Source organism: Halorubrum miltondacostae, assembly GCF_041379815.1.
GTDB classification, from domain to species: domain Archaea; phylum Halobacteriota; class Halobacteria; order Halobacteriales; family Haloferacaceae; genus Halorubrum; species Halorubrum miltondacostae.
The window spans coordinates 440493-547852 of the sequence record NZ_JBEDNY010000003.1; the positions used below are offsets into that span (position 1 = coordinate 440493).

The following is a 107360-nucleotide window of genomic DNA, read 5'->3' on the forward strand; positions in this document are numbered from 1 at the left end:
AGACCCCGACGTTGCCGTCGGTGCCGAGGGCGTGCCGCTCGAAGGCGTCGAGCGTCACGTCTGTCGTCTCGTGGTCCTCCATGTCGATCCAGACGAAGGTCCCCGTCCCGTCCGCGCCGGTCGCCGCGGAGTCGTTGGCCGCCGCGACGATACGCGCGAGGTTCTCCTGAAACACGTCGTCGCCGATGTCGAGGCCGATCTGGCTCGACTTGACGGAGACGCAGGCGTCGACGTCGCGCTCGGCGATCGCCTCGACGAGGTCGACGTACGCGTCCGCGTCCGCGTCGGCGGGCGGCCGCTCCTCGTAGTGCTCACCGAGGAGATTCAGGATGCCGGCCACACCGCGGTCGTTGAGCGCCTCGACGTGCGCGAGCGCCGCCTCCGGGGTCTCCCCGGCGACGAAATTGCTCGCGATGGGCGGTATCATACGAACAGTTCGAGCCGGGACCGGTATATATCCGCACCCGACCAATTCTTTCAGTTTCAACCAGTCGTAAAAAGACGCGACCGTCTCTGCTCCCGGGCTCGACGGCTCGCGTCCGCCGAACCGACCATGGACGGGTCGGGATTGAGATGCCCAGATGTGTTCGGAATAATCGGATAAACATGTCACGAGATACCACGGACGTGGCTGACCGGCGAACGCTTCTGAAACTGACCGGCGGCGCGGGGCTCGTCGCCCTGTCGGGCTGTCTCAGCACGACCGACGACGGTGGTGACGGCGACGACGGCAGTGACGGCAGCGACGGCGGAGACGGCGACGACGGGATGGACGGCGACGACGGCAGCGACGGGGGCGACACGACCGAGGCGTTCCAGATCGGGATGGTCGACTCGCAGACCGGGTCGCTGTCGGCGTTCGGCGAGCGGAACCAGCGCGGGGTCAACCTCGCCCTGTCGCGCGTCAACGAGGTCGGCATCGACGGACGCGAACTCGACATCGTCGTCGAGGACTCCGAGAGCGAGAACCAGGGCGGGATCGCGGCCGCCCAGAAGCTCGTCAACCAGGACGGCGTCCCGTTCCTCATCGGCGCGGTCGGGTCCGGCGTCTCGCTGGCGATCTACGAGAGCGTCGTCGAGGGGAACGACGTCGTCCAGTTGAGCCAGAACTCCACCGGGCTCAACCTCACCGAATTCCCGGGGCTGCTCCGGATGTCGCCGTCCGGCCGCAGCCAGTCGCTCGCGCTCTCGAACATCATTGCCGACGACGGCTACGACGAGGTGGCGGTCACCTACGTCAACAACGACTACGGGCAGAGCCTCACCGACGCGTTCGTCGACGCCTACGACGGCGACGTCGTCTACAACACGCCCCACGACCAGGACCAGCAGTCGTACTCCGGCGTCATCTCGGAGATGAACGGCTCCGGCGCGGACGCGTGGTTGTTCGTCACCTACCAGGCCGAGTTCGCCACGATGGTCAACGAGGTGTTCTCCTCGGGCTACGAGGCGCAGTTCTACGGCGCCGACTCCGTCTCCGGGGACAACGTCTTGGAGAACACCCCCGAGGGGAGCATCGACGGGATGAAGATTGTCGTCCCCTCGGCCCCGGTCGAGGAGGAGAACTACCAGTCGTTCGCCGAAGACTTCGCAGCGGAGTACGACCGCCAGCCGACCTCATGGGCGGCGTACGCGTACGACTGCGTGATCAACGCCGCGCTCGCGATCCAGGCGGCCGACGAGTTCACGGGCGCGGCGCTCAACGACACCGTCCGGCGCGTCTCCGGACCGGAGGGCGAGACCGTGACGTCGTTCGCGGCCGCGAGCGAGATCCTCGCCGACGGCGGCGGCCCCGACGACGTCGACTACCAGGGGGTCAGCGGTCCCATCGACTTCAACGAGGACGGCGACCCGGTCGGCTTCCTGCAGGTCCTCGAGGTACAGGACCACGAGTACGAAGGCATCGACTTCGTCGAAGGCTAACCCGGTCCGATGACCGTCATCGGATACCTAGCCAACGGGCTGGTCTTTAGCAGCATCATCGTCCTCGGGAGCATCGGGCTGTCGCTCGTGTACAGCATCGCCGACTTCGCGAACTTCGCCCACGGCGACACGATGACGATCGGGGCGTACACTGCGCTCGTGACGTTCGGCGCTATCGGCGGGCTCGGCGGCGCGGTGCTGGGGCTCCCGTACGGGTTCTTCGTCGCGCTCGTCGTCGGCATCGCCGCGGCCGCCGCGGTCGCGGTGATCACCGAGCGGGTGATCTACGAGCCGCTCGACGTCGACTCGATCGGTCTGCTGATCACGTCGATCGGGATCGCGTTCGTCTACCGGGCGCTGATCCAGATCCGGTTCGGCTCCGACTTCACGCGGTTCGACATCCAGCCGCTGCGGCCGATCGAGGCGCTGGTGCCGTACGGCGTGCGGGTGACGCTCCACGACGTGGCGATCGTGGTCTCGGCCGCGGTGCTCGTGGTCGGGCTCCACGTGCTGCTCCAGTACACTGATCTCGGCCGGAAGATGCGCGCGATGGCCGATAACCCCGACCTCGCCCGGGTCAGCGGCATCCGGACGCGGCGCGTCAAGCTCTGGACGTGGGTCATCGGCGCCGGTCTCGCCGGCGCCGGCGGCGTGTTCCTCGGGCTGTTCAACCAGCTCTCGCCGCGGATGGGCTTCAACCTGCTCCTGGTCATCTTCGCGGCGGTGATCCTGGGCGGGATCGGCTCCGTCTACGGCGCGATGGCGGGCGGTTTCATCATCGGTATGATAAATCAACTCACACCGTTCTTCTCCGACGTGGTCGAGGCGCTGCCGATCTGGCCGGGGTGGCTCGCGCGCCTCCTCGAGAGCCTGGTCAGCATCGAGTACGCGAACGCCATCGCGTTCGTGATCATGGTCGCCGTGCTGCTCGTCCGGCCGAACGGGATCGCCGGGGAGGGGGCGACGTGAGCGCCCTCACCGATCCGCGGGGCGCGGTCGAAGAACTGACCCGCCCGGAGGGGTGGGTGTTGGGCGTCAGCGTCGCGTTCCTGCTCTTCCTCCTCGCCGCGCTGCTCACCGGCGCGCTCGGGCCGACGTACTTCCTGTTCCTCGTCGGCCTCGCGGGGATGTACGCCCTACTGTCGTTCGGGCTGAACTCGCAGTGGGGGTTCGCCGGGCTGATCAACTTCAGCGTCGCTGCCTTCTTCGGCGTCGGCGCGTACGGTGCGGCGCTGTTCACCGCGAGCGGGTCGCCGCTCGTGGAGCTGTTCGAGGGGGTCCCGCTCCTCTCCTCGCTGCTCGGGCTCCCGATCGTCGGGCTCGTCGTCGGGCTCGCCGTGGCGTTCGTGCTGGCGATACTGATCGGCATCCCGACGCTCCGGCTCCGGGCGGACTACCTCGCCATCGCGTCGCTGGGGCTCGCGGAGGTCGTCCGGCTGATCGTGTTGAACGAGCGGTGGCTGACCAACGGCAGCGCCGGCGTCCGCGGCATCCCCGGCTTCTTCGCCGGGTGGCCGGTGCTTGGGACGTTCCCAGAGGCGATGCCGGGGCTCCGCCTGGAGGTCGTTCCGGGCTCGCCCGTGCTCTTGGAGACGGCGTTCTGGCGCGCATCGCTGAACGTCCTGCTGGTGCTGGCGTTCGCGGGCGGCGTCTACTTCGTCCTCCGGCGCGCACACCGGTCGCCGTGGGGGCGCGTGCTCCGCACGATCCGGTCCGACGAGGACCTCGCGCGGGCGCTGGGGAAAGACACCTACTCGTTCAAGATGCAATCGTTCGTCCTCGGCAGCCTGATCATGGCGCTGGCGGGCGTGTTCTACACCCACCTGAACCTCTACGTCGGGCCGGGCGACCTAGACCCGATCACGACGTTCTACGCCTGGGTCGCCGTGATCCTCGGCGGCAGCGGCTCGAACCGCGGGGCGCTGTTCGGCGGCATCGTCATCGTCACGATCCGGGAAGGGACGCGGTTCCTCAACGACGTGGCGCTGCCGATCGACCCCGCGCCGCTCCGACTGCTGCTGATCGGGGTCGTGATCATCGCCGTGATGCGTTACCGGCCGCAGGGGGTCCTCCCCCCGCAGCGCGAGCTGATCTGGCCGAGCGCGGTCGACGGCGGTGGGGCGCCGGACTCACCCGATAGCGGTGTCCGCGAGCAGAAAGGGGGTGGTGGCGATGAGTGAGGGCGCACTCGCCAAGCAGGACCCGGTCCTCGCGGTCGACGACCTCCAGAAGTCGTTCGGGGGACTCGCAGCGACCGACCACGCGACGTTCGGCGTCGAGCGCGGCACCATCACCGGGCTCATCGGCCCCAACGGGGCCGGGAAGTCCACGCTGTTCAACCTCATCTCCGGCTTCTACGAGCCGGACGGCGGCACCGTCAAGGTGAACGGGACGGACGTGACCGGCATGGAGCCGTACGAGGTCGCCGACTACGGGCTCATCCGGACGTTTCAGACGCCGCGCAAGCTGGAGGGGATGACGGTCCGCGAGGCGATGCTGGTCGGGCCGCGCGAGCAGCCCGGTGAGTCGTTCCGGAAGCTGTTCACCTCGCCCGGGACGGTCGCCGAGAGCGAGTCGGCGAACCTCGCCGAGGCGGAGCGGATCCTGGCGGAGTTCGAGATCGATCACCTCGCGACCCAGCCCGCGACCGACATCTCGGGCGGGCAGATGAAGCTGGTCGAACTCGCGCGGGCGATGCTCGCCGAGCCGGAGGTGCTGCTGCTCGACGAGCCGGTGGCTGGGGTGAATCCGACGCTCGCGAAGAAGCTGAAGACGCAGATCCGACGGCTCAACGAGCAGGAGACGACGTTCCTGCTCATCGAGCACGACATGGAGTTCGTGATGGACCTGGCGGACCCGGTCGTCGTCTTGGACCAGGGGCACGTCCTCACCGAAGGGACCCCCGAGGAGGTCCGGAACGACGACCGCGTCATCGACGCGTACCTCGGAGGCGGCGCATGAGCGACGACACCACCCGGCCCGCGGGGGCCACCGACGGAGCCGATCCGGTGCTCTCGCTGTCGGGCGTCGACAGCGGGTACGGCGAGGTACAGGTGCTCGACGACTGCTCGATCCGGCTCGACCCGGGCGAGATCGTCTGTCTCGTCGGCCCGAACGGGGCCGGGAAGTCGACGGTACTCAAGACCGCCTTCGGGATGTTGACTCCGTGGACCGGCACGGTCGCCTACCACGGCCGCAACATCGGCGGGATGGCGCCCGAAGAGATCGTCCGCGAGGGGATCGGCTACGTCCCCCAGACCGACAACGTGTTCGGCTCGCTGACGATCGACGAGAACCTCCGCATGGGCGGCGTGGCCCGTGAAGGCGGCCTCGAAGCGGTCATCGAGACACTGTACGACCGGTTCCCGATCATCGAGGAGAAGCGGAGCGCGAAGGCGAAGACGCTCTCCGGCGGCCAGCGACAGGTGCTGGCGTTCGCCCGGGCGCTGGTGATGGAGCCCGACGTGCTCCTGATCGACGAGCCCTCGGCGGGGCTCGCGCCGAACACCGCCGACGACGTGTTCGAGGACGTGAAGGAGGTCAACGACATGGAGACGGCGATCCTCATGGTCGAGCAGAACGTGACGAAGGGGCTCGGCATCTCCGACCGCGGCTACGTGCTCGACCAGGGGACCGTCCGGTTCGAGGGGACGCCCGAGGAGCTGTTGAACGACGAGGAAGTCTCGCAGCTGTACCTCGGCGGCTGAGTCGAGTCCGCCCTCGCTCGACGCTCTTTCTGGCGCGTCTCACGCCGTCCGCTTTTCGAGTTCGCCGATCAGCTCTGCGGCGTCGAAGTCGTGGTCCGGGCGGATCGCGACGAAGTCGAGGAACCGCCGCGCCGCGAGGAGCTCGTCGGTCGAGTAGCTCGTGAGCGCGGCGTCGACCGCGTCGGCCGCGCCGATGAGCGGCTCCAGCGCCGCGAGCGCGCTCGCGAGGTCGTAGGCGCGCGCCGCCTCGCGGCCGTCCTCGCTCACGCGGGTCGCGTCGATGACGTACAGCTCTCCGTCGGCGACGAGGACGTTCTCGGCGCGGAGGTCGCCGTGCGCGAGCCCGGCGTCGTGGACCGTCCGGAGCGTCTCGAACAGGTCGGGCGCGAACCCGGCCACTGCGTCGCCGTCGAGCTCGCCGAGGGTGCGGAACTCGGGGAGGTACTCCAACACGAGCACGCCGAGGTCGCCGACCTCGAACGCCTCGACAGGCTCGGGGGCGTTGACGCCGAGCTCGCGGACCCGCCGGGTCGCCTCCAGCTCGTGGCGCGCCATCTCGTAGGGGGTCTCGTGGCGCTCGAAGAACCCCTCGGTGCCGGCGGAGACGGCCCCGAGGTTCCGCCCGGTGGTGAACAGCGCGTGGACGAGCGTGTTCTGTCTGGTGATCACCTTCACGAAGAGGTCGTCGTCGACGACCATCGGCGTCGAGAGCCAGTTGTCGGCGTCGAGGAACCGCACGCGGACGCCGTCGCGGTCGTACCGGGTCGCCAGCTCGCGCGCCACCCGTTCGATGTCGGGCCAGTCGACGCGACCGCGGACGAGCTCCCGGAACTCCATATCTGCGGCACGCGACGACGCCTGATAAGTCGTCGGCTCCGCCCGGCGCGGTCTGTCACGGTCGTTCGCATCGTTTATGTCCGCGGGTCGCGATCTTCCCCCATGGACTTCGAGGTACCCGCAGAGCACCGGATGATACGCGACACTGTCCGAGAGTTCTGCGAGGAGGAGATCGCGCCCATCGCCCAAGATATCGAGGACGAGCACCGCTTCCCCGAGGAGGTGTTCGACTCGCTCGCGGATCTCGACATGATGGGGATCCCGGTCGCGGAGGAGTACGGGGGACTCGGCGGCGACCAGCTGATGTACGCCCTGGTCACGGAGGAGCTCGGGCGCGTCTCCGGCGGGATCGGCCTCTCGTACGCCGCGCACACGTCGCTGGGCGCGAAGCCGATCGACCTGTTCGGCACCGACGAACAGAAAGAGGAGTGGCTCCGTCCACTCGCGGAGGGCGAGGGAATCGGCGCGTGGGCGCTCACGGAGCCCGGCAGCGGCTCGGACGCCTCCGACATGGACACGACTGCCGAGTACGACGCCGAGACGGACGAGTACGTGCTGAACGGCACCAAGCAGTTCATCACGAACGCGAACGTCGCGAACTCGATCGTCGTGAAGGCGGTGACGGACCCCGGAGCCGGTTACGACGGCATCTCGACGTTCATCGTCGACCCCGAGAACGACGACGGCTTCGAGGTGACGACCGTCTGGGACAAGATGGGGCTCAACAGCTCGCCGACCTGCGAGATCGCCTTCGACGACGTCCGGATCCCGGCGGACCGCCTGCTGGGCGAGGAGGGCGAGGGCTGGAAACAGACGATGAAGACGCTCGACGGCGGTCGGATCTCGATCGCCGCGCTCTCCGTCGGGCTCGCGCAGGGCGCGTACGAGGCCGCCAAGGGGTACGCGGGCGAGCGCGAACAGTTCGGCAAGCCGATCGCGAAGTTCGACGCGGTCCGCGACAAGGTGGTCCACATGCACCGCCAGATCGAGCGCGCCCGCCTCCTGACGCACAAGGCGGCGACGAAGTACGACGCTGGCGAGTCGGTCACGGAAGAGTCGGCGCTGGCGAAGCTCGACGCCAGCGAGGCGGCTCGCGAGGTGGCCGAGGAGGCGGTCCAGACGCTCGGCGGCTACGGGTACACCACCGACTTCGCCCCGCAGCGGTTCTACCGCGACGCGAAGCTGATGGAGATCGGCGAGGGGACCAGCGAGATCCAACACGTCGTCATCGGGCGCGAGATCGGCCTCTAACCGGGTCCTTTCTCACCGGCGGCGGCTCCTCTCCGAACCGGTTCAGGGGAATTCGACGAGGTCGTCGTCGACGGCGCGCAGGCTCTCCGCGAGCCGCGAGTCTTCGGGAACTGCGCGCTTGAACGCTTCAGAGCCGAACGCGGCGTCACCGTTCACCGAGACGAGCCCGAGGTCCCTCGGGTCGCCGTCGAGTCCGGTCAGGAACGCGACGGTGCGGACCGCGGGCACGTCGCCCGCCCGCGCCGCCGGGTCGACGGAGCCGTACAGCGTGCGGTTGGTCGCGACGTGGTAGACGCAGGTCGGCGTCGGCGCGAAACAGAGGAGGTACCGCGCGCCCGGCTCGCTCCGGCCCAGCTTGGGCCGGAGCGCGTGGCTCGCGTCCGCGTGGAAGTACCGCTCCATGCGGCGGTACTGCCGGAGGACCTCGTTCGCGCCGGTGGCGCGGCGGACCGCGGCGTCGGCTTTGAGCTCGATCACGCGGTCGACCGGCTCTGGCGTCCGCGTCCGGACGAAGAGGTCCACGACGCCCTCCCGGCCGTCGGCGTCGTACGGCTCTTCGAGCCGGATCGCCGGGTCGTCGGCCGTCGCCTCGTAGTGTTCGACGAGCCGCGTCGCCAGCGCGTCTTCGCGCATGCCTCCCGCGAGGGGGCGGAGGGCGATAAACCCGACTCTCGGCGCCGCAATGGCTCAATCGTCCAAGCGTCGTTTCGGCCCCCGAAGATTCCCGATAATCGGGAGCCATCACGGGGTTTGTAAGGCTTCACCCCCTACTTCAGGTGATGTCTGATAATCTGTCCAGGCGGCGGTATCTCGCCGGAACCGGAGCCGCGCTGACCATCGGAACGCTCGCCGGCTGTTCCGGCGGCGGCGACGGCGGCGACGGGTCCGACGGCGGTGACGGGATGGACGGCGGCGACGGCGGCGCCGGCGAAGCCGTCGACGACGTGCCGAGCGAGATCGACGACTACCTCTCCGAGGCCCGCATGTACGACGGCACCATCATGGACTTCACCGGGCAGGACGAGGTCACCGTCGAGGTCGGCGCCGGCGACGTCGGGTTCGCCTTCTCGCCGGCGGCGATCCGCGTCGACTCCAGCACGACCGTCGTCTGGGAGTGGACCGGCAACGGCGGCGCGCACAACGTGGCCTCCGTCGAGGGGTCCGAGTCCGACTTCGACAGCGGCGACTCCGTCTCCGAGGAGGGCCACACCTTCGAGCAGTCGTTCGACAACACCGGGATCCAGCTGTACCAGTGTACGCCCCACCAGGCGAACGGGATGCTCGGCGCGATCGAAGTCGTCGAAGGGTAATCGGCTCCCGCGGTCCAGGCGGACGCGACGCGATCTTTTATTGACGACGCGGCTTACGACAGGAACGACCAGCGGACGTCGACGATCCGGTCGTGCTCGCTGGTGACGGTCGGCCGCGCGAGGTGGTCGTTGGCGTTGGCACCGACCTCGGCGAGCCGCGACAGGGCCTCTTCGAGCGTGCGGTCCGAGCGTTCGACCGAGGCGTCGCGCACGTACGGCGCGTCGATCGGGTCCGCCCGCGAGTTCGAGATCGCGATCGCGTCGGTGAGGTCGCCGCCGATCGCGTGCGGCGGCTGGTGGAAGTGCCAGTCGCCGACCGTGAGGAACAACCACACGTCGCCGTTGATGGCGTGGTACTCGCCGGTGACCCCGTCGGCGTCGTACGCCACGACCCGGGTGAGGACGGCGGTCTTGAGCCGGTAGAGGGCGTCCTTGCGCGCCGAGCGGACGTTGCTTTCGGTGACGTCGCCGCGCTCGTAGGCCGCGGTGGCCTCGTCGGCGAACTGCTTCGCGACCTTGTTGACGACGTACAGCGATTCGAGCAGGTCGTCCGTCGGTTCGAGCGGAGTCACGGGAGTACCGGTCGCGTGCTGCGACTGGGGAGTGGTCGGGCCGTCGCGCGCATAGTCGTTTCGGGATCCGAGACGCGGTCGGGATCCCGCCCCCTGTGCCGTCACCGGCTCCCCCCGGATGGTTAATTCTTTAAGCGCAGGGACGAAGTGAGGTGTAAGATGGCGCACGACTCCGTGAAACAGTATTCGGCGATATACGTCGCCCTCCTCGTCGCGGCGACGCTGAACTTCGCGCTCTTCGAGACGTCGTTCGTCGAGTTCACGTACGCCCAGGCGCTGGGCGGCACGCTGGTGATCGCGACGGTCAAGACCGTGCTCATCGTCGCGTACTTCCAGCACCTCAAGTGGGAGAACCGCTCGCTGACCTACCTGATGGGGCTCGCGCTCGCGCTCACCATGCTGCTGATGGCAGCCGCGACGTACTCCATCTCGTAAACCACCACCCGTCGCTTTCGCCGACGAACGACCCGCTTCTCGCAGCTGAACTCTGGACCTCACTGGCGTCGTCCCCGCCGCGCAAATTTCTTGTCAATCGGTGACAAATACCGGTGGCAAATGGGGGCGGAACGACCGACGATCGACGGCGTTCGGGCGTCAAGAAGCGTCGATACGGACGCGTTCCGGGAGCGCGCCCGCGAGGAGGGGGAGGCGCTCAAAGAGCACGTCGCCGAGGGAACGTTCGACAACGTCCAGTCGACCATCGGGCTGGAACACGAGCTGTACGCGGTCGACGCGGAACGGGGCGGGGTCCGACGGGTGCCGCGGTCGCTGCTCCGATGTCGCGGGTTCGAGCGGGAGCTCGGCCTCCACAACGCGGAGCTCACGAGCGACGTCCAGCCGTGTAGCGAGGCGGGACTCGCGGCGCTCCGGCAGGGGACGACGGCGAAGCTCCGGAGCCTCCAGCGACTCGCGGCCGAAGAGGGGATCCGCTTCGTGAGCGACGGGACGTGGACGGTCGGTCCGGCCGACGGGTCGACGGAGCGGTACCTGACGGAGGCGACCCACGAAGACGGGTTGGTGCTGGCGATCAACGTCAGCAACGCGGTCAGGTACCACGGGTTCGCCAGCGTGGACGAGCACCGGTCGGTGACCGGGAGCGTGGAGCTCCCGGGAGCGACGGTCGCGACCGACAACGCGGGCCCGGTGAGCCTGACGACGTCGATCCAGCCGCACCTCCAGCCGCGGCGCGCGGCCGACCTCCCCGCGTACCACGACGCCGCGCTCCGGGTCGCCGGGCCGCTGCTCGCCGTCGCCGCCAACTCCCCGTTCCTCCCGCCGACGCTGTACGACGAGGGCGCGCCGACGCGGGAGCTCCTGCTCGGAGGCTCGCACGCTGAGACGCGGGTCCCGCTGTACGAGGGGCTGATGAACCCGCCCGAGTGCGAGCCGAAGGTCGCGTTCCCGCGCGACCTCGACGACGCGGCCGCGGCGGTGGACCGCATCGTCGCCGACCCCGTCGTCGTCCCCGCGAAGATCGAGGGCGGTGAGCGGTTCGACGACGCGTTCGTCCATTTCCGGCACAAGCACGGCAGCTACTGGCGATGGGTGCGCCCGGTGTTCGACGGAGCGACGGAGGCGGCCGCGAGCGCGCGGATCGAATTCCGACCGCTGCCCGGCCAGCCGACGCTCCCCGACGCCATCGCCTGCGTCGCCGCCGTCGTCGGACTGCTCACGGAACTCGCCGACGGCGACCATCCGGCGGCCGAACTGCCGTGGGAGACCGCCCGTGCGAACTTCTACGCGGCCGTCCGCGACGGCATCGACGCTGACCTCACCTGGATTACCGCGACGGGAGACCGGACCGTCGACCGCGACCGGCTCTTCGCCGACCTCTTCGCTGCCGCCGTCGCCGGACTAGAGGCGCGCGGCCTCTCCTCGGAGGAGGCCCGCTCGCGGATCGCGCCGCTCCGACGGCGCGCCGAGACCGGACGGACGCCGGCGCGGTGGAAGCGTCGGGTCGCCGAACGCGCGCTGGACACCGGCGACTCGCCGACCGACGCGGTGCGCGCGTCGCAGCGGGCGTACGTCCGCACGCAGGCGACGACGCTGTTCGATGGGCACTTCGTCGACTGGCCGGACGGCGCGGTCGCCGCCGACTGCGCGTGATCGAGGCGGGCGGCCGAGGCGACCGCGCGAGAGGGACCGATCCGGCAGCGTGGCCCCGTCCGTTCGGAACGGGGACTCGCGTAGCTCGTGGCGGGTCGAGAGCCGCTTCGGCTCGGAGGTTTCGACAGGAACCCGTCGCCGCCGCGGGCGTGGAATTCCGACCGAGTTTTTTGTACACGGGGTGTGATCTACCCGCATGGAACTACGCGCCGCAACCGCCGCCGACGTCGACGCCGTCCGATCGGTCGCCCGCGAGTCGCTCGTGGCGTCGTACGGACACGCCGTCGGCGAGCAGCTGCTGGACGAGGCGGTCGAGGAGTGGTACGACGCCAAGGACCTCGGAGACGACGTCGACGACGACGACGCGGTGTTCCCGGTCGCGGTCGTCGACGGCGACGTGGTCGGGTTCGCGGAGAGCTACGTCGTCGGCCGCCGCGAGCGCGTCGGCGAGATCGACTGGCTCCACGTCCACCCCGACCACCGGGAGTCCGGCATCGGCTCCGCGCTCCTCGAACGGGTCGAGTCCGCCCTCGAGTCCGCGGAGGTCGACCGGATCGAGGCGCGCGTCCTCGCGGACAACGAGGCGGGCACGACGTTCTACCAGCGCGAGGGGTACGAGCTCGCCGGCGAGCGCGACGTCGACATCGGCGGCGAACTGTTCGCGGAACGGGAGTACCGGAAGCAGGTCGGCAGCCTCACCGGCATCTCCGAGGCGATCTACGAGACGGAGGAGGGGGAGCGGGTCCACGTCGCCTTTGACGAGAGTGACCGCGGGTCGCGGGCGCCGTTCTACGTCGCGTACGCCGATCCGGGCCACGACCGGCGGTACGGCTACCTCTGTGGCAACTGCGAGGGGACCGACGTGGCGATCGACACGATGGACCGGATGGAGTGTCGGGACTGCGGGAACCGCCGGAAGCCGACGCGATGGGACGCCGCGTACTGACGCCGACACCCCACGCGGCGCGGTCTTTCCGCTTCAGAGCGTCTCCTTCACGCCGATGACGCGCTCCTCGGCCTCGCGACCGGGGTCCCACTCGCTCCCGTCGCGGTCGGACTGGCGGTGCTCCTCCACGGTCCGTTCCATCGCCTCGTCGACCGGCGTCGACTCCCAGCCGAGGTCGGCGAGCGCGCAGGTGTCGAGCAGGTGCGGGTACTCCCGGTAGAGGACGAAGTCGTCGGGTTCGAGCCCGCCGGCAGCGAGCGCGTCGTCGCTCGCCGAGACGACCTCGCACTCGACGTCTGCGACGTCGGCGATCGTCTCCAGCGTCTCCCGCAGCGTGAGCGCGCGCCGGTCGCCGACGTTGTACGCCGCGCCGGGCTCGCCGCGCTCCGCGACGATCCGCAGCGCGCTCGCGACGTCCTCGACGTACGCCCGGTGCCAGAGGTTCTGTCCGTCCCCGGGCACGACCACGCGGTCGTGGGTCAGCACCCGGTCGATCCAGTAGTCGAGCCGCTCCGTGTAGTCGTGCGGGCCGTAGACGATACACGGGCGGACCGCCGTCGCAGTCGCGCCGTCCTCGGCGGCCGCGAACACCGCGCGGTCGCCCTCGGCCTTCCGGTTACCGTACGTCTCGTGGGAATCGTCGACCGCCTGCTCGTCGGTACACGACTCCAGCGGCGTCTCGCCCTCTCGCTTGGGGATCTCCTCAGTCGCGTAGCTGGCGCCCGAGGAGATGTACACGTAGCCGTCGACGTCGGCGAAGACCTCCGTCGCGGTCTCCACGTCAGCCGGCTGGTAGGCGACGCAGTCGATCACGATGTCGGGCCCGACCGACAGCTTCGCCGCGCGCAGCGCGGTCTCGTCTTTGCGGTCGCCCTCCACGTGCGTCACGCGGTCATCGTCGGCGAAGGGGTTCTCGTGGTTCCCGCGGTTGAAGATCGCGACCTCGTAGTCGTGTGCCAGCAGTTCCTCGACGGTGTGTCGCCCGATGAACCGCGTGCCGCCGACGACGAGCGCCGTGTCTGTCATATCCGAGATCGAACGAGCGACGTGATAAGCGTGACCGAACCGGAACACAGGGGTTCCGGGCGAAAGCGCTCGCGGCTCCAACAGCGTCCGACTCAGTCGTCACCGCGCGGGCCGTCGCCGCGCCATCGGCGGTACAGCAGGTACGCGACGCCGAGGCCGATCCCCCACGTCCCGACGCCGAACACCGCGAACGCGGCCCCGGAGAGAAACTCGCCGAGCGGAACGCCGAACATACCGGAGTTCGGCGCGTCCGGCACATAAACGCTCCGAGAGAGGTAGGTTCTCAGGCCGGGGGGCCGTACGGTCGCCCATGACGAATCACTCTCGCCGGCGACCCTGGCTCGCCGCCCTGCTCGCGCTCGTCGTCTCCGGGCTCGGCCACGCGTACCTGCGCCGGTGGGCCCGCGCGTTCGGCTGGTACGTCGCGGTCACCGCGACGGTGTTCGTGTTCGTCCCTGAGTCCGCCATCAACGCCGCGTTCGCCGGCACGCCGCCGGCGGTCGACGAGGTCGCGCCCGCCGCCGCGGTCGTCGCCGCGAGCGTGATCGACGCGTACGTCGTGGCCCACCGAGACAACCGAGCGCACGAGCGGGAACGCGACGCGGGCCGGGCGGACGCCGCCGCGGAGTCGACCGGCGCGCGCGCGACGACGACCGGAACGGACTCACCCTCCGCGGAGCCGACGGACGGGGACGGCACTGTCCCCTGTCCGGAGTGCGGCAAGGAGACGGACCCGGCGTTCGACTTCTGTCAGTGGTGTGCGGAGCCGCTCGAAGCGAACGAGAGCGCGTGAACCGGAGGGAAAAAACGAGCCGCGGACCGCCTCAGAAGAGGTAGAACAGCGGGAAGATGAACACCCAGACGATGTCCACGAAGTGCCAGTAGAGGCCGAAGTATTCGACCGGCCGCTCGTCGTCGAGGTAGTGCCCTTGGTAGGCCCTGACGAACAGGAAGATGGCGATCACTAACCCGAGCAGCACGTGAATCCCGTGGAGCCCGGTCGTGACGTAGTAGATCGACGCCTGGATCGGGTCGCCGTGGGCGTTCGCGGAGATCGTGACGCCGCGGTCGAAGATCTCGTGGTTCCACTCCCATAGCTTGATCGCCATGAACGTGAACCCGAGCAGGATCGTCGACCCCAGCGTCGCCAGGAGCCCCTTCCGACTCTTGCGGCGGGCCGCGACCAGCGCCAAGATCACGGTGAACGAGGACGTGATCAGGACGAAGGTGTTGATGAGCCCCGGCAGCGACTCGGTGAGCGGCTCCCACGTCATCCAGCCCGCGTTGTAGCGGACGAAGATGGCCGCGGAGAGGAACGCGCCGAAGACGATCACGTCGGAGGCCAGGAAGAACCACATCCCCAGCTTCACCTTCTCGACGCCGTTGAACGGCCAGCGCTCCGCGAACTCCGACGGGGGCGCGTAGAAGTCCTCAAGCCCCCACATCACGCCGGTGTAGAGGAGCCCGACGAGCCCGAGCGCGATGGCGATCGGGTACATGGCGTTGGAGATGACGACGTCGCTCTGGAGTGCCGTCTCACCCAACTCGACGGTGACCGCGTCCGCGAAGCCGGAGAAGCCGAACAGCGTGACGCCGAGCGCGACCGCGAGCGCGAACGGCCAGATACTGGCGTGGCTCGCGTGCTTGTCCCAGTACGGGTACTCGGAGATGTGCGCCGAGTGGCTGTCGCCGCCGTCGGTGGCGACGTCGCCGTTGTCGTCGGTCTTCATCGCGGGGCCGCCGTCGGGGACGAAGTCCTTCACGAACTCCAGCTTCCCGGAGGCGTACGACGGCCGGTCGGGCCAATTCTCGAGCGGCGGCGGCGAGGAGACGGCCCACTCCGCCGTCCGCGAGTAGTCCCACGGGTTGTCGCCGGCGGGGTCGCCGGAGACGTAGGACTTCGCGAAGTTGTAGAACATGATGAAGAACGAGAACCCGAGGACGAACGCGCCGATCGTCCCGAACTGGTGGTAGATCTGGAACTCGGGGTTGTACTCGAACACCCGGCGGGGGGTCTCCCAGCCGAGGAACATCGAGAAGTAGACGGCGTTGAAGCCGATGAAGAAGATCACGAAGTGGAGCTTCCCGAGGAACTCGTCGTACATCTTCCCCGTTATCTTCGGGAACCAGTAGTAGGCCCCGCCGAACAGCGCCGTCGCCCCGCCGAACATCACGTAGTGGAAGTGTGCGACCACCCAGTAGGTGCCGCGGAACTCGTAGTCGAGCACGATGGCGCCGAGGAAGACGCCCGTGATGCCGCCGAGGATGAACAGCAGTAGCGCGCCGAAGGCGAACAGGAACGGCGTCGTGAACTGGATCCGCCCCTTGATCAGCGTGTAGATCAGCGAGAAGACGACGAGGTCGAACGGCAACGAGATCCCGATGGTCGTCGCCATCATCAGCGTCTTGATCTCCAGGTTGATCGTCGTCAGGAACATGTGGTGCATCCACACGAGGAACGACTGGACGGAGATCAGACAGATGGAGATGATCACCCACTTCCGACCGACGAGGCGACGCCCGGAGAACGTCTGGAACAGCTCGAGCATGACCCCGAGCGCCGGGAAGAAGACGATGTACACCTCTGGGTGACCGAAGAACCAGAACAGGTGACCCCACAGCAGGGATCCGCCTTCGGTGGCCGAGAAGTAGACGCTGCCGAGGACGCGGTCGGCGGCGAGGATGAGGCCGACCGCGAGCAGCGCGGCGAACGCGAACAGCATCATCCACACGGTCGCGAGCATCGACCAGGTGAACATCGGCATGTCCATGATTCCCATCCCCTCGGCGCGGGAGTGGTGGATGGACGTGAGGAAGTTCACCGTCGACGCCGTGGTGCCGGTGACGAACATCGCGAGCGCGAGCACCGCGCCGGTTGACCCGATACTCGGCGTGTACATCGGCACGTTCAGCGGCGCGTATATCGTCCACCCCGCCGACAGCGTGCCGCCCTGGAAGAAGCTGATCGCGAGCAGGACGCCCGACCCCAGGTACAGCCAGTAGGACAGGGCGTTGAGCCGCGGGAACGCGAGGTCGTCCGCGCCGATCTGGAGCGGCACGAAGTAGTTCGCGAACCCGAACGCGAACGGTGAGAGGAACCAGAACACCATTATCAGCCCGTGGGCGGTGACGGCCTCGTTGTACGCCAGCCCGGAGAGGATCTGGCTCGTCGGGTCCCAGAGCTGGAGGCGGATGAGCAGCGCCATCACGCCGCCGAACAGCAGGAAGAACAGGGCCGTGATCGTGTACAGGATACCGACGTCCTTGTGATTGGTCGTGACGAACCAGCGCTTGACGGACGTCGTTGGTGGGAGTCCGCTCATGCGCTCACCCCGCTGTGCGCCGTCAGGCCGGCCCCTGCGGGCTGGACACTGGCGCTCTCGGAGCTGTTGCCCGTGCTAGCGTACCACTCTTCCCACTCGTCTTGCGGAATGACCGTGACCTGACTCTTCATCTGTGAGTGACCCGGACCGCACAGTTCGAAGCACTCGACGCGGTACGTCGCCTCCCCGCCTTGCGCCTCGACGTCCTCGGAGCTCACAGCGAACCACGTCTCGCTGTGATCTCCGGGGATTGCGTCGGACTTTATCCGTAAGTCCGACGAGCCGAAGTTGTGCCAGACGTCCCTCGACGTGATGTTGAGGTCGATCCGCTGGTCGGCCGGCACGATCAGTTCACCCCGTTCGGTGTGGCCGTTCGGGTACTCGTACGCCCAGCCGTACTGGTAGCCTTCGACCATGATCTCGATGTCTCCCTCCGTCCCGTCGTCGGGGCCCTGCTCCACGTAGAGGAGCAGCCCGTACGCGTACACGACGAGGCTGATGACGACGATCGCGCTCAGCCCGAACGAGAGGAAGAGCTTCTTCGCTTTCGGACCGCCCTGTCCCGTTGGGAGCTCGCCGACGACCGGCGCGTCGAAGTCCTCGTCCGACCGGTTCCCGTCGTCGCGGTACTTGTACACGTTCCACAGCGTGTACGCCACGACGATGGTGCCGACGAGGGTGCCGAGCGCGAGGAAGACGAAGAAGATCTCGTCGAAGACCTCCGCCTGTGCGCGCCAGTCACTCCCCTGTTGTAGGATAACTGGATCTATCATGTTCGTCAGTCTGCTCTTGTATCTCCCTTAGCGATGGCACACTTATCTCTTGTGTAGCGGGGCGACGGATATAGGGATAGGCGCCCCCCGTACCCCGTGCGATAGTCGCCGGGGCCGCCCGGTCGAACGGCACGACGCCGACCCGGCCTCCCCTCGAGAGCACAGTCGCGTCGAGCGGCGACGGGGGCGAAGCGCACGCGTCGAAGGGTATTTGTACGCGCGAACGGAGCCCCTAACAACGGAACTCTATGACATCACTCACCCTCTTGAGCACGGGCCTGATGGGCCTCCTCGTCGTCGCCACGTTCGTCGCGGTCGCGGGAATCGGAACGAAGCGGACCGCTCCCGGCAGCGACGAGGGGGAGGGCCGCTACGAGGCGGTTGTCGAGACGCTCGGCGAGGTCGTCCGGACCCCGGTCGTGTGGGCGATCTCGTTCGTCGGGATCACCGTCCTCGTCGGCGGGAGCATCCTCCTCGGCGTCGGGAGCTTCGGGATCCCGGAGGGGCTCGCCGGGACGCTGGTGAACGTCGCGTACCTCGCCGTCGGGCTCCTGCTCGTCGGCTTCGTCTTCCTCGGCGCGTACTTCGCGACGCGGAGCCGCGGCCTCGGGAACGCTCACGGCGTCGCGGCCGGAACGCTGGCGACCGGGGCCGCGTTCCTCGTGCTCGTCACCGTCCAGTTGGTCGTCGGCGTCATCGGCTGACGCGACCGCAGCTCCCTCTTTTCGCGGAAAGTAACCGAGCGCTCCGTCGGTCAGCGGCCACCGTCCGCGCCGGCCTCCCTGAGTCCGCCGTCGAGACCGAGACCGACTACCCCGCCGTACCGGTCCCACACGACGACGAGCGACGGGACGAGCAGGATCGAGCAGAGGTACGCGTAGAACACGCCCAGCGCGAGCAGGACGCCGAAGTCGCGGAGCAGGGGGATCACCGCGAGCCACAGGACGCCGAGCCCGGACACCGTGGTGAGCATGCTGCCGGTGAGCGCGCCGCCCGTCCCCCCGATGGTGACGTCGAGGGCCTCGTCGACCGGGAGCCCCGCCTGGTACTCGTCGACGAACCGGTGGACGAAGTGGACGGTGTAGTCCACGCCGAGCCCGATCGACACGGAGAGGATGGGGGCGTTGATCGGCGTCAGCGGGATGTCGAACAGCCGCATCGACCCGACGAGCAGGCCGACGGTGACGAGGACCGGGACGAGGTTCAGGAAGCCGTAGACGGCCTTCCCCTCGAGGTACGCGTACGACAGCGCGAGGAACAGCGCCGTGAGTCCGAAGGCGGCGAAGAGGCTCCGGATGGCCGACTCGGTCAGCAGGTCGATCACCGCCTCGTTGACGACGAGGTCGCCGGTGGGGACCGCTTCGAGCGACGTGCGCTCTGCGAGGTCACGCACGTCCGCGACCGCCTCGGAGTTGTCGACGCCCGGTCGGATCGTGAAGTCGATCCGCGCGCTGCCGCGGTCGGCCGCCACGTAGCCGCGCGCCTGCCCCGCCGCCGAGGAGTCCAAGAGCGCGTCGTACACCTCGTCGACGTTCCGGTCGGGCACGCCGTTGCCGAGGCGGTCGTTCCGCTCGACCAACGCCGCGAACTCGGGGTCGCGCGACGCACGGTCTTCGATCACGGTGACGACGCTCGTCGCCTGCGCGCGGCGCTCGTCGGTCGTCGCGAAGGTGTCCGGCGGGTTCCGCGTCGTCCGGTCGATCAGCTCCAGCGCGTCGTCGTCTCTGACCGACTGGTCGACGTACAGCGTCACCGAACCCACGAAGTCCTGTTCGAACTCCTCCTCGAACAGCGTCAGCACGTCGAGGAACGTGTACTCGGTCGGCGCGAACGGTTCGGGGAGGGCGTCGTACGTCTCCAGCCGGTCCTGATCGGGGAAGAACGCCTCCTGCGAGAACTCCGTGTCCACGCCGGTGCCGTAGGCGCCGCCGACGGCGCCGCCAAGGAGGAGGAGTGCGACGACCGCGACCGGGGCGATCCGCGAGAGGTCGACGCCGACTCGGAGGACCCGCGCGATCCGCGATCCGCCGGCGCCGAGCGCGCTCGTGCCGAAGTCCGGGATCGGGAGCCCCTCGCGCCACCGGTCCGAGAACACCTTCGCGGCCGGGAGGAAGACGCCGAAGATGATCAGCGTGAACGTGATCCCCGCGGCCGCGACGATTCCGAAGTCGCGGTTGGGGTCGAACGGGCTCGCGACGTTGGAGACGAGCCCGAACACGGTGGTAATCGTCACGAGCAGGAAGGCGATGAGCAGCTGGTCGGTCGTGGTCCGCATCGACCGCTCGATCCCGGCCCCGGTCGCCCGCTCCTCGCGGTAGCGGTTGACGATGTGGATACCGAAGTCGATCCCGACCGCGAGCAGGAGCGGGAACACCGTCACGAGCGAGTTGGAGAAGGGGATCCCGGCGTACCCCATGAAGCCGAAGGTCCACAGGAGCGACATGAGCAGCGCGGACAGCCCGATCGCCATGTCGAACGGGTCGCGGTACGAGAAGATCAGGAACCCGACGATCAGGATGAGCGCCGCCGGGAAGACGATTATCGCGGTGTCGGTCAGCAGCGCGGTGATCTCCGACTGGAGGACGCCGTCGCCGAAGAGGATCGCGTTCTCGCCCGCCTTGTTGCCCGGCACGGAGTCGACGACGTCGACGCTGCGGGTCTGAAGCTCCGTCACCCGGGCCGACGTCGCAGACGCCGGCAGGTCGTACGTAATCCCCACGATCGCGGTGTCGGCCGCCTGCGCCGTGGGGTTGTAGTCGACGGACACCTGCGCCGCGATCGCCCCCGTCGCGTCGGCGTCGGCGATGGCGGACCGGAGCTCCGCGGGTGTCGCCTCTGCCACGGCGTCGCGTCGCTCCGCCGCGCTCGCGGCGGTCGGGTCGAGTTGGCGGGCGACCGCATCGGCGTGGCTCGACGTCGAGGCGACCCGGAGCGTCGATCGCGACTCCAGCCGCTGTTGCGTCTCCAAGGTCCGGATCAGCGCGTCTCGGGAGAGGACGTTGTCGTCGGAGACGATCACCTGCGCCGACGTCGCGGAGCCGCCGATCGACGTCTCGAACTCCTCGTCGATGTTGTCGAGCGCCCGCTGGGCGGGGATGTCCTGCGTGAACTGGTCCGTTCCCGCGTTCGTCTCGATACCGGTCACCCCTCCGGCGAACGCGGCGGTGACGAGCACGAAGACCGCGATGACCGCCAGCGGCCGCTCGGTGACGACGCGGTCGACCTCTTCGATCAGCCGGTCGACCGCGGTCACGGCCGCCCCGCTGTCCACCGCCGAGCGGTCGACGGCGAGTGAAGGCCGCGGTCCGTCGCGAGCGCGGTGGCGTGTCGCCTCATCGGATCACCGCCGTCGGTACAGGAGGGCGCCGCCGACCGCGGCGACGACGAGGAGGACGCCCACGGCGATCAGTCCGAGCGGGCGCCCGCCGTCGTCGACGGGGGCGGTCACCGTGACCGGGACCTGCGTAATGTCCGAGATGCGGTCGTTGCCGCGTTCGTCCTCGTATTGGAAGTCGAGCTCAATCGGGTGGTCCTCGACGCTCGCGCCCGAGGCGGCGGCCACCTCGAACCAGATCCTCGCGGACTCGCCGGGTTCGAGCTCGTCGACGAACGCCTCGTCGTTGACCGCCGTTAGCGGGCTGTCGGCGTAGAGCCCGGCGTTGATAGAGGAGAGCGTCTCCGGCCGCCGGTTTGTGATCGTCGCGTTGATCCGCCGGGTCTCGCCCGCCGAGACGGTGGCGTTCTCGACGTCGAGTTCGAACTCGGACTGCCGGGGGGCCACCTCGACGCGGCGGGTCTCCTCAACCGCGATCGTCGCGTCGCCGCTCTCGTATCGAGTCGTGAAGCGGAACTGCCGCGGGCCGGGGTCGGCGCTCCCGCTCACGTCGGCGTCGAAGGAGAACTCGGCCGACTCGCCCGGCGGAATCCGCGGCAGCGCGTAGCGGCTCTCACCGAGGCTCACGCGGTTGCTCCCGGAGTCGGCGACGAGGACCGCGTCCTCGACGGGGAGCGGCCCCTCGTTCGTGAGCGTCCCGGAGACCGTCCCGGAGTAGCCGACTTCGAGCGTGCCGGAGACGCCGTCCAGTGAGAACGACTGCTCGCGGATCGGGACGACGCCGGCGCGCGCGGCCGCCGCGGTCGCGTCGACGCCGTTCGGGTCGCGGTAGTCGACCGTCGACGAGAGCGCGTACGCGCCGCCGCCGAACGAGTCGCCGACCGTCGAGTCGAAGGTGACGGTCCGGTTCTCGCCGGGGGCCCAGTCGCCGACGAAGGACTGCCCGCCGCCCTCACCGAGGCGGACGCCGGGCGCGGTCGTGGTCCCGGAGACGACCGCGTCGCGCGCGGTCTCGTCGCCGACGTTCGCCAGCGTGACGGTCACCTCGCCGCTGCCGCCGACCTGCGTGTCGGTGTCGGTCTCGAGGACCGCGAACCGCGCGCCGTCGTCGACGACGATGGTGAGATCGAAGTCGTCGATCCCGCGGCGGTTTTTAAAATCGTTGTACTCGGGGATGACCTCGAAGGTATACTGGTAGCGGGCGGTGGCTTCCACCTCGTACCTCCCGTCAGAGACACCGTCGGGGACGGTCACGTCGAGCGGCACGGAGACTGGGCTCGCAGCGGTCCGAACGTCACCGACCGGAATCTTGCCGTCCTCCACGTCGATCGGCACGTCGCCGTCGTCGATCTCGAGCGTGAGCCCGCGGGCGGTCGTCACCCGGGAGTCGAGCTGGTTCCCGATCTCCATCTCCCCCGTGTTGACGATGTCGACTGTCACGGTCGACTCGCCACCGCTCGGGATCGAGCGCTGTGAGACGAACAGGTCTAGTACGGGCGAGCCCCGGACTTGTCTCTGTGTCGGGTCGTCCGCTTGTGCGACCGCGCCGTCAGCGGTCGCTCCCTCAACGCTCGAGAGCGCGGCGGCGTCGCCCGACGCCGGACCCGGCGCCGCGGCGCCGGCGAGCGAAACGCCGACGAGAAGTGCGCTGAGCGCGACGACGGCGACGGCGATCGCGGCGGGCCGCGTCACCCGACTCATCGATCTCCTCCACCGGAGCAGTCGGAGGGTCTGGTCGCGCGGCGCGACCGATTGTACCGTAGCGGATCGGCTGGAGTCATACGGTCCTGTTGCAGTCCTATTGAATAAGCGTGTTGAATAAACGTTCAATCAAGAGTTCTATATACCGCACCCGACTACCCGAGGTATGAACGACCCGTTCGCGGAGCCGGCGGACACCCGACAGGCGATCCTCGGCGCGGCGTTCCGCGCGCTCTGCGAACATGGGTACGCGAACGTCACGATCGCGCGGATCGGCGACGAGTTCGACAAGAGCCCGTCGCTCGTGTACCACCACTACGACGGCAAAGACGAGCTCTTGGTCGACCTCTTGGAGTTCCTCCTCGACGAGTTCGAGGCGTCCGTCGCCGGCGGCTCTCCCGGAGACGCCCCGGAGAGCGAGGACGGGTCCGAGATGGCTCCCGAGGCGCCGTTCGATCGCTCGGCGCGGGACCAGCTCGATGACTACCTCACGGCGGCGGTCGAGCCCACCTCGCTCGACCAGCCGCACGCGCCCGACGCGCGGTTCGTGACGGTGATGACGGAACTCCGCTCGCAGGCGGCAAACGACGAGGCGTACCGCGACCACTTCGACCGTAGCGACCGGGTCTTCGGCGAGTACCTCAAGCGGCTCGTCCGCGAGGCGGCCGCCGAGACCTCGCGCGACGGCGGCGGGGCGGCGGGCGACGAGGCGTCCGTCACCGCGGCGCAGGTCGCGTCGACGCTCCAGACGTTCGCGACCGGCGGAATGTTCCGGTGGGCGACGACGAACAAGCGGGCGTGGGTCGCGGACTCGCGCGCCGGGATCGATCGCTATCTGGAGGCGACACTGCCGCTCGTCAAGACGGACGGACCGGACGAGGAAGCCTGATTCGACGGCCGGTTCGGTCGGCTCCACACGCGTTTCGCAACCGGCGACGACGCCCCGTCAGCGGTCGGTGACGCCCTCGGCGTCCATCTGCGAGACCTCCTCTTCGAGCCACTCGCGCAGCCACTTCACGCGCTTGATGCGCTGGTGCGCGATGCTCTCGGCCGTGTCGGAGACGACGCGGTCGGTGTGGTCGTGCGCGCGCTGGAGCACGCGGTCGACCATCTTCGCGGCGTCCATGTGCGTGCGCGACTCGTACCCCATCCGCAACAGCATTAGGACGGCCCCGTTGGCGCCGACCTTGTCGAGCACGTCGGCCTCGATCAGGCATCGGCTCTCCAAGGGGACGTCATCGAGGTCGCCAGTGTACGAGTGGTCGACGACCGCGCCGCACACCTCCTCGATGAACGACTCGGGGTAGTTGCCGCGGCTCTGGAGGTACTCGCGGGTGACGCGCGCGCCGGCCTCGGCGTGGACGTCCTGCTCGGCCTCCAGCTTGGCGACGTCGTGGAAGACGGCCGCGACCCGGACGACGTCGATGTCGGCGCCCTCGGCCTCGGCGATGTCGGCCGCGAGGTCGACGACGTTGAGGATGTGATTGAACCGGTACGACGCCGAGTGCCACGGGTACCAGCGCATGCGGCCGCCGTCGTCCTCGCTCTCGACGCTGGCCGCGAGGTAGTCGCGAACGAAGCCCTTCATCTCCGCGAAATCCTCGTCGCTCACCTCCGTCTCTTTAATTTCGACGCCCACGAGGACCACCCCGGGAGAAAAGATCGTGATTCATTACCGTAGGCGAGGAGCGTTTCGGTCTTAGGCGTTACGACGGAGCCTTCCGCCGGAGACCGGCGGGTCGATGGCGGCGCCTGACGCCGGATCGGGCGGTGACACGACGAGTAGGGCGACCGTGTGCGGCACGCCGAGCCGTGACGCGACGCGGGACGCTTAACAGGGTCGCGGTCGGACGGACCGATATGCTAAGTCCCTTCGGGAACGACGACCGCGCCCGGTTCCAGCGGGCGGCGGCGGTCAACGTCGCCGGGAACGCGGTGAAGATCGCGGTCGTGGGCGCGACGGGACTCGTCTTCAACAGCGTCGCGCTGCTGGCCGACGCCGCCCACTCGGTCGCCGACCTCGTCGCCAGCGCGGTCGTGTTCGTCTGGGGGGGCTCCCGGTACGAGAGCGCCGACGAGACGCACCCGCACGGCCACCAGCGGATCGAGCCGCTGACCGCGCTGCTCGTCGGCGCGACCATCGTCGTCCTCGGACTCCTCCTGTTGCGCGAGTCGGTCCTCGGACTCTTCGGGGCCCACGACCCGCCCGGGAAGAGCCTCCTCCTCGTCGGCGCGCTGCTGTTCGCGATGGCGGACATGTACGTGCTGTACCGGTACACGGAGCTGGTGAACACCGACCTGGGCTCGACGGCGCTCACCGCCCTCGCGGTCGACTGCCTCAACGACATCTACACCACGGTCGCCGCCCTGATCGGCGTCATCGGGGTGTTCCTCGATGTCCCCGTGCTCGACCCCATCGCCGGTGCGCTCGTCAGCGCCCTCGTCGTGTACCAGGGCATCGAGATCGGTCGCGAGAACGTCACCTACCTTGTCGGCGGTGCCCCGCCGCCGGGCGACCGGGACCGCATCGTCGCCGCGCTCCGCGACCATCCCGCGGTCGAGGGAGTCCACGACCTCACGGTGTTCTACGACGGGACGGACCTGGAAGTCGAGGTCCACGTCGAGGTCGACGGCAAGATGACTCTCCGCGAGGCCCACGACGTGGAGACGGACCTCGTCACGAGCCTCCGCGCGCTGGACGACGTCGGCGACGTCCACGTCCACCTCGACCCCTCCGGACTCGGCGAGTGGAAGGACGCACCGGAGGGGGCGGACGCCTCGACCGCGCTCAGCGGCGACGCGGATCCCTGGGAGTGACTGTGGGCGGCGAGCAGAGAGTGCCCGCGGGCGACGGCCCGAGACCGCCGGTGTCGTGCGGGTTTTGCCCCTCCGGTTCCTACTATGGCTATGTTCGGTCGTCGTTGGCTGGAGATGACGTGGCGGGACGGACTGTTCGCCCACTGGCCCGTCGACCCGGCGACCGTCGACGCGGCGCTGCCCGACGGGATCACCGTCGCGACCCACGACGGCGACGCCTACCTCGGAGTCGTCCCGTTCGTGATGGAGGACATCCGGCCGCGCGGGGTGCCGCGCGGGCTGTCCTTCCCCGAACTCAACCTGCGGACCTACGTCGAGGGGCCGAACGGCCCGGGCGTCTACTTTCACAGCCTCGACGCCGACGACCGACTCGGCGTGGCGGTCGCCCGCGGTCTGTTCCGGCTCCCGTACTACCGCGCCGAGACCGACGTTCGGGGCACCGCGGCGAGCAGAGGCCCCGATAGCGGCGACGGCGACACGAAGAAGGCTGACGGCGGCGCGAGCGAGGAGGCCGCCGGCTCGGACGACGGCAGCGCCGTGCGGTTCGCGAGCCGTCGCATCCACGAGGGCGTCCCGCACGCTCGGTTCGACGCGACCTACGCGCCGGCCGGCGAGGCGTTCACGCCCGACCCGGGCTCGCTGCCGGCGTTCTTACTGGAGAACTACCGGTTCTACACCGCGGGAGAGCGCGGGCGACTGTACGTCGGCGAGATCGACCACGACCCGTGGACGCTGCGCCCGGCCGAGGCGGAGATCCGGGCGAACACGCTGTTCGAGGCCAACGGCTTCGAGAGACCGGACGGGGAGCCGATCCTCCACTACGGCGAGCCGATCGCGGTCACCGCCGACCGGATCAGGCGGGCCTGAGGGCGCCGGACTCGTCTCGCCGAAGCCGAAGTTACGGGAACAGGCCGCGGTACTCGTGGGCTTTCGCCGTTCGCTCCAGCGCGAGCGTGTACGCGGCGGTCCGCAGGTCGGGGAGCTCTTTCGTGTCGTACTGTTCAACGGTCTTGTCGAAGGCGCTCCCGATGCGCCGCTCCAGCTCGGCGTTGACCGTCTCCAGCGGCCACGAGAACTCCTGGGCGTTCTGGACCCACTCCAGGTACGAGACGATGACGCCGCCCGCGTTCGCGAGGATGTCGGGCACGACCTGGATGTCACGCTCGGTGAGCGCCTTGTCGGCCGCGACGGTCGTCGGACCGTTCGCGGCCTCGACGACCGCCGACGCGCGGAGGTCGTCGACGTTGTCGGCGGTGATCACGCCCTCGACGGCGGCGGGGATGAGCACGTCGACGTCGAGGGTGAGCAGCTCCGCGTTGGTGATCTGGTCCGGGTCGTCCCAGGTGGAGCCGCTCGTGCTCCCTCGGTACTCGCCCGCGACGTACTCCTCGATGAGCCCGCCGGCGTCGACGTGCGCGCCGAGCGCGGCCACGTCGAGGCCGTCCGGGTCGTACGCCGCGCCAGTCACGTCGGAGGTGGCGACCACGTTGGCGCCCGACTCGTCGAGGAGCCGGGCCGCGTTGGACCCGACGTTTCCGAACCCCTGGATCGCGACGGAGGCGTCGGAGAGGTCGCGGTCGAGGTACTCGAAGAGCCGCTCGGTGACGAGCGAGACCCCGCGGCCGGTCGCCTCCACGCGGCCGGGCGTCCCGCCGATCTCCAGCGGCTTCCCGGTGACGACCTGCGGCACGGAGTATCCCTCGTACATCGAGTAGGTGTCCATCATCCACGCCATCGTCTGCGGGTTCGTGTTCATGTCCGGCGCCGGCACGTCGACCTCGGGGCCGATCATCCGGCGGATCCCCTCGGTGTAGCGCCGGGTGAGCCGTTCGAGGTCGCGCTCGGTGAGGTCCTTCGGCTCGCAGATCACGCCGCCCTTCGCGCCGCCGTACGGGAGGTCGACGAGGGCGGTCTTCCATGTCATCCACCCGGCGAGCGCCTCGACCTCGCGCTGAGTGACCGAGGGGTGGAAGCGGACGCCGCCCTTGAACGGTCCCCGAGAGCTGTCGAACTGACAGCGGTAGCCCTCGAACACCTCCACCTCTCCGGACTCGAGCTCGACCGGGAGCGTCACCTTCAGGGTCCGTTCCGGATTCTTGAGCCGCTCGAACACCCCATGATCCACGTCTGCGTACTCCTCGGCGCGGTCCATCTGGGCGAGCATGTTCTCGAACGGGTCGTCAGCCATGGCGCCCACGACTCGATCGTTCGTGATATTGGTTTCGGCAATTATCGCCATCGGGAGAGAATATGTACCATAGTCTTTCCCCGGTTTTTCTCGAGCGCTTCCGACCGGACTTATACGTCGGGGCCGACAACCGCCGCCCATGATACACGGACACGCGACGGGGGAGCGCCGATGACGGCACAGACGCTTCACCCCCGAGTCCAGGTCGTGTGGGTCCTCCGCGCGGTGCTCCTCTCGGCGCTCGTCACCGCCCCGTTCGCCGCCGGCGCGTTCCTCGAGTACCTTCCACGGTGGGCGCCGGTCGCGGTCGGCGCAGTCGCGCTGACCCTCACCGTCGGGCACGCGCTGCTCCGCTACCGACGCTGGAGCTACGAGATCCGCGAGGACGCGATCTACCTCGACCGCGGCGTGGTCACGCAGGTGCGCACCACCGTGCCGCTGGTACGGATCCAGCACGTCGACTCGCGGCGCGGCCCGATCGAGCGGACCGTCGGGCTCGCCTCCTGCGTCGTGTACACTGCCGGGTCGCGCGGCGCGGACGTGCGGATCCCGGGACTCACGCCGGACGGCGCGAGCGACCTCCGCGAGGAACTGAAGCGACTGGCGATCCGCGCAGACGGGGAGGACGCGGTGTGAAGCTCGCGCCGCAGTCGGTCCCGTACCGCGCACTCCAGAAGGCGGCCGGGACCGCCGTCGCGCTGTTCGTGATCGTGAACAGCGGCGGGTTCGGCCTCCCGCTGGCGGTCGCCGGCGGCGCGGCCATCCTCCTCGTCATGTTCGCCTACGAGGTCGCCTACTACCGTCGGTTCGAGTACGTCCTCACCGAGGACACCCTCGACATCTCCTCGGGCGTCATCTCCCGGCGCGAGCGCGAGATCCCCTACCGACGCATCCAGAACGTCGACGTGAGTCGGGGCGTGGTCCAGCGCGCCATCGGCGTCGCCGCGGTCGACTTGGAGACTGCCGGGGGGTCCAGCACGGAGGGGTCGATCCGGTTCGTCACGCCGGACGAGGCGACGCGGCTCCAGCGCGAGGTCCAGCGCCGGAAGTCCGGGGCCGAGCGGTCGGCGGACGCCGCGGAGGGGAACGCGGACGTCGACGCCGTCAACGGCGGGCGCGACGACGCGTTCGCGCCGGACGAGGAGGAGCTGTTCGCCATCTCGCCCGGCGAGCTCGCCTTAGTCGGGGCGCTGTCGTTCGACGGGCGGCTGATCGGACTGCTAGCCTTCCTGAGCTCCGGCTCGTTCCCGGTGCTGTCGAGCTTCCTGCCGGAGACCTCGGCCGCCGCGCTCACCGCGACGGCGGTCGTCGGGATCGCCGCGCTGTTCATCGCGTCGTGGCTCATCGGCGCTGGCGTCGCCTTCTCGAACTACTACGGCTTCCGGCTCGCGCGAGCCGGCGACGAACTGCGCTACGAGCGCGGGCTGTTCCGGCGGTACAGCGGCTCGATCCCGACCGAGAAGGTCCAGGCGCTACGGATCACCGACAACCCGGCCAAGCGCGCGCTCGGCTACGCGAGCCTGTCGATCGAGACGGCGGGGTACGCACCGGGGCAGGGGACGGAGTCCGGCAACCAGTCGGCCGTTCCGATCGCCGCCACCGACCGCGTCTACCGGCTGACACACGAGATTGAGTCGTTCGGTTCGCCCGAGTTCAACCGCCCGCCAAAGCGGATCCGATGGCGGTACGTCATCCGGTACACGCTGCTCGTCGGCGTCCTCACCGGAATCGCGTACGGCGTGAACTGGTACGTCTCGCCGTCGCTCCCGTGGTACGGAGTGGCCGCGCTCCTCGTCGCCGTCCCGCCCGCGGCGCACCTGAAGTGGAAGCACCGCGGCTACTGGCTCGGCGAGGACCACCTGCTCACCCGGAACGGGTTCTGGAGTCGGACGGTCACCGTCGTCCCGTACTACCGGATCCAGAACGTGATCGACAGCCGGACCGTGTTCCAGCGCCGGTGGGGGGTCGCGACGATCGTCGCCGACACGGCGGGCACCAGTTCGCTGACCGGCAGCGACGCGGCCGCCGTCGACTTCGAGATCGACGAGGCGGAGGCGCTGAAGGAGACGCTCACCGAGCGCCTCGCGACCGCCGTGGCGGCGCGGCGGAGCGCCGGCGCCGACTCCTTCGAGTGGGTCGAGAGCGACGACGCGGCGAGCGAGGACGCCGACGGAGCGGTCACAGAGAGCGAGGAGACCGCAGAAGGCGGGCGCGACGGCGTCGACGAGGAGAACGCAGGGAACAAAGACGCTGGCGACGACCCCGTCGAGAACGTGGTCGTCGACGCGGAGGGAGACGACGCCGCGGACGAGTCGTCCGAGGAGGACCTCGACATCCCGGAGGACGGCGTCGTCCGCCCCGACTTCTCGCCGAGCGACCGCGACTACTCGGAGCCCGCGGAGCGGATCGACACGGGCGAGTACGCGGTCGACCAGAACCCGTCGGACGCCGACGTGGCGCACGGGCCGCGATCCGGCGCGGAGAGCGACGGAGACGCCACGGACGGCGGCCGCGACGGGGACGGAGACGCTGCGGACGGCAGCGATGGAGCCACAGAGGATAGTCGCGGCGACACCGCGGACGGTAACGACGACACCGCGAACGACGACGGCGACGACCGCTAAGGGGCGCGGCCGGCGCGTCCCGGCCCGTTCACTCGTCGAGTAACTGCTGTGCGATCGTGTTGCGCAGGACCTCGCTCGTCCCCTCGTAGATCTCCGAGAGCTTCGCGTCGCGGTAGAAGCGCTCCGCGGGGAAGTCCTTGGTGTAGCCGTAGCCGCCGTGGATCTGGATCCCCTCGTTGGCGACCTCGCGGGCGATCTCGGAGGCGTACAGCTTTGCCTGCGCCGCCTGCTTGATGTAGTCCTCGTCGCGCATCTTCAGGTCGGCCGCCTCGTGCATCAGCAGCTCCGCGGCGCGCGCCTTCGTGTCCATGTCGGCGAGCTTGTGCTGGATCGCCTGGAAGTCGGCGATGGCGCGATCGAACTGCTCGCGTTGTTGGGCGTAGGACTTCGCCTCGTCGAGCGCGGCGCGGGCGATCCCGACCGACCGGGCGGCGATGGTGATACGCCCGCCGTTGAGCGTCTTCAGCGCGTGAACGAACCCGTCGCCCTCCTCGCCGAGCAGGCGGTCCTCAGGGATCCACATGTCGTCGAACCGCAGCTCCGCGGTCGGACACCCCTTGTCGCCGAGCTTGTCCTCCGTCCCCTCGACAATGAACCCGTCGTCCTCCTCCGGGCGCACGACGAACGACGAGATCCCGTTCCGGCCGGCGTCGGGGTCGGTCTTCGCGAACAGGGTGACCGTGTCCGCGACGGAGCCGTTCGAGATCCAGAGCTTGCCGCCGTTCACGACGTAGCCGTCGCCGTCGCGCTCCGCGGCGGTCGTCATCGCCGGCACGTCCGAACCCGCCTCGGCCTCAGAGAGAGCGAACGCGCCGATGTCCTCGCCGGTGTTCAGGGCGGTGAGGTACTCCTGCTTCTGGGCCTCGTCGCCGAACTCGTAGAGCATGTTGCCGGCCAGCGAAGTGTGGGCGGCGACGACCGTCCCGAGCCCGCCGGAGCCGCGGGAGATCTCCTCGAGCCCGATCGCGTAGCTGTGGTAGTCGAGACCCGCGCCCTCGTACTCGACCGGGAACGGCATCCCCATGAGCCCGAGGTCGGCCATCTCGTCGACCAGGTCGGCGGGGAACTCGTCGGTCTCATCGATCTCGACCGCGCGCGGGACGACCTCCTCGTCGACGAACTCCGCGACGGTGTCGCGGATCTGACGCTGCTCTTCGGTGAGCGTGAACTCCATGTGAGTGCGTTTGGCCGGGCGGACTTAGCCGTTTCCACACGGTTGTACACGGGTGGGGCGTTCGTCGCGGGCGAGCGCTGCGATGCCGGGCGATTTCGGCGGTTGAGGGGGCGAGCGGGGCTCGGGCGGCGTTCCACGAGGCTTTTTATGCGTTGTGCCGTAAGGTCTGGCAACTGAATGAGCGGACGAGAATACGGTCCCGGTGAGGCCGACCTCGCGTGGTGTCACGAGGCGGTCCAAGGGGTCTCGCGGACCTTCGCGCTGACTGTCGACGTGTTAGAGGAACCGATGGCGTCGCAGATCTGCGTCGGCTACCTCCTCTGCCGCGTCGCCGACACGGTTGAAGACGCCGGCCACATCCCGCCGGAGGCACAGAGCGACGTGCTGCGGACGTATCGGCAGGCGATCGACCCGGACGAGGACACCGATATCGCCGAGTTCCGCGCGGCGGTCGACGAGTGGCTCCCCGCGGAGCGCGACGACGACTGGACGGTCGTCGCCGAGGCGCCCACGATCGCGGCGACGTTCGAGGAGCTTGACCCGGAGGCGCAGGCCGCGATCGTCCCGCCGGTGTTGGAGATGGTCGACGGGATGGCGATGTTCGTCGACCGCCACGCCACGGAGGGCGGGCTCCGGATCGACGACCGCGACGAGCTCGAACAGTACTGCTACTACGCGGCCGGCACCGTCGGCAACCTCATCACGAACCTGCTCACCCGCGGCGACCTCGACGAGGAGCGCGCGACGCGGCTGCGGGAGACCGCCGAGGAGTTCGGGCTCCTCCTCCAGCTTGTCAACGTCTCGAAGGATGTCTACGACGACTACACAGAGGAGAACAACGTCTACCTCCCCGCCGAGTGGCTGGAGGCCGAGGGCGTCGAGCAGGAGCGCGTCGTCCACCCCGAGAACCGCGAGTCGTCCGCGCGCGTCGTCGGCCGGACCGCGGACTACGCCCGCTCGTTCCTCGACGACGCGCAGGCGTACCTGGAGACGATGCCACTCTCGAACGGGAACACGATGGAGGCGTGGACCGTCCCGTACCTGCTCGCGGTCGGCACGCTCCGGGAGATCGGGAGCCGCCCCGAGGACGCGCTCACCGAGACCGGCGTGAAGGTGTCCAGACAGGAGGTGTTCGCGGTGATGTCCGCCGCGAGCGAAGTCGGCCGCGACTCTCTCGCGGAGCTGCGACAGACGATCGCGCGGACCCCCTTCCACCGCGCCGTCGGCTCCGCCGACTGAGCCGAGGCGCGTCGCCGCCACTTTTCCGGTCCTACTCACAGCCGCGACCGCGCCCGCGACACTGCGGGAACACGCACCCCGATCGTCTCCCCGAGCGCCTCGGCCGCGCTCAGCAGCCATTCCGCGCGCTCGACCCGCGAGTCGAGGTCGCCGGGGCCGATCCGGTACTGCTCGACCAGTTCCTCCACGGTCGCGCCCCCGATCCACTCGTCTAGGATCCGCGCCGTCTTCACCGACTCCAACCACCCCTCGAAGTCGTCCGGCTCGGTCATGTCCGTGGTGAGGTGCGCGGCGTTGGTCCGCGCGAACCGGTAGATGTCGGCGCGCTCCGCGTTCCCGAGGTACGTGTCCTGCATGTCCGGCGTGTCGCAGATAACCTCGAATGCGGTGAGCGTCGTCGCCTCCGGGAGGTCGGCCGCGTCGCGGAGCCCGGCGACGATGCGCTCGCCGGTCTCGGGCCGGACGTACTGCTTCGAGGTGGTCTCGCCGACGGCGGTCGCGACGAGGCGGTAGTCCTCGACCCCGCCCGTCTCCCGGGCGACCATCCCGGCCGCGACGAGGTCGTCGACCGCGACGGCGACGGCGTCCGCGAGGCTGCCGGCCCCCGTCTCCCGCGCGTAAAAGGTTCCTTCGAACACGTCGAGGATCTCGGACTCGGTCGCGGCGAAGTCCGTCGCGACCGCCGCGAGGACGTGCGTACGGAGCGATCCCGGGTCGGCGAGCTGCGACTCGACGGCCTCGGGCTCGCCCGCGACGTACCGCTCGCGGACCTCCTCTCGGGTGTCGGCGTCGGCGACGAGGACCGCCTCCCCGTGCGGATCGAGGCCGGGGCGACCGGCGCGGCCGCACATCTGGTGGACCTCAAGCGTTGGAATCCACGCCATGCCGCCCTCGCCGTACCGGCGCTGGTCGCGGACGACGACGCGGCGCGCGGGCACGTTGACGCCGGCCGCCAGCGTGGGCGTAGCGCAGATACAGGCGACGTCGCGCTCGCGGAACGCCGACTCGACGACCCCGCGGTGGCCGGACCGGAGCCCGGCGTGGTGGAACGCGACGCCGGCGCACAGGCAGTCCGCGAGCTGTCGGCCCGGGAGCGTGCCGTCCACGTCGGTCGCCTCCTCGGCCGCCGCGGCGGCCGCATCTTCGATCCCGAGCTCCGCCGCGAGGCCGTCCTCGGCGAGCCGCTCCGCGAGGTCGACCGCTTCCCGCCGGGAGCGGACGAAGGCGAGGCACTGGCCGCCGTCGGCGACGGCGTCGGCGACCAGCGCGGCCGTGACCTCGGTCGGGTCGTGCTCGTCGTCGCCCTCGCCGTCTTCGCCGCTCTCTTCGACCGGCCGGTCTTCGTCGTCTCCGTCACCCTCGCCGGCTACTCCCACCTCGTCGCTGTCGACGTCGACGGAGAGGTGTGTGCCGTCGTCGAAGTCCACCTCACCGCCGACGGCGACGCCGGTCCGGAGGTCGACCGGCCGCCACACCGACTCGACGAGGGCGGCATCGAGCCAGTCGGCGATCGCGTCAGGGTTGTCGACGGTCGCCGACAGCGCCACGGTCTGGAGGTCGGGGTTCCGGCGGCGGAGCGTCGCCAGCGTCACCTCAAGGGTGGGACCGCGCCGCTTCGCGCCGAGCAGGTGGACCTCGTCGACGACGACGCAGGCGAGTTCGTCGACCCACGAGGCCCCGTTGCGGATCGCCGAGTCGACCTTCTCGCTCGTGGCGACCACCACGTCGTTGCCGGCGAGGGCCTCGCCCGTCGCGTCGAAGTCGCCGGTGGAGATGCCGACGTCGACGCCCGGCAGCGCCGCGAACGTCTCGTACTTCTCGCGGGCGAGCGCGCGGAGCGGACAGACGTACAGCCCGGGGCCGTCCGCGGTCAGCAGCGCGAGCTGCGCGACGAATGTCTTGCCCGACGCGGTCGGCACCGCGGCGACGACGTCGGCCCCCTCGCAGACGCCGGCGTCGACCGCCGCGCGCTGCGGCGGGTAGAGCTCGCGCACGCCGCGCTCGGCGAAGTGGTCGACGACGGACGGCGACAGCGGCAGGTCCCGGACGCGCATACGGCGATCCGTTCGGCTCGCCCGGTGATAAAGAGTCGGCGGCACCCCCTCGGTCGGCGTCGGCTACGCGTCGGTGTCGAAGTCCTGGAAGAGCTTCTCGTAGTCCTCGTCGTCGCTCGCGACCGCGTCGCGCGACTCGTCCGCGCGCTCGCGGAGCTCGTCGATGCGCTCGGTGAGCCGCTGGTACTCGTCGTTGTCGGCGAGGTCGGTGGCGCTCTTCTCGGACTCCAGCATCGCCTTCTTCGAGGTCAGCGAGAACAGCTCCTGAACCTCTGAGTCGTACTCGCCGCGCTGTAGCAGACCCTCGACGGTCTCGCGGAGCGTGTCGCTCGTGACAGGCTTGACGAGGTAGTCGTCGAACCCCATCTCGAGGATGTCGAAGTCGGGCTCGACGGCGGTGACCATCGCGACCCGGCAGTCGATGCCGCGTTCGCGGACGGCGGTGAGGACCTCGTCGCCGGAGAGGCCCGGCATGCGCCGATCGAGGAGTATCGCGTCGACCTGGTTGTCCGCCTCGTCGAGCTCGTCGAGCGCCTCGCGACCGCCGTACGCGGTTCGGACGCGGTACTCGTCGCCGAGCCAGGCGGCGTACAGGTCGGCCAAGTCGGGTTCGTCCTCGACCACGAGGACCAGCGGCGGTTGCTCACTCATGGATGACGGGAGCGAGGGGGTATTCGCTCACACGTTTCGTCTCTCCGCTGGCTATATTAAAATACCTCTTCGACGCGCGGCCCGAGCGGGCGATCGGTCGGCGGTCGGCCGCGAGCGCGTCCGGCCAAGGGGCCGTTCGCGGACCCGTCCCGCCGAAAGGTCGTCTGCGATTACTCGTTCGGACTGTAGTTCGGCGCCTCGTCCGTGATCATCACGTCGTGCGGGTGGCTCTCGCTCTGCCCCGCCGCGGAGACGCGCACGAACTCCGCGCGCTCGTGGAGGTCGGGGACGGTCTCCGCGCCGACGTACCCCATTCCGGAGCGCATCCCGCCGGTGAGCTGATAGAGCTCCGACGCGAGGCTCCCCTTGTACGGGGTCGCCGCCTCGACGCCCTCGGGGACGAACTCCTCGTCCTCCTGCTCCTCCTTGAGGTAGCGGTCGCCGCCGCCGGACTTCATCGCCCCGACCGAGCCCATGCCGCGGTACTGCTTGTACTTCTTCCCCTGCATCGTGATGACGCGGCCGGGGGCCTCGTCCGTGCCGGCGAAGTACGAACCCAGCATCACCGCGTCCGCGCCGGCCGCGAGCGCCTTGATCGCGTCGCCGGAGTACCGGATCCCGCCGTCGGCGATAACGGGCACGCCGTGCTCGGCGGCGACGTCGGCGACCTCCGCGACGGCGGTCATCTGGGGCATCCCGGCGCCGCTGACGACCCGCGTGGTACAGATCGAGCCCGGGCCGATGCCGACCTTCAGCCCGTCAGCGAAGTCGACGGCGGCCTCGGCGGCCTCGCGCGTGCCGACGTTACCGACGACGACGTCGGCGTCGACGGTCGCCTTGATCGCCTCCGCGGAGTCGAGCACGTTGAGGTTGTGGGCGTGCGCGCAGTCGATGAAGATGACGTCGACGCCGGCCTCGTCGGCGGCGACGGCGCGCTCCTCCTCGAAGGGGCCGACGGCGACCCCGGCCAGCAGGCGGCCGCGGTCGTCGCGGGCGGCCTCCTCGTGCTCGCGGCGCTGGAGGATCCCCTGCATCGTCACCAGTCCGACGAGCCGCTCGTCGCCGTCCACGATGGGGACGCGCTCGATCTTGTGATCGTACATCAGTTCGAGCGCCGCGCGCGCCTCGACGTCCTCCGTGGCGGTGATGACCTCGTCGGTCATCGCCTCGCGGACGGCGTCGTCCTCGCCGACCTCGAGGTACGGACGGATGTCGGTCCCCGAGATGATGCCGAGGACCGTGTCGTCGTCCGCGACGACGGGGGCGCCCGAGACGCCCTGCCGCTCCATCACGGCGTCGGCCTCGCGGACGGTGTCGTCCGGCGAGACGGTGACGACGTTCTCGCGCCGGATGACGAGCTCGTGGGCGCGCTTGACGCGCTCGACCTCCGCGGCCGTCTCCTCGACGGTCATGTTGCGGTGGAGCACGCCGAGGCCGCCCTCGCGGGCCATCGCGATGGCGAGGTCGCTCTCGGTGACGGTGTCCATCGCCGCCGACAGCACGGGGACGGTGAGCTCGACGTTCCGCGACACGCGAGTGGTCAGGTCGGCGTCGTCGGGCTCCACCCGGCTCTCTTTCGGGCGGAGCAGCACGTCGTCGAACGTCAGCGCTTCCGGGACCTCGAGTTTCGCCGAGAACCGGCCAGAATTTGTCTCCATATAAGCCGTCATGAACGGCCGATGAAAAGCGTTGCGAGACAGCACGGACGTGGAGGTTGGTCACAAACAGAGGGGTGTTGTGTACACGTTCGTGCCCAGTCGTGGGGCAGAGCGCGACAGATACGGGGATCGGTGGACGCGTCTTCGGAGCAGCGGTCGATGAGCGGCAGGCGGGCTCGGGCGCCGAGAGATAGTCGGAGATGCGGCGTCATCGTCGACGTATCGTCGTCGAAAGCGGTCGCCGACCGTCGATCATTCGTGGCGTGCGGACACGTCTCACACAACCTTTAACGCGACCGAAACGCGTATAACAGGTATGGACTCCGACAGTCCCGTGAACGCGCGCATCGCCGGCCAGTCGAACGCCGACCTCGGCGTCCGCTTTACAGCCGGCAATCCGCGCACTCTCTTTACATGGGCTCGTCGGAAATCCCTCGGCGTGGACTCCGCGTGGTGGTCCCCCGACCATCGCGAGTCGCACGCGTCCCACCGCCACCCCGACGGTCAGGGCTATCGTCCCTAAATGAGCACGTCACGCCACCCCGTCGCCCTGCGATTAGAACGGCAGGTCGGGAGCGCGACGAAGCTGCTCGCGACCGTGATGGTGTTGCCGCTCGTCGACGGCATCTTCCCCGCGTTAGTCGTCGCCGGCGTTCTCGGATCCGCGAGCGGCGTCGTCGAAACGGGGATCCTGATCTTCGGCGGCTCCGCGACCGCCGCGGTGATCCTCGCGGAGATGGACGGCTCCCGCCGGGAGATGGTCACCTCCGTGCTGCTGATCGGCGCGATCATCATTCCGGTCGCCGCCGTGGAGGCCGCCCTCGCGCCGACGCTCAGGGAACTCCTCGACCTGGCCGTCTTCGAGCGGTTCGCCGGCCTGGTCATCCTGACGATCGCCGCCAAGACCGCCAGTTCGGAGGTCGGCGAGTACCTGCCGAGCCCGGGCGTCATCATCGGGCTCGGGCTCGTCGCGAGCTTCAACCCGTCCGGCTTCGCGCTGGAGACCTCGACCGAGTACGTCGTCAACGGCACCGCGGCCGCCGCCGTCGGCGTCGCGTTCGCGCTGTCGATCGCGCTGCTGTCGCCGCACCTCCGCGGCCGCGTCGACATCGACCGGTTCCGGTTCGGCTCCGCGGTCGCGCTGGGCGTGCTCGCCCTGCCGATCCTGCTCGGCCCGTTCGACCTCATGCAGACGGAAGCGCCGGTCGCGCTCGCGGTGCTCGCGGTGACGACCCTCTTCGCCTACGACCCGAACGCGGGCGCGCTGGAGGGCGTCACCGACGTCGACGACGGACCGGACGACGACGCGCCCGACGGGTCCGCCGGCGGGAGCGATGAGTCGGACGACGACTCGACCGACGCCGACGAGGGGGCGGACGACGCGCCGCCGAGCGACCCACCGCTCGATACGCCGCCGGAGGGACCGTCGCCCATCGTCGACGACGACGTGGCCGTCCTTGCGAACGGCGGGGAGGAGCGCGAGACCGGCGACGAGGGGACGGACCCCTTCGCCGACGACGACTCCCGCGCGCCGTGGCTGTAGCTCCGGGGTAGTCGGCGGAGCGCCACCCGCGACACCGCCGCATCTTCACCGCGTGTGTCGCCGGGGTTTAGGCGCTCGACCCCAAACGACGGGTATGTCTAACCGCGTCGTTCAGGGGCGGATGGTGACGCCCGAGAAGCTCGCAGAGCTGGTCGAAGGGGAGTCGGTGCTGGAGGCTGAGTCCATCGCGGACGCAGACCGCGACTGTCCGGAGTGCGGCGGCGACGTCATCTCGGTCGGATACATGCCGAGCGTGACCGAGTTCGTCACCGGCTTCAAGTGCCAAGACTGCGACTGGAGCGACGACGACCGGGAGTAACGCCGGTTTGGAGCTCCCCCGGCGAGCGGCCGAGCGAGGCGTTCACCGCTGAGCGGAGAGCGCGGCGCCGTCCCTCGATCGCCCTCGATCGAAACCCCTTTATCCGCGTTTCGGCAATTTCCTGATGCGAGATCACGCGGGGCTGTGGCCAAGCCAGGCATGGCGACTGACTCCAGAGGCTTGCGCCCGGGACGACACTCCAGACTGATATACCGAGCGGCCGACTGATCATCGGTCGTGTTGACGACCCTCTGGAGTTCCGAGGCGCACCGGAGATATCAGTCGATCGGGGGTTCAAATCCCTCCGGCCCCACTTCTGCCGTCGCGATCAACACCGCAAGCAGCGGCTTCATCGAAGCCTATTCCGCCGCGGAGGTCAGCGGCGCGAGACGATCCGCCCGGCCACCACGCCAACGATCGAGATCATCCCCGCCATCGCGAGGTAGATCGCCAGACCGACCGTCTCGCCGTTCGCCCCGTTCAGCCCCGCCAGTCCCAGGAACACCACCGCGATGACGGCGTGGAGCGCAAACACGCCGGACGGGACGTTGGCGCCGAGTTTGAATCCGATCTCCATACCCCCACTTCGCGGAGCGCCGGAAAAAGTCGTCCGGTCGGGACGCAGGACGGCGTCCGCGATCGGCGCGTTCGTCACACTAAAGCGACCCCGGTTCGACGGCTAGCCCGATGACCGACGGTTTCTCTCGACGCGAATGGCTCGCGGCGGTCGGCGCGGCGACGACCGGTGCGGCAGCCGGCTGCGCTTCGCAGAGCGGTCCGCCCGTAGACGCGGACGTCGACCGCGGCGGGGCCGACTCCGGAAGCGGCGGCTCGACCGAGCAGACGATCCCGCCGGGGGTCGCGCAGTTCCGCGGCTCGCTGGAGCGGTGGGGGTACTTCCCCGACGAGACGGTGCCCGACGCGGTCGAGGAGGCGTGGCGAATCCCGGAGGTCAACACCGGGGAACACCGCGCGGCGAAGGCGAGCGCGGTGCCGCACCCCGACGGGGGCGTCCTTCTGCCGGGCGACACCGGCGACCTGCTGTGGATAACGGCCGACGGCGACGTGCGGTGGCGCGGGGAGACCGACGCGGACGGCCGCGGGATCCACGGGACGCCGGCGGTCGCGGACGGCCGGGCGTATATCGGCGCGTACGACGGCGTCCTCTACGCGTTCGCGCTCGACTCCGGGGAGTTGGAGTGGTCGACGGATCTCGGCGACGCTATCGGGTCGAGCCCGCTGTACTATGGCGGCGAGCTGTACGTCTCGGTCGAGTTCTACGACCCGGAGGGGCGGCTGTTCGCGGTCGACGCGGAGACGGGCGACGTGACTTGGGAGGAGCCGGAACACCGCCCCACCGATCACCCGCACTCCTCGCCCGCCATCTCGCTCGACGCCGGGCGGATGGTGTGCGGGTCGAACGACGGCTACCTCTACTGCTGGAGCTTCCCGGACCTGGAGTTCCAGTGGCGGTTCGCGACCGATCCCCCGAGCGAGAACAACGGCGAGATCAAGGGGCCGATCGCGACGTACGACGGCGCGGCCTTCTTCGGCTCGTGGGACTTCAACGTGTATCGGGTGGACCTCGAGACCGGCGAGGAGGACTGGCACTACGAGACGGGCAACCTCTCGATGACGGGGCCCGCGATCGACCCCGAGCGCGACGTGGTGTACATGGGGAGCCACGACTACCACCTGTACGCGCTCGACGCGTCGACCGGCGAGGTGGAGTGGCGCTTCCGGACCGGGGCCCCCCTGACCGGCTGCGCGACGGTCGCCGGCGACCGTGTGCTGACGGGATCAAAGGACAGTACCCTCTACGCGCTGGAGGCCGACTCCGGCGAGGAGGTGTGGCGCGTCGACCACGACGGGTGGGTGACGAGCGCGCCCCGCGTCGTCGACGGCGACGTCTACTACGCGGAGCGCGCGCCGGACCCGGACGACGGGAATACAGACGGCGGCGGCTACAAACTCGTCTCTGCGGAGTGAACGAGCGGAGCCGAGTCGCCGTCGCTACAGCACGTCGCCGATCCGGACGGGCTCGCCGTCCAACTCGGGGTCCTCCGCGACGATGGTCAGGACCTCGTGGTCGGTGACGTCCCGGTACGACTTCCCGGTCGCCTCCTCGATCAGCGTCTTCTCCAGTTCGAACTCGGTCCCCTCGTAGACGACGTCGACCCCGCGGTCGGTGAACGTCAGTTCGGTACTCATGCGCTCGGATACTCGACGTGAGGGGATAAGCGGCACGAACGCCGGGAGACGGCGGTTTCGAGTCGCAATACGGGCACTGCCCGCGGCGAGGCGAGCGTGGTCCGGGTCAGATCGCGTTACAGGCGGTGTCGTGGCCAGACTCGCAGAGTCGTTCGAGCGTCTCGCAGGCCTGTTCGTTCCCGTTCGCGCAGAGGCGGCGAGCGAGCGCGACCGTCGCGGCCGACGTGGAGTCGGTGTTCGCGTCCTCGGCGTCGCTGTCCTCCGAGTCGGTGGCGGCGAGCCGGCCGGGATCGCGCGTCCGTTTCCGGCGGCTGCTCCGCGTCGAACGGCCAGATCGGTTCGATAGTTTGTGCCTCCGTGGCATAGAGTAACAAACGCCGCGGAAACGGATAAATCCGAATCGGGTGTGCGAAGCGTACACACACCGGCCGCGGCCGGTCGGCGCGGAGTCGCGCCGAAGCGTCGCAGGAGAGAGACGGTTCAGTCGTCGTCCTCGTCGCGCATCTCGGAGAGGCGGCCGACGAGGTCGTCGGTGTCGGCGTCGCCCTCGATGGAGACCTCGCCGTCGTGGTCGTTCTCGTGGACGTTCACCGCGTCGTCCTCGTCGGTGTCGACGTCCTGGTCCTTCTGTTCGCTCTCGTCGTACGATCCGAATCCCATGCCTGTTCGTTCGGCGGCGCACTGAAAAACACCGCGACAGCGAGTTCGGCGCGGGTGCGATTCACTCTCGGGGCCGAAGGGCGCCCGGATCGCGCGGCGCGTTCCCGCGTTCCGTCCGACGCTCGTCCGACGCCCCGTACCGTTTATACGGTCGGGGCGACTGCTCCCGGTGTGTCGCTGCGAGGAGACGGCCCGATAGAGGAGCTCGCGATCCCCTCGGGAACGACCGTCGAGGAGCACGACGTCGTCGTCGACGGCGACGTGCTCGTGGGCGGCCAGTCGAGCGTCGAGCTCGGCGTCCGCGGCCGCAACGTCGCGATCGGCGAGCGCGTGCGCGTCGCCAACGACATCGAGGCCGAGGGCGACTGCCGGCTCGACACCTGGTGTTCCGTCGACGGCAACGTGCTCGTCGGCGAGGACGCGTACCTCGGCGAGCGGGTCACGGTTACCGGCCGCCTAATGGTGTCCGGCGACCTCGACATCGGCGACGACGTGACGATCGAGGAGGGGTTCGAGGCCAACGGCTGGATCGTCATCCGCAACCCGGTCCCGACGATCGTCTTCTACTTCATCGTCCTCTCGCAGCTGCTGCGCGTCGGCGAGACCGACGCGGCCGACGAGCTGGCGGAGGCGCTCGCCGACGGCGACGATGTCCGCGACCCCCTACTGGTGCCGCGGAGCGCCGAGATCTCCGACGACGCGTGGCGCGTGTCGACGCCGGCGACCGTCGGCGACGACTGCCGGCTCCACGGCAACCTCCGCGCGGCGTCAATCCGCGTCGGCGAGCGCAACGAGGTGTTCGGCTCGTTGCGCGCCCGCGAGGACGTCACCGTGGGCGCGGACACGGTGATCCACGGCGACGTGACGACCCGCGGCGGGACCGTGACCGTTGAGAGCGGCGCGCGGGTGCTCGGAGATGTCTCCGCGGGCGACCTCGTGGTGTACGACGGCGCAGAGATTCAGGGGACCCTCAGAGCGCGCGGCGAGATGAAACTGGTCCAGGAGGCGGAGCAGGAAGACGGCGAGGGAGACGACGGTGACGACGAGGGCGACGACGAAGCGGAGACCGAAGCCGACGGCGCGGCTGAGGCCGATGTCGACGATGCGGCGGCGGCCGACGCGGACGATGTCGACGGCGACGAAGCGGAGGTTGCCGACGGGGGAGCCACAGAAGGAGAAGGCGCAGAGGAGTCCGCGACGGTGACGGCCGAGACGGCGGCGACGGAGCCGTCGGTTCTAGACGACGAGCCCTGAGCGCGCTGGTCTCGAATTTTCTCCGAGGTTCTCGACGGCCCGGGAGCCCGAAACTGTCCAGTGGTATCTCCGAGGGTTGAGGACAGGGTTTGAATACCGAAGCACAGGGGTAGATCCGCGTACGACCCATCGACTCGTTGATGTTTAAATCGGATTAAGCCGGATTAATTTCAGCTATTTTCTTAACGGACACAAAGCACTTACAAGCCGCAGCGTAACCGCCGAATGCGATATGAGCCGATCACTGACAGCGACCCGCCGCGCGACGCTAGCGGGGCTGGGCACGATCGTCGCATCGGGAAGCGTGACAGGCGTAGCCGCGGCCGCGGAGAGCGACTGGGCGGTCGAAAAGACCGAGACGGACAGCACGCTTCACGACGTGGTGTCGGCGAACGCCGGTCGCTTCGCGGTCGGCGGTGGCGGCGTGCTCACCGCGCCCGCCGACGAGGGGTGGCTGACGCTCCGCGACGGCGGTCCGACCGGAAACGGGAACGACCTCTACGGCGCGTCGGTCACCGACGACGGCGAGCGCGTCTGGTTCGTCGGTGCCAGCGGCGCGATCGGCGAGTACATCCCCGCGACGGACACGCTCGTCGACCACTCCGCGCCGATGGACAACACGAACAACTACAACGACGTCGCGGTCACCGGCTCCGCCGGCGAGGCGAACGTGTACGTCGCCGGCGACTCGGGGAAGATCTACTACAGCTTCGAGAACGGCGCGACGGGGACATGGGACTACGTCACGCCGGGGAGCGGCTCGGCGCTCCCCGCGATCGACTTCCACGGCCCGCGGAGCGGGCACGCGATCGACACGAACGGGCGCGTGTTCGTCACCGACGACGGCGTCACGTGGAACGCGATCGGCATCGAGGACGCGAACGTGACGTTCTACGGCCTCGACAGCGACGCTCCCGACGACGTCGCCGTCTCCGGCGGCAACGGGACGCTCCTGACGTACGACGGCGCGAACTGGACGCCCGAGGCCCTCGGTGGCGCCGACCTCGTCGACGTCGAGACCGACGGCGAGGCCGGCTACGTCGTCGGCAGCGGCGGGGTCGTCCAAGAGCTCACCGCCGACGACCGGGTCGCCCTCGACACGCCGACCGGCGAGAACCTGAACGCGGTCGACGTTGACGGCGACGCGGTCGTCGTCGGGTCCGGCGGAACCGTCCTTCGCCGGTAACGACCTCGGCGACGGCTACTCGGCCGGCCCATACCCGCCGAACTATCGGATCCCTCTCAGTCGCCGTCTCCGTCCGGGGCGGCGGCGAACACTTCCTCGTCGAGCGCCTCGCAGACCGCGTCCGCGAGCGCCTGGAGATTGACGGTGTCCTCGCGGTTGTACGAGACGAGCGTCTCCAGTGCCGCCTCGTCGCCGCGCTCGTACTCGCGCCAGAGGCGCACCGCGTCGCGGCCGGAGATGTCCGGCCGGTCGCGGTCGATGCCCAGCTGCTTCTCGATCGGTTTCAGCCCGCCCGAGAGCCCGATCCGCTTCGCCGGGTACATCAGGTCGAGGTGGGGGGTGTCGATGTCGACGTCGAATGAGGTCTCGAGGAAGGGGACGTCGAACCGCGCGCCGTTGAACGTGGCGAGCAGGCTCGCGTCCGCGAACTGCTCCCGAAGTTGACGCGCGGTGAGGTCGTCGCCGGCGACGAGCGTCGTCGTCTCGCCACCCTGATGGAAGCTGACCGTGGTCACGCGGTCGCGACGCTCGTCAAGCCCCGTGGTCTCGATATCGAAGAAACAGGTCTCCTCGCGGAAGTTCTCGTAGAGCCGCCAGCGCTCGCCGGAGGGGAACTCGCGGTCGAAGTACGCGGAGTCGCCGTCGTCGAGCCGCGTCAGCGCCTCCGCGATGAACGACTCGATCCGGTCCGCGGTGGTCGTCCCGACGCCGGCGACGTCGACCCCGGGATCGAACTCCTCCCACGTGGTGACCCCCCGCCCCCAGAGGCGTCGTTCGGTCGTCTCGCCCACCCCCTCGACGGGGATGAAGCTGTTCTCGATGCGCATGTCCGTCCCGGCGCGACGCGTAGCTAAAAAGCCGACGGGAGCGACCGCGCGTCCGCGACCGACCAAGAGCTAACACGGTCCGGGCCTGTGAGCCGTGCGTGAGCGAGCGAGCGAACCGACGGGAGGGCGAGGCGCGAGCGCCGCGATGACCCGGACCGATCCCGGCGACGTCACGCTGATCGGGCACCGCGGCTGCGCGGCCCAGTTTCCGGAGAACACGGTCGGAGCGATCGAGCGCGCGGCGCCGCACGTCGACGCCGTCGAGATCGACGTGCGGCGGTGCGGGAGCGGCGAGGTCGTCGTCGTCCACGACGCGGACCTCGAGCGACTGACCGGCGCGTCCGGCTCGGTCGCGGACGCCGACTACGACGAACTTCGCGACCTGACTGTCCTCGACTCCGGGCAGCCGATCCCGCGGCTCGACGAGGCGCTCGACGCCGCGCCCGACGACCTCGTCGTCAACGTCGAGATCAAGGAGCCGTCCGTCGCGGGCGACGCGCTCGACGCGGCCCGGCGGGCGGCGAACGACGTGCTGTTCTCGTCGTTCCATCCCGAGGCGCTGGCGACGCTACGGGACCGCGATCCCGAGACCGCTCGCGCGCTGCTCGTCGCGGACGGGGACGCCGAGCGAGCGGTCGACGCGGCGACCGGCCTCGGCTGCGTCGCGCTCCACCCGCCGATCGACCTCGCGACCGAGCCGGGGTTCGTGGCGACGGCGCACGCGGCCGGGCTCGCGGTGAACGCGTGGACCGCGGTCGACCGGGACGACGCCGAGCGGCTCCTCGCGGCCGGGGTCGACGGGATCGTCGCCGACCGTTGGGACCTGCTCCCGGAGCGATCGTCGCGGGACTAAGTACCTCCCGCCACAACCACGCGGTATGTGCGGCCGCTACACCCTCTTCACGCCGACCGCCGAACTCGAGGCCCGGTTCGACGCGGACTTCGGCGACCGCGAACCGAGCTACAACTGCGCCCCGGGACAGTCGCTGCCGGTAATCCCGGACCGGGACCCGGGCGAAGCAACTCGGATGGAGTGGGGGCTGACCCCGTCGTGGGCGGAGGAGTCGTTCGACCTCATCAACGCCCGCGCGGAGACGGTCCGTGAGAAGCGGAGCTTCGCCGACGCGTTCGAGCGCCGGCGCTGTCTCGTCCCCGCCGACGGCTTCTACGAGTGGGTCGGCGGCGACGTCGGGGGCGGGAAGACGCCGTACCGCGTCGCGTTCGACGACGACCGGCCGTTCGCGATGGCCGGGATCTACGAGCGGTGGGAGCCGCCGATGCCGGAGACGACCCAGACGGGGCTCGGCGCGTTCGGCGGCGGAACCGAGGACGGCGAGACGGGCGACGACCCGGACGCGGTCGAGACGTTCTCGATCGTCACCACCGAGCCGAACGACCTCGTGGCGGACCTCCACCATCGGATGGCGGTGATACTCGACCCCGACGCGGGCGAGGAGGAGACGTGGCTCGAGGGAGACGCCGACGAGGCCGCCGCGCTGCTCGACCCGTACCCGAGCGACGACCTCACCGCGCACCCGGTGTCGACGCGGGTGAACTTGCCGAGCGTCGACGTGCCCGACCTGATCGAGCCCGTCGCCGGCGACTGAGTCGCGGCGCTCGGGGACCGTCGCGTCAGCGCCCGCGACCGCTCAGGGCGCGACGAGGTCGACGACCGTCTCGTCGTCGACGACGACGTTGTACGCGCCCTCGTCCTCGTTCCAGAGGACGAGCCCGTTCTCGACGAAGACGACCGCCCCGTAGCCTGCCTCGCGAAGGTCGCGGTTCAGCGCCGTCTCGCGGGTACAGACGAGGTAGTGGTCGGTCGCCTGCGAGCCGTCACCCACGCGGTACAGCGCGTTGTCTCCCTCGCTCAGGTCGTGGCTCAGCTTCACCGCGAGCAGGTTCACCCGGTCGGTGACGTGACGCTCGGACTCGGCCATGCGCGCGCAGCGCTCCGCGCTCGCCTCGATATCGACGCGCCGCCGCCCGTCGGGGCGGAGGATCGAGTAGGCGAACTGGACGTCGACGTTGACGAACTCGCCGGGCTCGTCGGTCTCGCCGCGGGTCGCCGCCTCGTCGAGCCGGCGCTGGAACGGCGGGACGTCGAGGCCGGGCGCGACGTCGAACGACCAGCCGGGATCCGTCGGGACCGCGTCGGGCCACAGCCGGAGCGCCGGCGAGTAGATCTCGGCGTCGCGTCCCGGTCCGACGTCGTCCCCGTCGCCCGCGACGAGCGCGCGCTCGACCTGCCGGAGCCCGATCGCGGTGTTCCGATCGGCGGGCGCGAACGCCACGAGGCTCCCGTCGGACGCGAGCGCGTCGAGCGCGGCGTCGGCGACGGCGACCGGGTCGGCGAGCTCGGAGAGCACGTTGCCGAAGAGCACGACGTCGAAGGGGTCGTCGGTCGCGGGGTTGGCGGCGTCGGGGGCGGTTCCCTCGTCGTCCCCGTCGGTCCCGAGGAACGCCTCGGCCGTCGTCTCGTGGACCGTCGTCCGGAAGTTGCGGCCGGTCTCCTCTAACAGCCGTTCGAGCACGTCGGTGGCGGCGCTCGGCTCGACGGCGTGGTACTCGACGACCGCGTCGTCGGGGAGGTAGTCGTGGAGGCCGAGCGCGGGGCCGCCAACGCCGGCGCCCACGTCGAGCACGCGGAGCGTCCGGTCGAGCAGGCCGTTCTCGGTCAGGTCGTCGAGGACGTGGCCGACGGTCGCGTAGTACGCGGGGAGGTGGTAGATCGCGTAGCCGAGCGCCGCGACGCGGTCGTACTCGACCTCGTTTTCGTAGAGGTAGTCGCTCTTCAGCCGGCGGACCCGCTCGCGGAGCTCGTCGCCGGACTCCCCGCGGTGCCAGTTCGCCCCGTACTCGCGAACGAGCAGGTCCTCCAGCGCGAACGAGTACGTCTCCGGAAGCGCCTCGGGGTCCCATCCCGGCGGGTCGACCGGGGCCTCCGGGACGGGGACGAACGCCCCGTCGTCGCGCTCCCGGAGCCGGAGGTCGAACGCCTCCTCGCGGAGCGTCTCGCGGACGACCGCCGGGTGCGGCGTCCCCTCGATGTACTCCGCGATCTCCTCGGGGTCGATCGGTCTGACGTTGCGCAGGTAGTTCGCGTTGTTCCGGACCGCGGTTCTGTCGATCATGGGTTTCTCGTCTGCTTCGCGTCGTCTCACTCCAGCCGGTCTCGTCCCTCGCGGTCGCCGCGAGCGCGCTCGTAGAGGGCGGCGAACGCCTCGTCGTCGGCCGCGGCGATCTCCGCCGCGGCGTCGGCCACGTCGTCCGCGCCGTCGAAGGCGCGCTGGATCTCCGCGTACACCGCGGGCGACCCCTCGGTGACCGTGTCGGCGACCTCCTCCAGCGCGGCCGAGACCGGCGTGTGGAACTCCTCGCGGACCGGGTCCGCGGCGAGCCGCCACGCGAGCACCGCGGCGTGCGCGCCCGCCTGGACCGTCTCCATCGCCGCGTCGTGTTCGTCCGCGGTCGTCTCAAACACGTCGTTGCCGCCGGCCTCGATCGACGCGGTGAGCCCCTCAACGGTCGGGCCGGCCTCATCGACGACGACCGCGACGTTCCCCGGGACGCGCGGCGGGGCGAACAGCGGGTGGTAGCTCGCGCGTTCGAGGTCGGGAGCGTGCTCGCGCATCGCCGCGAGCGCGTCGGTCATCTCGCCGGAGACGTCGACGATCGCCTCCTCGGCGCGGGGCGCGTACGCCTCGACCGCCGGGGGGACCGCCGACATCGGCACCGCGAGACAGACGGCGTCGTGGGTGGTGTCGCCGTCGGCGTCGACCGTCCGCGCGTCGCGGTCCGCGGCGGCGTCGGCCGCGACGGCGGTGTCGCGGTCGGCGAACGCGACGCTCGCGTCGACCGGCGCGTCAGCGGCCGCGACGGTGTCGGCGACCCAGCGTCCGATCTCGCCGGCACCGACCACGAGGAGGTCCATCGGTTACGCGAACGCAGGTCCCGCGCCGGGTAAAAGGACTCGCCTCGGAGCGGGCGGTCGCTCGCACACGACCGCGGCCTGGACGGAGGGCGGGAGACCGGCGTCTCACCCCTCCGCGCCGATCCGTCCCACCACGCCGGCCCCGGGCGAGATCGACCGGACGGCCGGTAGCAGCGCGAGCGCGATGGCCAGTTCCAGCCCGCCGACGGCGAGGAACGCGGGGGTGTAGCCGAACGTCTCCGTGGCGTTCCCGCCGATGAGGAAGCCGGTGAGGAAGCCGAGCGAGCCGAACACGTTGAACAGCCCCATCGCCGCGCCGCGGACCTCCGGCTCGACGAGGTCGGTGACGAGCGCCATCGTCGCCGGGGCCATCAGCGCGCCGCAGACGCCGACGCACACCATCAGGCCAGCGGCGAGCGGATATACGGGCGCGACGCCGACGCCGACCGTGACGACGCCGTACGCCAGCGACCCGGCCACCACCGGGAGGAAGCGCCCGATCCGGTCGGAGAGCGCGCCGAACGGCGACTGGAGCAGCGCGAAGGGGACGAAGAAGAGCGCGAGCGTCGCGCCCGCGCCGGCCGCCGACAGCCCGAACGTCTCCGGGTCCTGAAAGTAGTACACGCCGACGAGCGCGAAGAAGCCGGCCGTCAGCCGGTCGACGAAGCCGAACACCAGCGGCACGAGGAGCCCGGGCGTCGTCCGGGCGCGGGCGAGCACGTCGCGGAAGCCGGCGTCGCCGGAGTTGGCCGCCGAGCCGCTCGCGGTCGCCGCCGCCGCCCGGTCGTCGACGGTCGCCGCGAGCAGCCCCGCCGCGGCGAGCACGACCGCGCCGGCGTACACCGGGTAGAGCGCGCCGAGGTCCGCGAGCGAGCCGCCGACGACCGAGCCGACGGCCGCGCCGAGCCCGATGGCGAGCCCCGCGGTCCCCATGTTGCGGCCGTTGCCGCCGCGGAGGTCCATCAGCAGCGTGATCGAGAGCGAGAACGCGCCGATGGTGAGCGCGCCCCCGACGACCCTGACGAGGAGCGCGGCCTCGAAGCCGAGGCCGAGACCCGGCAGCGACCCGAGCGCGACGTAGGAGGCCGCGCCGCCGAGCGCGCCGACCACGATCAGCGGCGTCCGCCTGCCGAGCGCGTCCGAGAGCGCGCCCCAGACGACGGCGAACGTCACGAAGGCACCGAACTCCGCGACGAGGAACCACATGCCTGCGTCGATGCCCGCGGGCGCGCCGAGCGCGACGACGAGGGCCGGGACGCCGGGATAGAGGAGCACCTGCGAGATCAGCACCGCGAGGACGACCGCGCCGAGCCGACGGCGGTCGCCGGCGTCGCCGCCGCTAGGACCGTCGGTGTCGGTGGCGGGGTCGACGCGTCCGTCGGCGTCGCTCATTGCTTATAAATCGGGGCGGACGGGCAAAAGATCGACGCTCCGGTATACGGCACGGGAAGCGGGACGCTCCCGCCGCGGGCCTCAGAGCTCGGCGTCGATCGCCTCGCCGACCGACTCCGCGGCGTAGCTCCCCTGAACGGGGTCACCGTTTACGAAGATCGCCGGCGTGCCCTGGACGCCCGCGTCTCGCCCCTCGGACTTGTCGTCCTGGCTGGCCTCCTCGTACGGGGAGAACTCCGCGTCGGCGAGGACCGCACACGGGTCCGCGCCGGCGGTCTCGGCGGCCGCGCCGAGCGCCTCGCCGCTGTAGCTCCCCTGCGACTCGTAGGCCGCCTCCGCGAACTCGAAGAACGCCTCGTCGCCGTGGCGGGCACCGACCCCGCGGGCCGCGCTGGCGACCGGGACCGCCCACGTCTCGTTGACGGGGATCGGGAAGTCCCAGTGCTCGTAGCGGATCCGCCCGGGGTCGACGTACTCCTCGCGGATCGTCGGGAAGTGGTCGAGGTTGTACGTCGCGCAGTGCCCGCAGGTGAAGTCCTCGAACGCCCGGACGACCACGTCCGCGTCCGGGTCTCCGAGCGCCGGCCGATAGCCGAGGTCGGGGTCCGCCGGCTCCGAGAGCGAGCAGTCGTACGACCCCGTGTCGAGGCTTTGACCGCCGTCGCCGCTTCCACCGCCGAGACAGCCGGCGACGCCGACGACGCCGACCGTGGCCCCGGCCGCGAGCAGGGACCGCCGCGTGCGTTCCATGTCCGCCGGTGGGGGTGGGACGTACTTAATCGCACCGTGACCCGACGGGTTCGCCGGGAGACCGGACCGGGATCGCACCGGGAGGACCGACCGCGGAACGCGCGGAGACTCTCGGGGCCCGCGACCGACGGCGACGCCGCTCCCGAACCCTTTTGCCGTCCCCTGTCGACGCCCACGTATGAGCGACTGGGACCTCGACCTGCGGGACGCCGAGGCGAAGATGGATGAGGCGTTCGCGGCGGCCGGCGACGTCGTCCTCGGCGTCTTGGACGGCACGACCGACCCGGAGGAGTGGGTCCGCAGCGTCGACTACGGGAACACGCTGGTGTTGTCGATCGAGGGGGACCTCAACGAGCTCGCCGCCGGATTCGCCCGGGACGTGAAGGACATGGACGGCGAGCTGATACACTTCCGCGGCTTCCTCGTCGTCACGCCGCCGGGCGTGAGCATCGACACCGACCGGCTCGGCGACTCCCGCGCCGGTGGCGAACCAGACGACGGGAGCGACTCTCGAGACGGAGGCGGTTCGGTCGACGACGACGACGCCGAATCCGACACCGAGAGCGTCGGCGCGGACGAGCCGGACGAAGCGCACGCCGACCGGGACTGAGCGGCGCGTCGGCTACCCTTCCCCGACCATCCGGTCCTCCTCGTCCCACTCGCGCTCGCGCAGCTCGTACTTCTGGATCTTCCCGGTCGCGGTCGTCGGGAGTTCGGGGACGAACTCCACCTCGCCGGGCGTCTTGTAGTCGGCGACGCGCTCGCGGACGAACGTCTTGAGCTCTTCTGGTGTCGCGCCCGCGTCGTCGGGATCGCCGCTCTCAGGGACGACGAACGCTTTCGGCGTCTCGCCCCAGCGCTCGTCCGGTGCGGGGATGACGGCCACGTCGGAGACGACGTCGTGCTCGAAGAGGGTGTCCTCCAGTTCGATCGAGGAGATGTTCTCCCCGCCGGAGATGATGATGTCCTTCTTCCGGTCTTGGATCGAGATGAACCCGTCCTCGTCGACGACGGCCAGATCGCCCATGTGGTAGTAGCCCTCTAAGCGCTCGGAGAACGCCTGTTCGGTGGCCTCCGGCTTGTTCCAGTAGCGGTCCATCACCTGGTTGCCGCGCACGACGATCTCGCCGATCGTCTCGCCGTCGGCGGCCACGTCCTCACCGTTCTCGTCGACGACGCGCACGTCAGTGCCGAGGTAGCCGATCCCCTGCGTCTTCTTCACCGCGAAGCGGTCGTCCGAGCCCGCCTCGAAGTGCCGCTTCGCGTCCGAGGTGGTGATGAGCGGGCCCGTCTCGGTCGCGCCGTACACGTGTTTGAGGTCCCAACCGAACTCCTCTTCGACGGTGCGGATCGTCGCCTCCGGCGGCGCCGCGCCCGCGGTGGCGACCCGCACGTCGCTGTCGCCAGTCGTCGCGCCGCCGTGGTCGGCGTAATGGTCGCCGAGCATGTTGAGGACGGTCGGGGCCGCACAAAAGTACGAGACGTCCTCCCCGCGGATCCGGTCGAACGTCTCGGCGACGTCGACCCCGCGGGTACAGACGTGGCGGGCGCCGGCCCCCGTGATCGCGTAGATGTGCCCCCATCCGTTGACGTGGAACATCGGCAGCGTCCAGAGGTAGACGTCGTCGTCGGTGATCTCCTGATGGATCGAGATGAGGTAGGCGTGGAGCGTCTCGGCGCGGTGGGTGCGGCAGACGCCCTTCGGGTCCCCGGTGGTCCCCGAGGTGTAGTTGATCGTGATCACCTCGTCCTCGTCCATCTCCGGGCGCTCGTAGGCGTCCGGGTCCGCGTCGTCGAGCGCGGCGTCGAACGACTCCCAGTCGCCCTCGACCGCGTCCGCGTCGTTCGTGAGGAACGTCTCGGTGGGCACCTCGTCGCGGATCGCCTCGACGTTCGCCGCGTACTCGGCGTCGGCGTATATGGCGTCGACGCCCGCGTCGGAGAGCATGTACGAGAAATCGCTCGGCGTGAGCCGGTAGTTCAGCGGCGCGTGGATCGCGCCGACCTGCATCGCGCCGTAGGCGGCCTCCAGGTGGTAGTGGGTGTTCGGGTCCAGCACCGCGACCCGGTCGCCCTTCTCGATGCCGCGCGCCTGGAGCGCGGCGGAGAAGCGGTCGGCGCGCTCGCCGAGTTCGGCGTAGGTGTACCGCGTCCCGTCGACGGCGAGAACCGCCTCCTCGTCGGCGTAGTGTCGCCGCGCCCGGTCCAGAAAGTCGGTCGTCAACAGCGGCTTGTACATCGTCTGTCACTATCGATGATGTGTGATATCCTTTGCGGCCGGCGCAAAGGAGGGGCGGTCGCGGGACCTTTTGTCAGTCCCCCGCGAAGTCGCGCGGAACGAGCGACGAGCCCAGCGGGTCGGCGGTCAGCGAGGGACGCGGTTGCGATCTCGGGGCGGTGGCGTTCGGCTTCGCCGTCGTGGCTGTCCTCGCGCTGCGGATACGGGGCGGGGCAGTCGCGGCGCGCTCGGATGACGACGAGAGGAGGAGTGACTCAGCCGTGTAGACGATCGATTCGGGCGGCGGCGCGAGGGCATCTCCGCGCCATCGACGCGTGGACGAATCGCACACCGGCGGCGGGATCAGAACCCTTAAAAGCCACACGCGATTGTGCTACGATAGCGGGATGGGATAGCCAGGAGATTCCGCCGGGCTCATAACCCGGAGATCGGTAGTTCAAATCTACCTCCCGCTACTTCTGGCCGACTGCTACCCTCCTAGCTTCGTTTCCGTCCTTCGGAGCCGCGGCCACCGAACCCGGAAGCGATTTCCGTCGCGCTGTCGTTCTCTCGCGTATGGATTACGAATCGAGCCTCGACCGCGCGATGGAGGAGGTACCGGACCTCGGCGGTTCCGACGAGCGACTGTCGGTCCCCGACCCCGAAGCGCAGAAGGACGGCGCATTCACCCGTCTGACGAACCTCTCCGCGATCGCGGACGCGCTGAGTCGTGACCCCGAACACGTCCACTCGAAGATCCAGCAGGAGCTCGGCACCGCGGGCCAGTACGAGGACGGCCGCGCGCGATACAGCGGGAACTTCCGCGAGCGCGACTTCCAGGCCGCGGTCGACTCGTACATCGAGTCGTTCGTCACCTGCTCGGAGTGCGGTCTCCCCGACACCCGACTGGAGACCGAGAACCGGACGCCGATGCTCCGCTGTGAGGCCTGCGGGGCCTTCCGGCCGGTGGCGAAGCAGAACACCTCCAACACCCAGCGGCAGGAGGACGCCGTCGAGTCGGGCAACACGTACGAGCTCGAGATTGTCGGCACCGGCCGCAAGGGCGACGGCGTCGCCGAGCGCGGCGAGTACACCATCTTCGTCCCCGGCGCGCAGGAGGGCGAGACCGTGACCGCCTACATCAAGAACGTCTCCGGCAACCTCGCGTTCGCCCGCCGCGAGAGCTAAGCCGACGCCGCGGACGCCCGCGCTCGCCGTTCCGCTACCCGACTTTTTATGCGCGCGTTCACACATCTCTGAGCCATGGCCACGCGACTCCCCGAGTCGGCCTTCAAGGACCGACTCGCCGCCGTCAGAGACCGGCTCGCCGAGACCGACGCCGACGCCGCGACGTGGGTCGGTGCGACGTCGATCGAGTACCTCACCGGCTTCCACCACATCCAGACCGAGCGGCCGGTCGTCCTTGCGGTGACCGACGACCGCGTCGAGATCACCGTCCCGCGGCTCGAGGTCGAGCGCGTCTCCCCGAACCCGCGGATCGACGCCGTCCACCACTACTTCGACTACCCGGGCGGCGATCCCGTCTCGGTCGCCGTCGAGATGCTGGACGGCCTCGACGTCGGCGCGATTGCCGCCGACGCGGACGGTCCGCCGGGCGTGATGGGGTACGAGGGTCCCGCGTTCTCCGAGTACCTCGACGTCGACACCCAGTCGTGGGTCGACCGGATGCGCTGGGCGAAGTCGGACGCGGAGGTCGACCTCATCCGCGAGTCGGCGAAGTGGGCGAACCTCAGCCACCGCTACCTCGCCGACTTCTCCGAGCCGGGCGCCCACCCGGCGACGGTCTCGCAGCGCGCGTCCACGGAGGCGTCACGCGCCATGCTCGATGCGCTCGGGGACAACTACAGCGTCCGCGTCCGGGGCGACGGCCCGGTCCACGCCGGCTACATCTCCGGCGAGGAGACCGCGCTCCCGCACGGCCACACCCCGAACGAGCGGCTCTCCGACGGCGACGTGCTCGTCACGGGCGCGACCGCGAACGTCGACGGCTACCGCTCCGAGCTCGAACGGACGATGTTCGTCGGCGACTACTCCGACGAGCAGGCGCACTACTTCGAGCTCATGCTGGAGGCGCAGACGCTCGCCATCGACGCCTTGGGTCCGGGCGTCCCGGTGGCCGAGGTCGATCAGGTCGTCTGGCACTACTTCGAGGAACAGGGCGTGACCGACTTAGCGCAACACCACGTCGGCCACAACATTGGGCTCGGCGCGCACGAGCCGCCGTACATTGACCGCGGCTGGGACGAGCGCTACGACGACGACGACGCCGTGATGCGGCCCGGACACGTGTACACGATCGAACCCGGGCTGTACACCGACGAGTACGGCTACCGGCACTCCGACACGGTGGCGATCACCGAGTCGGGGACCGAACAGCTCACCAACTTCCCGCGCGACATCGACTCCAACGTCGTCTGAGACCGGCCGTCCGGCTACGCGATCCGGTCGACGACGACCCGATGGCCGGTGGCGGCGACGTGGTCGCGACTGAGCGCGTCCGCGTCGGTCGCGGCGTCGTACAGTCGTTCGAGCGAGCACTCGCGACAGACGAGGTGGTATCGCTCGGTGCGGGGGGTGGTGTTCATACTCATCGTACTCCACCCCGAGAGATAGTTACGAGCAACATACCACCCTGACAGCACAACGCTACCACGCGCACGGCGCGGTCGCGTCACCGCGACGTCGGCCGCCGCGACTCGAACCGGTCGAGCGCGACCTCCAGCATGTCCGGGCTCACCGGCTGGTACTCCTCCCGCTCGTGTTTCGGCAGGTACTCCCGGACCGCGTTCCACGAGTCGCGGGCGTAGCGGGCGTCGAGGAGGACGCGGACGCCGCGCTCGTCCGGCCCGCGGATGACGCGGCCGACCGCCTGCCGGGCCTTCCGGACCGCGGGGACGGTGAGCGCCGTCTCGAAGCCGGAGTCGAACCGGCGGTCGTAGGCGGTGATTACCGCCCGCGTCTGCGGTCGCGCCGTGTTGATGATCGGGACGCCGCAGACGACGGCGGCCGAGAGGCGGTCCCCGCGGTAGTCGACGCCCTCCGTGAGGGTGCCGCGGAGGCTCGTCACCAGCACCTTCCCGTCGCCGGCGAAGAAGTCGTCCTTGAGCGATTCCGTCTCGCGGTCGCCGGAGGACTCGTCCAAGAGGACCGGCTTGTCGAGTCGCTCCGAGAGAGACTCGGCCATCCACGTCGCCTCCGCGTAGCTCGGGGTGCCCACGAGGACGTTCCCGTCGCGGCGCGCCACCGCGGTCGTCGCGTCGAGGTGCGCGAGCCGCGTCGGGTTCTCCTCGCCCGGCGCGCCGCGGTTCTGGTGGGTGAACTTCGGCGCGTCGACCGCGAGGCTCGCGCGGTTCTCCGTGGGGAACGAGAGGCCGTACGTCCGCTCGACGACCGGGCGGCCGCGCTCGGCCAGGTGGTCGAGCCCGGTCACCTCGCGGAACAGGTCCATCGGCTCCAGCGTCGCGCTCATGAGGACGCCGCCGCCGAACTCGGCGAGCCGGTCGCCGATCGGTTCGCTCGGGAGGCAGTTGTGGAGCGCGAGGCCGCCGTTGTACGCGCGCCGCCACGAGTCCGGCGGCTCCGCCTCGTCGAACGTGCGTTCGAGCTCGATCGCGCGGAAGAAGTCGGTGTGCCCCTCGCGGTACCAGGCGTTCAGCGTGCGGCCGACGCCCGGGGCCGCGCGCTGCTTGTCCTCCTCCTCCAGCGTGTCGAGGACGCGCTTGACGACCGCGCCGACCTGCTCGGCGCGCGCCCAGACGCGCTCGCCGTACCCCTCGCCGTCGGCCCACTCGGTGATCGCGTCTTCGCCCGGCTCCTCGGGGTCCCGGAGGGGGATCTCGTCGTCGTCGAGCTTGCGCATCGACGCACGCCAGTCCGGGCGCTCGCGGTCGAGGTACGCGGTCACGCGGCGGTCGAGCTCGCCGCGGAGGTCGGCGTAGAACTCCCGGACCGCCTCGATCTCCTCGACGGTCACGTCCGCGTCCTCCAGCTCGCCGCGGACCAGGGCGGCGTCGTCCGACTCCGCGCCCGCCGACTCGAACGAGAGCGGCTGGACGACGCGGGTGAGCTCGTTCTCCGCGTCGCGGAGGCTGGCGTCCGCGACCGCGTCGCTCACCAAGTCCCGCACGCGCGGCTCGAGCATGTGCGCCTCGTCGCAGACGACGAACGTCGAGTCGTCCAGGAGCGCGCCGGTGAACGTCCCCGTCGTCACGGGGTCGAACGCGTGATAGTAGTTCCCGATGACGACCTCGACCTCCGGCACGAGCGCGCCCATGATCGAGTGCGGACACGAGCCGTGGCCCGCGGCGAGCCGGACGAGCTCGTCGGCGTCGACGTGGCCGAGTTCCGTCACGTCGAACGGGACCGCCTCGGCGGGCTCGCCGTCCTCCGGCAGGTCGTCGAGGAAGCCGGCGTAGAACGGGCAGAACTCGACGTCGTCGTACTCCTCCGTGTCCGGGCGGTACGGGGTCGGCTCGCCGTCGACGGAGAGGTAGTCGACGTCGGGCGCGTTTTCCGCGCCGGGCGCGTCCGCCGCGCCGGAACCGGAGTCCATGAGCCCGACCTGCTGGCTCCGCGCCTCGCTCACGAGGTTCGACGTTGTCGTCGCCCCGCCGTCGCCGACGAGGTTCCGGGTCCGCTCGCGGAGCCCCTCGCAGCGCTCGTAGACGTTCTCGCGGTCGATCCCGCCGCGGTTCTCGCGGGCGTACGGACAGACATCGGCCTTCCCGACGAGGGTGAGCCCGGAGACGGGGTCGTAGTCGCTCGGGAGGTTCTCGTTCACCGTCCGGAGGTCCGTCTCGAACTGGCGCAGCTGCTGTTTGACGCTGGTGAGGACGAAGACGCGCTCGAAGTCCGAGTCGGGGTCGCGGACGCGGTCGAGGCCGGCGGTGAGCGCGAGCATCGTCTTTCCCGTCCCGCAGGCGCCCTCGAGCGCGAGGAAGCCGCCGTCCGCGGCGGCGTCGACGGCGGCGTCGATGCCGTCTGCCTGCTCGGGGTAGGGTTCGGGGTGGCCGAAGAGGTCGGCCCACGGGGGCGAGTCGGTCACGAGAGCGAGTTACGCCCCATCCAATTTAAACGCTTCATCGCCGACCGCTGGCGGCCGTCGCCCGCGCCGACGCGTCGCTGACGAAGGCCTCGCGAACGGAGACGGGGCGGCCTCACTCCACGATGTCGTGGAGGTCGGAGAGCCGGTCGATCTCCCAGGTCGGCCAGACGTTCAGGTCCCAGTCGCGGCGGTGGGGGCGACGGATGAACGCGGAGTCGATGCCGGCGTTCTCGGCCGCGCGGACGTCCGACTCGTTGTCGCCGACGAACAGGGCGTTGTTCGCGTCGAGGTCGCCGAGCGCCTGCTCGATGTAGTGGGGGTTCGGCTTGCGGAGCTGAAGCGAGTGGATCGTCGGCTCGCGACCGTACGCGGCGCCCATGCGGTCGAACCCGTCGAAGTGGTCGACGAGGAAGTCGACGGTCGCCTGCTGGTTCGACGAGACGATCCCCATCTGGACATCGAGGTCCTGGAGTTCGTCGAGGTCGTCGTACGGGGTCTTTCGCCCCTGGCGGGCCTCCTGCTGTTGGGCTCGCGACACCACGTCGTCGCGCGTCCGCCAGAACGACCCCGGATCGAGGTCGTACGTCTGACAGACGGTGCCGACGCTGCCGGGGGTCGCACCGATGGTCATCTGCTCTACGTCGTCCGGATCGGGCTCCTCGACGCCGCACTCCTCGAACGCGTCCCGGGTCGCATCCCGGAGCACGTCGAAGCGCGTGCGGCCCACGAGGACACCGTCGTTGTCGAACACGACGGTATCGTACGTCATAGCCGTCATTCACGACCAGCAGGGATAAGCGTTTCAGTGGGCGTCTCGACGACGAGAATCGGTCGAGACGGCGCCTTCGGTCGGTTCGCGGCCACGACAGACCAGTTTTACCCGCGCTCGCGTCCAGTGAGGAACATGCGCGTCAGCGTCATCGGCGGGAGTTCGATCGGCCCGGAGACGGCGGCGGTCGCGGAGGCCCTCGGCGAGCGGCTCGCCGAGCGGGGCCACGTCGTGGTCTGCGGGGGCCTCGGCGGCGTCATGGAAGCGGTCTGTCGCGGCGCTCGATCAAACGACGGCGAGACGGTCGGGATCCTCCCGACGGACGACCGACGCGACGCGAACCCGCACGTCACGGTTCCGATCGCGACGGGCCTCGGCCACGCCCGGAACGCCCTCGTTGTGATGAACGGCGACGCCGCAGTGGCGGTCGACGGGGCGAGCGGCACGCTGTCCGAGATCGGACTCGCACTGGCGCAGGGCCGTCCGGTGGCCGGACTCGACACGCACGACGTCGAGGGCGTGGCGGCCGTCGACTCGCCGACGGCGGCGGTCGAGTACGTGGAGCGAGCCGCCCGACCCGACTAGCCTCGCTCCCCGATCGTCTCGACGCCGGTCACGTCGAACCGAGCGCCGCCGCGGGACCCCTTGGAGACGGCCACCTCCCACCCGTGCGCCCTGGCGACCTCGCTTACGATGTTCAGTCCGAAGCCGGTCCCGTCCGGGTCCGTCGTGTACCCCACCTCGAACACGCGGTCGCGCTCGTCGGGCGGGATCCCCGGCCCGTCGTCCGCCACGAAGAATCCGGACGGCAGGACCGCGCCGGCGCGCGTCGCCGTGTACATCGGTGAGATGTCGCCGACGACGACGGTCACGTCGTCCCCGCCGTGCTCGACCGCGTTTCGGAACAGGTTCTCTAGCAGGCGCTTTAGTCGTCCGTCGTCTGCGAGGATCCGCTCGTTCGAGTCGACGACGAGCGTCGCGTCGCCAGTCGCGACGTTTGCCCAGCACTCCTCGGCGAGCGCCGCCAGTTCGACCGGGTCGAGGTCCTCCGGCTTCTCGCCCTGTTCCGCGAGCGTCAGCAGGTCGGAGAGCAGTTCAAGCGTGCGATCGACCGCCGACGCCGCGTCGTCGACGTGTTCGACGCCCCCCTCGGCCTGCGCCATCGCGAGCCGCCCCTGTGCGACGTTGAGCGGGCTCCGCAGGTCGTGGGAGACCCCTTGGACGAACTCCTCGAACCGGTCGCGCTGTCGCTCCGCCTCCGCCACAGCGCGCGCGGACGCGACGGCGGTCGATATCCGGTGGACGAGGACGGGCGTCCGGTCGGAGTCCGGACACGCCCGCGCGACGTCGGTCGCGCCCGCGTCGAACGCCGCCGACACGGCGGGCGCGTCGAGCGGCTCGTCGGGACAGAACACGATCGGGAGGGCCGGGTGCCGCTCCCGGGCCGTCGAGACGACGGGGAGTCCGGTCGGGTCCCCGGAGTTACCGACCGCGACGAAACAGTCGACGGGTGAGTCGCGCAGAACCTCCGAGGCGGTGTCGGCCTCCGCGACCGGTTCGACGCTGAAACGGTCGTCGGCGCGCTCCAGCGAGTCCTTCAGCTGTGCCGCTCGGTCGAGCGTTCCCGCGGCGAGGACGACGGCGATCGAACTCTTGCGAGTGGACATCACGGAGGACCCCTTTTTCGATCCCCGGTCGCTCGGCTGATAAACGTTGCTGGGACACGGCGATCGGAGCGGCAGTTCCCGGGTTTCGAGCCGGTCGTGGTTCGCTCGCGCGAGGCGCCCGTTCGCGGTTTCGATCTCTCGGCGATCATCGGCTGATCGTTCGCTTTGGGGCGTGAGACGCTGTAATTATATATGATTAAATTTTATCAGTGAGGAGTGAGAGGGGATCGGCTAATGAGCGAGTACACCACGATCTCGCTGCGTAAGGAGTTCGTCGCGGACGTGGAGGAGTACATCGACGACGAGCCGTTCGGGTCGGTCAAGGAGTTCGTCAAACACGTCGTCGTTCAGGAGATGGAGTCCGACGACGGGGTCTCCGAGGCCGAGGCGAAACAGATCGCACAGAAGCTCCGGGACCTCGGGTACATGGAATGAGCGGGAGCCACCGCGGACGGGAGACGGCGATCGTCGAGGGAGTCGACCGTGCCGACCTCATCCTACTCGCCATCCCGCTCGTGTTCTGTGTTGTGTACGCGGTCGGATCGCTTCTGGCGAGCGGGTACGCGCTCCCCGTCGCCGGCGCGTCGCTCGCGTCCGGCGCCCTCGTCGTCGACGGCCTGTTCTGGCATCCGCCGGGCGAGGCGTGACGATGGCCTCCCTCAAGAGTCAGCAATTGATAACGAGGCGTTCTCCGTTCTCCGCGTCCCGTTCTACCAGGTGTCGTGGAACGTGTCGAACTCGATGGAGTCGAGCGGCTTCTCGCCGATCGCGGCCTCGTACTCGCCGGGGGTCAGCATCGGCTTGTGGAACCGGGGACCGTCGTCGGTCGTGATCCGGGGGCAGCCGGTGTTGACGAACGCGTCCATGTCGAAGTTCCGGAGACGGTCCGGCGTCACCTCGTCCATTGTGATCAGGTAGGCGTTGTCGTTGTTGTCGACGATCTCCTGAGCCTTCTCCCAGCGGCCCTGACCGATCTTCGTACAGAAGATGACGCCCCACTTCTCGGCGTCCATCGCCTTGTGGACCGCGGCGTAGCGCTGCTTGAGGAACTGGTCGTGTTCGGCGACCGAGACGGCGTTGTTGACGGGGTCGGCGATGACGACGCGCTTGTCCGGGTGCTCCATCGCGAGCCCGACCGGGTGGAACTTCCCGCCGCCGACGTACAGCACCTGTTCGGCGTCGATGTCCGCGGAGGCGTAGTTACAGCCGAGCACCTGTCCCTCCTTCGTGAGGCGGTCGTCGCCCCGGCGGGTGTGGACCTCGTAGCCGCGCTCCTCCAGCCAGTCAGTCATCTCCTCGAACCGGTTCATGTGCTGGGCCGTCGTGACCAGTCCCACGTCGGCGTCCTCCTCGGGCGGCGCGAGCTCCTCGGCCAGCGCGTCCTCCATGATCGGGAACGGGTCGACGTTCGAGAACAGCGGGACGTAGACGATGCTGTCGGACTCCTTCATCGGCGTGTGGCCGAAGTGGACGAACACGTCCGTCCGCCGCATCAGGTACGTGTCGAGGTCGCAGGCCCCGTAGCAGGGCTGCCCGGAGAGCATGAACGTGACGTCGTCGGGGGCGACCTCGCGGAGGTCGTCGGCGACCTTCGGGCCGCGGCGCTTGAGTCCCTCGGGGAACTGTAAGCCGACCTTCGTGGCGTCGCGCTCCTCGATGGCCTCGAGGATCCGGTCGAGTTCGTAGTCCCACTCGCGGTCGTGCTTGAGGGCCATCCCCGTCTTCGTCAGGTCACCCTCCGTGGAGCCGCTCATATGGCCCGGTTTGTGCGGCAGGACGGTTAAACGGCGCGTTCGACCACGGGACGCTCTGAAAGCGGCGCGAGGCGTCCGATAGGTCCGTTCGTCGCGTCCGTGAGTCTCAGAGCGCGTTCCCGACGAGCAGCCGTGCGAGCCAGGCGCGGACGCCGGGAGCCATCGCACGCTCGGGGACCGCGACGGGGTCCGTCTCGACGCCGAGCGACGGGCGAGTCGCGTCACCGGTCGCGTTCGGGTTCCAGACCAGCCGGTCGGCGGACGGGGTCATCGGAGCCGATCCGTGTACGTCGAGACCCGGGCCGCCCCGCACGGTCAGTCGGTCGGCGGCGAGGTACCGGGGACCCTGACCGCCCGAGACCATCGGCCTGTTCGGCGAGGCCGGCGTCAGCGGCGTGAAGACGACGGTTCCGACTGATCGTCGCGCGGCGTTCGGGTCGCGGTACTCGACCGCGAGCGTCTCGCCGTCGAAGCGCACATCGACGTCTTCCGGGGACGCGACGCCGTCTCCGGCGGCTTCCTCCGCGACCGCACGTCGGAGGGTGTCGTTCGCCGCGAGTGCGTCCGCGCCGGCCGCGAGTCTGGCGCGCGCCCGCCACGTCGTCGACCCGTTCGCGTGGACGGTTATCGTAAGCGAACTCTCGCCGGCGGCCACGCGCTCGCCGCTCGGCGTCGTTCGATCGAGGTCGCAGACGCCGCACACGGGGGTCGGCGGCGCTCGGGCGTCGACCGGGGCCGCGGCGAACGCCGCGGTCGCGAGGAGGAGGAGCGCTACCACTGCGGGGAGGCTGCGAGGACCCATGTCCGTAGCGTCGACGTGGGCCTACTAGAACCCACGGGCCGCGTGAGAGACGTCGGCACGGCTCGCTGCCGCGGCCGACGAATCTAACAGCCGCCGTCGCCAATCGCGAACAGATGAACGAGATCCCGCTCGAACACGTTCACGTCGCCCCCGACGACGGGGTAGAGGACGACCCCGCGCCCGCCGTCTTCGTGCTCCACGGTCGCGGCGCGGACGAGGAGGATCTGTTGCCGGTCGCCGCCGAGCTCCCGGACGACCACCACGTGATCAGCCTCCGCGCGCCCGACCGACTCCAGGACGGGTACACGTGGTACGAGCTGGACCTCTCCGCGGGCGGGCTGGAGTCGAGCCAGCCGGACGCGGACGACTTCCGCCGGAGTCTCGACCTGATCGTCGGGAGCGTCGAGGCCGCGGTCGACGCGCACGGACTCGACGCCGACCGGATCGGCCTGCTCGGGTTCAGCCAAGGGGCGATCACGAGCCTCTCGCTCCTCTTAGAGGACCCCGACCGCTACGCGTGGGTCGTCGCCCTCCACGGCTACCTCGCGGAGTCACACGCCGACCTCGACCCTGACGGGATCGGGGGCAAGCCAGTGTTCGTCGGTGCTGGAGCCGGCGACCGCGTGATCCCCCAGTCGCGGACGGAGGCGGCGATCGACCATCTCGAAGCTCTCGACGCGGACGTCACGAGCGGGAGCTTCCCGGGCGGGCACGGCATCGGCCCGCAGGAGCTCGACGCCGTCGTCGAGTTCGTCGCGTCCCGGACGGCGTAGCGGACGCCGGAAGTCGCCGCCGAGCCAAGGCTTCGGCAGGTTCAAACCGATCGACGCCGATATACGACCATGAGCGTCGAACAGGTCTCCATCGAGGACCTCGGCCGAGAGCTCGGCGAGCGGATCGCTGAAACCCCAGAGTACAAGCGCTTCGAGGAGGCGAGAGCCGCGGTCCAGCGCGACGAGGCGGTCCAAGAGCAGATCGACGAGTTCGAGCAGCTGCGCGCGGAGTTCATGCAGGCCCGCCAGACCGGACAGGCGACGAACGCGGAGCTCCAGCGCGTCCAGGAGGCGCAAGACGAACTCCACTCGATGCCGGTGATGAGCGAGTACCTCGACGCGCAAGACGAGCTCGAGGAGACCCTCGAAGCGATCAACGAGGCAATTTCGGAGCCGCTCGCTGTCGACTTCGGCGGCGAAGCCGGCGGCTGCTGTCAGGACTGACTCGCGGCGTTCGCCGCGACCACGGCTCGACCCGAACGCGACCCGAGACCGCACCGCGCGGTGGTACGGAACGATACTTTTTGCACGATACCGACACACTCTCGCCGTGATAGCCGTTGCCGGCGGCAAGGGCGGAAGCGGAAAGACCACGACCACCCTCGGGCTCGCCCGCGCGCTCTCGCGGCGCGGCGCCCCGGTCGTCGCGGCCGACGCCGACTGGGACCTCCCGAACCTTGCTCGGCTCGCCGCCGAAACAGATGCTGACGGCGGCCGGGATGCCCGTCGCGGCGCGGAGGTCGGCGGGATCGAGGCGAACACCGTCCTCGACGCCGTTCGAGAGGCCGATCAGATCGCCGCCGACCGCGCGGCGCCGACCGTTCTCGCCGCGCCGGACGAGCCGCGGTCGGTCGACCCCGGCGCGACGTTCAACGCGCTCGCGGGGGCGACCCCCGACGGCGCGCCCGTGCTGCTCGACAGCCCGGCCGGAGCGTCGCCGGACGTGGCCGCGCCCCTGCGAGCGGCGGACGGCGCGCTGATCGCGACGCCGCTCAGGCGGGCCGCGCTCCGCGACGCCGCGAAGACGGCGGCGATCGCCCGCCGACTCGACTGTCCGCCGGTCGGCGTCGTCGCGATCGGCGCGAGGAGCGTGCCGGAGCGAGTGGAGACCCTCCTCGACTGTCCGGTCCTGGGTGCGATTCCGGACGGCGGGGCCGCCCCGCTGGCCGACCCCGCCGTCCGGAGCGCGTACGACGGCCTCGCCCGGCGGCTCGGCGAGACCGCGGTGGCGACGGGGTGGCAGGTGGCGTGAGGATCGGGAGACGAACCCGCACGGAGGCGACGGCGGGCGGTGGCTCGACCGGTCGAGAAGGCCGCCATCGACAGACCCAAACCTCCACGGGCGGCAGCGATCGTATGGAGACGCTCCCGACTGGGATCTCGGCGCTGGACCGACAGTTCGGCGGAGGGCTCCCGAGCGGTAGCGTCGTCGTGTTGAAGGCCGACCCCGACAGCCAGTCCGAACTCATCCTGAACCGGTTCGCCCGGATCCGGGAGTGCCGCTACCTGACGACCGTTCGGTCGGCCGGGGCGGTGGAGGCGGCGCTCGGCGGCGACGAAGACGAGGAGACGACCGTCGAGGCCGTCGACGACGGCGGCGACCTCGACGAGGCGGCGTCGCTGACCAAGGACCCCCCCGACGGCGGGACGCTGATCGTCGACTCGGTGGAGCCGCTGGAGGAGCACGCGTCGCCCGCGGCGTACGCGGAGTTCCTCGACGGCGTCCGCTCCCGGATCGACGACGCCGACGGCGTCGCCCTGCTCCACGCGCTTCGCGGCGGGGAGGACCCGGCGACGCGTCGGGTCACGGAGCAGGTCGCGGACGTCGTGTTCGACCTCCGAACTACCGTCACCGGGACCGAGATCGCGAACCGGCTGATCGTACCGAAGTTCCGCGGCGGGGCGGCCCTCGAGGAGCCGCTGAAGCTGAAGCTCACCGACGCGGTGGCGGTCGACACGAGCCGCGACATCGCCTGAATCGGTCGGGTTTTGTCTGTTGTCTACAGCGCGACGGCCGCGAGGACCACGGTCACGCCCGCCGCCGCCGCCGCGGCCGCCCAGTTGCGCGCGGTGTCGAACGCCCCGTACGGTCCGCCCTTCCGCGAGAAGAGGTACAGCGCGTACACGGCGAGCGGTGCCAGCGTCGGGAGCGTCGCCACCGAGACGACGCCGGTGAAACTCGATAGCAACGCGATCGCGACGGTCGCCGCGCCCGCGACCCCAGCGACGAGCGCGTCCTCGCGTGCCCGTTCGATCTCCATACCGGTGTGGGCGCGGCGTCGGGCAAAAGCGATCCGTTCGCCCGCCGACCCGGCGCTGCGGGCTGAGCTCCCGCAGCGGGTGGCGACGTGGTGCGGCCGCTCGAGGAATCAGGATCTCGAAAAAGCGAAAAATCGGCAGAGACGGGGTCCGTTACTCCTCGTCGATCTCGTCGACGATCTCGTCGGCGTCGACGTCCTCGAGCGCCTCCTCGATGTCGACGTCGCCGGCGCCGGCACCGCCCATGCCGCCCATCATGCCGCCGAGGCCGCCCATCCCGCCGCCCTCGATGACCTCCTCGATCACGACGCGGTCGAGATCGAGACGGTCCATGAGGTCCTGCGCGATCTGCTGTTTCTGGAACATCCACTGCTGGTTCATCTGCATCGCCTGCGTCGCAGTGACGTAGAGGGCGTCCTTCTCGACTTCCTCGGTCTCGACGGTCTCCTCGCCGTCGTCGTCCTCGGTGACGGTCTCCTCCTCCTCGGTCTCCGTCTCGATGCGGACCTCGGGGGCCTCCTGGAGGTACATTCCGAGCATGCCCGACGCCTGTTCCTCGCGGTCGTCGATGGCTTCGAGGATCTCGTACTCGTATTCGAGATCCTCACCGGCCAGCGGGTGGTTGAAGTCGACGCGGGCGCGGCCGCCGATGATCGTCTCGAGGTGGCCCTGTTGGTTGTCGATCTGGACCTGCGCGCCGGGGTAGCGGCTGTCCTCGGGGATCTTGTCAGCCTTAACCGTCTCGACCTCATCGGGGTCGTACTCGCCGAAGGCGTCGTCAGCGGGGACGTCGACCGTGCCCTCGTCGCCGACGGCGCCGCCGACGAACGCCTCCTCGACGGAGGGGAACACGTGGCCGGCGCCGAGCGCGATGATGCGGGGCTCGAAGTCGTACTCGTCTGTGTCGATCTCGGCGTCCTCGGCCGTTTCCTTGTCCGTCGTGTCGATGACGCGGTCGTCGTCGGCCGTTCGGATCGTGTACGCGACGCGGACGAAGTCGCCGTCCTCGAGTCCGTCGGCGTCAGTCTCGGTCTCGGTCTCCTCGGCCTCCTCGGCCGCGTCCGCTTGCTCCTGATCGCTCATATCTGAAGGTCTCCTGTTACGCCCTTAAGAAGCACGGTTCGGCCCGAAGCCCGCCGGCGAGCGGGCGACAGCGGCGGTTCGGCGGCCGACGCGCCGGCGCACGGGCCGCGGCGGCGCGACGCGAGACCGGCGGTGTCCCGCGCCGCTTATGCCCGTCCCGGTCGCATCGCCGGTCATGTACGAGGTCGAGATCAAGGTCCCGGCCGACTTGGACGCGACGCGCGAGCGCCTCCGCGAAGCCGGGGCCGAACGCGTTGCCGCCAAGCGGCAGCGCGACACCTACTACGACGCGCCGCACCGCGAGTTCGCCGAGACCGACGAGGCGCTCCGGATCCGACGCGAGACGCCGCTGTCGGACGGCGACGGATCGGTGGAGGGGGACGGCGACGAATCGGCGGATTGCGACGCCGACCCGGCAGCGACGGTCACCTACAAGGGGCCGCTCCTCGAGGCGGCCTCGAAGACCCGCGCCGAACACGAGACAGGCGTCGACGACGGCGAGGCGCTCGCGTCGGTCCTCGACGGGCTCGGCTTCGAGCCGGCCGCGACGGTGGAGAAGCAGCGTGAGTTCTGGGCGTACGACGGGTTCACCGTGACGCTCGACGCCGTCGCCGGGCTCGACGAGTACGTCGAGATCGAGCGCGCCGTGGAGGCCGAGGGCGAGGTCGACGCGGTCCGAGAGGCGGCGGTCGAGGCGCTCGACCGGCTCGGCCTCGACGCCGCAGACCAGGTCCGGACCTCCTACCTCGGGCTGCTGTTGGCCGCCGAGGACGACTGACGGCGGGAGCTACGCCGCCTCGTCGCCTCCGTCGCCCGCGGCGTCAGCTCAGGCGTCGTTTCCGTCGCCCTCGGCATCCCCGTCTCCGTCCGGCCGCTTCTGAGAGAGGACCGTCCGCTCGAACTCGCAGACGAGGACGTCGTCGTCGCCGTCGACGATCTTGAACGCCTCCACGCGCATGGTGACGACGCCGCGCTCGCCGTCGCTCGTCTCCCGTTTGTCGGTGACGGTCGATCGCGCGCGAATTGTGTCGCCGTGGAACACCGGGTTCGGATGTTCGACGTCATCGTACGAGAGGTTCGCGACGATGGTCCCGTCGGTCGTCTCGGGGATAGAGACGCCGACCGCGAGCGACATGGTGTACAGCCCGTTCACCAGCCGGTCGCCGAACTGCGTCTCGGCGGCGAAGTCGGCGTCGAGGTGGAGCGGCTGCTGGTTCATCGTCATGTCGCAGAAGCGCTGGTTGTCGGCCTCGCTGATCGTCCGTCGCTTCGCGTGTTCGATCGTCTCGCCGACCTCGAACTCCTCGTAGTAGCGTCCGGGCATGGCCCGTCGGTCGACCGGCGGCGTGAAATCGGTACCGCTCTGGCGGCCGGCGGATTTTAGCCGCACGCCCGCACACCCCGAGACATGCCACGCCGAAGCCTGCTGTTCTCGCCCGGCGACAGCCCCGACCTCATGCGGAAGGCCCCGCGGTCCGACGCCGACGTGATCTGCTTCGACCTCGAGGACGCCGTCGCCCCGGCGCGGAAGGACGAGGCGCGGGCGGCAGTCCGCGAGGTGCTCGCGGACCCCGCGTTCGACCCCGACGCGGAGGTCTGCGTCCGGCTGACCGCCGAGTCACCAGCGGCCGACCTCGACGGCGTGGTAGGGACCGACGCCGAGAGCGCGGCCGAGCCCGCGGGTGACGGCGCCAGCGTCCGGCTCGACGCGGTGATGCTCCCGAAGGTGGAGAGCGACAGTCGCGTCGACGACGTGGCCGACCTGTGCGCCGAGCGCGGGCGCGACCCGGCGGTGTTCGCGCTCGTCGAGACCGCGGCCGGGGTCCTCGCGGCCGAGGCGGTCGCGGCCGCGGACGCGACCGACGCGCTCGCGTTCGGCGCGGAAGACCTCGCCGCCGACGTGGGCGCGACCCGCACCGACGAGGGGACGGAGGTGCTGTACGCCCGCGAGCACGTCGTCCTCGCGGCGAGCGCGGCCGGCGTCGACGCGATCGACACGGTGTACACGGACTTCTCCGACGAGGCGGGACTCCGCGAGGACGCGGCGTTCGCGCGCCGGCTCGGCTACGACGGGAAGCTCGCGATCCACCCGGCGCAGGTCGGGCCGATCACGGAGGCTTTCACGCCGGACCCGGAGGACGTCGAGTGGGCCGAGTCCGTCCTCGACGCCCGCGACGAGGCGGAGGAGGAGGGCCGCGCCGTCTTCCAGGTGGACGGCGAAATGATCGACGCGCCGCTGATCGCGCAGGCGGAGCGGATCCTCGACCGCGCGCCCGAAGCCGGCCGGTGAGACCGACCGGCGACGCGACGACGGACCCGGTCGTCCGTCACAATTAACCCCGGTCCGAAAGCACGTTGGGGTATGTCTTCCGAGGCGAACCCGTTCGAGAGTCTGCGAGAGCAGGTCGACGACGCCGCGGCGGTCGTCGACGCCGACCCGGGCGTCATCGAGCGCCTGAAGAACCCCGAACGGGTGTTAGAGACGAACCTGACGTTCGAGCGCGACGACGGCTCGTTGGAGACGGTGCGCGCGTACCGCTCGCAGTTCAACGGCGACCGCGGCCCCTACAAGGGTGGGATCCGCTATCACCCGGGCGTCACCCGCGACGAAGTGAAGGCGCTGTCGGGCTGGATGGCGTACAAGTGCGCCGTCGTCGACGTCCCGTACGGGGGCGGGAAGGGCGGCATCGCGATCGACCCGGCCGATTACTCTGAGACCGAACTGGAGCGGATCACCCGCGCGTTCGCGACCGAACTGCGGCCGCTGATCGGCGAGGACCGCGACATCCCCGCGCCGGACGTCAACACCGGCCAGCGGGAGATGAACTGGATCAAAGACACCTACGAGACCTTAGAGAACACGACCGCTCCCGGCGTCATCACCGGGAAGGCGCTCGACTCCGGCGGCAGCGAGGGGCGCGTCGAGGCGACCGGTCGCTCCGTCGCGCTGTCGGCCCGCGAGGCGTTCGACTGGCTCGGCCGCGAGCTGGCCGGCGCGACGGTCGCCGTCCAGGGGTACGGCAACGCCGGGTCGATCGCGGCCAGGCTCCTCGACGACCTCGGGGCCGACGTGGTGGCGGTGTCCGACTCCTCCGGCGGTATCCGCGACCCCGAGGGGCTCGACCCCCGGGACGTGAAGTCGCACAAGGCCGAGACCGGCTCGGTGACCGGCTACCCAGGGAGCGAGGGCATAACCAACGAGGAGCTGCTCACCCTCGACGTCGACTGCCTCGTGCCGGCCGCGCTGGAGAACGCGGTCGACGGGGACCTCGCGACGGACGTCGCGGCGGACCTGATCGTCGAGGCCGCGAACGGGCCGCTCACGCCCGGCGCGGACGACGTCCTCGCCGAGCGCGACGTGTACGTCGTCCCCGACATCCTCGCGAACGCCGGCGGCGTCACCGTCTCCTACTTCGAGTGGGTCCAGAACCGCCAGCGGTTCGGCTGGACCGAGGAACGCGTCAACGAGGAGCTCGAACGCGTGATCACGGAGGCGTTCGACACGCTCGTCGCCACCTACGAGTCGAACGAGGTCCGCAACCTCCGGACCGCGGCGTACGTCGTCGGCATCGGCCGGATCGTGGACGCCTACGATCAGGCCGGAAGCTGGCCGTAGATCGCCGGATCTGGCGGGGTCGCGACGTTTCTGTCGGTTCGAGGATCGAGACCGCTCACTCCAGCCTCGCGTCCCGGATCTCGACGTGCCCCCGATCGCCCTCCCACACTGCGTCGTAGGTGAGATCGATGCGACGGTCCATGTGGGGGCCGTCGACGACGTACGTCTCGAACTCCCCGCCCTCGCCGAGCGGGTGGACGCCGTACTCCTCGCGGAGCGCGAGCAGGTCCTCGAGGGCGTCCGCGTCGAACCGTCGCCCGAGCCACGACTCGTCGAGCCCGTACGCCGCCACTTGGACGATCCGGATCTCGAAGCCCGCGTCGAACATCGCTTCTGCGAGTTCGACCGGGTCCTGCTGCCACAGCGGCGCGAACAGGTCGATCTCGAGCCGGTCGCACATCGCCTGGATCCGGCTCGTCTGGAACTCGCTCTCGACCGCCCCAGCCGTGACGCCCGCGAAGTCGATATCGTCCGCGGCGGCGATCTCGCGGAGCGCCACCTCCATCGGCTCCAGTTCGGCGTCGCCTTGCGCGCCCGAGTCGTCCACGTCGTCGGCGCCGAAGTCGTCCGGCGACACCTCGACGAGGTCGATCCCGACGCTCTCGGCGGCGAGCGAGGCGAGCTCAGTCGCTGGCGTGTGGTACATGTACGAGTCGCCGGCGGGGTGGACGGTCAACAGCCGCGAGACGTCGAGCCCCTCTTCTAAGGCACGGTACAGGGCCCACGACGAGTCCTTGCCGCCGGAAAAGAGGCTCACCCAGTTGCTCATGACGTGGAGAGGGAGTCGCGCAGATAAATGGTCGGCGGTCGGACGGCGGCGGGGACCGGAGCCGAACGCCGCGCGCGGGACCGGCCGCGGCGGGCGCGTCGCCTCAGTCCGAGATGAACTCGTTGTCGCGCCAGTTGACGCCGCCGTCCCCCTCGCCGGCCCCCTGCGGGCTCTCGACGACCTCGATGCTGGCGGGTCGCGGCTCGCCCTCGACGATCCGCGTCGCCTCCAGGTCGCCGTCCTCCTCGGTGATCGCGGTCAGCGTCCCTTTCTCGGAAAGCGTCGCGATCTTGCGGAGCACCCGGAACATGGGGTACTGGAGCGCGGAGTTCTGGAGGACGGTCTCGCGGTCGCCCTTGAAGCAGGCGAACTCGACAAGCTCGGAGGGGATCTCCTCCTCCTCGTCGTCCATCCACTGCGGGCCGCCGGCGCGGGGCGGCTCCTCCTCCCAGACGCGGGTCTCCGTGACCGACGCCTTCAGCTGGGCGGTCGGCGTGTACTTGCTGATCGACTCGTCGTCGGACAGGGCCTTGATGATCAGTGTGTTGTTTCGACGCGTGATGTCGATGTCGTCGATCTCCTCCGGCAGATCGGGGTCTTCGTCGAAGTACGTCTCTACGTCTTCGAGTGGCAGTTCGAGCGTCGAATGAAGTCGGAACACGCGGCCTGTCATTGTTTGTGGAGTACGGTGGGGTCGGACCGATGGTCACGGCGGCGGCAACGGCCGCACCTACCCTATGTACGCACCGTGGGTTTATATGGACTGCCCTTCGAAATGTGAGGATCGGTGTGATGGAGGCACGCGGCGGGGCGCGGCTCCAAGTGAAATTCGGGCGGCTCGCGGCTTCGAGGCGGGCCTGGAGCGGGGTCGGCTCGTTACTCCGCACCCAGTTCCGCGGCGAGCTCGCCGCGCTCGTCGAGTTCGCCGAGCACGTCGCTGCCGCCGACGAACTCGCCGTCGACGAACGTCTGCGGGATCGTCTCCCAGCCGCTGTGGGACTCCAGCGCCTCGCGGTACTCCGGCAGCGCGGGCAACACGTCGACCGTCTCGAACTCCTCGACGTGCTGGGAGATCAGCTCGACGGCGCGCTGGGAGTAGCCGCACTGCGGCATCAGGCGGTTCCCCTTCATGAAGAGTACCACGTCGTTGTCGGCGAGGACCGTCTCGACGCGCTGTTCGATCTCTTCGGCGTCTGCGTCCGCTTTGGGGCTGAACGTCATACGGCATCATACGCGTCGCCGACGCAAATGGGTTCCGCACGGGTGCGGCGGGACGGGCCGGCCGGCACCCGACGGGCTGTTCCGGCCTACTCCTCGCGGTCGACGCGGACGACGTCGACGAGCGAGTAGACCGGCACGCCGTCGATGTCGTCGTACCCCATCTTGTCGACCAGCACGACACACGCGACCGGCTCCCCGCCCTGCTCGCGGATCGCGTCGATCGACTCGCGCATCGTCGTCCCGGAGGTGATGATGTCGTCGACGACGTAGCAGTCGCGGTTCCGGATCGCGGCGAAGTTCCGCGAGAAGCCGCCGCCATGCTCGTCGATGTCGCCTTCCTCCCACTGGTGTTTCGCGGGGGCATACGTGCCGAGGTCGGTGTCGAGCCGGTCCGCGACCGCGGTCGCGAGCGGCGCGCCGGCCTTCTCGACCCCGACGGTGAGGTCGACCGCCTCGCCCTGTTTGGCCAGGAGGTCCGCCATGGCGCTCGCCGCGTAGCCGAGGCGGGTGGAGTCGCGCCCAAGCGCCGACCAGTCGACGTGGATGTCGGCGGAGGCGGTCGTCCCGGCGCTCTCCGCGCCCTCCGAGCCGCCGCCGCGCTCGACCAGCCAGCTCGCCGTCTCCCGCGAGACGTTCAGCTCGTCGGCGATTTCGCCCTTCGAGAGCCCCCGCTCGGCGAGCTCGGCAGCGCTGTCTATCAGGTCGTCAACGTTCTTCATACGCGGCAAATTCGACCGCCGTTTTAATAGTCGTGTCGTCATCCGCGAACGCGGCCTCGAACTCGTCGATCCCGTGGACACCGGTGACGAGATCGTTCAGGAACGGCTCGGAGAGGCGGCCGAGCGACTCCACGGCCGACTCGAAGTGCCCGTACCCGGAGTTGACGCTGCCGACGAGCGCCTTGTTGTGGAGGACGAACTCGCGGTGGAGCCGGCCGCCGTCAATCTCGAACTCCCAGTCGCCCGGGACGCCGAGGAGCGCGCCGACGCCGTTCGGGGCGAGGGCCTCGATCGTCTCAAGGGCGTGCGGCGCGTAGCCGGTCGCCTCGAACACGAAGTCCATCGGCTCGTACGCCGCGGGCACGTCCGGGATCGCGGTGTCGTTCGAGTTCACGTACGTCGCGCCGAGCGACTCGATGATGTCGATCGTCGGATCGGGGCGCTCGCGCCGGCCGAGGCAGTACACCCGGTCGAAGGACTCGTCGAGGGTCGCGACCGTCAGGAGGCCGAGCGACCCGTTGCCCAACACGAGCGCGGACTCCGGCTCCCAGTGGAACGCCGATCGGCTGGCGTATGCGTGTTCGATCGCCTTCTCGGCGATCGAGACCGGTTCGACGAGGAATCCCCACTCCGCGAGCGCCGGGGGGATCTCGATCAAGAACTCCGCGGGGCTGGTGAAGTACTCCGCCATGAACCCGTGCGCGCCGACGATGCCGCGCTCGTGGTACTCGCCCTCCGGGGCCATGTCGGGTTCGCCGCGGGCGAAGTACTCGTTCGCGCCGTTCGGCGGTCGGCGGACCGTGGGGACGACGACATCGCCGGCTTCGAACGGCGTGTCGTTCGGGTCCTCGATCACGCCGACGGCCTCGTGGCCCAACACGATGTGGTCCTCGCCCGCGGGCGTCCCCCCGTGGCCGCCGGCGATGACCTCGTGGTCGGTCCCGTCGACGCCGACCCGAAGGGTCCGAACCAGCGCCTCGCCCGGCGCGGGCGCCGGTCGCGGCTTCTCGGTCACGACCGGTTCGTCGGCTCCCTCGTAGACGGCAATCGCGTTCATGTCCCGACCCAGGCGGTCAGCCAACAAAAGATTTCTTTTATTACGAGTAAACGCGGACGGCGGATCCCCCGTGGTGTTTTCACCCGGTCGGCCGTACTCGGAGGCGTGTGTACACTGACTCTGGCGTGGCGTGCGTTCGGGGACGCACCCGTCGCGCTCGCGGCCACCCGCGACGAGGCGCTCGATCGCCCCAGCGAGCCGCCGACGGTGCGCGCCGGCAGTGGCGGCAAGGGCGACGAAAGCGGCGTCGAGGGCGGAGCGGACGGCGACGCCGGTGACGTCCGGTACGTCGCCCCGCGCGACGCCGAGGCCGGCGGCACGTGGATCGGCCTCTCGGAGCGCGGCCTCGTCGTCGCGGTCACGAACCGGTGGACGGACGCGGAGCGCGAGGGCGAGCGCTCTCGGGGGCTCCTCGTCCGCGACTGCCTGACGGCCGACTCCGCCGAGGCGGCGGTCCGGGCGGTCGAGCGCGAGCTCGACGAGCGCGCGTACGCCGGGTTCAACCTCGTCTTGGCCGACGCTCTCGGCGCCTTCCTGCTCGCGTACGACGGCGGGCTCGCCGTGAGCAGACTCGACCCGGGCGTCCACGTGGTCGGGAACGTCGGCGGCGTGATCAACGGGGCCGAGAGGTTCGCGGTCCCCGAGCGACGAGCGGAGTTCGGTGCCGAACGCGCCGACAGCGCGAAGCGGATCGCGGCGGCGCTCGTCCCGGAACCGGGGGAGTCGGGCGCGTCGTGGCTCGACCGTGCGAGCGGCGTCCTCGCGGATCACGAGTACGGGGCGTGTCTCCACGGCGACGGCTTCGGTACGCGGTCGTTCACGCGGATCCGGACCGGCGACGACCTCGCCGTCGGATACGCCGACGGTCCCCCCTGCGAAACGGCCGTGGAACGCGTCTCCGTCCCCGACGAGTTCGCGACCGGTGGCGTCTGAGCCGGCCGGCCGGTCGACCGAGCGCCACTAGTCGCTCCTCGACGAGCCCCGTGCTCGCGGCCGCCCGGAAAGCCAGTTTTAAGCGATTCGGGAGGCGTGAGAGAGTATGAGCGTGTCCGAAATCGAGTCCGACCTGTCGGCGGACGAGCGGGCCGGCCTCGAACTCATCCGCGAGACCGGTGGCATCCACCAGAGCGACTTCTGGAAGGAGCTCGACGTCTCGTCGCGGAAGGGGAGCCGCATCGCCGAGGCGTTGGAAGAGTCGGGGCTCATCCAGCGGTCCGACACCGTCTACGACGGCCACAACACCTACTACCTGGAGCCCGCGCCGCGCGACTTAGACTTCGCGCTGCTGATGGCGGGCGACATGCTCTCGCCGTTCATCGGCGAGGAGGAGGTCGACGCGCAGGCCGACGCCTTCTCGCAGTGGATGATGAACCTCGCGTACGAGGAGTACTGACCTCACGGCGACCGACACCGCCCGCACCGCTTCGGTTCGTCCGGTTTCCCGCTTGTCGAGATCTCTCTAGACGCCCGTCATCCGATTCCTTTACCCGGCCGAGTCCGAATCGGTCCCGTATGAATCGCGCCCTCCCGCTCGCGCTCGGCGTCAGCCTCGGCCCCGCGCTCGGCGTGTACGCGCTCGTCTCGTCGGTCCCGGCCGCGCTCGGAACCGCCGCCGTCTACGTCGGGGCGGCGTACTTCTACTTCGCGTTCGACGTGTCGCTGCTCGCCGCCGCACCGCGGTTCGACGACCGCAGCGACAGGCTCGGGTACGGCGTCGGCCTCTTCGGACTGAGCGTCACCCCAATCCTGTTCGCGCAGTCCGCCGCCGGCGGCGACGCGACGACGTTCGGCTTCGTGATCGCGTTCTTCGGCGCGGTCGCCTTCCTCACCCTCAGCGAACAGGCGCGCCGCCGTCGCGGCGGCGGAGAATGAGACCGCGGCGGCGCTCGGCCGCGGTCAGAGGAACAGGACCCCGAACAGCGCGACCCCGACCGCCAGCGTCAGGATCAGCACGCTGCGGCCGATCCCGGACTTGATCTCGACGTCGCTGCCGACGCGTCGGACGGCCGCCTGCGGGTCGGTGACCGTCCGGACGGTCGCCGTCGTGAGCCCGACGACGGCGCGGTCGACGGCCGCGTAGAGCTCCGTGACGCCGACGACGAGCCCGCGGGTGCCGTAGAACACGGCAGGGTTGTACAGCGAGTCGACGTCCGGGACGCGCCCTAGCTTCGAGAGCGGCTTCTTCGTGAGCGCGAAGCCGATCAGTCCGAGGACGCCGAGGACGACGCCCTCGACTATGTGGTCGACGGTGTACGTCTTGTACACCTTCTCGACGACGGCCTCGCTCGTCACATCGAACGGGAGGATCCCGAACAGTCCCACGTCGGCCGGGACGACCGCGGCGAGCGGCGAGGTGGGCACGAGGACGCCGTAGGCGACACAGAGCACCGCCACCGCACCCATCGCGACGCTCTGTCCCCGGTTGGCGTCGCGCACGTCGCCGTCGTAGCTCCCGTGGAAGAACGCGTAGTAGCCGAACTTGATGAACGACATGAACGTCCCGATCCCGCCGAGGAGGAGCAGCCACTCGAGCGTGTGGAACTCGCCGATCGGGAGCGGCCCCTTCGGGAAGGTGTAGTGGCTCCCGGAGATGATGATCCCCTTGCTGACGAAGCCGTTGAACCCGGGGAAGCCGGCGATAGACAGCGCGGCGATCGTGAACGCGCCGGCGGTGACCGGCATGTCGCGGGCCAGCCCGCCCAGCTTCTTCAGGCTCTCCTCGCCGGTCCGGTAGACGACGACGCCGGCCGTCATGAAGAGGAGCCCCTTGTAGAGGATGTGGTTGAAGACGTGGGCGAACGCGCCGGCCTGGGACAGCGCCGTCCCGATCCCGACGCCGGCGATCATGTAGCCGACCTGCGACTGGATGTGGTACGAGAGCAGCCGCCGCATGTCGTTCTGGAACAGCGCGAACGTCGCGCCGAACACCGCCATCCCGCCGCCCATGTAGGCGATCGCGACGTGGCCGTCGGGGAACGCCCGGTACATCCCGTAGACGCCCGTCTTGGTCGTGAACACGCAGAGGAAGACGCTGGCGGCGATGTGCGGGCGCGGGTAGGTGTCTGGGAGCCACGCGTGGAGGCCGATGAACCCGACGTTGACGCCGATGCCGACGGCGGCGAGCGCGGCCGGCAGCCCCGCGACGATCCCCGCCGTCTCGGGGCCGCCCGGCACGGTCGCGAACAGGAACGTCCCCTTGGCGACGTAGTTGCCGAGCACCGCCGCCATCAGCAGCGTGCCGCCGAGCCCGTGGAGCAGCGCGTACCGGAAGCCGGCCCGGACCGCCTCGCCGCGGTAGTGCCAGACGAGCAGCGTGCTCGTGACGGCCATCAGCTCCCAGAAGAACAGCAGGGTGAGCCAGTCGCCGGCGAACACCGCGCCGAAGCTCGTCGCGACGTAGGAGAACGCGAACGCCGTCTGAAGGCTCTCGGCCTCGCTCGCGTACGAGTAGAGGACGGCGACGACGCCAATGATCCCGAAGACCAGGCCCATGAGCCGCGAGAACTCGTCGACGTTGAGCAGCACGGCGTCGAAGCCGAGGAACGTGGCCTGGAGGTGCGCGCCCGCCGGGACGGTCCACGCCCAGGCCACCGCGACCCCGGACGCGGCGACGCCCAGCGCGTGCCCGACGCGGCGGGGCGTGAGGGCGATCAGCGCGGCTATCACGAGCAGGACCGGTCCGGGCGGGAGGGCAGTGAGCGCGGTCGTCATCAGCCCATCACCCCCGGGAGCGAGCCGACGACGGTCTCGATTATCCTGAGGAACACCGCCGTCCGCGGGACGACCCCGAGCAGGACCGAGAGGCTCGCGGCCGTCAGGATCGGACCGAGCATGAACCACGTGCTCTCCGCGCCGCGCCAGCCGCGGACGTCCCAGCCGCTCGCCGGCGCACCGCCGTGGTGCTCGTCGTGACCTTCGTGCGCCGCGGTCTCGTTGTCAACGTCGTCCGTTACACGCTCGTGATCGGGCTCGTGCGTCGCGGCTCCGCGGCCGCCGTCGGCGCGGGGGCTCCCGCGGCCGCCGAGCGCCGCGGTCACGAGCGGCTTCTCGTCGTGACCGTCGGGCGACTCGAAGTACGCCTGGTACACGATCGGCCAGAAGTACGCGATGTTGAGGACGCCGGACACCAGCAGCGCGCCGGCGAACACGAGGCCACCGCCCTCCAGCGCGCCGATCACGATGTACCACTTGCTGACGAACCCGGCTATCAGCGGAATGCCGGCCATGCCGGCGGCCGCGACGGCGAACGCCGCCATCGTCAGCGGCATCCGGTCGCCGATGCCGGCCATGTCGCTGATGTCGTCCGTGTGGGTCTCGACGTGGATCGCGCCCGCACAGAAGAACAGGGTGAGCTTCATGAACGCGTGCGCCGGGATGTGGAGCAGTCCGCCGACGAGCGCCTCGCCCTCCAGCAGCGCGAGCCCGAGGACGATGTACGACAGCTGGCTGATCGTCGAGTACGCCAGCCGCCGCTTGAGGTTGTCCTGCCGCAGAGCGATGACGCTCGCGGTCAGGAGCGTGACCGCGGCGACGACCGCGAGCGGCGCCGCCACGCCCAGCTCCGCCATCGTCTCCGTGCCGAACACGTCGAGCACGACGCGGGCGATGCCGAAGATCCCGCTCTTGACGACCGCGACCGCGTGGAGCAGCCCGGAGACCGGCGTCGGCGCGACCATCGCGTCGGGGAGCCACGAGTGGACCGGCATCAGCGCCGCCTTGACGCCGAACCCGCCGGCGAGGAGGGCGAACGCGGCGCGCGCGAGGGTCGGGTCGGCGCCGGCGAGCGCCTCGATCCCGCCCGGCGTGAACGCCGTGGTGCCGGTCAGCACGTAGACGAGCGCCGTCCCGCCGAGCACGGCCACGCCGCCCCCGAAGGTGTACGTGAGGTACTTCCGACCGGCCGCGCGGGCCTCGTCGGTCTCGTCGTGCGTGACCAGCGGGTACGTCGACACCGTCAGCAGCTCGTAGAAGACGAACAGCGTGACGAGGTTCCCCCCGAACGCGACCCCGACGGCGGAGGCGAGGCTCGCGGCGAACGAGGCGAAGTAGCGGGTCTGCGCGTGTTCGCTCAGCCCCCGCATGTAGCCGATGGAGTAGAAGCTCGTGACGATCCACAGGAGGCTGGCGAGCAGCGCGAACAGGATGCCGAGGGGGTCCGCGCGGAGCACGAGCGAGAGGCCGTCGCCGAACTCGCCGATCCGCGTGACGTAGGTGGTCCCCGAGAGGACGCCGGGGACCATGCTTGCGACGAGCGCGAACTTCGTCGCGGCGACGGTGAGGGTGACGCCTTCGCGGACGTTCGGTCGCGATCGCAGCGAGAGGATGACGGGGATGGCCACGGCCGACACGAGTACGGCGAACAACGGTCGAAGGGAGGTGACGTCGGTCATTGGAGCATCAGCTCGAACACGGTCGCATCGATCAGCTGGTCTATCACGGGGACGGCGGCCGCGAGCCCCACGGCGAGGGCGGCGGCGACGACGACGGTCACGATCATGGCCGTCGAGACGCGCTCACCCCCGTCGGCGGCGACCGACTCCGGCGCGATGGTCGCCTCGGCGAAGTAGAGCCGTTCAGCGAGCCGCGCGAAGTACGCCAGCGTCAGCAGCGTGCTCGCCAGGAGGACGGCGACCACCGGCCAAGTCCCGGCGTTCACCGCCCCGAGGACGATGTACCACTTCCCCATGAACCCGACGGCCGGCGGGACGCCGACCATCGCGAGCGCCAGCACGGTGAACGCGCCGGCGGCGGCCGGCGCGCGGCCGGCGATGCCGGCGTACCCGCCGACTGTCGTCGCACCGGTCTTCCGCTCGATGATCCCGGTCGCGGCGAAGAGGCCGCCCTTCATCACCGCGTGCCCGACGAGGTGGACGGTCGCGCCGACGACCGCCAGCGGCGTCGCGATCGCGAATCCGGCGATCACGAGGCCGAACTGCGACACCGACGAGTACGCCAGCATGCGCTGGACGTCTGACTGCGCGACGGCGAGGGCGCTTCCGGCGACGATGCTGACGCAGGCGACGGCGACCAGCGCCTGGCGAGCGAGCGGAACCGCCTCCAGGAAGTCGACGGTGAACACGGAGAACAGCACGCGGGCGAGGGCGTACGCGGAGACCGTGGAGACGAGCGCCGAGATGAACGCGCTCACGCTGTCCGGCGAGTCGGCGTACGCGTCCGGCTGCCAGGTGTGGATCGGGAATAGCGCGACCTTCACGAGGAGCCCGGCGACGATCAGGCCGAAGGCGGTCAAGACGAGCGTCGAGTCGTAGCCCGTGGCGGCGAGTTTCTCGCTGAGGTCCGCCATGTTCAGCGTACCCGTGGCGGCGAGCGCGTAGCCGACACCGAGCAGGTACAGCGACGCGCCGATGGTCCCGATGATGAGGTACTTCAGGGCCGCGACGGCGGAGCGCGCCCCGCGACCGCTCGCGACGAGGCCGTACGCCGCGAGCCCGGTGATCTCGAGGAAGACGTACAGGTTGAACACGTCACCGGTCACGGTCATTCCGGACAGGCCGGCGACGAGGAGGAGGAACTGCGAGTAGAAGGAGTTGGCGTGGGGGCCCGCGTGGCGGGCGTACGCGAGCACGCCGAGCGAGACGGCGCTGATGAGGACGACGAGCAGGATCGTCAGCCCGTCGGCGACGAGCTCGATCCCGTAGGGAGCGGCGAACCCGCCGACCTCGTACCGCACTATCCCGTCGGTCCAGACGGTCCACGCGAGCGCGCCGGCGAGCGCGGCGTGCCCGAGCGCCGTCGCCGTCGCGACCGCCCAGCCGACGCGGTCGAACCGGAGGCTGGCCAGCGGCGGGACCGCCGCGCCGATGATCGGCAGGACGACCAGCATGACGATGAGCTGGTCAATCATGGTAGAGCTCCTCCAGCGTGTGCTCGTCAAGCGTGCCGTACTCGGAGTAGACGCGCACGACCAGCGCGAGCGCCACCGCGGTCAGGCTCACCCCGACGACGATGGCGGTCAGGATGAGTACGTGCGGCAGCGGGCTCACGTACGGGCCGGCGCCCTCGGTGACGACCGGCGGATTACCGCCAGCGCGGTACGCGAGCGTGATGAAGAACAAGAAGATCCCGGTCTGGAACACGTTCATCCCGATCACCTTCTTCACGAGGTTCGGGGATTCGATCACGGTGTACAGGCCGATCCCGAGCAGCAGGACGACCGCGTAGTAGTTGTAGTGCGTCGTGAGTAAGTCGAGTGTCATGGGGAGTCCTCCTCGGCGACGTCGTCGAACCCGGCCGCGAGCAGGAAGAAGAGCCCGATCGCGACGGCGGCGACGATGGCGCCGATCCCGAGTTCGACGAGTTCGATTGCGTACTTGATCGCGTGGCCGAACAGCGCCTCGAACTCAGAGTACTGGAGGAACTGTCCGCCGAGGGCCATCGCGCCGAGGCCGATTCCGACGAACGCGAACACGCCGCCGGAGGCCAGCGCGGAGACGATCCGGACGTCGAGCCACTGGCGGGTCGAGTCGATGCCGTACGCGAACGCGAGCATCATCACGACCGAGCCGGCGATGACGCCGCCCTGGAACCCGCCGCCGGGCGAGTCGGCCCCGTGGAACATGATGAACAGCGCGAACGTGAGGATGAACGGGGCGACCAGCCGGACGGTGGTCATGATGATCGTCGACTCGACGTACAGCCCGGTCCCCTCGTCGCCGCTCGCCGCGGCGTTCGCGTCGCCGGCGCTCATGCTACCACCTCGCGGCGGAGCACGGACAGGGCGACGACGACCGCGCTGAAGACGACCACGCCCTCGCCGAGGGTGTCGAAGCCGCGGTACGCGGCGAGGACGGCCGTCACGGCATTTTTGACCTCCGTCTGTGCGTAGGCGTTCTCGAGGTAGTACTGGCTCACCTCGCCCCCGACGACCGCCGAGTTCGGGTCGCCGATGGCCGGGAGCGCGGGGACCGTCGCGCCGATCAGCAGGACGAACCCGGCGACGAGCGCCGCCGACCGCCACCCGACCGACTCGAACAGGCGGTCGACGTCCGGCGACGTGGTGTTCGACAACGCCAGCAGGAACAGCACGGTCATGATGCCGGCGCCGACGGCCGCCTCGGTGAGGCCGACGTCGGGCGCCTGGAGCACGAGCCAGAGCACCGAGACGCCGAGGCTGTACGCCGCGAACGCCATCACCGCGGCCAGCGTGTCCTTCAGGAGGGCCGCGCCGACGGCGCAGCCGAGGACGAACACCAGCAGCGCGGCCTCGATCAGGGTGAGCGTCATTTGTCATCACCCTCGTCGGCGGTCCACGGCTCGATTCCCTGGTCCTGCGCAGCGCGGGCGACCGCGTGCGCGGCCGTCGGGTTCGTGATGAACATGAACAACAGGAGGAAGACGGACTTCGCCGTCGAGAGGCCCGTCTGGAGCGCGAGCGCGGCGGCGGCGATCGCGAGGATCGCCCCCAGGGTATCGCTCTTCGAGGCCGCGTGCGACCGGGTGTAGACGTCCGGCAGGCGGACGAGCCCGACCGCGGCGACGCCGCCGAAGAAGGCCCCGGCGACCGCGAGGGCGACGATGCCCCACTCGGTCGGCGTCACAGCACACCCCCGCGTTCGACGTTGAACTTCGAGAACGCGATCGACAGCAGAAAGTTCAACAGGGCGTACACGAGCGCCACGTCGAGGAACGTCGACTGCTGGAACGCGGCCGCGACCAGCGTGATGGCGATGACGGTGTTCGTCCCGGCGACGTTCACCGCGATGACGCGGTCGTGGGTCGTCGGGCCGTCGTACACCCGGTACAGCGCGACGACCGCGAAGAGGACGAAGGCCGCGGCGACGGCGAGCAGCGCGGTCTCGAACTCAACCATCTCGCCCCTCCCCGTCGTCGCCGCGCTCGCGCGGCGTCGGTATCCGGGCCGCCGCGCGACCGTAGAAGACGAACCGGACCGCGCGCTCTAACCCGCCGTCGAAGAGGTCCGCGCGCGAGTCGGCCGTCAGCGAGTGGATGTCGAACGAGCGCTCGGAGACGTTGACGGTCAGGGTCCCGGGCGTGAGCGTGATGCTGTTCGCCAGCGTCGTCACCGCCCCGTCGCCCCAGACCGCGGCGCGCAGCTGGACGACCTCCGGGTCGATCGGCATGTCGGGGTGGAGGACGACGTACGCGACCTGGAGGTTCGCGACCGCGATCTCCTTGACCAGGTACGGGACGTACATCAGCAGTCGGCCTAGCCGGCGAAGCGTCAGCCCGAGCGGCGCGGAGCGGTTCGCCACGACCGGCGCGAGCGCGAGGGAGACGATCGATGCCGTCACGAAGCCGGTGAAGAAGTCGAGCGGCTTCCAAGCGCTTAACGACATGTAAAACAGGTACGAGACGCCGAACACGGTGAGGTACTTCGACAGCGACGCGGCGCGGGCGAGCACCGCTCCCTCGGTCGGCCGGTCGACCGGTGCCGTCTCGACCGGGACGTCGCCGCCGGCTAGCTCGACCGACATCGGCCGGAGCATCGACGCGGTACCGCCGGGCTTGTACTCCGGATCGACGACGATCTGGTCGATGTCCGCGGCGGCCGCGTACTCGAGGAGTGCGTCGGCGTAGTCGCTCGGGCTGAACAGGTACCGGTCGGTCCCGACGACGTCGGTGACCACGGTGAGCCACCCGGTCTCGTCGTCGGAGTCGGCCGCGGGCGCTTCGCCGTCCGCGCCCGCGTCTGACTCGCCCGCCGCGTCCGACGCGCGGTCGTCCCGAGCGACGGCCGTCGCCTCGGCCGTCTCCTCCTCGACCCAGAGCGCAACGCGTTCTAACTGTTCGCGCGCGGTACCGAGCGCCGTCGGCGCGTCGGGGCTGACGGCCCGCGTCCGGGCCGCGAGGACGAAGTGGATCTCGACCGGTCGATCCGGGGCCGTCTCGCTCGCCTGATCGACGACGTACGAGACAGTGTCTCGGAGGCTGTCCGAGTCGCCGACGGGGACGAGGATTCGGCGGGCGTCTGTGTCTGACATGTGTGAACTGTCTCTCACGCCTTCCCGTGAAAAACGCGAGACTATCCACTATTGACAAGCGATGGTAAACTCAAAACTATTTCGTTATGCCTCGGTTTCGCCCCCAGATCGCCCGAGGACATCGGCGAGTTCGTCGGCCACGCGCGCTCCGAGACCGTCCTTGTCGCCGACGAACTCGCGGGTGTCCCCGCGGCCGACGAGCAGCGCCCGGGTCGCCTTGTCGCCCATCACGCTGGCGTCGTTCGCGACGACGAACGAAAGCCCCACGCGGTCGCCGATTCGCTCCGCCTCGGCCACCATCGCCTCGTCGTCGCCGGACGTCTCGGCCTTGAAGCCGACGATCGGGAGGTCGGGGTACGCCTCGCGTACCGAGTCGATGAGCTTCGGCGTCGGCTCCAGTTCGACGGACAGCGGCGACCCGGACCGGATCTTCTCGTCGACGGCGTCGGCGGTGAAATCGGAGATGGCGGCCGCCGACACCAGCGCGTCCGCGGTCGCCGCGGTCCGCCGGCACGCGTCCATCATCTCGTCGGCCGTCTCGACCGCGACCACGTCGGCGTAGGGGACGTCTGGGCCGTCCTGGACGAGCGTCACCCGCGCGCCGCGGACGTAGCACGCCCGCGCCAGAGCGCGGCCCGTCTTCCCCGACGCGCGGTTCGTCAGAATGCGGATCGGGTCGATCCGCTCTTTGGTCGCGCCCGCGGTGACGACGACGTGCGCGCCCGACAGGGACTGCGGCGTCGTCGCGCGGGCGACCTCCGTGACGATGTCCGTCTCCGCCGCTATTTTCGCCTTCCCCTCCTCTATCCGGGGGTCCGCGAAGCGGATCCCCCACGACTCCAGCCGGTCGAGCGCGTCGAGGACGCCCGGGTGGTCGTACATCGGCTCGTGCATCGCGGGCGCCATCACGACCGGCACGTCCGCGCCCAGCGCGGTGGTCGCACAGGTAGTGACCGGCGTGTCGTCGACCGCGGCCGCGATCTTCCCCGCGGTGTTCGCGGTCGCGGGCGCGAGCAGGAGCACGTCGGCCCATCCCTCGCGGCCGCAGAGCTCGACGTGTTCGACGTCGCCGGTGATCTCCGTGACCACCGGCTCGTCGGTCGCGAAGTCGACCGCCCAGGGGTGGACGATATTCGTCGCCGCCGGGGACATCACGGCGCGGACGCTCGCGCCGTGGCGGCGCAGTTCGTGCGCGAGTTCGACGACCTTCACCGCCGCGATGCTCCCCGAGACCCCGAGCGCGACGTTGACCCCGTCCAGCATTACCGAGATTGTTCCCCCCGCGACGGCTTATATGATGCCGTTGCGGAACGGGAACGGTATCCGGCCCCGCCGCGCTTCGATGAGAACTCCCAGCAAACTGCTGTGCGGTGGCGCGTGCCTGCGAGCGGCCGCCCCCGGCGGCCGCGAAGCCAGCACGCGCGAGGGACGCGGTGAGGGAGGGGGCGACCGTAGGGAGGCCCGAGCGAACCGCGAGGCTGGGGGGGCGTGAGGTGCTGTTCGGGGTGGGATTCGAAGGGGCAGCCGCGGGGCGGGCGCAGGCGACGCAAGCACCGCACAGAGAGAGCGAGTGAAACGAGCGACCGAGTGAGGAGCGCAGCGAGCGTGCGCCGGCCTCACGGCTGGGGGTTCGGGAGTGGTCTCCGCGGGACCCCATCCGTTGAGATTCTCGACAGCGTCCGACCGTACTCGATACGCACCTACCGCTCGGTGAGTTCCAAGACGACCGCACTAACCAGAACCGTCGCACCGACGCCGGCGGCGACCAAAGTGACGAACCCCCCGTATCCGACGGCGCTCACCACTGCGGCGAGGACGATTATCCAAAAGCCGGTCTGGATCGCGATCACGCGGGGCGAGTGATCGACGATTTCGGAGGGCACAGACAGTGATTCCGCCAGAACGCACGAATTTCTTCCGGTCGTCCGAGACGTGGCCTCCGGCAGTAACCGCCGTCACCACCGTCGTTCGACCGACCGGGCAAAGCGGTCCCTATACGCCGAACGTCGCGCGCAGCATGTCCCGCGTGCCCGGGCCCAGTCCGACGGCGAGCACCGTGATGAGGAGCAGCAGCGTGTACCGCGGCGACTCCTCGAACATCTCGCCGTTGAACACCCAGACGACGAAAGACGCGGCCACGAGCTTCACGAGGAGGAACGGCCACGCGTCGCCCGTGGCGGAGACGATCGACGCCGGCAGGAGCCGCCCGGTCCAGCCGACGATCAGCGAGTTCACGACGTGTTTCGGCACGAGGTTCGTGGTCCCGGTCAGCGCGGGCATCCAGTCGAGCCCGATCACGTTCGCGACGCCGTCGACCGCGTGTCCCCAGATGATCACGATCCCTGCCGCGCCGGTCCCCTGTCGGATCGTCGGGACCCGGCGGGTCGCCACCGCCCACGTGATCGCGGCCGTCACGGTCGCGATGACGAGCGTCGGGACGAGCACCTGCGGGTAGAACGTCACGTAGTCGGTCGTGGCCGCGAGGTACGAGAGGTAGCCGACCGCGAGCGCGAGCCCCGCCGCCCCCAACGCGAACAGCGGGCGCGCGTAGTCGTCGACGACGCCGCGGCGTTCGAGCCCGTACGCCCCGAGGACGCACGCGAGCGTGAACAGGAACACCGTGAAGTAGATGAACGGGCTGATGAGGACCGCGCTCGCCGGGAACGGGATCAGCGGCTCGACGCCGGCGGCGGTCGCGGCGACGCCCGCGTCCTCGACCGTCCGCATCGCCCCGCCGAACAGCATGAACGGGAACAGCGCGTAGAAGAACTGTAGCTCCGTGGCGATGTCGAGCCGGCGGAGGAGGAAGACGACGCCGATCAGCATCGCCAGCAGGATCACCACGTAGCTCACCGTCGAGAAGGTCGTGTATCCCGGGGTCGCGACCACCTCGCCGGCGCTCACGGCCGACTGACACGCCGCGCCGCTGTCGAGCAGTTCCGTCCCGCCGGCGTCGCGGACCGCGCACTGCGCGCCCTCGCCGTCCGCGACGACCGGGCCCCAGAAGTAGCGCCAGAGGAAGCCGTCGTAGACCGCGCGCGGGAAGATCACCGATCCGATCGCCAGCAACGCCGTGAGGCCGCCGACGACCGCCGCCCACGCGCGCTCCGGCGACGGGTCGAACCCGTCAGCGACACCTGTGCTCATGGTCACTGTTCGGGGAGGTCCCGAGTTGAGCGTTCCGGTCCCACGCGAGGGGATCACTGTCCGCGGGCGACCCCCCGCCGTCCTACAGCGGCGGCCCGGGCTGCTCGTAGTCGGTGCCGAGGATCACCATCGTCTGCGAGCGCGAGAACCCGTCGGTCTCCGCGATCCGGTCGAACATCAGCTCCCGGAGCCGGTCGGTGTCCGCCGCGACGACCCGGAGGATGACGTCCCACTCGCCGGTGGTGAGGTGTATCTCGCGGACGCCGTCAATGCCGCGGAGCCGTTCGAGCGCGTCCTCCTCGCGGCCCTGTTCGACGCGTAGGCCCACGAACGCGCCGACGCCGTGCCCGACCGCCTTCGGGTCGATGTCGGCGTGGTACCCGCGGATGACGCCCGCCTCTTCGAGGCGGCTGACCCGGTCGTGGACGGTCGCGCTGGACATGTCGATCCGGCGCGCGACCTCAGAGAACGGGGTCCGCGCGTCCTCCTGAAGGATTCGCAGTATGGCCCTATCCGTCTCGTCGAGTTCCATACCGACCGATACGTGCGGCGCACGCTTTTGCCTTCCGGCGGCCGAGCTACGCGTCGTCCCCGTCCGCGAACGATCCCTGGCGGATCGCCGTCTCGGCCGCGTCGAGCGCTTCCGCCGCGTCGAACTCGTCGACGACCCGCTCCAGTTCCGCCGGCGTCGCGTCCGCGAGGTCGTTCGCGTGAGCCGTGACGTTCGGCACCGCGCGCAGGAGGTTGTCGAGTATCGGCACGTCGGCCGTCCGCGGCGACCGGCTCCCGGGATTGAGGTCGATCACGATCTCCGTCTTGCCCATCGCGTCGAGCGCGGCGGCGCGGTCGCCGTCCTCTAAGGGGACCACGACCACGTCGGCCGCCTCGATTCCGTCCGCGTCGACGACGCCGCGGGCGTGGTCGAGGCCGGGGATCTCGCCGTCGCCGGCGAGCCCCTTCACGTCGTCGGCCCCGTGGTCGCGGAGGTGGTCGGCGATCCGGCGGACCCGCTCGTCGGTGTGGTTGAAGAGGTTGACCTCGAGGTCGGCGTCGACCGCCTCGGCGAGCGCGACCGTCTCGCTCGGCGCGAGCGCCGCGACGTTGCCGTTCACCGAGATCACGGGGTGGTCGGCGAGCAGGAGCGTCGCGGCCGCGGCGCGGGCGGCGGCATCGGCGCTGGGGAGCGTGCGCTCGCCGAGGAGGTAGTCGAAGGCCTCGCCGCGCCCCTGCGCGATCAGTCCCTGCTTCGAAGTGATCCCCCGCTCGACCCCCGCCTCGATCCGGTGGCGCGTCACGAGCGACGCGTACCGCGGGTGGTCCTCGGGGATCTCCGTCTCCGTCATACCCGAGCGAGGCGGCGGGCCGATTAAAATGGACCGTTCGCGGTCACCGCGTGCGGTCGGCGCGCCACTGCGCACAAGTGTTAATACGAGACACGACGTAACGCAATGCGGGATGGACCGCACTGGCAAGTACACGATCGTCGACGCGTGCAACGACCACGGGGCGATCACGCTCCGCGAGTACCCGCGCAACGGGACGCTGTACGTCGTCGAGTACGACGACCCCGACGTAGAGGCCGAGCTGTCGTCGCTCGACCCCGGCTCGGTGGTCGAACTCGACCTCCGGCGGGCGGGCCGCCGGGGGAACGCGTGGTGCGCGGAGGAAGCGCACCCCGTCGAGACGGCGTGACGCGCGGTCGAACGGCGTGACGCGCAGTCGGCCCGTCCTCGTTTTTTGCCCGGTCAGGCGACGCCGATCCGCTCCCGATAGGTGCCGTACTCCGCCTCGAACACCGACATGATCTCGCCCATCGTCGCGTACGCCTTCACCGCGGCCACGATCGATGGCATCACGTTCTCGCCCGCGTCGACGGCGTCGCGGAGGTCGTCGAGGGCGCGCTCGACGAGGTCGTCGTCGCGCTCGGACTTCACCGACTCCAGCCGGTCGAGCTGGCGCTCGCGGGTGGTCTCGTCGATCTTCAGCAGGTCTGGCCGGGTGTCCTCGTCGATCTCGTAGGCGTTGACGCCCACGACCGTCTCGTCGCCCTCGTCGACCCGCTCCTGGTACTCGTAGGCCGACTCCTGGATCTCGCGGTGGAAGTACCCCTGTTCGATGCCGTGGAGGACGCCGTCGCGCACGGAGCCGTCCCCCATCTCTCTGATCTCTTCGATGTACGCCATCGCGTCCGCCTCCGTCTCGTCGGTGAGGCTCTCGACCGCGAAGGAGCCGCCCAGCGGGTCGACGATGTCGGCCGCACCCGACTCCTCGGCGATGATCTGCTGGGTGCGGAGCGCGACGCGCACCGCCTGCTCGGAGGGGAGCGCGAGCGCCTCGTCGAAGGAGTTGGTGTGGAGGCTCTGCGTGCCGCCCAGCACCCCGGCGAGCGCTTGGATCGTGACGCGCGCGACGTTGTTGAGCGGCTGCTGGGCCGTCAGCGACTGCCCGGCGGTCTGGGTGTGGAACTTCAACTGCTTCGACGCATCGGCCTCGGCGCCGTACCACTCCTCCATCACGGTCGCGTAGATCCGGCGGGCGGCGCGGAACTTCGCGACCTCCTCGAAGAGGGAGTTGTGCGAGTTGAAAAAGAAGGAGAGCTGCGGGGCGAACTCGTCGACGTCAAGCCCGCGGTCGAGACACGCCTCGACGTAGGCGAAGCCGTCGGCGAGGGTGAAGGCGAGCTCCTGGACCGCGGTCGAGCCCGCCTCGCGGATGTGGTAGCCCGACACCGAGATGGGTTTGAACTTCGGCGTCTCGGCGACGGCGAACTCGATCGTGTCGGTCACGATATCGAGGGACGGGGCCGGGGGGATCACCCACTCCTTCTGCGCGATGAACTCTTTGAGCATGTCGTTCTGGAGGGTGCCCCGGAGCTTCTCGCGTGGAACGCCGCGCTGGTCCGCGAGTGCGACGTACATCGCGTAGATCACCGGCGCGCTCGGGTTGATCGTGAAGGAGGTCGACACCTCTGCGAGGTCGATGCCGTCGAACAGCACCTCCATGTCGCGGAGCGTGTCGACCGCGACGCCCTCCTTGCCGACCTCGCCAAGCGACATCTTGTCGTCGGAGTCGATCCCCATCAGCGAGGGCATGTCGAACGCCGTCGAGAGCCCGGTCTGCCCCTCGTCGATCAGGTAGTGGAACCGCTCGTTCGTCTCCTCCGCGGTACCGAACCCCGCGAACTGACGCATCGTCCACGTGCGACCCCGGTACATCGTCGGGTAGACGCCGCGGGTGTACGGCGGCTCGCCCGGGAAGCCGAGATCCTCGTCGTAGTCGATGTCGGCGACGTCGTCGGGGGTGTAAAGGCGGTCGACCTCGCGGTTCGACACGGTGGCGAACCGGTCGCTCCGCTCTCCGTGTCGGTCGAGCGTCGGGTCGAGCGTCTCCGCCTCCCACGACGCCTTCGCCTCGCGGATCTCGGAGAGCTCCTCGTCGTCGTACATACCGCCCGTTACCCGCCGGTCGCGTATAAATATTCATTATATTTTACAATGAGGTGCCGGCTTGCTCTCGCCTCCCGCCAACTCCGCGGATCCATTATATCAGGTCGCGTCGAACAGCCGCCCATGACAGACGCTGCCGAACGCCCAACGCCACCCGAGGGGCTCCCGCCGAAACTCGTGACCGAACTGCGCGAGTGTGCGCCGGCGGAGCTCCGAAAGGCCATCGTCCACGCGCAGGAACTGCTCCACTTCCACGGGGAGGCGGAGCTCCCGATCGATCCGGAGGACAACGACGACATCCTCCGGGTGGCCGAACACGACGGGTACACCGAGGTGGTGAAGCAGTTCCGCTGCGCGGACGGCTGCGACGACTGTCCGCACGGCCCCTACCTCTACCACGTCACGGAGGAGCCGCGCCCGGGCGGGACTACCAAAGTCCACTGGTCGTTCATGGGGACGGTTCACGAGCAGGAGGAGTGACCGGCGCGAGGCGGCCGGAAATCGGAGCGGGGAAGGAATCGGCGACCGCTCGTCGTCAGGGGTTCAGTCCCCAGATCCCCGCCCGAAGGAACACCAGCACCGGGATGATCTCCAACCGGCCGATCCACATGTTCAGGACGAACATCCCCTCAGCCGCCGGCGACATCGAGGGACCCGTGATTCCCGAAGACAGCCCGACGTTCCCCTGCGCGCTCGCGACCTCGAACAGCGCGTCGGCGTAGCCGAACTCCGGGCCGGCGACGTTGACGAGGACGAGGCTGCCGGCGACGAGCGCGAGGAGCCACAGCAGGGTGACGATGGCCGCCTCCCCGAACTCCCGCTCCATCGCCCCGCGGTCCAGCGTCCGGTCGCCCAGCCGCGCCATGACGACCGCGTTCTTCGGGAGGAAGACCCGAGAGAACTGCCAGACGATACCGCGGACGACCGTGTACCCGCGGACGATCTTGATACCGCCGACGGTCGAGCCGGCCGCGCCGCCGAGCGTCATCCCGCCGACGATCAACACCTTCGCGCCGGCGACCCAGCGGCCGATCGGCGCGGACTGGAAGCCGGTACAGGTGAGCGCGCTGATCCACTGGAACGTCGAGTCTCGAACGGCGTCGAGCTGCGCCCAGTCGAGGAGCGACGGGGAGAGCGGGAGGAACGACGCCGTCGCGAACGCGCCCGAAGTCAGCCGGACCGACGCGACGTTCTGGAGCGAGAGGACGACGACGCCCGCGGCGAGCAGCGCGAACAGCCACCTTGTCTGGAGGTCCGCGACCAGTTCGCGCGCCGTCCGGTCGCGGAGCACGACGTAGTGGACCGGGAACGCGATCGCGCCGAGGATCATGATCGGCAGCAGCGTCGCCTCCACGAGCGGGGATCCGTACGTCGCGATCGAGTTGTCCGTGACGGAGAACCCGCCCGTGGTGAGGCCGGTCATCGCGTGGTTGAGCGCCTGCCACGCTGTCTCGCCGAGCGAGAGCGATTCGGCGTACGCGCTCCCGCTCGCCCGGATCGCGGCGAACAGCATCGCGAAGGCTAACAGCGTGTACGCCACGACCAGCTTCCACACCGTGCGGACCGTCGAGACGACGCTCGGGTGGATCTTCTGTTCCCGCGCCTCGCTGCGGTAGAGGGCGTAGCTCCCGCTCCCGGGGCGCGAGAGGATCGAGACCGTGAGCACGATGACGCCGACCCCGCCGACCCACTGGATGAACGAGCGCCACCACTGCACCGCCCGCGGCAGCGACGGCTCGTGGATCGCCATCGTCAGCCCGCTCCCGGTCCAGCCGCTCATGCTCTCGAAGACGGCGTGGAGCGGGTCGCGGAAGTACGCGAGACTGGAGAGCGTCGCGGTCCCGCCGACCCCGATCGGCTCCCACGAGGCGGTGTCCGCGGCCGCGGGGACGAAGGCGTCCATCGCGGCCGGCGGCGTCACCCACGCGGTGAGGAACAGCGGGAGCGCGCCGAAAAGGGCGACCGTGAGCCAGCCGCCGGCTGCGATCACCATCCCGTGTTTCATCTTCGGCTCCGGGGCGTCGGCGAACCGCCCGTTCGCGAGGCCACCGACGAGCGCCGTCACGCCGCCCGCGAGCAGGAACCCGAGCGCCGCGTGAAGCTCCCCGAACCCGAAGGCGACGACCACGGTGATGGTCATCAGCCCGGCCTCCATCAGGAGGAGCGAACCGACATCCCGAGCGATGACGCCGAGGTCGCTCGGGAGGCGACCGCCGTTCCGGTCGGGCATCTCAGTCCCGATCCTCCGCGTGACCGAACACGTCGGTCACTTCGGGAGTCGCGCCGACGCCGGAGTACACGGTGAGCATGTCGCCGGCCCGAACGCGTGTCTCTCCGCGCGGCGTTATCGGCGCCTCCGACCCGTCCCGCTCGACGGCGACGATCAGCGTCTGTCCGCCGATGAGCCCCGCCTCGTCAGCCTCGCGGAGCGTCTTCCCGGCGATGGGCGCGTCGGGCCCCACGGTGATCTCGAACACCTCCGCCTCCTCGCCGATGTGCATGAAGTCGACGACCGACGGCCGGCTCACCGCTCGGTAGAGGTACTCCGCGATCAGGCTCTGGGGATTTTGCATCGTGTTGACCCCGATCTGTTCGAACACGTTCATGTGTTCGGGGTTGTGGACGACCGAGACGATATTCGGGACCGACAGCTCCTGCGCGAGCAGGCAGACCATGATGTTCGTCGCGTCCTGGTCCGTCGTCGAGATGAGGGCGTCCGCCCGCTCGGCTCCGGCGTCTTGGAGGGTCTCCTTCGAGGTCGCGTCGTCGTTGAGGACGAGACAGTCGTACTGTCGCGACGCCCGCTCCGCCCGCTCCTCGTCCCGCTCAATGACGACAACCTCGTTGCCGCTGTCGGTGGCGAGGTCGACGAGCGGCGTCCCGATGTCGCCCGCCCCAACGACGATCACGTACATACGAAGAGTGTTCAAAAAGGATCCCCGAAAACCTACCGTTCCACGAAACGACGGCGCGATCGGACGCCGGGACGGGAGTCGGTCGTGGTGGGCCCGATGCCGACCGTCACTGGTCGGGGCGGCGGCGATCAGTCGGGGGAGCCGTCGCGCGGAAGCGCGACCACGGGCACTGGCGACTCCGTCGCGAGTTCGATCGAGACGTCGCCGGACAGGAACTTGAACAGGCGGTTGCCGCCCCGCGAGCGGTAGGCGATCGCGGTCGCGTCGACCTCGTCGACGGCGTCGAAGATCGCACCGGCGACGTCGCGGGCGTACGCGGTGTGGTCGCCGGCGTCCGGGAACACTGTCCGAACCGCGGTGTACGACTCCGCGGCGAGTTCCTCGGACTGTTCGACCGGCGTCTTGTCCGGGACACCCTCGCCCTTCTCGACCACGTGGAGCGCGGTCACGCGTTCCGGATCGTACGGTTCGAGGGTCTGCGCCGTCGCGAGCGCGTCCGCTTCGTTCGCGACGGGAAGGAGGACGTGGCCCAAGAGCTTCCGACCGTCGGTGTCGGCGGTGTCGGTCATACCCTCCCCGACACTCCCGTCAAGTAAGAAGATACGCACTCCCTAGCCCGGGGGCTCGGTACCGAACCTCAATGGAAGCACAGCGAGAGTCGTTCGCGGGCCGCCGAGACGGCCGTCACCGACTGTCCGTCGCCGAGATGAACACGGCGAGCACCGGGACGATCTCCAGCCGGCCGACCCACATCAGGAAGATCATCAGGAGCTTCGAGGTGTCCGGGAAGAACAGGTAGCTCCCGAACGGTCCGAGGCGACCGAACCCGGGGCCGATGTTCCCGATCGTCGCGAGCGACGCGCTCGTCGATTCGAGCATCGTCAGCTGGACATCGATCCGGGCGGCGTCGAGCGAGAGGAACACCGCCGACACGCCGAACAGGACGAGGTACAGGATGGTGAACGCCATGATACCGCGGATGGCGTCCTCGTCGACGACGCTCCCGCTGAGCCGGATCGGCTGGATGACGTCGGGGTGCGCGGAGGTGAACAGCTCGCGCCTGATCGCCTTCCCGACGATCAGCCACCGCACGATCTTGACGCCGCCGCCGGTCGACCCGGCGGACCCCCCGAGGAACATCGCGAACATGAGGAGGATTTGCGCGTCGGTGTCCCACTGCGCGAAGTCGGCGGTCGCGTACCCCGTGGAGTTTAGCAGCGACCCGATCTGGAACGCCGCCTGCCGGAGCGAGTTCTCGGCGACGCCCTGCGTCATCCCGCCGAGTTCGATGGCCGGTGCCGCGCCGCGGAACAACAGCACCGCGAGCACGGCGGTCACGGCGGCGATCGCACCGGCGTACGCCCGGAACTCGGCGTTCTTCAGCATGATCTCCGCCTCGCCGCGCAGCACGTGCCAGAACAGCGCGAAGTTGACCCCCGCGATGACCATGAACGGGATGACGACCCACTGGACGATGGCGGAGAACGCCGCGATACTGTCCGCCTGCGGCGAGAACCCGCCGGTCGGGAGGGTAGTGAACCCGTGCGCGATCGCGTTGAACAGGTTCATCTCCGGGGCCATCCCGGCGAGGTGGAGCCCGTAGAGGATCGCGATGTAGACGACGGTGAAGCCGAAGTAAATGAGCCAGAGGGCGCGCGCCGTCTCGGCGATCTTCGGGGTGAGCTTCTGGAGCTCCGGTCCGGGAGCCTCCGACTCCATCAGCTGCGCCCCGTTGACCGCGACCTCCGGGAGGATGGCGATCATCAGCACGATGATCCCCATCCCGCCGAGCCACTGGGTCAGCTGCCGCCACATCAGCACGGCGTGGGAGTGACGGTCGACGCTGATCTCGCCCAACACGGTCGCGCCGGTGGTTGTGAAGCCGCTCATCGACTCGAACATGGCGTTCGCGATCGACTCCGTGAACGCCCCGACCGAGCCGAGCTGGAGGCCGACTGTCGACGGGGTACCGTACCCGGCGAGCAGGTACGGGATCGTCCCGATCGCCGCCGCGGCGACCCAGGCGAGCGAGACGAACAGCAGCGCCTCGCGGGGGCCGAGGTCCGGGTCAGGGTCGACCCGCTCGATCGCGAACCCCAGCGCCGCGACGAACGCGATCGAGACGAGGAACACCCAGATATCTTCGCCGTACGCGAGCGCCACGACGAGCGGCACCAGCAGCGTGACGGCGAGGTACTTGATCCCGACCCCGAGAAGCCCCACGCTCGCCTTCCAGTTTACCCCCCAAGACATGATAGTCGAACGCTATGGCGGTCGCCCGTTCGGTGTATTAAACTGTCGAAGGGGAGATGACGGCGGGTCGAGCGGGCGTCACGGCGTCAAGAACGCATTCGTGAACAGCACGAGTATGCGGAATGATATTGATCCCTCCGATCCACAGCAGCACGACCATCACTGCTCGCGTGCTCAGCGAGAACGTCGCGAACGTCCCGTGCGGCCCCGCGTCGTCGAACGCCGGCCCGACGTTGAGGACCGTCCTCGGCGCGGCGCCGAGCGCATCGAATTCGGCCGCGCGGACGTCGCCGCTGAGTCAGCCGCTCGCCCGGCGGACGGCGCGGGTCCGCGTGTTCACCGCGGCCTCACGCCATCGAGGCGATCTGCCTGACTGAGTCGGATTCCACGAGGAGGATCACGTGGTCACTGGGCCGGAGCACGGTGTCCCCCCGTGGGGTGACGAGTTGGTGGTCGCGCGTGATCGCGCCGATGACGAACCGCGCGTCGCTGTCCGCGACGATCTCCGAGATCGGCCGCCCGCTGAGCCCGCAGCCCTCGGTGAGTTCGAGTTCGAGGACCTCCGCCTGGTCGTTCTCCAGCACCGCGATGTTCTCCGCGACGCTTTCGTAGGTGAACCGGGTGATCTCCTCGGCGGTGACCGTGCGGGGGTTGATCGCGATGTCGATGCCGATCTCCTCGAAGACGGTGACGTAGTCGGGGCTGTCGACGACGGCGATGACGCGGTCGACGCCGAGGCGCTTGGCGAGCACGGAGATGAGGAGGTTCTTCTCGTCGGAGCCGAGCGCGGTGACGACGATGTCGGCCTCGTCGACGTGCTCACGGGAGAGGAACTCGGTGTCGGTCGGGTCGTGTTCCATCACGACGCTGTTCGGGAGGTTCTCGGCGAGCCACCGCGCCCGGTCGCCGTCGCGCTCGATCAGCCGCGGCGTGAAGTCCCGCTCCTCCAGCAGCCGGGTGGTCTGGTAGCCGATCTCGCTGCCGCCGACGACCACGATCTCGTCGGCGCGGTCCGGCGTCGTTTCGGGGGCGATGTCGGTCGCGAACGACTGGACGCTCTCGGGGCTGCCGATCACCACCGCGCGGTCGCCGACGACGATGTCGGTGTCGCCGCGGGGGATCGTCATCTCGCCGTCGCGGAACAGCCCGACGAACGTGAGCGACTCGAACCGGTCGGCCTCCGAGACCGTCTGTCCCGCGACGGGGCTCCCCTCGCCGATCTCGAACTCCGCCATCTGGACGAGCCCGCCGGCGAACGGGTCGACGTCGATCGCCGCCGGGAGCCCGATGACGCGGACGATGTTCTCGGCGGTCAGCAGGTCCGTACACACCATGAAGTCGACGCCGAACGCGCCCTCGCTGCCCTGCCAGGTGCGGAGGAACTCGGTGCTCTTCACGCGGGCGATCGTGAAGGGTTCGCCGAGCGTCTTCGCGGCCCCGCACGCGACGAGGTTCGTCTGGTCGTCGTCGGTACACGCGATGACCATGTCCGCGCGGTCGACGTCGGCGGCCGACTGGATCTCCGAGGAGGTTCCGTCGCCGGCGATGGTGAGTACGTCGAGTTCGTACTTGAGCTGTTCAGCCCGGTCCGGATCGACGTCGACGACGACGACCTCGTGGTCCGACGCGAGACTCGCGGCGATGCTCGTCCCGACCTCGCCGGCCCCGATGACGACCACGTACATGGACCAACCCAGAGACCCGACCCTGAAGTTCGTTACTATCGGTGGTCACGCGCCTTCGGCGCGCCGGCGACGGGGGAGACGCCCCGAACGGCGAGCGCAGTCGGCGGGCGAGTTACTGAACGCCGCCGTCCGGCTCCCCGCCGAAAGACCCCGGCTCGGACCACGCGTCCCGCCCCGAGACGGTGCGCTGCGGGAAGGGGATCGAGATCCCCTCCTCGTCGAACCGCGCCTTGACGGCCTTCACGTAGTCGGCGCGCGCCTTCACGAAGTCCGCCCGCGACGGGTCGTCGATCCAGATCCGCGACTGGAGCCCGACGTAGGAGTCGGCCAGCTCGGTCAGCCGGACCGACGGCGCGGGGTCGTCCAGGATCGCGTCGCTCTTCTCGGCCTCCTCGACGATGATGTCGGTCGCCTTGTCGACGTCGTCGTCGTAGTCGATCCCGAAGACGAACTTCAGCCGCAGCGTCTTCTTCGCGACGGGGTTCTTCACGACGTCGCTCGTCAGCGCGTGGTTCGGCACCGTGAGCAGTTCGTTGTCGAACGTCCGCACGCGGGTGACCCGGAAGGAGATGTCCTCGACGACCCCCGAGTTTCCCTGCCACTCGATCCAGTCGCCGATCCGGAACGGCTTGTCCGTGTAGATGAACACGCCCGCGACGAAGTTCTTGATCACGTCCTGGAGCGCGAAGCCGACCGCCAGCGTCGCCGCGGCGGCGATCGTCGCCAGCGAGCGCAGGAACCCCTGGTAGCCCGCCGCGCCGAACGCGACCGTGACGCCGGCGAACAGCACGAGGAACGCCACGATCTTCTGGAGCGGGCGCCGTGCGTGCTCGTCGAGCCCCTGCCGGTCGAACAGCCGCCGGACGAGCGGCTTGACCGCCGCCTTGTACAGGACGTACGTCGCGGTGACGACGGCGAGGAATATCGCGGAATCGACGACGATCCCGGTCAGCGGGCCGAGGAACGGCTCCAGCGTCCCCGCGACCGCGACGACGTCGGGCGCACCCGCGAGGGCGCTCATCAGTGGAGTACCGCCGTGTTCCCGCGGGTCTCGACCAGGTCCGCGCCGACCGACTCGGCGAGTTCGTCGGCGAGCTCCTCGGTCGAGGTCCCGCCGCGGGCCGCGCGGAGGAACTTCACTTTCACCAGCTTCCGGTCGTCGAGCTGGTCGGCCAGCTCGTCGACGACCGCGTCGACGCCGCTCTTGCCGACCCAGACGGTGACGTCGAGGTCGTGCGCCTCCTTCCGTAGTTCGTGGTCGCTCATACGCGGTCGAGTCGGCCGGGCGCATTGAAGCTTGAGGTTCGGCCGCGCCGACGCGTCCGGCGCGCGGCGACGGCCCGCGTCACCGCTCGCGCTCGACGTCGCGGTCCCTGTTCGTCTCGCGCCCGGACTGCGCCTCCCGATTCCGCTCGGCCCACTCGGCGGCGTCCTCGGGCGTCTCGGTCTCCAGCAGGCGGTCGACCTTCCGCTCGAACTGCTCGTCGGTGAGGTCGCCGTTCGCGTAGCGGGTCCGGAGCCGTTCTAAGGCGTCCGCGGTGTCGTCGGTCGCCGCGTCGGACGCCGTCGAGTCCTCGCGCTCGACCCGGACGGACCCGGTCTCGGACTCGACGACGACGGACTTCTCTTCGTCCTCGTCGAAGAGCATCGAGACGACCGGGACGATCACGATGTACCCGAACAGCATGACGCCGAGCCACCAGTCGAACCCGAGCACGAGCGCCGCCAGCCACGTGCCCGTCACCGCCGTGGCGGCGATGCCGCTCGCGTTGCGTTGGAACCGCTCGCGGAGGGTATCACTCTCGGCCATTGACAGGACCGATTCGGTGCCGCTACAAAATCGTATCGACGCTCGTTCGCCCGGTTGTCGGCTACTCTTCGACCTCGACCGTCACCTCGTCGCGCGCGACCGCCAGCCGGAACGTCGGCACGGTCCGGTAGACGACCTTGACGACGTTCTTGCGCTCCAGACTCCGGAGCGCCCGTCGCACCGCGTCGACCTCGGGGTCGGCGTCGAACGCGTCGCGGAGCGCGTTGAGCACGCTGACGACCGACTGCGAGCGCTCGTCCGGGCCGGCGAGCACGTCGACGACCCGCGACTCGAGCTCTGAGACGCGGATCGTCTCCGGGACCGCGCCGCGCGCGACCGCGTCGGGCCCGACGCCGGGCTCGACGTCGACGAGTTCGTTCGCCTCCGCCGTCGCCCGGATCAGGCTGTCGTCGTCGCGGTAGTAGTACTCCTTCAGGTGGTTCTCGAGGTAGCCGTGGACCTCGCTGCCGCTCTCCATCTCCCACGCGTCTTGGAGCTCCCCGTTCTTCGTCGGCTGGAGGCGGACCACGTCCGCCAACCGCTCGCGTTCCTCGTCGCTGAGGCTCATCGGTCCTCGACCGCGCTCGCGGCGCGGACGATGGTCTCCTCGCCGAACTTCGGGCCGACGAGCTGGAGCCCCACCGGGAGTCCGTCGGCCTCGCCCGCAGGCACCGAGATCGCTGGGAGGTTCGCGAGGTTGGCGGGCGTCGTGTTCGCGTCCGCGAGGTACATCCGCAGCGGGTCGTCGAGGCTCTCGCCCAGTTCGAAGGGGAGGACCGGCATCGTCGGCGAGGCGATCACGTCGACGTCGTCGAACGCCGCCTCGAAGTCCTGCCGGACCCACGCGCGGGCGTCCTGGGCCTTGTCGTAGTACTTGTCGTGGTAGCCCGCCGAGAGCGCGTACGTCCCGAGGAGGATCCGCCGTTTGACCTCCGCGCCGAAGCCCTCCTCGCGCGTCTCCGCGAACGACTCGTTCCAGTTGCCGTCGGAGTCGCTCCGGTGGCCGTACCGCACCCCGTCGAAGCGCGCGAGGTTCGAGGAGGCCTCCGCCATCGCGATCACGTAGTACGCCTGGACCGCGTGGTCGACGGACGGCAGCGAGATCTCGGTCGTTTCCGCGCCCCGCGCCTCCAAGTCCGCGATCGCGGCCTCGACCGTCTCGACGACGCGCTCGTCGGCGCCGTCGAACAGCTCCGTGGGAACGCCGATAGTCATCCCGTCGACGTCGCCGTCGGCGGCCGCGGCGTAGCCCGCGTCGGGGGCCGCGCCCTCGACCTCGCGCAGGTCGCGGGTCGTCCCGTCGTGGGGGTCGTCGCCGGCGATGACGTCGAGCGCGGCGGCGGCCTCCTCGACGGTGCCGGCGATCGGACCGATCTGTTCGAGGGAGTTCGCGTACGCGATCAGTCCGTAGCGGGAGACGAGCCCGTAGGTGGGCTTGATGCCGACGACGCCGCAGAAGGCGGCCGGACACCGCACCGAGCCGCCCGTGTCGGAGCCGAGGGCGACGTCGGCCTCGCCCGCCGCGACCGCGGCCGCGGATCCCCCGGAGGAGCCGCCCGGGACGCGGTCAGTGTCGACCGGGTTGCGCGTGGGGCCGAACGCCGAGGTCTCCGTCGTCGTCCCCATCCCGAACTCGTCCATGTTCGTCTTGCCGACGATCGTCGCGCCCGCGTTGGTCAGTCGCTCGACCACGGTCGCGGAGTACGGCGGGAGGTAGTCGGCGAGCATCTCTGAGCCGCAGGTCGTCCGGATCCCCTCGGTGGAGATGTTATCCTTCACCGCGACGGTCGCGTCCGCGAGCGGCCCCTCGGCGGCCGCGTCGCCCTCGATCCGTTCCTCCGTCACGAAGGCGTTGATGTCGGCCGCCATCTACGACACCTTCGGCCCGACGAAGAAGCCGTCTTCCGTCTCCTCGGCGTTCGCGAGCGCCGCCTCCTGCGAGAGCCCCTCGCGGACCTCGTCGGGACGCATCACGTTGACGAGCTCCTCCTCCCGCTCGGTCTCGGGGACCTCGTCGAGTGCCTCGAAGTACTCCAGGATGTCGCCGAACTGCGCCGCGAACTCGTCGACCTCGTCGTCGGCGAGCCGGACGCGAGCCAGGTCGGCGACGTGACGGACCTCCTCGGCGTCGACGGCGGCCGCGGCGTCGTCGGCCCCGTCGGAGGCCGCCCCCGCGTCATCCGTCGACTCGGACGTATCGCTCATACGAGCAGGTGTCCCGGACCGGGAGTAAGGGTTTCGGAACGTCGCATCGGCCCCTCCCGCGGACGCCCGCGCTCACCGGACGTCGTCGACGAAGGCGAGCCAACGGTCGTGACCGTCCAGCGTCGCGGAGCGGTGCTCGTCGGCGAAGTCGGGGTGGCGGATCGTCTCCAAGGCGTTGAGCGCCCGGTCGATCCCGACGATCTCGTCGGCGAGCTGTTCGGCGGTCTCCAAGTCGAGTGGTTCGTCGGCGGGGAGGTCGCCCGCGTCGGGTTCACCGCGCTCGCCCCGCAAGCGGGCCATCCGGCGCTCGCGCTCGGACCGGAGCGTCGACTTCACCGACGATACCTTGCGCTCGACATCGGGCGGGACCGTCTCGACGGCGCGCGTCTCCACGATGAACTCTGAGAGGTCGACCGCGTTCCCGTCAATGGTGACCGTGTCCGGGACCGACGCGCCGACCGTCGCGCTCTGGCCGGTGACCCGGTCGAGTATCGCTTCCCGCTCAGACTCGTCCATGCGCTGTCGTCACGATGCCGCCACGAAAATGAGCTGCGGTGACGGGCCGCCCGTCACGCGCCGTCCGGTTCGTCGGCCCGGACCTTCACGACGGGCGCGTCCGCCAGCCGCACGACCTTCTCCGTGACGCTCCCCAGCAGGTAGCGCTCGACGCCGGTGCGGCCGTGGGTCCCCATCACCACGAGGTCGACGTCGTGGTCGTCGGCGTACTGGAGGATCGCCGAGTGGGGCGTCCCCATCTCGACGGCGGTCGTCATGCCGATCTCGTCGGCCGACTTCGCCGCGGCCTCGATCATCTCCGTCGCGTGGGCGGTGAGTTCGGCCTCGATCTCGTCGGCGTCGACCTCCTCGTGTCTGCCGATGTAGCCCGTCTCCGGCGAGACCCCGCTCATCGCCTGACTGTCCTCGTGGACGAACGCCCCGCTCACGCCGAGGCCGCCCTCGCGGGTGTCGACGACGTGTAACACGTGTACGGTCGCGTCGAACGCCGACGCGAGCGCGCCCACGTGCGCAGCCGCGGCTTCGGATCCGGCGCTTCCGTCCGTCGGGTAGAGTATGTCGTCGTACATCGTACCACCAATTTGAAACTTCGCGGAGCAGCGGTAAAAACGCACCGCAGATCCCCGCTACCGGGGGATCCGAGAACTCGGCGGGGAATTCGCGGACGACGCGGCCACGAAACGCGAGGCGCGACCTCAACCGCGAAAACCGCTCGGAACCCGGCGGTGCGCCGGCCGGGACCGTCGCCGTTACAGGAGGTCGTTCGAGACGAGGCGGTCGACCGCCTCGCGCAGGCGCTCCTCGCTCGCGGCGTAGCTGATGCGGGCGTAGCCCGGGGCGTTGAACGCGCCGCCGGGGACGCAGGCGACGGCCGCCTGCTCGATCGCCGCCTCGCACCACGCCTGGTCGTCGTCGTCGACGGGGATCATCATGTAGAACGCTCCGTCGCCAACGTCGACGTCGACGCCGTGCTCGTCGAACAGGTCGACGAGGAGGTCGCGGCGGTCGGCGAACGCGTCGCGCATCTCCTCGACCGACGCCTCGGTGTTCTCCAAGGCCTCGATCCCGGCGCGCTGGACGAAGTTCGTCGCGCAGGAGACGGAGTGGGAGTGGAGCTTGCCCGCCTCCCCGACGAACTCGTCGGTGGCGTGGAGGTAGCCGAGCCGCCAGCCGGTCATCGAGTACGCCTTCGAGAAGCCGTTGATCGTCACCGTGCGGTCGGCCATCCCGTCGAGGCTCGCGAGCGAGACGTGCTCGGCGTCGTAGACGATGCGCTCGTAGATCTCGTCGGAGATGACTGCGACGTCGTGTTCGACGGCCAGATCGCGGACGCCCTCCAGCGCGGCCTCGGAGAACACCGCGCCGGTGGGGTTCGACGGGGAGTTGACGACGAGCAGCTCGGTGTCGTCCGAGACCGTCTCCGCGAGTTCGTCGAGCGCGGGCTCCAGCTGGAAGCCGTGCGGCGCGAGGTCCACGCGGGAGAGCTCGCCGCCCGCGAGCTTCGCCATCGCCTCGTAGGAGACCCACGCCGGGTCGAGGAGGACGACCTCGTCGCCCTCGTCGATCAGCGTCTGGAACGTCTCGTACAGCGCCTGCTTGCCGCCGGGGGTGACGATGACCTCGTCCGCGTCGGCGTCGATCCCGGTCTCGCGGAGCTTTGCCGCGATCGCGTCCTTCAGCGCGGGCACGCCGTTCGAGGAGGTGTACCCGGTGTGGCCCGCGTCGAGCGCCTCCTTGCCCGCCGCGACCACGTTTTCCGGCGTGTCGAAGTCCGGCTCGCCGACCGAGAGGTCGACGATGTCGGCCCCCTCGGCCTCCTTCTCCGCCGCGAGGTTCGATATCGCCAGCGTGGCGCTGGGTTCTACGCGTCCGATCCGCTCCGAGAAGTCGTATGCGTCGCTCATGTGTCGTGTGTAGTCCGCTCGTGTCTGTCAGTCGAGTGCTTCCGCGAGGTCGACGGCGGCGCGCGCGGCGTCGGCGCCCTTGTCGATCCGCTCGCGCGCCTCCGCGCCGGACATCCCGGGGCCGCTCACGCCGAAGGTGACCGGAGTGTCCCGGTCGAGGCTCACGTCGGTGAGCTTCTCGGCGGTCGCGTTCGCGATGACGCGGTCGTGGTCGGTGTCGCCGGTGACGATCGCGCCGACGACCGCGACCGCGTCGACGTCATCCCGGCGCGCCAGCCGGTCGGCGGCCAGCGGGCTGTCGTACGCGCCCGGCACGCTCACTTCGTCGACGACGACGGCGTCGCGGTCGGCGGCCGCCTCCCGGGCGGCCTCGGCCATCGGCTCCGTGACGGAGTCGTTGAACCGCGCCACCACCAGTCCCAGCGAGACCATACGCGAACTGGAGCGGGCGGCGGCAAAGGTCTACCGTTCGACCGCAGGGTTGCCGAGCGAACGCGTTCGGGGGCGATACCTCGCGACGTCGTCCGGCTGCGTAAATGGGGCTCCGTGCTTCCGGCCACGCGTGATTAATACGTCTGCGACGCCAACGGGAGCCCATGACAGATACCGAGACCGCGACGGTCGGCGGCGGCTGCTTCTGGTGCGTCGAGGCGGCGTTCAAGCAGCTCGACGGGATCGAAAGCGTCACCTCAGGCTACGCCGGCGGTCACGCCGACGACCCCTCCTACCGCGAGGTCTGCTCCGGCACCACCGGCCACGCCGAGGTCGTCCAGGTCGAGTACGACCCCGGCGCCCTCTCGTACGAGGACATCCTCGAAGTGTTCTTCACGGTCCACGACCCGACGCAGCTGAACCGACAGGGCCCGGACGTCGGCAGCCAGTACCGGTCGATCGTGCTCTCTCACGACGACGACCAGCGACAGGCCGCGGAGAACTACGTGGAGGCGCTCGACGAGGAGGGCGGCTACGACGACGACGTCGTCACCGAGGTCGAGCCGCTGGAGACGTTCTACCGCGCCGAGGAGAAACACCAGGACTACTTCGAGAAGAACCCGGCTGACGCCTACTGTACGATGCACGCGCAGCCGAAGGTGGAGAAGGTCCGCGAGCGGTTCCGCGAGAAGGTGAAGGCGTAGGCCGCTGCGTCTCCGTATCGTCACACCTCTCTGCCTGAGACCCCACCCGAGCAGAACCTATTCGGACCTCGCGAGCGAACGATCGAGTGATGAAGGTCGGCCTCATTTCGGACATCCACGCGAACCTCCCGGCGCTGGAGACGGTCCTCGACGACATGCCCGCGGTCGACCGGATCTACTGCGCGGGCGACGTCGTCGGCTACAACCCGTGGCCCGCCGAATGCGTCGAGCGCGTGCGCGAGGTCGCGGCCGCGACGGTCCGCGGGAACCACGACCGCACCGTCGAGAGCCCCGAGCGCTACCGCGCCAACCGGATGGCCGAGGCGGGGCTCGAACGCGCGAAAGAGTCGCTGTCGGCCGACCAGCGCGAGTGGGTCGGCGACCTCCCGCGCACGGAGACGTTCGCGGGCGACCGACACCTGCTCGTCCACTCGCACCCCGCCGCCGAGCGCGAAGACGCCTACGTCTACCCGGGCAATTTCTCGAACCTCGACCGCCACATGGAGGAGTACGACGGGATCGTCCTCGGTCACACCCACGTTCAGGGGGTCCGCGACGTGGCCGGCGGGTTCGTCTGTAACCCGGGCAGCGTCGGGCAGCCGCGCGACGGCGACCCGCGGGCGGGCTACGCCGTCCTCGACACGACCGCGGACGGGACCGACGCGGTCGAGACGCACCGCGTCGAGTACGACATCGACCGGGTCGCCGAAGCGGTCCAGGAGGCCGACCTGCCGGAACTGACCGCCGAGCGACTCTACGAGGGGGAGTGAGTCAGTCGTCGGCGGCGGTGGCCCCGCCGTCGACTCCGTGGTCGTCGTCGCCGATCTCCACGCCCAACTGCTCGTAAAGGAACGCCCACGAGTCGGTCTGCTCGTCGACGATCATCGAGGCGGGCTTGCCGACGCCGTGCCCCGTCTCTGACTTGGTCCGGAGGAGGAAGGGGCCGCCCTCGGCCTCGTTCTGGAGCCGCGCGGTCATCTTTCGGGCGTGCGAGGGGTGGACGCGCGTGTCGCTCGCCGCCGTGGTGAAGTACACCGGCGGGTGCGTCGCGTCGGGGTCGACGTTGTGGTACGGGGAGTACGCGCGGAGGTACTCGAACGCCACCGGGTCCTCCGGGTGGCCGTACTCCGTCGTCCACGACTCGCCGAGCAGGAACCGGTGGAACCGCAGCATGTCGAGCAGGGGGACCGCGCACTGCGCGGCCGCCCACAGGTCCGGGCGCTGGGTGACGACCGCGCCGACCGAGAGCCCCCCGTTCGACCCGCCGGCGACCGCGAGGTGGTCCGCGTCGGTGAGCCCCGACTCGCAGAGCGCCTCGC

At 69.8% G+C, this 107360-nt stretch carries 117 protein-coding genes, 2 tRNA genes and 1 pseudogene (2 of these 120 cut by a window edge); 48 read left to right on the top strand and 72 right to left on the bottom strand.

The annotated features are described in order from the left end of the window. Positions 1-427: the start of a proline dehydrogenase family protein gene (locus ABNG04_RS11305; protein WP_371162518.1), read on the bottom strand. 440 nt of this gene lie to the left of the window's left edge; the window shows 427 of its 867 coding nt (coding positions 1-427); it begins with the start codon at positions 425-427; its stop codon lies beyond the left edge, outside the window. 179 nt (positions 428-606) lie between these two features. On the opposite strand from ABNG04_RS11305, the gene ABNG04_RS11310 reads away from it, so the two are divergent. Genes ABNG04_RS11310 through ABNG04_RS11330 form a run of 5 tightly spaced genes read left to right on the top strand, consistent with a single transcriptional unit; the run spans position 607 to position 5630 of the window. Beyond that, positions 607-1923, top strand: a complete 1317-nt coding sequence (locus tag ABNG04_RS11310) for an ABC transporter substrate-binding protein (RefSeq protein WP_371162519.1) — start codon at positions 607-609, stop codon at positions 1921-1923. Positions 1924-1932: 9 nt separating this feature from the next. Further along, entirely contained in the window at positions 1933-2892 is a 960-nt protein-coding gene (locus tag ABNG04_RS11315; RefSeq protein WP_371162520.1) for a branched-chain amino acid ABC transporter permease, read from the top strand. Beyond that, the gene (locus tag ABNG04_RS11320) at positions 2889-4103 is read left to right on the top strand and encodes a branched-chain amino acid ABC transporter permease (RefSeq protein WP_371162521.1); all 1215 of its coding nucleotides are present in this window, start codon (positions 2889-2891) and stop codon (positions 4101-4103) included. The genes ABNG04_RS11315 and ABNG04_RS11320 overlap by 4 nt, the downstream gene beginning before the upstream one ends. Next, complete coding sequence (locus ABNG04_RS11325; protein ID WP_371162522.1) at positions 4096-4884, top strand: ABC transporter ATP-binding protein; 789 nt, start codon at positions 4096-4098, stop codon at positions 4882-4884. Before ABNG04_RS11320 ends, ABNG04_RS11325 begins: the two co-directional genes overlap by 8 nt. After that, positions 4881-5630: an ABC transporter ATP-binding protein gene (locus ABNG04_RS11330; RefSeq protein WP_371162523.1), complete on the top strand. Its 750-nt coding sequence runs from the start codon at positions 4881-4883 to the stop codon at positions 5628-5630. The genes ABNG04_RS11325 and ABNG04_RS11330 overlap by 4 nt, the downstream gene beginning before the upstream one ends. Positions 5631-5669: 39 nt before the next feature. On the opposite strand, the gene ABNG04_RS11335 is transcribed toward ABNG04_RS11330, so the two are convergent. After that, entirely contained in the window at positions 5670-6467 is a 798-nt protein-coding gene (locus tag ABNG04_RS11335; protein WP_371162524.1) for an RIO1 family regulatory kinase/ATPase domain-containing protein, read from the bottom strand. 102 nt (positions 6468-6569) lie between these two features. Here ABNG04_RS11335 and ABNG04_RS11340 point away from each other — a divergent pair, with 102 nt between their 5' ends. Continuing rightward, positions 6570-7718, top strand: a complete 1149-nt coding sequence (locus tag ABNG04_RS11340) for an acyl-CoA dehydrogenase family protein (protein WP_371162525.1) — start codon at positions 6570-6572, stop codon at positions 7716-7718. A 42-nt stretch (positions 7719-7760) separates the two neighbouring features. Here ABNG04_RS11340 and ABNG04_RS11345 read toward each other — a convergent pair whose 3' ends face one another. Then, entirely contained in the window at positions 7761-8351 is a 591-nt protein-coding gene (locus ABNG04_RS11345; protein ID WP_371162526.1) for a hypothetical protein, read from the bottom strand. Between the two features lie 146 nt (positions 8352-8497). Between ABNG04_RS11345 and ABNG04_RS11350 the strand changes: the two genes are divergently transcribed. Further along, positions 8498-9028, top strand: a complete 531-nt coding sequence (locus tag ABNG04_RS11350) for a halocyanin domain-containing protein (RefSeq protein ID WP_371162527.1) — start codon at positions 8498-8500, stop codon at positions 9026-9028. Positions 9029-9081: 53 nt separating this feature from the next. Here the strand turns inward: ABNG04_RS11350 and ABNG04_RS11355 are convergent, their stop codons facing one another. Beyond that, positions 9082-9600 (bottom strand): hypothetical protein, encoded by a 519-nt coding sequence (locus tag ABNG04_RS11355; RefSeq protein ID WP_371162528.1) that lies wholly within the window; start codon positions 9598-9600, stop codon positions 9082-9084. A gap of 159 nt (positions 9601-9759) precedes the next feature. Between ABNG04_RS11355 and ABNG04_RS11360 the strand changes: the two genes are divergently transcribed. The 3 genes from ABNG04_RS11360 (at position 9760) to ABNG04_RS11370 (ending at position 12652) form a co-directional block, all read left to right on the top strand. After that, on the top strand, positions 9760-10035 hold the full coding sequence (locus ABNG04_RS11360; RefSeq protein WP_371162529.1) for a cytochrome C oxidase subunit IV family protein: 276 nt from the start codon (positions 9760-9762) through the stop codon (positions 10033-10035). A 120-nt stretch (positions 10036-10155) separates the two neighbouring features. After that, positions 10156-11706, top strand: a complete 1551-nt coding sequence (locus ABNG04_RS11365) for a glutamate-cysteine ligase family protein (protein WP_371162530.1) — start codon at positions 10156-10158, stop codon at positions 11704-11706. Between the two features lie 196 nt (positions 11707-11902). After that, the gene (locus ABNG04_RS11370; RefSeq protein ID WP_371162531.1) at positions 11903-12652 is read left to right on the top strand and encodes a GNAT family N-acetyltransferase; all 750 of its coding nucleotides are present in this window, start codon (positions 11903-11905) and stop codon (positions 12650-12652) included. Positions 12653-12685: 33 nt separating this feature from the next. Here the strand turns inward: ABNG04_RS11370 and ABNG04_RS11375 are convergent, their stop codons facing one another. Together ABNG04_RS11375 and ABNG04_RS11380 are read right to left on the bottom strand one after the other, a co-directional pair. Beyond that, positions 12686-13678, bottom strand: coding sequence for an NAD-dependent epimerase/dehydratase family protein (locus ABNG04_RS11375; protein ID WP_371162532.1), 993 nt, complete (start codon positions 13676-13678; stop codon positions 12686-12688). A gap of 92 nt (positions 13679-13770) precedes the next feature. Next, entirely contained in the window at positions 13771-13911 is a 141-nt protein-coding gene (locus tag ABNG04_RS11380) for a hypothetical protein (protein ID WP_371162533.1), read from the bottom strand. A 77-nt stretch (positions 13912-13988) separates the two neighbouring features. On the opposite strand from ABNG04_RS11380, the gene ABNG04_RS11385 reads away from it, so the two are divergent. Continuing rightward, entirely contained in the window at positions 13989-14471 is a 483-nt protein-coding gene (locus ABNG04_RS11385) for a DUF7575 domain-containing protein (RefSeq protein WP_371162534.1), read from the top strand. A gap of 31 nt (positions 14472-14502) precedes the next feature. On the opposite strand, the gene ABNG04_RS11390 is transcribed toward ABNG04_RS11385, so the two are convergent. Both ABNG04_RS11390 and coxB read right to left on the bottom strand, forming a co-directional pair. Then, positions 14503-17001, bottom strand: a complete 2499-nt coding sequence (locus tag ABNG04_RS11390) for a cbb3-type cytochrome c oxidase subunit I (protein WP_371162535.1) — start codon at positions 16999-17001, stop codon at positions 14503-14505. Beyond that, positions 16998-17774 carry a cytochrome c oxidase subunit II gene (coxB, locus tag ABNG04_RS11395; RefSeq protein WP_371162536.1) on the bottom strand — a complete coding sequence of 259 codons (777 nt, stop codon included), beginning with the start codon at positions 17772-17774 and terminating at the stop codon, positions 16998-17000. Before coxB ends, ABNG04_RS11390 begins: the two co-directional genes overlap by 4 nt. 281 nt (positions 17775-18055) lie before the next feature. Here coxB and ABNG04_RS11400 point away from each other — a divergent pair, with 281 nt between their 5' ends. Next, positions 18056-18478, top strand: coding sequence for a hypothetical protein (locus tag ABNG04_RS11400; RefSeq protein ID WP_371162682.1), 423 nt, complete (start codon positions 18056-18058; stop codon positions 18476-18478). Positions 18479-18528: 50 nt separating this feature from the next. Here ABNG04_RS11400 and ABNG04_RS11405 read toward each other — a convergent pair whose 3' ends face one another. Beyond that, complete coding sequence (locus ABNG04_RS11405; protein WP_371162537.1) at positions 18529-21027, bottom strand: efflux RND transporter permease subunit; 2499 nt, start codon at positions 21025-21027, stop codon at positions 18529-18531. Between the two features lie 87 nt (positions 21028-21114). Then, positions 21115-22809, bottom strand: coding sequence for a COG1361 S-layer family protein (locus tag ABNG04_RS11410; RefSeq protein WP_371162538.1), 1695 nt, complete (start codon positions 22807-22809; stop codon positions 21115-21117). Between the two features lie 166 nt (positions 22810-22975). Between ABNG04_RS11410 and ABNG04_RS11415 the strand changes: the two genes are divergently transcribed. Continuing rightward, positions 22976-23698, top strand: a complete 723-nt coding sequence (locus ABNG04_RS11415) for a TetR/AcrR family transcriptional regulator (protein WP_371162539.1) — start codon at positions 22976-22978, stop codon at positions 23696-23698. A 57-nt stretch (positions 23699-23755) separates the two neighbouring features. On the opposite strand, the gene ABNG04_RS11420 is transcribed toward ABNG04_RS11415, so the two are convergent. Further along, a complete protein-coding gene (locus ABNG04_RS11420; RefSeq protein ID WP_371162540.1) occupies positions 23756-24457 on the bottom strand; it encodes an HD domain-containing protein in 702 nt (233 codons plus the stop codon). A 212-nt stretch (positions 24458-24669) separates the two neighbouring features. Here ABNG04_RS11420 and ABNG04_RS11425 point away from each other — a divergent pair, with 212 nt between their 5' ends. Together ABNG04_RS11425 and ABNG04_RS11430 are read left to right on the top strand one after the other, a co-directional pair. Next, a complete protein-coding gene (locus ABNG04_RS11425; RefSeq protein WP_371162541.1) occupies positions 24670-25626 on the top strand; it encodes a cation diffusion facilitator family transporter in 957 nt (318 codons plus the stop codon). A 90-nt stretch (positions 25627-25716) separates the two neighbouring features. After that, complete coding sequence (locus ABNG04_RS11430) at positions 25717-26493, top strand: YqjF family protein (protein ID WP_371162542.1); 777 nt, start codon at positions 25717-25719, stop codon at positions 26491-26493. Positions 26494-26524: 31 nt separating this feature from the next. Here the strand turns inward: ABNG04_RS11430 and ABNG04_RS11435 are convergent, their stop codons facing one another. Continuing rightward, positions 26525-27814, bottom strand: a complete 1290-nt coding sequence (locus ABNG04_RS11435) for a Glu/Leu/Phe/Val family dehydrogenase (protein ID WP_371162543.1) — start codon at positions 27812-27814, stop codon at positions 26525-26527. Between the two features lie 171 nt (positions 27815-27985). Between ABNG04_RS11435 and ABNG04_RS11440 the strand changes: the two genes are divergently transcribed. Then, entirely contained in the window at positions 27986-28450 is a 465-nt protein-coding gene (locus tag ABNG04_RS11440; protein ID WP_371162544.1) for a PH domain-containing protein, read from the top strand. Beyond that, positions 28447-30438, top strand: a complete 1992-nt coding sequence (locus tag ABNG04_RS11445; protein ID WP_371162545.1) for a PH domain-containing protein — start codon at positions 28447-28449, stop codon at positions 30436-30438. Before ABNG04_RS11440 ends, ABNG04_RS11445 begins: the two co-directional genes overlap by 4 nt. Positions 30439-30466: 28 nt before the next feature. Here ABNG04_RS11445 and ABNG04_RS11450 read toward each other — a convergent pair whose 3' ends face one another. Then, a complete protein-coding gene (locus ABNG04_RS11450) occupies positions 30467-31612 on the bottom strand; it encodes an acyl-CoA dehydrogenase family protein (protein WP_371162546.1) in 1146 nt (381 codons plus the stop codon). A gap of 177 nt (positions 31613-31789) precedes the next feature. On the opposite strand from ABNG04_RS11450, the gene ABNG04_RS11455 reads away from it, so the two are divergent. Next, positions 31790-32851, top strand: coding sequence for a phytoene/squalene synthase family protein (locus ABNG04_RS11455; RefSeq protein ID WP_371162547.1), 1062 nt, complete (start codon positions 31790-31792; stop codon positions 32849-32851). A 35-nt stretch (positions 32852-32886) separates the two neighbouring features. On the opposite strand, the gene ABNG04_RS11460 is transcribed toward ABNG04_RS11455, so the two are convergent. The 3 genes from ABNG04_RS11460 to guaB form a co-directional block, all read right to left on the bottom strand. Beyond that, complete coding sequence (locus tag ABNG04_RS11460) at positions 32887-34905, bottom strand: DEAD/DEAH box helicase (protein WP_371162548.1); 2019 nt, start codon at positions 34903-34905, stop codon at positions 32887-32889. A 63-nt stretch (positions 34906-34968) separates the two neighbouring features. Next, on the bottom strand, positions 34969-35556 hold the full coding sequence (locus tag ABNG04_RS11465; protein ID WP_371162549.1) for a HalX domain-containing protein: 588 nt from the start codon (positions 35554-35556) through the stop codon (positions 34969-34971). Positions 35557-35726: 170 nt separating this feature from the next. Further along, a complete protein-coding gene (gene guaB, locus ABNG04_RS11470) occupies positions 35727-37214 on the bottom strand; it encodes an IMP dehydrogenase (RefSeq protein ID WP_371162550.1) in 1488 nt (495 codons plus the stop codon). A 316-nt stretch (positions 37215-37530) separates the two neighbouring features. Between guaB and ABNG04_RS18155 the strand changes: the two genes are divergently transcribed. The 4 genes from ABNG04_RS18155 to ABNG04_RS11485 all read left to right on the top strand — a co-directional run bounded on the left by ABNG04_RS18155 (position 37531) and on the right by ABNG04_RS11485 (position 39389). Beyond that, the gene (locus ABNG04_RS18155; protein ID WP_510952319.1) at positions 37531-37737 is read left to right on the top strand and encodes a DUF8099 family protein; all 207 of its coding nucleotides are present in this window, start codon (positions 37531-37533) and stop codon (positions 37735-37737) included. Continuing rightward, positions 37738-38757: a DUF5794 domain-containing protein gene (locus ABNG04_RS11475; RefSeq protein WP_371162551.1), complete on the top strand. Its 1020-nt coding sequence runs from the start codon at positions 37738-37740 to the stop codon at positions 38755-38757. It abuts the gene before it with no gap. A 94-nt stretch (positions 38758-38851) separates the two neighbouring features. Next, positions 38852-39076: a DUF5795 family protein gene (locus ABNG04_RS11480; RefSeq protein ID WP_006113289.1), complete on the top strand. Its 225-nt coding sequence runs from the start codon at positions 38852-38854 to the stop codon at positions 39074-39076. Positions 39077-39214: 138 nt separating this feature from the next. After that, positions 39215-39389 (top strand) — tRNA-Trp (locus ABNG04_RS11485). A 63-nt stretch (positions 39390-39452) separates the two neighbouring features. Here the strand turns inward: ABNG04_RS11485 and ABNG04_RS11490 are convergent. Further along, positions 39453-39653 carry a hypothetical protein gene (locus tag ABNG04_RS11490; protein WP_371162552.1) on the bottom strand — a complete coding sequence of 67 codons (201 nt, stop codon included), beginning with the start codon at positions 39651-39653 and terminating at the stop codon, positions 39453-39455. A gap of 110 nt (positions 39654-39763) precedes the next feature. Between ABNG04_RS11490 and ABNG04_RS11495 the strand changes: the two genes are divergently transcribed. Then, positions 39764-41065, top strand: a complete 1302-nt coding sequence (locus ABNG04_RS11495) for an outer membrane protein assembly factor BamB family protein (RefSeq protein WP_371162553.1) — start codon at positions 39764-39766, stop codon at positions 41063-41065. A gap of 24 nt (positions 41066-41089) precedes the next feature. Here ABNG04_RS11495 and ABNG04_RS11500 read toward each other — a convergent pair whose 3' ends face one another. The 3 genes from ABNG04_RS11500 to ABNG04_RS11510 all read right to left on the bottom strand — a co-directional run bounded on the left by ABNG04_RS11500 (position 41090) and on the right by ABNG04_RS11510 (position 41947). Then, positions 41090-41287, bottom strand: a complete 198-nt coding sequence (locus tag ABNG04_RS11500) for a DUF5800 family protein (RefSeq protein WP_149798593.1) — start codon at positions 41285-41287, stop codon at positions 41090-41092. 106 nt (positions 41288-41393) lie between these two features. After that, positions 41394-41651 (bottom strand): hypothetical protein, encoded by a 258-nt coding sequence (locus ABNG04_RS11505; RefSeq protein ID WP_371162554.1) that lies wholly within the window; start codon positions 41649-41651, stop codon positions 41394-41396. Between the two features lie 116 nt (positions 41652-41767). Further along, positions 41768-41947: a DUF5786 family protein gene (locus ABNG04_RS11510; RefSeq protein WP_049929958.1), complete on the bottom strand. Its 180-nt coding sequence runs from the start codon at positions 41945-41947 to the stop codon at positions 41768-41770. A gap of 171 nt (positions 41948-42118) precedes the next feature. Between ABNG04_RS11510 and ABNG04_RS11515 the strand changes: the two genes are divergently transcribed. Both ABNG04_RS11515 and ABNG04_RS11520 read left to right on the top strand, forming a co-directional pair. After that, positions 42119-43201: a polymer-forming cytoskeletal protein gene (locus ABNG04_RS11515; protein ID WP_371162555.1), complete on the top strand. Its 1083-nt coding sequence runs from the start codon at positions 42119-42121 to the stop codon at positions 43199-43201. Positions 43202-43505: 304 nt separating this feature from the next. Beyond that, the gene (locus tag ABNG04_RS11520; RefSeq protein ID WP_371162683.1) at positions 43506-44387 is read left to right on the top strand and encodes a WD40/YVTN/BNR-like repeat-containing protein; all 882 of its coding nucleotides are present in this window, start codon (positions 43506-43508) and stop codon (positions 44385-44387) included. Between the two features lie 56 nt (positions 44388-44443). Here the strand turns inward: ABNG04_RS11520 and ABNG04_RS11525 are convergent, their stop codons facing one another. Next, the gene (locus tag ABNG04_RS11525; protein WP_371162556.1) at positions 44444-45214 is read right to left on the bottom strand and encodes a ribonuclease H-like domain-containing protein; all 771 of its coding nucleotides are present in this window, start codon (positions 45212-45214) and stop codon (positions 44444-44446) included. 145 nt (positions 45215-45359) lie between these two features. On the opposite strand from ABNG04_RS11525, the gene ABNG04_RS11530 reads away from it, so the two are divergent. After that, positions 45360-46067 carry a glycerophosphodiester phosphodiesterase gene (locus ABNG04_RS11530; protein WP_371162557.1) on the top strand — a complete coding sequence of 236 codons (708 nt, stop codon included), beginning with the start codon at positions 45360-45362 and terminating at the stop codon, positions 46065-46067. 25 nt (positions 46068-46092) lie between these two features. Next, complete coding sequence (locus ABNG04_RS11535; protein WP_371162558.1) at positions 46093-46821, top strand: SOS response-associated peptidase; 729 nt, start codon at positions 46093-46095, stop codon at positions 46819-46821. 42 nt (positions 46822-46863) lie between these two features. Here the strand turns inward: ABNG04_RS11535 and ABNG04_RS11540 are convergent, their stop codons facing one another. From ABNG04_RS11540 to ABNG04_RS11555, 4 genes are all read right to left on the bottom strand, one after another. Further along, positions 46864-48348, bottom strand: coding sequence for a small ribosomal subunit Rsm22 family protein (locus tag ABNG04_RS11540; protein ID WP_371162559.1), 1485 nt, complete (start codon positions 48346-48348; stop codon positions 46864-46866). A gap of 26 nt (positions 48349-48374) precedes the next feature. Continuing rightward, positions 48375-49148: a prephenate dehydrogenase gene (locus ABNG04_RS11545; RefSeq protein WP_371162560.1), complete on the bottom strand. Its 774-nt coding sequence runs from the start codon at positions 49146-49148 to the stop codon at positions 48375-48377. A gap of 105 nt (positions 49149-49253) precedes the next feature. Beyond that, positions 49254-50540, bottom strand: coding sequence for an MFS transporter (locus tag ABNG04_RS11550; RefSeq protein WP_371162561.1), 1287 nt, complete (start codon positions 50538-50540; stop codon positions 49254-49256). Positions 50541-50621: 81 nt separating this feature from the next. Continuing rightward, positions 50622-51290: a DsbA family protein gene (locus ABNG04_RS11555; RefSeq protein ID WP_371162562.1), complete on the bottom strand. Its 669-nt coding sequence runs from the start codon at positions 51288-51290 to the stop codon at positions 50622-50624. A gap of 178 nt (positions 51291-51468) precedes the next feature. Here ABNG04_RS11555 and ABNG04_RS11560 point away from each other — a divergent pair, with 178 nt between their 5' ends. Beyond that, positions 51469-51900, top strand: a complete 432-nt coding sequence (locus ABNG04_RS11560; protein WP_371162563.1) for a DUF5779 family protein — start codon at positions 51469-51471, stop codon at positions 51898-51900. Between the two features lie 12 nt (positions 51901-51912). Here the strand turns inward: ABNG04_RS11560 and ABNG04_RS11565 are convergent, their stop codons facing one another. After that, positions 51913-53529 carry a long-chain-fatty-acid--CoA ligase gene (locus ABNG04_RS11565; RefSeq protein WP_371162564.1) on the bottom strand — a complete coding sequence of 539 codons (1617 nt, stop codon included), beginning with the start codon at positions 53527-53529 and terminating at the stop codon, positions 51913-51915. Positions 53530-53909: 380 nt separating this feature from the next. Between ABNG04_RS11565 and ABNG04_RS11570 the strand changes: the two genes are divergently transcribed. The 3 genes from ABNG04_RS11570 (at position 53910) to ABNG04_RS11580 (ending at position 55947) form a co-directional block, all read left to right on the top strand. Beyond that, positions 53910-53984, top strand: a tRNA-Met gene (locus ABNG04_RS11570). A 100-nt stretch (positions 53985-54084) separates the two neighbouring features. After that, entirely contained in the window at positions 54085-54696 is a 612-nt protein-coding gene (locus ABNG04_RS11575) for a translation initiation factor IF-2 subunit beta (protein WP_371162565.1), read from the top strand. Positions 54697-54771: 75 nt separating this feature from the next. Further along, positions 54772-55947 carry a M24 family metallopeptidase gene (locus ABNG04_RS11580; protein ID WP_371162566.1) on the top strand — a complete coding sequence of 392 codons (1176 nt, stop codon included), beginning with the start codon at positions 54772-54774 and terminating at the stop codon, positions 55945-55947. Between the two features lie 14 nt (positions 55948-55961). On the opposite strand, the gene ABNG04_RS11585 is transcribed toward ABNG04_RS11580, so the two are convergent. The 3 genes from ABNG04_RS11585 to ABNG04_RS11595 form a co-directional block, all read right to left on the bottom strand. Further along, positions 55962-56114 (bottom strand): hypothetical protein, encoded by a 153-nt coding sequence (locus tag ABNG04_RS11585; RefSeq protein ID WP_371162567.1) that lies wholly within the window; start codon positions 56112-56114, stop codon positions 55962-55964. An 86-nt stretch (positions 56115-56200) separates the two neighbouring features. Further along, on the bottom strand, positions 56201-58573 hold the full coding sequence (locus ABNG04_RS11590; protein ID WP_371162568.1) for an ATP-dependent DNA helicase: 2373 nt from the start codon (positions 58571-58573) through the stop codon (positions 56201-56203). Between the two features lie 112 nt (positions 58574-58685). Continuing rightward, the gene (locus ABNG04_RS11595; protein WP_371162569.1) at positions 58686-59342 is read right to left on the bottom strand and encodes an HAD family hydrolase; all 657 of its coding nucleotides are present in this window, start codon (positions 59340-59342) and stop codon (positions 58686-58688) included. A gap of 135 nt (positions 59343-59477) precedes the next feature. Between ABNG04_RS11595 and ABNG04_RS11600 the strand changes: the two genes are divergently transcribed. Then, a complete protein-coding gene (locus tag ABNG04_RS11600) occupies positions 59478-59927 on the top strand; it encodes a TIGR00725 family protein (protein ID WP_371162570.1) in 450 nt (149 codons plus the stop codon). Here ABNG04_RS11600 and ABNG04_RS11605 read toward each other — a convergent pair. Beyond that, a complete protein-coding gene (locus ABNG04_RS11605) occupies positions 59924-61009 on the bottom strand; it encodes a sensor histidine kinase (protein ID WP_371162571.1) in 1086 nt (361 codons plus the stop codon). The two genes, ABNG04_RS11600 and ABNG04_RS11605, sit on opposite strands and share 4 nt — an antisense overlap. A 234-nt stretch (positions 61010-61243) precedes the next feature. Here ABNG04_RS11605 and ABNG04_RS11610 point away from each other — a divergent pair, with 234 nt between their 5' ends. Together ABNG04_RS11610 and ABNG04_RS11615 are read left to right on the top strand one after the other, a co-directional pair. Beyond that, positions 61244-61444, top strand: a complete 201-nt coding sequence (locus tag ABNG04_RS11610; protein ID WP_371162572.1) for a hypothetical protein — start codon at positions 61244-61246, stop codon at positions 61442-61444. After that, complete coding sequence (locus ABNG04_RS11615; protein WP_371162573.1) at positions 61441-61656, top strand: DUF8015 family protein; 216 nt, start codon at positions 61441-61443, stop codon at positions 61654-61656. The genes ABNG04_RS11610 and ABNG04_RS11615 overlap by 4 nt, the downstream gene beginning before the upstream one ends. A gap of 63 nt (positions 61657-61719) precedes the next feature. Here ABNG04_RS11615 and dph2 read toward each other — a convergent pair whose 3' ends face one another. Together dph2 and ABNG04_RS11625 are read right to left on the bottom strand one after the other, a co-directional pair. After that, the gene (gene dph2, locus ABNG04_RS11620; protein ID WP_371162574.1) at positions 61720-62763 is read right to left on the bottom strand and encodes a diphthamide biosynthesis enzyme Dph2; all 1044 of its coding nucleotides are present in this window, start codon (positions 62761-62763) and stop codon (positions 61720-61722) included. A 106-nt stretch (positions 62764-62869) separates the two neighbouring features. Next, on the bottom strand, positions 62870-63565 hold the full coding sequence (locus ABNG04_RS11625) for a hypothetical protein (RefSeq protein ID WP_371162575.1): 696 nt from the start codon (positions 63563-63565) through the stop codon (positions 62870-62872). 113 nt (positions 63566-63678) lie between these two features. On the opposite strand from ABNG04_RS11625, the gene ABNG04_RS11630 reads away from it, so the two are divergent. The 4 genes from ABNG04_RS11630 to ABNG04_RS11645 all read left to right on the top strand — a co-directional run bounded on the left by ABNG04_RS11630 (position 63679) and on the right by ABNG04_RS11645 (position 66315). Further along, the gene (locus tag ABNG04_RS11630; RefSeq protein WP_371162576.1) at positions 63679-64338 is read left to right on the top strand and encodes an alpha/beta hydrolase; all 660 of its coding nucleotides are present in this window, start codon (positions 63679-63681) and stop codon (positions 64336-64338) included. A 69-nt stretch (positions 64339-64407) separates the two neighbouring features. Next, positions 64408-64782: a YlbF/YmcA family competence regulator gene (locus ABNG04_RS11635; protein ID WP_371162577.1), complete on the top strand. Its 375-nt coding sequence runs from the start codon at positions 64408-64410 to the stop codon at positions 64780-64782. A gap of 106 nt (positions 64783-64888) precedes the next feature. Next, positions 64889-65590: a nucleotide-binding protein gene (locus ABNG04_RS11640; protein ID WP_371162578.1), complete on the top strand. Its 702-nt coding sequence runs from the start codon at positions 64889-64891 to the stop codon at positions 65588-65590. A gap of 104 nt (positions 65591-65694) precedes the next feature. After that, complete coding sequence (locus ABNG04_RS11645; protein WP_371162579.1) at positions 65695-66315, top strand: RAD55 family ATPase; 621 nt, start codon at positions 65695-65697, stop codon at positions 66313-66315. A 23-nt stretch (positions 66316-66338) separates the two neighbouring features. Here the strand turns inward: ABNG04_RS11645 and ABNG04_RS11650 are convergent, their stop codons facing one another. Together ABNG04_RS11650 and ABNG04_RS11655 are read right to left on the bottom strand one after the other, a co-directional pair. Beyond that, positions 66339-66599 (bottom strand): DUF8049 family protein, encoded by a 261-nt coding sequence (locus ABNG04_RS11650; RefSeq protein ID WP_371162580.1) that lies wholly within the window; start codon positions 66597-66599, stop codon positions 66339-66341. 151 nt (positions 66600-66750) lie between these two features. After that, the gene (locus ABNG04_RS11655) at positions 66751-67680 is read right to left on the bottom strand and encodes an FKBP-type peptidyl-prolyl cis-trans isomerase (RefSeq protein WP_371162581.1); all 930 of its coding nucleotides are present in this window, start codon (positions 67678-67680) and stop codon (positions 66751-66753) included. Between the two features lie 175 nt (positions 67681-67855). On the opposite strand from ABNG04_RS11655, the gene cyaB reads away from it, so the two are divergent. Beyond that, positions 67856-68458 carry a class IV adenylate cyclase gene (cyaB, locus tag ABNG04_RS11660; RefSeq protein ID WP_371162582.1) on the top strand — a complete coding sequence of 201 codons (603 nt, stop codon included), beginning with the start codon at positions 67856-67858 and terminating at the stop codon, positions 68456-68458. A 48-nt stretch (positions 68459-68506) separates the two neighbouring features. Here the strand turns inward: cyaB and ABNG04_RS11665 are convergent, their stop codons facing one another. Then, on the bottom strand, positions 68507-69004 hold the full coding sequence (locus ABNG04_RS11665) for a MaoC family dehydratase (RefSeq protein WP_371162583.1): 498 nt from the start codon (positions 69002-69004) through the stop codon (positions 68507-68509). Between the two features lie 84 nt (positions 69005-69088). Between ABNG04_RS11665 and ABNG04_RS11670 the strand changes: the two genes are divergently transcribed. Both ABNG04_RS11670 and ABNG04_RS11675 read left to right on the top strand, forming a co-directional pair. Further along, entirely contained in the window at positions 69089-69970 is an 882-nt protein-coding gene (locus ABNG04_RS11670; protein WP_371162584.1) for an HpcH/HpaI aldolase/citrate lyase family protein, read from the top strand. A 72-nt stretch (positions 69971-70042) separates the two neighbouring features. Next, positions 70043-71296 (top strand): Glu/Leu/Phe/Val family dehydrogenase, encoded by a 1254-nt coding sequence (locus tag ABNG04_RS11675; RefSeq protein ID WP_371162585.1) that lies wholly within the window; start codon positions 70043-70045, stop codon positions 71294-71296. A 55-nt stretch (positions 71297-71351) separates the two neighbouring features. Here the strand turns inward: ABNG04_RS11675 and ABNG04_RS11680 are convergent, their stop codons facing one another. The 5 genes from ABNG04_RS11680 to ABNG04_RS11700 all read right to left on the bottom strand — a co-directional run bounded on the left by ABNG04_RS11680 (position 71352) and on the right by ABNG04_RS11700 (position 75062). Next, entirely contained in the window at positions 71352-72065 is a 714-nt protein-coding gene (locus ABNG04_RS11680) for a diphthine--ammonia ligase (RefSeq protein ID WP_371162586.1), read from the bottom strand. Positions 72066-72168: 103 nt separating this feature from the next. Beyond that, the gene (locus ABNG04_RS11685) at positions 72169-72738 is read right to left on the bottom strand and encodes a DUF7110 family protein (RefSeq protein WP_371162587.1); all 570 of its coding nucleotides are present in this window, start codon (positions 72736-72738) and stop codon (positions 72169-72171) included. A gap of 203 nt (positions 72739-72941) precedes the next feature. After that, complete coding sequence (locus ABNG04_RS11690; RefSeq protein WP_371162588.1) at positions 72942-73286, bottom strand: glutaredoxin family protein; 345 nt, start codon at positions 73284-73286, stop codon at positions 72942-72944. Positions 73287-73372: 86 nt separating this feature from the next. After that, a complete protein-coding gene (gene gfcR / locus ABNG04_RS11695; RefSeq protein ID WP_371162589.1) occupies positions 73373-74005 on the bottom strand; it encodes a transcriptional regulator GfcR in 633 nt (210 codons plus the stop codon). Continuing rightward, positions 73992-75062 carry a glucose 1-dehydrogenase gene (locus tag ABNG04_RS11700; protein WP_371162590.1) on the bottom strand — a complete coding sequence of 357 codons (1071 nt, stop codon included), beginning with the start codon at positions 75060-75062 and terminating at the stop codon, positions 73992-73994. The genes gfcR and ABNG04_RS11700 overlap by 14 nt, the downstream gene beginning before the upstream one ends. 105 nt (positions 75063-75167) lie before the next feature. Between ABNG04_RS11700 and ABNG04_RS11705 the strand changes: the two genes are divergently transcribed. The 3 genes from ABNG04_RS11705 (at position 75168) to ABNG04_RS11715 (ending at position 76934) form a co-directional block, all read left to right on the top strand. Beyond that, positions 75168-75995 carry an NRDE family protein gene (locus ABNG04_RS11705; RefSeq protein ID WP_371162591.1) on the top strand — a complete coding sequence of 276 codons (828 nt, stop codon included), beginning with the start codon at positions 75168-75170 and terminating at the stop codon, positions 75993-75995. Between the two features lie 106 nt (positions 75996-76101). Continuing rightward, a complete protein-coding gene (locus ABNG04_RS11710) occupies positions 76102-76455 on the top strand; it encodes a helix-turn-helix transcriptional regulator (RefSeq protein WP_371162592.1) in 354 nt (117 codons plus the stop codon). Between the two features lie 119 nt (positions 76456-76574). Beyond that, entirely contained in the window at positions 76575-76934 is a 360-nt protein-coding gene (locus tag ABNG04_RS11715; protein WP_371162593.1) for a hypothetical protein, read from the top strand. A gap of 24 nt (positions 76935-76958) precedes the next feature. Here ABNG04_RS11715 and ABNG04_RS11720 read toward each other — a convergent pair whose 3' ends face one another. The 14 genes from ABNG04_RS11720 to ABNG04_RS11785 form a co-directional block, all read right to left on the bottom strand. Next, a complete protein-coding gene (locus ABNG04_RS11720) occupies positions 76959-78773 on the bottom strand; it encodes a Na(+)/H(+) antiporter subunit D (RefSeq protein WP_371162594.1) in 1815 nt (604 codons plus the stop codon). Beyond that, entirely contained in the window at positions 78773-80452 is a 1680-nt protein-coding gene (locus ABNG04_RS11725) for a cation:proton antiporter (protein ID WP_371162595.1), read from the bottom strand. The genes ABNG04_RS11720 and ABNG04_RS11725 overlap by 1 nt, the downstream gene beginning before the upstream one ends. Then, positions 80449-81927, bottom strand: coding sequence for a monovalent cation/H+ antiporter subunit D family protein (locus tag ABNG04_RS11730; RefSeq protein ID WP_371162596.1), 1479 nt, complete (start codon positions 81925-81927; stop codon positions 80449-80451). The genes ABNG04_RS11725 and ABNG04_RS11730 overlap by 4 nt, the downstream gene beginning before the upstream one ends. After that, on the bottom strand, positions 81920-82279 hold the full coding sequence (locus ABNG04_RS11735) for a cation:proton antiporter subunit C (RefSeq protein WP_371162597.1): 360 nt from the start codon (positions 82277-82279) through the stop codon (positions 81920-81922). The genes ABNG04_RS11730 and ABNG04_RS11735 overlap by 8 nt, the downstream gene beginning before the upstream one ends. Further along, positions 82276-82770, bottom strand: coding sequence for an MnhB domain-containing protein (locus tag ABNG04_RS11740; protein WP_371162598.1), 495 nt, complete (start codon positions 82768-82770; stop codon positions 82276-82278). The genes ABNG04_RS11735 and ABNG04_RS11740 overlap by 4 nt, the downstream gene beginning before the upstream one ends. Further along, a complete protein-coding gene (locus ABNG04_RS11745; RefSeq protein ID WP_371162599.1) occupies positions 82767-83306 on the bottom strand; it encodes a DUF4040 domain-containing protein in 540 nt (179 codons plus the stop codon). The genes ABNG04_RS11740 and ABNG04_RS11745 overlap by 4 nt, the downstream gene beginning before the upstream one ends. Beyond that, a complete protein-coding gene (gene mnhG / locus ABNG04_RS11750; RefSeq protein ID WP_371162600.1) occupies positions 83303-83620 on the bottom strand; it encodes a monovalent cation/H(+) antiporter subunit G in 318 nt (105 codons plus the stop codon). Before mnhG ends, ABNG04_RS11745 begins: the two co-directional genes overlap by 4 nt. Beyond that, entirely contained in the window at positions 83617-83892 is a 276-nt protein-coding gene (locus ABNG04_RS11755; protein WP_371162601.1) for a cation:proton antiporter, read from the bottom strand. Before ABNG04_RS11755 ends, mnhG begins: the two co-directional genes overlap by 4 nt. After that, a complete protein-coding gene (locus ABNG04_RS11760) occupies positions 83885-85024 on the bottom strand; it encodes a monovalent cation/H+ antiporter subunit E (RefSeq protein ID WP_371162602.1) in 1140 nt (379 codons plus the stop codon). The genes ABNG04_RS11755 and ABNG04_RS11760 overlap by 8 nt, the downstream gene beginning before the upstream one ends. Positions 85025-85108: 84 nt before the next feature. Then, on the bottom strand, positions 85109-86287 hold the full coding sequence (gene coaBC / locus ABNG04_RS11765; RefSeq protein WP_371162603.1) for a bifunctional phosphopantothenoylcysteine decarboxylase/phosphopantothenate--cysteine ligase CoaBC: 1179 nt from the start codon (positions 86285-86287) through the stop codon (positions 85109-85111). 437 nt (positions 86288-86724) lie between these two features. Beyond that, complete coding sequence (locus tag ABNG04_RS11770; RefSeq protein WP_371162604.1) at positions 86725-86907, bottom strand: hypothetical protein; 183 nt, start codon at positions 86905-86907, stop codon at positions 86725-86727. A 109-nt stretch (positions 86908-87016) separates the two neighbouring features. Further along, entirely contained in the window at positions 87017-88171 is a 1155-nt protein-coding gene (locus ABNG04_RS11775; protein ID WP_371162605.1) for a DUF63 family protein, read from the bottom strand. An 82-nt stretch (positions 88172-88253) separates the two neighbouring features. Next, positions 88254-88703 (bottom strand): Lrp/AsnC family transcriptional regulator, encoded by a 450-nt coding sequence (locus ABNG04_RS11780; RefSeq protein WP_371162606.1) that lies wholly within the window; start codon positions 88701-88703, stop codon positions 88254-88256. Between the two features lie 46 nt (positions 88704-88749). Continuing rightward, on the bottom strand, positions 88750-89514 hold the full coding sequence (locus tag ABNG04_RS11785) for a phosphopantothenate/pantothenate synthetase (protein ID WP_371162607.1): 765 nt from the start codon (positions 89512-89514) through the stop codon (positions 88750-88752). 112 nt (positions 89515-89626) lie between these two features. On the opposite strand from ABNG04_RS11785, the gene ABNG04_RS11790 reads away from it, so the two are divergent. Beyond that, complete coding sequence (locus ABNG04_RS11790; RefSeq protein WP_371162608.1) at positions 89627-89863, top strand: DUF7999 family protein; 237 nt, start codon at positions 89627-89629, stop codon at positions 89861-89863. A 53-nt stretch (positions 89864-89916) separates the two neighbouring features. On the opposite strand, the gene ABNG04_RS11795 is transcribed toward ABNG04_RS11790, so the two are convergent. After that, the gene (locus ABNG04_RS11795) at positions 89917-91617 is read right to left on the bottom strand and encodes an acyl-CoA mutase large subunit family protein (protein ID WP_371162609.1); all 1701 of its coding nucleotides are present in this window, start codon (positions 91615-91617) and stop codon (positions 89917-89919) included. A gap of 123 nt (positions 91618-91740) precedes the next feature. Here ABNG04_RS11795 and ABNG04_RS11800 point away from each other — a divergent pair, with 123 nt between their 5' ends. Then, positions 91741-92097, top strand: coding sequence for a hypothetical protein (locus tag ABNG04_RS11800; RefSeq protein ID WP_371162610.1), 357 nt, complete (start codon positions 91741-91743; stop codon positions 92095-92097). A 55-nt stretch (positions 92098-92152) separates the two neighbouring features. On the opposite strand, the gene ABNG04_RS11805 is transcribed toward ABNG04_RS11800, so the two are convergent. The 16 genes and pseudogenes from ABNG04_RS11805 to ribH form a co-directional block, all read right to left on the bottom strand. Further along, positions 92153-93847 (bottom strand): potassium transporter TrkG, encoded by a 1695-nt coding sequence (locus ABNG04_RS11805; RefSeq protein ID WP_371162611.1) that lies wholly within the window; start codon positions 93845-93847, stop codon positions 92153-92155. Position 93848: 1 nt separating this feature from the next. After that, on the bottom strand, positions 93849-94532 hold the full coding sequence (locus ABNG04_RS11810) for a potassium channel family protein (protein ID WP_371162612.1): 684 nt from the start codon (positions 94530-94532) through the stop codon (positions 93849-93851). Positions 94533-94660: 128 nt separating this feature from the next. Next, positions 94661-95101 (bottom strand): universal stress protein, encoded by a 441-nt coding sequence (locus tag ABNG04_RS11815; RefSeq protein WP_371162613.1) that lies wholly within the window; start codon positions 95099-95101, stop codon positions 94661-94663. Positions 95102-95216: 115 nt separating this feature from the next. After that, complete coding sequence (locus tag ABNG04_RS11820; RefSeq protein ID WP_371162614.1) at positions 95217-96785, bottom strand: TrkH family potassium uptake protein; 1569 nt, start codon at positions 96783-96785, stop codon at positions 95217-95219. A 78-nt stretch (positions 96786-96863) separates the two neighbouring features. Next, positions 96864-97074: pseudogene (locus ABNG04_RS11825) on the bottom strand (TrkH family potassium uptake protein); the annotation flags it as partial. A 58-nt stretch (positions 97075-97132) separates the two neighbouring features. Beyond that, on the bottom strand, positions 97133-98470 hold the full coding sequence (trkA, locus tag ABNG04_RS11830; RefSeq protein ID WP_371162615.1) for a Trk system potassium transporter TrkA: 1338 nt from the start codon (positions 98468-98470) through the stop codon (positions 97133-97135). Positions 98471-98582: 112 nt separating this feature from the next. Further along, on the bottom strand, positions 98583-99491 hold the full coding sequence (locus tag ABNG04_RS11835; protein ID WP_371162616.1) for a mechanosensitive ion channel family protein: 909 nt from the start codon (positions 99489-99491) through the stop codon (positions 98583-98585). Next, entirely contained in the window at positions 99491-99736 is a 246-nt protein-coding gene (locus tag ABNG04_RS11840) for a YhbY family RNA-binding protein (RefSeq protein WP_371162617.1), read from the bottom strand. The genes ABNG04_RS11835 and ABNG04_RS11840 overlap by 1 nt, the downstream gene beginning before the upstream one ends. Positions 99737-99815: 79 nt before the next feature. Then, positions 99816-100280: an SHOCT domain-containing protein gene (locus tag ABNG04_RS11845; protein WP_371162618.1), complete on the bottom strand. Its 465-nt coding sequence runs from the start codon at positions 100278-100280 to the stop codon at positions 99816-99818. Positions 100281-100341: 61 nt separating this feature from the next. After that, positions 100342-100848, bottom strand: coding sequence for a DUF5797 family protein (locus tag ABNG04_RS11850; protein ID WP_371162619.1), 507 nt, complete (start codon positions 100846-100848; stop codon positions 100342-100344). Then, a complete protein-coding gene (gene gatA, locus ABNG04_RS11855; RefSeq protein ID WP_371162620.1) occupies positions 100845-102149 on the bottom strand; it encodes an Asp-tRNA(Asn)/Glu-tRNA(Gln) amidotransferase subunit GatA in 1305 nt (434 codons plus the stop codon). The genes ABNG04_RS11850 and gatA overlap by 4 nt, the downstream gene beginning before the upstream one ends. Beyond that, positions 102150-102485 (bottom strand): Asp-tRNA(Asn)/Glu-tRNA(Gln) amidotransferase subunit GatC, encoded by a 336-nt coding sequence (gene gatC, locus ABNG04_RS11860; RefSeq protein WP_371162621.1) that lies wholly within the window; start codon positions 102483-102485, stop codon positions 102150-102152. 72 nt (positions 102486-102557) lie between these two features. Continuing rightward, on the bottom strand, positions 102558-103001 hold the full coding sequence (locus tag ABNG04_RS11865; RefSeq protein WP_371162622.1) for a DUF5788 family protein: 444 nt from the start codon (positions 102999-103001) through the stop codon (positions 102558-102560). 53 nt (positions 103002-103054) lie between these two features. Continuing rightward, positions 103055-103570, bottom strand: a complete 516-nt coding sequence (locus tag ABNG04_RS11870) for a universal stress protein (RefSeq protein ID WP_371162623.1) — start codon at positions 103568-103570, stop codon at positions 103055-103057. 180 nt (positions 103571-103750) lie between these two features. Continuing rightward, positions 103751-104905: a pyridoxal phosphate-dependent aminotransferase gene (locus ABNG04_RS11875; RefSeq protein ID WP_371162624.1), complete on the bottom strand. Its 1155-nt coding sequence runs from the start codon at positions 104903-104905 to the stop codon at positions 103751-103753. Between the two features lie 27 nt (positions 104906-104932). Then, on the bottom strand, positions 104933-105337 hold the full coding sequence (gene ribH, locus ABNG04_RS11880) for a 6,7-dimethyl-8-ribityllumazine synthase (protein ID WP_297885145.1): 405 nt from the start codon (positions 105335-105337) through the stop codon (positions 104933-104935). A gap of 164 nt (positions 105338-105501) precedes the next feature. On the opposite strand from ribH, the gene msrA reads away from it, so the two are divergent. Then, positions 105502-106041 carry a peptide-methionine (S)-S-oxide reductase MsrA gene (gene msrA / locus ABNG04_RS11885; RefSeq protein ID WP_371162625.1) on the top strand — a complete coding sequence of 180 codons (540 nt, stop codon included), beginning with the start codon at positions 105502-105504 and terminating at the stop codon, positions 106039-106041. A gap of 89 nt (positions 106042-106130) precedes the next feature. After that, positions 106131-106811 (top strand): metallophosphoesterase family protein, encoded by a 681-nt coding sequence (locus ABNG04_RS11890; RefSeq protein ID WP_371162626.1) that lies wholly within the window; start codon positions 106131-106133, stop codon positions 106809-106811. Position 106812: 1 nt separating this feature from the next. On the opposite strand, the gene ABNG04_RS11895 is transcribed toward ABNG04_RS11890, so the two are convergent. Further along, positions 106813-107360, bottom strand: partial view of a prolyl oligopeptidase family serine peptidase gene (locus tag ABNG04_RS11895; protein ID WP_371162627.1) — the 3' portion only. Its footprint extends 1663 nt past the window's final position; 548 of the gene's 2211 nt are visible here — the last part of the coding sequence; its start codon lies beyond the right edge, outside the window — the gene reads right to left on this strand; its stop codon occupies positions 106813-106815.

Excerpts from the sequence above, each read along its gene's own strand:
- ABNG04_RS11310 (WP_371162519.1), top strand. The coding sequence starts at position 607 with ATGTCACGAGATACCACGGACGTGGCTGACCGGCGAACGCTTCTGAAA.
- ABNG04_RS11315 (WP_371162520.1), top strand. The coding sequence starts at position 1,933 with ATGACCGTCATCGGATACCTAGCCAACGGGCTGGTCTTTAGCAGCATC.
- ABNG04_RS11325 (WP_371162522.1), top strand. The coding sequence starts at position 4,096 with ATGAGTGAGGGCGCACTCGCCAAGCAGGACCCGGTCCTCGCGGTCGAC.
- ABNG04_RS11330 (WP_371162523.1), top strand. The coding sequence starts at position 4,881 with ATGAGCGACGACACCACCCGGCCCGCGGGGGCCACCGACGGAGCCGAT.
- ABNG04_RS11335 (WP_371162524.1), bottom strand. The coding sequence starts at position 6,467 with ATGGAGTTCCGGGAGCTCGTCCGCGGTCGCGTCGACTGGCCCGACATC.
- ABNG04_RS11340 (WP_371162525.1), top strand. The coding sequence starts at position 6,570 with ATGGACTTCGAGGTACCCGCAGAGCACCGGATGATACGCGACACTGTC.
- ABNG04_RS11345 (WP_371162526.1), bottom strand. The coding sequence starts at position 8,351 with ATGCGCGAAGACGCGCTGGCGACGCGGCTCGTCGAACACTACGAGGCG.
- ABNG04_RS11350 (WP_371162527.1), top strand. The coding sequence starts at position 8,498 with ATGTCTGATAATCTGTCCAGGCGGCGGTATCTCGCCGGAACCGGAGCC.
- ABNG04_RS11360 (WP_371162529.1), top strand. The coding sequence starts at position 9,760 with ATGGCGCACGACTCCGTGAAACAGTATTCGGCGATATACGTCGCCCTC.
- ABNG04_RS11365 (WP_371162530.1), top strand. The coding sequence starts at position 10,156 with ATGGGGGCGGAACGACCGACGATCGACGGCGTTCGGGCGTCAAGAAGC.
- ABNG04_RS11370 (WP_371162531.1), top strand. The coding sequence starts at position 11,903 with ATGGAACTACGCGCCGCAACCGCCGCCGACGTCGACGCCGTCCGATCG.
- ABNG04_RS11375 (WP_371162532.1), bottom strand. The coding sequence starts at position 13,678 with ATGACAGACACGGCGCTCGTCGTCGGCGGCACGCGGTTCATCGGGCGA.
- ABNG04_RS11380 (WP_371162533.1), bottom strand. The coding sequence starts at position 13,911 with ATGTTCGGCGTTCCGCTCGGCGAGTTTCTCTCCGGGGCCGCGTTCGCG.
- ABNG04_RS11385 (WP_371162534.1), top strand. The coding sequence starts at position 13,989 with ATGACGAATCACTCTCGCCGGCGACCCTGGCTCGCCGCCCTGCTCGCG.
- ABNG04_RS11390 (WP_371162535.1), bottom strand. The coding sequence starts at position 17,001 with ATGAGCGGACTCCCACCAACGACGTCCGTCAAGCGCTGGTTCGTCACG.
- coxB (WP_371162536.1), bottom strand. The coding sequence starts at position 17,774 with ATGATAGATCCAGTTATCCTACAACAGGGGAGTGACTGGCGCGCACAG.
- ABNG04_RS11400 (WP_371162682.1), top strand. The coding sequence starts at position 18,056 with ATGGGCCTCCTCGTCGTCGCCACGTTCGTCGCGGTCGCGGGAATCGGA.
- ABNG04_RS11410 (WP_371162538.1), bottom strand. The coding sequence starts at position 22,809 with ATGAGTCGGGTGACGCGGCCCGCCGCGATCGCCGTCGCCGTCGTCGCG.
- ABNG04_RS11415 (WP_371162539.1), top strand. The coding sequence starts at position 22,976 with ATGAACGACCCGTTCGCGGAGCCGGCGGACACCCGACAGGCGATCCTC.
- ABNG04_RS11425 (WP_371162541.1), top strand. The coding sequence starts at position 24,670 with ATGCTAAGTCCCTTCGGGAACGACGACCGCGCCCGGTTCCAGCGGGCG.
- ABNG04_RS11430 (WP_371162542.1), top strand. The coding sequence starts at position 25,717 with ATGTTCGGTCGTCGTTGGCTGGAGATGACGTGGCGGGACGGACTGTTC.
- ABNG04_RS11435 (WP_371162543.1), bottom strand. The coding sequence starts at position 27,814 with ATGGCTGACGACCCGTTCGAGAACATGCTCGCCCAGATGGACCGCGCC.
- ABNG04_RS11440 (WP_371162544.1), top strand. The coding sequence starts at position 27,986 with ATGACGGCACAGACGCTTCACCCCCGAGTCCAGGTCGTGTGGGTCCTC.
- ABNG04_RS11450 (WP_371162546.1), bottom strand. The coding sequence starts at position 31,612 with ATGGAGTTCACGCTCACCGAAGAGCAGCGTCAGATCCGCGACACCGTC.
- ABNG04_RS11455 (WP_371162547.1), top strand. The coding sequence starts at position 31,790 with ATGAGCGGACGAGAATACGGTCCCGGTGAGGCCGACCTCGCGTGGTGT.
- ABNG04_RS11460 (WP_371162548.1), bottom strand. The coding sequence starts at position 34,905 with ATGCGCGTCCGGGACCTGCCGCTGTCGCCGTCCGTCGTCGACCACTTC.
- ABNG04_RS11465 (WP_371162549.1), bottom strand. The coding sequence starts at position 35,556 with ATGAGTGAGCAACCGCCGCTGGTCCTCGTGGTCGAGGACGAACCCGAC.
- guaB (WP_371162550.1), bottom strand. The coding sequence starts at position 37,214 with ATGGAGACAAATTCTGGCCGGTTCTCGGCGAAACTCGAGGTCCCGGAA.
- ABNG04_RS18155 (WP_510952319.1), top strand. The coding sequence starts at position 37,531 with ATGGACTCCGACAGTCCCGTGAACGCGCGCATCGCCGGCCAGTCGAAC.
- ABNG04_RS11475 (WP_371162551.1), top strand. The coding sequence starts at position 37,738 with ATGAGCACGTCACGCCACCCCGTCGCCCTGCGATTAGAACGGCAGGTC.
- ABNG04_RS11480 (WP_006113289.1), top strand. The coding sequence starts at position 38,852 with ATGTCTAACCGCGTCGTTCAGGGGCGGATGGTGACGCCCGAGAAGCTC.
- ABNG04_RS11490 (WP_371162552.1), bottom strand. The coding sequence starts at position 39,653 with ATGGAGATCGGATTCAAACTCGGCGCCAACGTCCCGTCCGGCGTGTTT.
- ABNG04_RS11495 (WP_371162553.1), top strand. The coding sequence starts at position 39,764 with ATGACCGACGGTTTCTCTCGACGCGAATGGCTCGCGGCGGTCGGCGCG.
- ABNG04_RS11500 (WP_149798593.1), bottom strand. The coding sequence starts at position 41,287 with ATGAGTACCGAACTGACGTTCACCGACCGCGGGGTCGACGTCGTCTAC.
- ABNG04_RS11505 (WP_371162554.1), bottom strand. The coding sequence starts at position 41,651 with ATGCCACGGAGGCACAAACTATCGAACCGATCTGGCCGTTCGACGCGG.
- ABNG04_RS11510 (WP_049929958.1), bottom strand. The coding sequence starts at position 41,947 with ATGGGATTCGGATCGTACGACGAGAGCGAACAGAAGGACCAGGACGTC.
- ABNG04_RS11525 (WP_371162556.1), bottom strand. The coding sequence starts at position 45,214 with ATGCGCATCGAGAACAGCTTCATCCCCGTCGAGGGGGTGGGCGAGACG.
- ABNG04_RS11530 (WP_371162557.1), top strand. The coding sequence starts at position 45,360 with ATGACCCGGACCGATCCCGGCGACGTCACGCTGATCGGGCACCGCGGC.
- ABNG04_RS11535 (WP_371162558.1), top strand. The coding sequence starts at position 46,093 with ATGTGCGGCCGCTACACCCTCTTCACGCCGACCGCCGAACTCGAGGCC.
- ABNG04_RS11540 (WP_371162559.1), bottom strand. The coding sequence starts at position 48,348 with ATGATCGACAGAACCGCGGTCCGGAACAACGCGAACTACCTGCGCAAC.
- ABNG04_RS11545 (WP_371162560.1), bottom strand. The coding sequence starts at position 49,148 with ATGGACCTCCTCGTGGTCGGTGCCGGCGAGATCGGACGCTGGGTCGCC.
- ABNG04_RS11550 (WP_371162561.1), bottom strand. The coding sequence starts at position 50,540 with ATGAGCGACGCCGACGGACGCGTCGACCCCGCCACCGACACCGACGGT.
- ABNG04_RS11555 (WP_371162562.1), bottom strand. The coding sequence starts at position 51,290 with ATGGAACGCACGCGGCGGTCCCTGCTCGCGGCCGGGGCCACGGTCGGC.
- ABNG04_RS11560 (WP_371162563.1), top strand. The coding sequence starts at position 51,469 with ATGAGCGACTGGGACCTCGACCTGCGGGACGCCGAGGCGAAGATGGAT.
- ABNG04_RS11565 (WP_371162564.1), bottom strand. The coding sequence starts at position 53,529 with ATGTACAAGCCGCTGTTGACGACCGACTTTCTGGACCGGGCGCGGCGA.
- ABNG04_RS11575 (WP_371162565.1), top strand. The coding sequence starts at position 54,085 with ATGGATTACGAATCGAGCCTCGACCGCGCGATGGAGGAGGTACCGGAC.
- ABNG04_RS11580 (WP_371162566.1), top strand. The coding sequence starts at position 54,772 with ATGGCCACGCGACTCCCCGAGTCGGCCTTCAAGGACCGACTCGCCGCC.
- ABNG04_RS11585 (WP_371162567.1), bottom strand. The coding sequence starts at position 56,114 with ATGAACACCACCCCCCGCACCGAGCGATACCACCTCGTCTGTCGCGAG.
- ABNG04_RS11595 (WP_371162569.1), bottom strand. The coding sequence starts at position 59,342 with ATGACGTACGATACCGTCGTGTTCGACAACGACGGTGTCCTCGTGGGC.
- ABNG04_RS11600 (WP_371162570.1), top strand. The coding sequence starts at position 59,478 with ATGCGCGTCAGCGTCATCGGCGGGAGTTCGATCGGCCCGGAGACGGCG.
- ABNG04_RS11605 (WP_371162571.1), bottom strand. The coding sequence starts at position 61,009 with ATGTCCACTCGCAAGAGTTCGATCGCCGTCGTCCTCGCCGCGGGAACG.
- ABNG04_RS11610 (WP_371162572.1), top strand. The coding sequence starts at position 61,244 with ATGAGCGAGTACACCACGATCTCGCTGCGTAAGGAGTTCGTCGCGGAC.
- ABNG04_RS11615 (WP_371162573.1), top strand. The coding sequence starts at position 61,441 with ATGAGCGGGAGCCACCGCGGACGGGAGACGGCGATCGTCGAGGGAGTC.
- dph2 (WP_371162574.1), bottom strand. The coding sequence starts at position 62,763 with ATGAGCGGCTCCACGGAGGGTGACCTGACGAAGACGGGGATGGCCCTC.
- ABNG04_RS11625 (WP_371162575.1), bottom strand. The coding sequence starts at position 63,565 with ATGGGTCCTCGCAGCCTCCCCGCAGTGGTAGCGCTCCTCCTCCTCGCG.
- ABNG04_RS11630 (WP_371162576.1), top strand. The coding sequence starts at position 63,679 with ATGAACGAGATCCCGCTCGAACACGTTCACGTCGCCCCCGACGACGGG.
- ABNG04_RS11635 (WP_371162577.1), top strand. The coding sequence starts at position 64,408 with ATGAGCGTCGAACAGGTCTCCATCGAGGACCTCGGCCGAGAGCTCGGC.
- ABNG04_RS11645 (WP_371162579.1), top strand. The coding sequence starts at position 65,695 with ATGGAGACGCTCCCGACTGGGATCTCGGCGCTGGACCGACAGTTCGGC.
- ABNG04_RS11650 (WP_371162580.1), bottom strand. The coding sequence starts at position 66,599 with ATGGAGATCGAACGGGCACGCGAGGACGCGCTCGTCGCTGGGGTCGCG.
- ABNG04_RS11655 (WP_371162581.1), bottom strand. The coding sequence starts at position 67,680 with ATGAGCGATCAGGAGCAAGCGGACGCGGCCGAGGAGGCCGAGGAGACC.
- cyaB (WP_371162582.1), top strand. The coding sequence starts at position 67,856 with ATGTACGAGGTCGAGATCAAGGTCCCGGCCGACTTGGACGCGACGCGC.
- ABNG04_RS11665 (WP_371162583.1), bottom strand. The coding sequence starts at position 69,004 with ATGCCCGGACGCTACTACGAGGAGTTCGAGGTCGGCGAGACGATCGAA.
- ABNG04_RS11670 (WP_371162584.1), top strand. The coding sequence starts at position 69,089 with ATGCCACGCCGAAGCCTGCTGTTCTCGCCCGGCGACAGCCCCGACCTC.
- ABNG04_RS11675 (WP_371162585.1), top strand. The coding sequence starts at position 70,043 with ATGTCTTCCGAGGCGAACCCGTTCGAGAGTCTGCGAGAGCAGGTCGAC.
- ABNG04_RS11680 (WP_371162586.1), bottom strand. The coding sequence starts at position 72,065 with ATGAGCAACTGGGTGAGCCTCTTTTCCGGCGGCAAGGACTCGTCGTGG.
- ABNG04_RS11685 (WP_371162587.1), bottom strand. The coding sequence starts at position 72,738 with ATGACAGGCCGCGTGTTCCGACTTCATTCGACGCTCGAACTGCCACTC.
- ABNG04_RS11690 (WP_371162588.1), bottom strand. The coding sequence starts at position 73,286 with ATGACGTTCAGCCCCAAAGCGGACGCAGACGCCGAAGAGATCGAACAG.
- gfcR (WP_371162589.1), bottom strand. The coding sequence starts at position 74,005 with ATGAAGAACGTTGACGACCTGATAGACAGCGCTGCCGAGCTCGCCGAG.
- ABNG04_RS11700 (WP_371162590.1), bottom strand. The coding sequence starts at position 75,062 with ATGAACGCGATTGCCGTCTACGAGGGAGCCGACGAACCGGTCGTGACC.
- ABNG04_RS11710 (WP_371162592.1), top strand. The coding sequence starts at position 76,102 with ATGAGCGTGTCCGAAATCGAGTCCGACCTGTCGGCGGACGAGCGGGCC.
- ABNG04_RS11715 (WP_371162593.1), top strand. The coding sequence starts at position 76,575 with ATGAATCGCGCCCTCCCGCTCGCGCTCGGCGTCAGCCTCGGCCCCGCG.
- ABNG04_RS11720 (WP_371162594.1), bottom strand. The coding sequence starts at position 78,773 with ATGACGACCGCGCTCACTGCCCTCCCGCCCGGACCGGTCCTGCTCGTG.
- ABNG04_RS11725 (WP_371162595.1), bottom strand. The coding sequence starts at position 80,452 with ATGACCGACGTCACCTCCCTTCGACCGTTGTTCGCCGTACTCGTGTCG.
- ABNG04_RS11730 (WP_371162596.1), bottom strand. The coding sequence starts at position 81,927 with ATGATTGACCAGCTCATCGTCATGCTGGTCGTCCTGCCGATCATCGGC.
- ABNG04_RS11735 (WP_371162597.1), bottom strand. The coding sequence starts at position 82,279 with ATGACACTCGACTTACTCACGACGCACTACAACTACTACGCGGTCGTC.
- ABNG04_RS11740 (WP_371162598.1), bottom strand. The coding sequence starts at position 82,770 with ATGAGCGCCGGCGACGCGAACGCCGCGGCGAGCGGCGACGAGGGGACC.
- ABNG04_RS11745 (WP_371162599.1), bottom strand. The coding sequence starts at position 83,306 with ATGACGCTCACCCTGATCGAGGCCGCGCTGCTGGTGTTCGTCCTCGGC.
- ABNG04_RS11755 (WP_371162601.1), bottom strand. The coding sequence starts at position 83,892 with ATGGTTGAGTTCGAGACCGCGCTGCTCGCCGTCGCCGCGGCCTTCGTC.
- ABNG04_RS11760 (WP_371162602.1), bottom strand. The coding sequence starts at position 85,024 with ATGTCAGACACAGACGCCCGCCGAATCCTCGTCCCCGTCGGCGACTCG.
- coaBC (WP_371162603.1), bottom strand. The coding sequence starts at position 86,287 with ATGCTGGACGGGGTCAACGTCGCGCTCGGGGTCTCGGGGAGCATCGCG.
- ABNG04_RS11775 (WP_371162605.1), bottom strand. The coding sequence starts at position 88,171 with ATGAGCACAGGTGTCGCTGACGGGTTCGACCCGTCGCCGGAGCGCGCG.
- ABNG04_RS11780 (WP_371162606.1), bottom strand. The coding sequence starts at position 88,703 with ATGGAACTCGACGAGACGGATAGGGCCATACTGCGAATCCTTCAGGAG.
- ABNG04_RS11785 (WP_371162607.1), bottom strand. The coding sequence starts at position 89,514 with ATGACGGAGACGGAGATCCCCGAGGACCACCCGCGGTACGCGTCGCTC.
- ABNG04_RS11790 (WP_371162608.1), top strand. The coding sequence starts at position 89,627 with ATGGACCGCACTGGCAAGTACACGATCGTCGACGCGTGCAACGACCAC.
- ABNG04_RS11795 (WP_371162609.1), bottom strand. The coding sequence starts at position 91,617 with ATGTACGACGACGAGGAGCTCTCCGAGATCCGCGAGGCGAAGGCGTCG.
- ABNG04_RS11800 (WP_371162610.1), top strand. The coding sequence starts at position 91,741 with ATGACAGACGCTGCCGAACGCCCAACGCCACCCGAGGGGCTCCCGCCG.
- ABNG04_RS11805 (WP_371162611.1), bottom strand. The coding sequence starts at position 93,847 with ATGCCCGACCGGAACGGCGGTCGCCTCCCGAGCGACCTCGGCGTCATC.
- ABNG04_RS11810 (WP_371162612.1), bottom strand. The coding sequence starts at position 94,532 with ATGTACGTGATCGTCGTTGGGGCGGGCGACATCGGGACGCCGCTCGTC.
- ABNG04_RS11815 (WP_371162613.1), bottom strand. The coding sequence starts at position 95,101 with ATGACCGACACCGCCGACACCGACGGTCGGAAGCTCTTGGGCCACGTC.
- ABNG04_RS11820 (WP_371162614.1), bottom strand. The coding sequence starts at position 96,785 with ATGTCTTGGGGGGTAAACTGGAAGGCGAGCGTGGGGCTTCTCGGGGTC.
- trkA (WP_371162615.1), bottom strand. The coding sequence starts at position 98,470 with ATGTACGTGGTCGTCATCGGGGCCGGCGAGGTCGGGACGAGCATCGCC.
- ABNG04_RS11835 (WP_371162616.1), bottom strand. The coding sequence starts at position 99,491 with ATGAGCGCCCTCGCGGGTGCGCCCGACGTCGTCGCGGTCGCGGGGACG.
- ABNG04_RS11840 (WP_371162617.1), bottom strand. The coding sequence starts at position 99,736 with ATGAGCGACCACGAACTACGGAAGGAGGCGCACGACCTCGACGTCACC.
- ABNG04_RS11845 (WP_371162618.1), bottom strand. The coding sequence starts at position 100,280 with ATGGCCGAGAGTGATACCCTCCGCGAGCGGTTCCAACGCAACGCGAGC.
- ABNG04_RS11850 (WP_371162619.1), bottom strand. The coding sequence starts at position 100,848 with ATGAGCCTCAGCGACGAGGAACGCGAGCGGTTGGCGGACGTGGTCCGC.
- gatA (WP_371162620.1), bottom strand. The coding sequence starts at position 102,149 with ATGGCGGCCGACATCAACGCCTTCGTGACGGAGGAACGGATCGAGGGC.
- gatC (WP_371162621.1), bottom strand. The coding sequence starts at position 102,485 with ATGAGCGATACGTCCGAGTCGACGGATGACGCGGGGGCGGCCTCCGAC.
- ABNG04_RS11865 (WP_371162622.1), bottom strand. The coding sequence starts at position 103,001 with ATGGACGAGTCTGAGCGGGAAGCGATACTCGACCGGGTCACCGGCCAG.
- ABNG04_RS11870 (WP_371162623.1), bottom strand. The coding sequence starts at position 103,570 with ATGTACGACGACATACTCTACCCGACGGACGGAAGCGCCGGATCCGAA.
- ABNG04_RS11875 (WP_371162624.1), bottom strand. The coding sequence starts at position 104,905 with ATGAGCGACGCATACGACTTCTCGGAGCGGATCGGACGCGTAGAACCC.
- ribH (WP_297885145.1), bottom strand. The coding sequence starts at position 105,337 with ATGGTCTCGCTGGGACTGGTGGTGGCGCGGTTCAACGACTCCGTCACG.
- msrA (WP_371162625.1), top strand. The coding sequence starts at position 105,502 with ATGACAGATACCGAGACCGCGACGGTCGGCGGCGGCTGCTTCTGGTGC.
- ABNG04_RS11890 (WP_371162626.1), top strand. The coding sequence starts at position 106,131 with ATGAAGGTCGGCCTCATTTCGGACATCCACGCGAACCTCCCGGCGCTG.